Annotated in this window: 94 protein-coding genes (1 of these 94 running past the window's edge); 67 read left to right on the forward strand and 27 right to left on the reverse strand. The window is 33.1% G+C overall.

The window, feature by feature from the left end:
• Nucleotides 1-251 (forward strand): AraC family transcriptional regulator (locus GKZ86_RS20280; RefSeq protein ID WP_154784880.1); only part of this gene is annotated, 251 nt, incomplete at its 5' end.
• On the opposite strand, the gene GKZ86_RS25640 is transcribed toward GKZ86_RS20280, so the two are convergent.
• Nucleotides 248-2,590 (reverse strand): sigma 54-interacting transcriptional regulator, encoded by a 2,343-nt coding sequence (locus GKZ86_RS25640; RefSeq protein WP_317173647.1) that lies wholly within the window; start codon nucleotides 2,588-2,590, stop codon nucleotides 248-250. The genes GKZ86_RS20280 and GKZ86_RS25640 overlap by 4 nt on opposite strands.
• A 25-nt stretch (nucleotides 2,591-2,615) precedes the next feature.
• Here GKZ86_RS25640 and GKZ86_RS20290 point away from each other — a divergent pair, with 25 nt between their 5' ends.
• Together GKZ86_RS20290 and GKZ86_RS20295 are read left to right on the forward strand one after the other, a co-directional pair.
• Nucleotides 2,616-2,954, forward strand: coding sequence for a hypothetical protein (locus GKZ86_RS20290; protein ID WP_154784881.1), 339 nt, complete (start codon nucleotides 2,616-2,618; stop codon nucleotides 2,952-2,954).
• A gap of 48 nt (nucleotides 2,955-3,002) precedes the next feature.
• Nucleotides 3,003-4,364, forward strand: a complete 1,362-nt coding sequence (locus tag GKZ86_RS20295; protein WP_154784882.1) for a hypothetical protein — start codon at nucleotides 3,003-3,005, stop codon at nucleotides 4,362-4,364.
• Between the two features lie 1,047 nt (nucleotides 4,365-5,411).
• On the opposite strand, the gene GKZ86_RS20300 is transcribed toward GKZ86_RS20295, so the two are convergent.
• The 4 genes from GKZ86_RS20300 to GKZ86_RS20315 form a co-directional block, all read right to left on the reverse strand.
• Nucleotides 5,412-7,586: a peptidase domain-containing ABC transporter gene (locus GKZ86_RS20300; RefSeq protein ID WP_154784883.1), complete on the reverse strand. Its 2,175-nt coding sequence runs from the start codon at nucleotides 7,584-7,586 to the stop codon at nucleotides 5,412-5,414.
• A gap of 37 nt (nucleotides 7,587-7,623) precedes the next feature.
• Nucleotides 7,624-8,880 carry a radical SAM protein gene (locus GKZ86_RS20305; protein ID WP_194632618.1) on the reverse strand — a complete coding sequence of 419 codons (1,257 nt, stop codon included), beginning with the start codon at nucleotides 8,878-8,880 and terminating at the stop codon, nucleotides 7,624-7,626.
• Nucleotides 8,881-8,947: 67 nt separating this feature from the next.
• The gene (locus tag GKZ86_RS20310; protein WP_154784885.1) at nucleotides 8,948-9,124 is read right to left on the reverse strand and encodes a hypothetical protein; all 177 of its coding nucleotides are present in this window, start codon (nucleotides 9,122-9,124) and stop codon (nucleotides 8,948-8,950) included.
• A gap of 91 nt (nucleotides 9,125-9,215) precedes the next feature.
• Nucleotides 9,216-11,597 carry an outer membrane beta-barrel family protein gene (locus tag GKZ86_RS20315; RefSeq protein WP_154784886.1) on the reverse strand — a complete coding sequence of 794 codons (2,382 nt, stop codon included), beginning with the start codon at nucleotides 11,595-11,597 and terminating at the stop codon, nucleotides 9,216-9,218.
• Nucleotides 11,598-11,825: 228 nt separating this feature from the next.
• Here GKZ86_RS20315 and GKZ86_RS20320 point away from each other — a divergent pair, with 228 nt between their 5' ends.
• The 6 genes from GKZ86_RS20320 (at nucleotide 11,826) to GKZ86_RS20345 (ending at nucleotide 19,634) form a co-directional block, all read left to right on the forward strand.
• Entirely contained in the window at nucleotides 11,826-14,090 is a 2,265-nt protein-coding gene (locus GKZ86_RS20320; RefSeq protein WP_154784887.1) for a lantibiotic dehydratase family protein, read from the forward strand.
• Nucleotides 14,083-14,952 carry a thiopeptide-type bacteriocin biosynthesis protein gene (locus tag GKZ86_RS20325; RefSeq protein ID WP_154784888.1) on the forward strand — a complete coding sequence of 290 codons (870 nt, stop codon included), beginning with the start codon at nucleotides 14,083-14,085 and terminating at the stop codon, nucleotides 14,950-14,952. The genes GKZ86_RS20320 and GKZ86_RS20325 overlap by 8 nt, the downstream gene beginning before the upstream one ends.
• Entirely contained in the window at nucleotides 14,949-16,649 is a 1,701-nt protein-coding gene (locus GKZ86_RS20330; protein WP_154784889.1) for an AraC family transcriptional regulator, read from the forward strand. Before GKZ86_RS20325 ends, GKZ86_RS20330 begins: the two co-directional genes overlap by 4 nt.
• Before the next feature lie 126 nt (nucleotides 16,650-16,775).
• Nucleotides 16,776-16,922 (forward strand): hypothetical protein, encoded by a 147-nt coding sequence (locus GKZ86_RS20335; RefSeq protein ID WP_154784890.1) that lies wholly within the window; start codon nucleotides 16,776-16,778, stop codon nucleotides 16,920-16,922.
• A gap of 47 nt (nucleotides 16,923-16,969) precedes the next feature.
• The gene (locus tag GKZ86_RS20340; protein ID WP_154784891.1) at nucleotides 16,970-19,135 is read left to right on the forward strand and encodes a prolyl oligopeptidase family serine peptidase; all 2,166 of its coding nucleotides are present in this window, start codon (nucleotides 16,970-16,972) and stop codon (nucleotides 19,133-19,135) included.
• An 82-nt stretch (nucleotides 19,136-19,217) separates the two neighbouring features.
• Complete coding sequence (locus GKZ86_RS20345; protein WP_194632616.1) at nucleotides 19,218-19,634, forward strand: hypothetical protein; 417 nt, start codon at nucleotides 19,218-19,220, stop codon at nucleotides 19,632-19,634.
• Nucleotides 19,635-19,769: 135 nt separating this feature from the next.
• Here the strand turns inward: GKZ86_RS20345 and GKZ86_RS20350 are convergent, their stop codons facing one another.
• The 5 genes from GKZ86_RS20350 to dnaK all read right to left on the reverse strand — a co-directional run bounded on the left by GKZ86_RS20350 (nucleotide 19,770) and on the right by dnaK (nucleotide 24,864).
• Nucleotides 19,770-20,111, reverse strand: a complete 342-nt coding sequence (locus tag GKZ86_RS20350) for a helix-turn-helix domain-containing protein (RefSeq protein ID WP_154784893.1) — start codon at nucleotides 20,109-20,111, stop codon at nucleotides 19,770-19,772.
• 107 nt (nucleotides 20,112-20,218) lie between these two features.
• The gene (locus tag GKZ86_RS20355) at nucleotides 20,219-20,968 is read right to left on the reverse strand and encodes a hypothetical protein (RefSeq protein WP_154784894.1); all 750 of its coding nucleotides are present in this window, start codon (nucleotides 20,966-20,968) and stop codon (nucleotides 20,219-20,221) included.
• Nucleotides 20,968-22,224 (reverse strand): site-specific integrase, encoded by a 1,257-nt coding sequence (locus tag GKZ86_RS20360; protein WP_154784895.1) that lies wholly within the window; start codon nucleotides 22,222-22,224, stop codon nucleotides 20,968-20,970. Before GKZ86_RS20360 ends, GKZ86_RS20355 begins: the two co-directional genes overlap by 1 nt.
• On the reverse strand, nucleotides 22,221-22,775 hold the full coding sequence (locus GKZ86_RS20365; protein WP_154784896.1) for a helix-turn-helix domain-containing protein: 555 nt from the start codon (nucleotides 22,773-22,775) through the stop codon (nucleotides 22,221-22,223). Before GKZ86_RS20365 ends, GKZ86_RS20360 begins: the two co-directional genes overlap by 4 nt.
• A 205-nt stretch (nucleotides 22,776-22,980) precedes the next feature.
• Nucleotides 22,981-24,864, reverse strand: coding sequence for a molecular chaperone DnaK (dnaK, locus tag GKZ86_RS20370; RefSeq protein WP_154784897.1), 1,884 nt, complete (start codon nucleotides 24,862-24,864; stop codon nucleotides 22,981-22,983).
• 371 nt (nucleotides 24,865-25,235) lie between these two features.
• Here dnaK and GKZ86_RS20375 point away from each other — a divergent pair, with 371 nt between their 5' ends.
• From GKZ86_RS20375 to GKZ86_RS20395, 5 genes are all read left to right on the forward strand, one after another.
• Nucleotides 25,236-26,519 (forward strand): Na+/H+ antiporter, encoded by a 1,284-nt coding sequence (locus tag GKZ86_RS20375; protein ID WP_154784898.1) that lies wholly within the window; start codon nucleotides 25,236-25,238, stop codon nucleotides 26,517-26,519.
• 85 nt (nucleotides 26,520-26,604) lie between these two features.
• Nucleotides 26,605-27,312, forward strand: a complete 708-nt coding sequence (locus tag GKZ86_RS20380; protein WP_154784899.1) for an outer membrane beta-barrel protein — start codon at nucleotides 26,605-26,607, stop codon at nucleotides 27,310-27,312.
• Nucleotides 27,313-27,340: 28 nt separating this feature from the next.
• A complete protein-coding gene (locus GKZ86_RS20385) occupies nucleotides 27,341-27,808 on the forward strand; it encodes a hypothetical protein (protein ID WP_154784900.1) in 468 nt (155 codons plus the stop codon).
• 55 nt (nucleotides 27,809-27,863) lie between these two features.
• A complete protein-coding gene (locus GKZ86_RS20390) occupies nucleotides 27,864-28,886 on the forward strand; it encodes a trans-acting enoyl reductase family protein (protein WP_154784901.1) in 1,023 nt (340 codons plus the stop codon).
• An 84-nt stretch (nucleotides 28,887-28,970) separates the two neighbouring features.
• A complete protein-coding gene (locus tag GKZ86_RS20395; RefSeq protein WP_154784902.1) occupies nucleotides 28,971-29,408 on the forward strand; it encodes a thioesterase family protein in 438 nt (145 codons plus the stop codon).
• Nucleotides 29,409-29,483: 75 nt separating this feature from the next.
• On the opposite strand, the gene GKZ86_RS20400 is transcribed toward GKZ86_RS20395, so the two are convergent.
• Nucleotides 29,484-32,483: a LamG-like jellyroll fold domain-containing protein gene (locus GKZ86_RS20400; RefSeq protein WP_228526636.1), complete on the reverse strand. Its 3,000-nt coding sequence runs from the start codon at nucleotides 32,481-32,483 to the stop codon at nucleotides 29,484-29,486.
• A gap of 388 nt (nucleotides 32,484-32,871) precedes the next feature.
• On the opposite strand from GKZ86_RS20400, the gene GKZ86_RS20405 reads away from it, so the two are divergent.
• The 7 genes from GKZ86_RS20405 to GKZ86_RS20435 all read left to right on the forward strand — a co-directional run bounded on the left by GKZ86_RS20405 (nucleotide 32,872) and on the right by GKZ86_RS20435 (nucleotide 39,217).
• The gene (locus tag GKZ86_RS20405; protein WP_154784903.1) at nucleotides 32,872-33,735 is read left to right on the forward strand and encodes a mechanosensitive ion channel family protein; all 864 of its coding nucleotides are present in this window, start codon (nucleotides 32,872-32,874) and stop codon (nucleotides 33,733-33,735) included.
• Between the two features lie 3 nt (nucleotides 33,736-33,738).
• Nucleotides 33,739-34,581 (forward strand): maleylpyruvate isomerase N-terminal domain-containing protein, encoded by an 843-nt coding sequence (locus GKZ86_RS20410; RefSeq protein WP_154784904.1) that lies wholly within the window; start codon nucleotides 33,739-33,741, stop codon nucleotides 34,579-34,581.
• 91 nt (nucleotides 34,582-34,672) lie between these two features.
• Complete coding sequence (locus GKZ86_RS20415) at nucleotides 34,673-35,662, forward strand: alpha/beta fold hydrolase (RefSeq protein ID WP_154784905.1); 990 nt, start codon at nucleotides 34,673-34,675, stop codon at nucleotides 35,660-35,662.
• Between the two features lie 112 nt (nucleotides 35,663-35,774).
• The gene (locus GKZ86_RS20420) at nucleotides 35,775-36,164 is read left to right on the forward strand and encodes a DUF1398 domain-containing protein (protein WP_154784906.1); all 390 of its coding nucleotides are present in this window, start codon (nucleotides 35,775-35,777) and stop codon (nucleotides 36,162-36,164) included.
• A gap of 15 nt (nucleotides 36,165-36,179) precedes the next feature.
• Nucleotides 36,180-37,034: a ThuA domain-containing protein gene (locus GKZ86_RS20425; protein WP_154784907.1), complete on the forward strand. Its 855-nt coding sequence runs from the start codon at nucleotides 36,180-36,182 to the stop codon at nucleotides 37,032-37,034.
• A 13-nt stretch (nucleotides 37,035-37,047) separates the two neighbouring features.
• Nucleotides 37,048-37,908: a sulfurtransferase gene (locus GKZ86_RS20430; RefSeq protein WP_154784908.1), complete on the forward strand. Its 861-nt coding sequence runs from the start codon at nucleotides 37,048-37,050 to the stop codon at nucleotides 37,906-37,908.
• Nucleotides 37,909-37,975: 67 nt separating this feature from the next.
• A complete protein-coding gene (locus tag GKZ86_RS20435) occupies nucleotides 37,976-39,217 on the forward strand; it encodes an ATP-binding cassette domain-containing protein (RefSeq protein WP_154784909.1) in 1,242 nt (413 codons plus the stop codon).
• A 106-nt stretch (nucleotides 39,218-39,323) separates the two neighbouring features.
• On the opposite strand, the gene GKZ86_RS20440 is transcribed toward GKZ86_RS20435, so the two are convergent.
• Entirely contained in the window at nucleotides 39,324-40,364 is a 1,041-nt protein-coding gene (locus GKZ86_RS20440; RefSeq protein WP_154784910.1) for an RluA family pseudouridine synthase, read from the reverse strand.
• Nucleotides 40,354-40,977, reverse strand: a complete 624-nt coding sequence (locus tag GKZ86_RS20445; RefSeq protein WP_154784911.1) for a PASTA domain-containing protein — start codon at nucleotides 40,975-40,977, stop codon at nucleotides 40,354-40,356. Before GKZ86_RS20445 ends, GKZ86_RS20440 begins: the two co-directional genes overlap by 11 nt.
• A gap of 405 nt (nucleotides 40,978-41,382) precedes the next feature.
• Here GKZ86_RS20445 and GKZ86_RS20450 point away from each other — a divergent pair, with 405 nt between their 5' ends.
• From GKZ86_RS20450 to GKZ86_RS20470, 5 genes are all read left to right on the forward strand, one after another.
• Entirely contained in the window at nucleotides 41,383-42,354 is a 972-nt protein-coding gene (locus tag GKZ86_RS20450; protein ID WP_154784912.1) for a D-alanine--D-alanine ligase, read from the forward strand.
• A gap of 123 nt (nucleotides 42,355-42,477) precedes the next feature.
• Entirely contained in the window at nucleotides 42,478-43,170 is a 693-nt protein-coding gene (locus GKZ86_RS20455) for a DUF421 domain-containing protein (RefSeq protein WP_154784913.1), read from the forward strand.
• A 34-nt stretch (nucleotides 43,171-43,204) separates the two neighbouring features.
• Complete coding sequence (locus GKZ86_RS20460) at nucleotides 43,205-43,861, forward strand: zinc-ribbon domain-containing protein (RefSeq protein ID WP_154784914.1); 657 nt, start codon at nucleotides 43,205-43,207, stop codon at nucleotides 43,859-43,861.
• A gap of 48 nt (nucleotides 43,862-43,909) precedes the next feature.
• Nucleotides 43,910-44,371 (forward strand): pantetheine-phosphate adenylyltransferase, encoded by a 462-nt coding sequence (coaD, locus tag GKZ86_RS20465; protein ID WP_154784915.1) that lies wholly within the window; start codon nucleotides 43,910-43,912, stop codon nucleotides 44,369-44,371.
• A gap of 127 nt (nucleotides 44,372-44,498) precedes the next feature.
• A complete protein-coding gene (locus GKZ86_RS20470) occupies nucleotides 44,499-45,077 on the forward strand; it encodes an alkylphosphonate utilization protein (RefSeq protein ID WP_154784916.1) in 579 nt (192 codons plus the stop codon).
• A gap of 139 nt (nucleotides 45,078-45,216) precedes the next feature.
• Here the strand turns inward: GKZ86_RS20470 and GKZ86_RS20475 are convergent, their stop codons facing one another.
• Together GKZ86_RS20475 and GKZ86_RS20480 are read right to left on the reverse strand one after the other, a co-directional pair.
• Complete coding sequence (locus GKZ86_RS20475; RefSeq protein WP_154784917.1) at nucleotides 45,217-45,663, reverse strand: hypothetical protein; 447 nt, start codon at nucleotides 45,661-45,663, stop codon at nucleotides 45,217-45,219.
• A gap of 224 nt (nucleotides 45,664-45,887) precedes the next feature.
• Complete coding sequence (locus GKZ86_RS20480; protein ID WP_154784918.1) at nucleotides 45,888-47,237, reverse strand: DEAD/DEAH box helicase; 1,350 nt, start codon at nucleotides 47,235-47,237, stop codon at nucleotides 45,888-45,890.
• A 231-nt stretch (nucleotides 47,238-47,468) separates the two neighbouring features.
• Between GKZ86_RS20480 and GKZ86_RS20485 the strand changes: the two genes are divergently transcribed.
• The 6 genes from GKZ86_RS20485 to GKZ86_RS20510 all read left to right on the forward strand — a co-directional run bounded on the left by GKZ86_RS20485 (nucleotide 47,469) and on the right by GKZ86_RS20510 (nucleotide 53,855).
• Nucleotides 47,469-49,196 carry a M14 family metallopeptidase gene (locus GKZ86_RS20485; protein WP_154784919.1) on the forward strand — a complete coding sequence of 576 codons (1,728 nt, stop codon included), beginning with the start codon at nucleotides 47,469-47,471 and terminating at the stop codon, nucleotides 49,194-49,196.
• Nucleotides 49,197-49,330: 134 nt separating this feature from the next.
• Nucleotides 49,331-49,678 (forward strand): cyclic-phosphate processing receiver domain-containing protein, encoded by a 348-nt coding sequence (locus GKZ86_RS20490; RefSeq protein ID WP_154784920.1) that lies wholly within the window; start codon nucleotides 49,331-49,333, stop codon nucleotides 49,676-49,678.
• 502 nt (nucleotides 49,679-50,180) lie between these two features.
• The gene (locus tag GKZ86_RS20495) at nucleotides 50,181-50,729 is read left to right on the forward strand and encodes a DUF4738 domain-containing protein (protein WP_154784921.1); all 549 of its coding nucleotides are present in this window, start codon (nucleotides 50,181-50,183) and stop codon (nucleotides 50,727-50,729) included.
• Between the two features lie 275 nt (nucleotides 50,730-51,004).
• On the forward strand, nucleotides 51,005-51,430 hold the full coding sequence (locus GKZ86_RS20500; protein WP_154784922.1) for a hypothetical protein: 426 nt from the start codon (nucleotides 51,005-51,007) through the stop codon (nucleotides 51,428-51,430).
• The gene (locus GKZ86_RS20505; RefSeq protein ID WP_154784923.1) at nucleotides 51,418-52,710 is read left to right on the forward strand and encodes a hypothetical protein; all 1,293 of its coding nucleotides are present in this window, start codon (nucleotides 51,418-51,420) and stop codon (nucleotides 52,708-52,710) included. Before GKZ86_RS20500 ends, GKZ86_RS20505 begins: the two co-directional genes overlap by 13 nt.
• Before the next feature lie 11 nt (nucleotides 52,711-52,721).
• The gene (locus GKZ86_RS20510; protein ID WP_154784924.1) at nucleotides 52,722-53,855 is read left to right on the forward strand and encodes a hypothetical protein; all 1,134 of its coding nucleotides are present in this window, start codon (nucleotides 52,722-52,724) and stop codon (nucleotides 53,853-53,855) included.
• Nucleotides 53,856-53,952: 97 nt separating this feature from the next.
• Here the strand turns inward: GKZ86_RS20510 and GKZ86_RS20515 are convergent, their stop codons facing one another.
• Nucleotides 53,953-54,372: a helix-turn-helix domain-containing protein gene (locus tag GKZ86_RS20515; RefSeq protein WP_154784925.1), complete on the reverse strand. Its 420-nt coding sequence runs from the start codon at nucleotides 54,370-54,372 to the stop codon at nucleotides 53,953-53,955.
• A 333-nt stretch (nucleotides 54,373-54,705) separates the two neighbouring features.
• Nucleotides 54,706-55,308 carry an NUDIX hydrolase gene (locus GKZ86_RS20520; RefSeq protein WP_154784926.1) on the reverse strand — a complete coding sequence of 201 codons (603 nt, stop codon included), beginning with the start codon at nucleotides 55,306-55,308 and terminating at the stop codon, nucleotides 54,706-54,708.
• A 7-nt stretch (nucleotides 55,309-55,315) separates the two neighbouring features.
• Between GKZ86_RS20520 and pyrE the strand changes: the two genes are divergently transcribed.
• Both pyrE and GKZ86_RS20530 read left to right on the forward strand, forming a co-directional pair.
• Nucleotides 55,316-55,969: an orotate phosphoribosyltransferase gene (gene pyrE / locus GKZ86_RS20525; protein ID WP_154784927.1), complete on the forward strand. Its 654-nt coding sequence runs from the start codon at nucleotides 55,316-55,318 to the stop codon at nucleotides 55,967-55,969.
• A 159-nt stretch (nucleotides 55,970-56,128) separates the two neighbouring features.
• Nucleotides 56,129-56,521 carry an SRPBCC family protein gene (locus GKZ86_RS20530; protein ID WP_154784928.1) on the forward strand — a complete coding sequence of 131 codons (393 nt, stop codon included), beginning with the start codon at nucleotides 56,129-56,131 and terminating at the stop codon, nucleotides 56,519-56,521.
• A 179-nt stretch (nucleotides 56,522-56,700) separates the two neighbouring features.
• On the opposite strand, the gene GKZ86_RS20535 is transcribed toward GKZ86_RS20530, so the two are convergent.
• The gene (locus GKZ86_RS20535; RefSeq protein ID WP_154784929.1) at nucleotides 56,701-57,429 is read right to left on the reverse strand and encodes a biotin--[acetyl-CoA-carboxylase] ligase; all 729 of its coding nucleotides are present in this window, start codon (nucleotides 57,427-57,429) and stop codon (nucleotides 56,701-56,703) included.
• Nucleotides 57,430-57,522: 93 nt separating this feature from the next.
• Between GKZ86_RS20535 and rsfS the strand changes: the two genes are divergently transcribed.
• The 14 genes from rsfS (at nucleotide 57,523) to GKZ86_RS20605 (ending at nucleotide 78,444) form a co-directional block, all read left to right on the forward strand.
• Entirely contained in the window at nucleotides 57,523-57,894 is a 372-nt protein-coding gene (gene rsfS, locus GKZ86_RS20540; RefSeq protein WP_012024667.1) for a ribosome silencing factor, read from the forward strand.
• Nucleotides 57,895-57,909: 15 nt separating this feature from the next.
• Nucleotides 57,910-59,835 (forward strand): ATP-dependent zinc metalloprotease FtsH, encoded by a 1,926-nt coding sequence (ftsH, locus tag GKZ86_RS20545; RefSeq protein ID WP_154784930.1) that lies wholly within the window; start codon nucleotides 57,910-57,912, stop codon nucleotides 59,833-59,835.
• 116 nt (nucleotides 59,836-59,951) lie between these two features.
• Nucleotides 59,952-60,557, forward strand: coding sequence for a lactate utilization protein B/C (locus GKZ86_RS20550; RefSeq protein WP_154784931.1), 606 nt, complete (start codon nucleotides 59,952-59,954; stop codon nucleotides 60,555-60,557).
• A gap of 1 nt (nucleotide 60,558) precedes the next feature.
• Nucleotides 60,559-61,446 (forward strand): phosphatidate cytidylyltransferase, encoded by an 888-nt coding sequence (locus GKZ86_RS20555; RefSeq protein WP_154784932.1) that lies wholly within the window; start codon nucleotides 60,559-60,561, stop codon nucleotides 61,444-61,446.
• Nucleotides 61,436-62,089 (forward strand): phosphatidylserine decarboxylase family protein, encoded by a 654-nt coding sequence (locus GKZ86_RS20560; RefSeq protein WP_154784933.1) that lies wholly within the window; start codon nucleotides 61,436-61,438, stop codon nucleotides 62,087-62,089. Before GKZ86_RS20555 ends, GKZ86_RS20560 begins: the two co-directional genes overlap by 11 nt.
• Nucleotides 62,090-62,359 (forward strand): acyl-CoA-binding protein, encoded by a 270-nt coding sequence (locus GKZ86_RS20565; protein ID WP_154784934.1) that lies wholly within the window; start codon nucleotides 62,090-62,092, stop codon nucleotides 62,357-62,359. It begins immediately after the preceding gene.
• Nucleotides 62,360-62,367: 8 nt separating this feature from the next.
• A complete protein-coding gene (locus GKZ86_RS20570; protein WP_154784935.1) occupies nucleotides 62,368-63,153 on the forward strand; it encodes a superoxide dismutase in 786 nt (261 codons plus the stop codon).
• A gap of 296 nt (nucleotides 63,154-63,449) precedes the next feature.
• Nucleotides 63,450-67,631 carry a hybrid sensor histidine kinase/response regulator transcription factor gene (locus GKZ86_RS20575; RefSeq protein ID WP_230328253.1) on the forward strand — a complete coding sequence of 1,394 codons (4,182 nt, stop codon included), beginning with the start codon at nucleotides 63,450-63,452 and terminating at the stop codon, nucleotides 67,629-67,631.
• Between the two features lie 205 nt (nucleotides 67,632-67,836).
• Complete coding sequence (locus GKZ86_RS20580) at nucleotides 67,837-70,920, forward strand: TonB-dependent receptor (protein WP_154784937.1); 3,084 nt, start codon at nucleotides 67,837-67,839, stop codon at nucleotides 70,918-70,920.
• A gap of 10 nt (nucleotides 70,921-70,930) precedes the next feature.
• Nucleotides 70,931-72,481, forward strand: coding sequence for a RagB/SusD family nutrient uptake outer membrane protein (locus tag GKZ86_RS20585; RefSeq protein WP_228526635.1), 1,551 nt, complete (start codon nucleotides 70,931-70,933; stop codon nucleotides 72,479-72,481).
• Nucleotides 72,482-72,563: 82 nt separating this feature from the next.
• Nucleotides 72,564-73,622 (forward strand): glycoside hydrolase family 130 protein, encoded by a 1,059-nt coding sequence (locus tag GKZ86_RS20590; protein ID WP_154784938.1) that lies wholly within the window; start codon nucleotides 72,564-72,566, stop codon nucleotides 73,620-73,622.
• Entirely contained in the window at nucleotides 73,622-74,908 is a 1,287-nt protein-coding gene (locus GKZ86_RS20595) for an MFS transporter (RefSeq protein ID WP_154784939.1), read from the forward strand. The genes GKZ86_RS20590 and GKZ86_RS20595 overlap by 1 nt, the downstream gene beginning before the upstream one ends.
• Nucleotides 74,909-74,923: 15 nt before the next feature.
• A complete protein-coding gene (locus tag GKZ86_RS20600; protein WP_154784940.1) occupies nucleotides 74,924-76,645 on the forward strand; it encodes a hypothetical protein in 1,722 nt (573 codons plus the stop codon).
• Nucleotides 76,646-76,815: 170 nt separating this feature from the next.
• Entirely contained in the window at nucleotides 76,816-78,444 is a 1,629-nt protein-coding gene (locus GKZ86_RS20605; RefSeq protein WP_228526634.1) for an alpha-glucosidase, read from the forward strand.
• A 172-nt stretch (nucleotides 78,445-78,616) separates the two neighbouring features.
• Here GKZ86_RS20605 and GKZ86_RS20610 read toward each other — a convergent pair whose 3' ends face one another.
• Nucleotides 78,617-80,488: an alpha-amylase family glycosyl hydrolase gene (locus tag GKZ86_RS20610; protein WP_228526633.1), complete on the reverse strand. Its 1,872-nt coding sequence runs from the start codon at nucleotides 80,486-80,488 to the stop codon at nucleotides 78,617-78,619.
• A 346-nt stretch (nucleotides 80,489-80,834) separates the two neighbouring features.
• Here GKZ86_RS20610 and GKZ86_RS20615 point away from each other — a divergent pair, with 346 nt between their 5' ends.
• The 8 genes from GKZ86_RS20615 to GKZ86_RS20650 all read left to right on the forward strand — a co-directional run bounded on the left by GKZ86_RS20615 (nucleotide 80,835) and on the right by GKZ86_RS20650 (nucleotide 90,829).
• Nucleotides 80,835-82,502: an OstA-like protein gene (locus GKZ86_RS20615; protein ID WP_370456781.1), complete on the forward strand. Its 1,668-nt coding sequence runs from the start codon at nucleotides 80,835-80,837 to the stop codon at nucleotides 82,500-82,502.
• Nucleotides 82,503-82,600: 98 nt separating this feature from the next.
• On the forward strand, nucleotides 82,601-83,797 hold the full coding sequence (locus tag GKZ86_RS20620) for an aspartate aminotransferase family protein (protein WP_154784941.1): 1,197 nt from the start codon (nucleotides 82,601-82,603) through the stop codon (nucleotides 83,795-83,797).
• 164 nt (nucleotides 83,798-83,961) lie between these two features.
• Nucleotides 83,962-85,359 (forward strand): tetratricopeptide repeat protein, encoded by a 1,398-nt coding sequence (locus GKZ86_RS20625; RefSeq protein WP_154784942.1) that lies wholly within the window; start codon nucleotides 83,962-83,964, stop codon nucleotides 85,357-85,359.
• A complete protein-coding gene (locus GKZ86_RS20630) occupies nucleotides 85,359-86,108 on the forward strand; it encodes a shikimate dehydrogenase (RefSeq protein WP_154784943.1) in 750 nt (249 codons plus the stop codon). The genes GKZ86_RS20625 and GKZ86_RS20630 overlap by 1 nt, the downstream gene beginning before the upstream one ends.
• A 67-nt stretch (nucleotides 86,109-86,175) precedes the next feature.
• Nucleotides 86,176-86,925 carry a lipid A phosphoethanolamine transferase gene (locus GKZ86_RS20635; protein ID WP_154784944.1) on the forward strand — a complete coding sequence of 250 codons (750 nt, stop codon included), beginning with the start codon at nucleotides 86,176-86,178 and terminating at the stop codon, nucleotides 86,923-86,925.
• A gap of 123 nt (nucleotides 86,926-87,048) precedes the next feature.
• A complete protein-coding gene (locus GKZ86_RS20640) occupies nucleotides 87,049-87,792 on the forward strand; it encodes a lipid A phosphoethanolamine transferase (protein ID WP_154784945.1) in 744 nt (247 codons plus the stop codon).
• Nucleotides 87,793-88,063: 271 nt separating this feature from the next.
• Nucleotides 88,064-90,058 carry a DUF349 domain-containing protein gene (locus GKZ86_RS20645; protein ID WP_154784946.1) on the forward strand — a complete coding sequence of 665 codons (1,995 nt, stop codon included), beginning with the start codon at nucleotides 88,064-88,066 and terminating at the stop codon, nucleotides 90,056-90,058.
• Nucleotides 90,059-90,409: 351 nt separating this feature from the next.
• Entirely contained in the window at nucleotides 90,410-90,829 is a 420-nt protein-coding gene (locus GKZ86_RS20650) for an OsmC family protein (protein WP_154784947.1), read from the forward strand.
• Between the two features lie 71 nt (nucleotides 90,830-90,900).
• On the opposite strand, the gene GKZ86_RS20655 is transcribed toward GKZ86_RS20650, so the two are convergent.
• Nucleotides 90,901-92,172, reverse strand: coding sequence for a tetratricopeptide repeat protein (locus tag GKZ86_RS20655; RefSeq protein ID WP_154784948.1), 1,272 nt, complete (start codon nucleotides 92,170-92,172; stop codon nucleotides 90,901-90,903).
• A gap of 47 nt (nucleotides 92,173-92,219) precedes the next feature.
• Complete coding sequence (gene gyrA, locus GKZ86_RS20660) at nucleotides 92,220-94,856, reverse strand: DNA gyrase subunit A (protein WP_154784949.1); 2,637 nt, start codon at nucleotides 94,854-94,856, stop codon at nucleotides 92,220-92,222.
• Between the two features lie 258 nt (nucleotides 94,857-95,114).
• On the opposite strand from gyrA, the gene GKZ86_RS20665 reads away from it, so the two are divergent.
• The 3 genes from GKZ86_RS20665 to GKZ86_RS20675 all read left to right on the forward strand — a co-directional run bounded on the left by GKZ86_RS20665 (nucleotide 95,115) and on the right by GKZ86_RS20675 (nucleotide 99,790).
• A complete protein-coding gene (locus GKZ86_RS20665) occupies nucleotides 95,115-97,661 on the forward strand; it encodes an ATP-dependent Clp protease ATP-binding subunit (protein ID WP_154784950.1) in 2,547 nt (848 codons plus the stop codon).
• A 140-nt stretch (nucleotides 97,662-97,801) separates the two neighbouring features.
• Nucleotides 97,802-99,172 carry a 30S ribosomal protein S6--L-glutamate ligase gene (gene rimK, locus GKZ86_RS20670; RefSeq protein ID WP_154784951.1) on the forward strand — a complete coding sequence of 457 codons (1,371 nt, stop codon included), beginning with the start codon at nucleotides 97,802-97,804 and terminating at the stop codon, nucleotides 99,170-99,172.
• A 102-nt stretch (nucleotides 99,173-99,274) separates the two neighbouring features.
• Nucleotides 99,275-99,790 carry a DUF421 domain-containing protein gene (locus GKZ86_RS20675; protein ID WP_194632627.1) on the forward strand — a complete coding sequence of 172 codons (516 nt, stop codon included), beginning with the start codon at nucleotides 99,275-99,277 and terminating at the stop codon, nucleotides 99,788-99,790.
• Nucleotides 99,791-99,804: 14 nt separating this feature from the next.
• Here GKZ86_RS20675 and GKZ86_RS20680 read toward each other — a convergent pair whose 3' ends face one another.
• The 4 genes from GKZ86_RS20680 to hutH form a co-directional block, all read right to left on the reverse strand.
• The gene (locus GKZ86_RS20680) at nucleotides 99,805-100,308 is read right to left on the reverse strand and encodes a hypothetical protein (RefSeq protein WP_194632615.1); all 504 of its coding nucleotides are present in this window, start codon (nucleotides 100,306-100,308) and stop codon (nucleotides 99,805-99,807) included.
• 256 nt (nucleotides 100,309-100,564) lie between these two features.
• A complete protein-coding gene (locus GKZ86_RS20685; RefSeq protein ID WP_154784954.1) occupies nucleotides 100,565-101,908 on the reverse strand; it encodes an inorganic phosphate transporter in 1,344 nt (447 codons plus the stop codon).
• A 33-nt stretch (nucleotides 101,909-101,941) separates the two neighbouring features.
• Nucleotides 101,942-102,586: a DUF47 domain-containing protein gene (locus GKZ86_RS20690; protein ID WP_042564245.1), complete on the reverse strand. Its 645-nt coding sequence runs from the start codon at nucleotides 102,584-102,586 to the stop codon at nucleotides 101,942-101,944.
• A gap of 48 nt (nucleotides 102,587-102,634) precedes the next feature.
• Nucleotides 102,635-104,149 carry a histidine ammonia-lyase gene (hutH, locus tag GKZ86_RS20695; protein WP_154784955.1) on the reverse strand — a complete coding sequence of 505 codons (1,515 nt, stop codon included), beginning with the start codon at nucleotides 104,147-104,149 and terminating at the stop codon, nucleotides 102,635-102,637.
• A 690-nt stretch (nucleotides 104,150-104,839) separates the two neighbouring features.
• Here hutH and thrA point away from each other — a divergent pair.
• The 6 genes from thrA to GKZ86_RS20725 all read left to right on the forward strand — a co-directional run bounded on the left by thrA (nucleotide 104,840) and on the right by GKZ86_RS20725 (nucleotide 112,174).
• Nucleotides 104,840-107,287: a bifunctional aspartate kinase/homoserine dehydrogenase I gene (thrA, locus tag GKZ86_RS20700; protein WP_154784956.1), complete on the forward strand. Its 2,448-nt coding sequence runs from the start codon at nucleotides 104,840-104,842 to the stop codon at nucleotides 107,285-107,287.
• A 154-nt stretch (nucleotides 107,288-107,441) separates the two neighbouring features.
• On the forward strand, nucleotides 107,442-108,359 hold the full coding sequence (locus GKZ86_RS20705; protein WP_154784957.1) for a homoserine kinase: 918 nt from the start codon (nucleotides 107,442-107,444) through the stop codon (nucleotides 108,357-108,359).
• Between the two features lie 205 nt (nucleotides 108,360-108,564).
• Entirely contained in the window at nucleotides 108,565-109,854 is a 1,290-nt protein-coding gene (thrC, locus tag GKZ86_RS20710) for a threonine synthase (protein WP_154784958.1), read from the forward strand.
• 265 nt (nucleotides 109,855-110,119) lie between these two features.
• The gene (locus GKZ86_RS20715) at nucleotides 110,120-110,674 is read left to right on the forward strand and encodes a hypothetical protein (protein WP_154784959.1); all 555 of its coding nucleotides are present in this window, start codon (nucleotides 110,120-110,122) and stop codon (nucleotides 110,672-110,674) included.
• Nucleotides 110,671-110,997, forward strand: a complete 327-nt coding sequence (locus GKZ86_RS20720; protein WP_154784960.1) for a hypothetical protein — start codon at nucleotides 110,671-110,673, stop codon at nucleotides 110,995-110,997. The genes GKZ86_RS20715 and GKZ86_RS20720 overlap by 4 nt, the downstream gene beginning before the upstream one ends.
• A gap of 445 nt (nucleotides 110,998-111,442) precedes the next feature.
• Nucleotides 111,443-112,174 (forward strand): hypothetical protein, encoded by a 732-nt coding sequence (locus tag GKZ86_RS20725; RefSeq protein WP_154784961.1) that lies wholly within the window; start codon nucleotides 111,443-111,445, stop codon nucleotides 112,172-112,174.
• Between the two features lie 92 nt (nucleotides 112,175-112,266).
• On the opposite strand, the gene GKZ86_RS20730 is transcribed toward GKZ86_RS20725, so the two are convergent.
• Nucleotides 112,267-112,656 (reverse strand): helix-turn-helix domain-containing protein, encoded by a 390-nt coding sequence (locus GKZ86_RS20730; RefSeq protein ID WP_154784962.1) that lies wholly within the window; start codon nucleotides 112,654-112,656, stop codon nucleotides 112,267-112,269.
• Nucleotides 112,657-113,675: 1,019 nt separating this feature from the next.
• On the opposite strand from GKZ86_RS20730, the gene GKZ86_RS20735 reads away from it, so the two are divergent.
• Together GKZ86_RS20735 and GKZ86_RS20740 are read left to right on the forward strand one after the other, a co-directional pair.
• Nucleotides 113,676-114,182 (forward strand): GNAT family N-acetyltransferase, encoded by a 507-nt coding sequence (locus tag GKZ86_RS20735; RefSeq protein WP_154784963.1) that lies wholly within the window; start codon nucleotides 113,676-113,678, stop codon nucleotides 114,180-114,182.
• Between the two features lie 87 nt (nucleotides 114,183-114,269).
• The gene (locus tag GKZ86_RS20740) at nucleotides 114,270-114,818 is read left to right on the forward strand and encodes a HutD family protein (RefSeq protein WP_154784964.1); all 549 of its coding nucleotides are present in this window, start codon (nucleotides 114,270-114,272) and stop codon (nucleotides 114,816-114,818) included.
• A 283-nt stretch (nucleotides 114,819-115,101) separates the two neighbouring features.
• Here the strand turns inward: GKZ86_RS20740 and GKZ86_RS20745 are convergent, their stop codons facing one another.
• A protein-coding gene (locus GKZ86_RS20745) for a Crp/Fnr family transcriptional regulator (RefSeq protein WP_154784965.1) crosses the window boundary here: on the reverse strand, nucleotides 115,102-115,343 show its 3' portion. It continues 328 nt past the right edge of the window; only the last 242 of its 570 coding nucleotides appear in the window; its start codon lies off the right edge, out of view; the stop codon is at nucleotides 115,102-115,104.

The following is a 115,343-nucleotide window of genomic DNA, read 5'->3' on the forward strand; positions in this document are numbered from 1 at the left end:
TTAGGTGGTCAGTTTGCTCCGAATCTGATGGTCAATTTAGGCTGAAAAAGCGTGGTCAATTTGACCGTTTTTTCCAGATTAGATATAAACGGCTTGAAAAAGCAAAAGAACTTTTGCTTAGTACCAAAATGTCCATTACGGAAATTTGTTATAATTTGGGATTTGAAAATATAGCCCATTTTTCCAGGTTATTTAAGATACAATTCAGTCAGACCCCAACTGAGTACAGAATGAACAAAGTAGCCATTTAGCTTACATGTTCTTTCTTTATTCCTAATCGCTTCATCTTTGAAGTTAGTGTGCTTGGAGGGACTCCCAAAAGTTCTGCAGCTCCTCCAACCCCTGCAATTTTTCCATTGACATGTTTTATCACTTTTAAAATATATTCCCGTTCGTTTTCGTCGATTGTTTTTATTGAAAGTTCTTCAGTATCATTTATATTGGTTATGGTATTTTTTTGTGCGGGCAATAATATTTCTTTTATAGTGTCAGTATGTGAAAGCAAAACACTTCTTTCAATTAAATGTTCGAGTTCTCTTATATTTCCGGGCCAATTATATTGCAGTAACTGATTTAAAACGTTGTGACTTAATCCTGTTATTTGTTTTCGCATTTTTTTAGAAAATCTCTCGATAAAATGCATTGCCAAAGATGGAATATCCTCGCGACGATTGCGAAGCGGCGGAAGATTCATAGGGAAAATATTTAAACGATAATAGAGGTCGCTTCTGAACTTTCCCTCTTCCATCAGTTTTTCAAGATCACGATTAGTCGCTGCTATAATGCGGACATCTACAGTAATTGTGGCTTTACCGCCTATCCTTTCAATTTCTTTCTCCTGTAGCACCCTCAATAACTTAACTTGCAGCTCAAAAGGCATTTCACCAATTTCATCCAGAAATAACGTACCGTTGTTGGCAAGTTCGAATTTACCGATTCTTCGTTCTATAGCACCTGTAAAACTGCCTCTTTCATGTCCGAATAATTCACTTTCGATTAGGTTAGCGGGCAGGGTAGCACAATTGACTTTTACCATTAATTTACTGCTGCGTGGCGATGCATTGTGGATGGCCCTGGCAATTAATTCCTTACCTGTGCCCGTTTCTCCAAGCAATAAGACAGTGCTGTCCGAGGGAGCCACCTGCTCTACCAAACGGAATACTTTTTTCATTTCGCCACTCTCACCTATAATCTCACTTTTGCTAAAGCCACTATTGATTTCTTCCTGCAGGTATAAATTTTCCTTCTCAAGTTGATTTTTAAAATTTTTAATTTCTTTAACCTGATCTTCAATCTGCTCGTTAGCTTTTATATTGGCCAATGCAACTGATAATTGTGCCGCAATTGCTTTAATGAGATTTAATTGATTTTTTCCAACATGTGTTTTGACTTTTTTGGTTATTGCTAAATAACCAATTATATCTTCTCCATTTTTAAGTCTTGAAAAAATCATTTGGCGCATACCCACATCGTAAATCATTTTAAAATAATCAGGCACCTTACTGCTGGTTTTAATATAGGATTCCATATCATATACCAGTGGGTCTTCGGATGCCAGCACTTTATTAATTATGCCATCATTTACAGGATGCATCGCAGATGTTATATCGCCATATTCAGGGTGCTTGGTGCTTGGCGATTTAGGATCTAAAATAAATGAGCCGAATGTCTCACCATCAGGACTGATATAACAGAACGAAATGTTATTTACATCAAGAAGTGTTTTTAATTTTTCATCTGTGATTTTTCGCAACTCATTTTTATTTCTAACTTTTGCAATATCATTACAAAGAGCAAGTAACATTGCCTTTTCTGCTTCTCGTTGTGCGATTTCTTCATAAGCAATAATATTCGAAACTGCTATGGCCAGTTGTGAGCAGATACTTTTAAACAGAGGCTGCTGAATTGAAGACTCGGTGGTTTCATTGTATCGGAAATTTAAAAACGCAATGTTTTCGTGTCCCAATCGAATAGGCACACTGGTTATTTTTTTTATCCCCGTTTTTTTTATTGTGGCTGCATAATTAGGAGTATCGGTTAGGCTCAACAATTTTTCTGTACTTATTACTATAGCCTTTTCAGATTTGGACATTTGATAAAATAGGGTATCCTTTATGTCGTAACTTTTATTGAGGGATTCCTGAAAACTTTGATGTTTTACAAAATTTGCATTTGGGTCAAACAGAAAAGGGGAAAAAGTCTTTTTATCTTTACTCAATACATATATAATGTAGTCTTCAACGCCAAAAAAATCACTTAGATGGTCTTTTAAAATTTTGGCAATTACAATTTTATCACTTACCGAAGCCATTGCATTGCTAAAGGATAATAGTTTACATTTTTCTTCTTCCCGCCTTTGAATTTCCTCATTTGCTATAATATCGGAGATTCGCACAGCTATTTGGGAGCTTACTGCTTTGATAAGATTAGTAGAAATATCATTTTTATAAGCATTAGAGAGATGAAAAATCAGGCAACCTAATTTTTTTTGTCCAACCAGGAGCGGTATTCCCAGTACCCTGTGAATTCCAGATTCTTTCCAGGCAATAATATATTCGGGAGCTGCTGGCAATGCAGCTAGGTCATCCACAATAAAAATCGAGGGTTCGGCCGCAATGAATACAGGAGAAAAGATTATTGCTTTAGATTCTGGCCTTTTTCCTGATTTGAATAATGAAGATAAAAATAAATTAAAGGATGAACTCATTATCGTACAAAAACGTGAGAATGTTATATATACAGCCCAGGAATTTCTAAATAGTGCGTCTATTTCCCTGAAAATCGCAAGTGAATTAGGTTTAGGAAATTCTCCTTTAGCTCAAGATTTGTCAACTGCTATTAATTATGGTCAAGCAACATTCAGCGCAGTTACTTCTTTTATGAGTGGTGATTATATCCAAGCTATTTCATCTATTACTGGATTATTGGGTGGCGGAGGGCCAGATATTGCGTAACAAAGGCACGAACAAATTATGGAAAGATTTGATCGAATAGACAAAAATATGGAACAAATTAATGAAAAATTAGCAATTCTCATCGAAGGCCAGAAAACAATTATCGAAAATCAACAAAAAACATTTAATTTTTTAATTCAACTTGCTGATAGTATAAATGTTCAGCATAATGAAATAATGAATGAGTTTAAAACTGTAGAGAATGAAATATATGAAAATAGAGAATTAATAACTTCTAACTGGGAAAGCAAATGTCAATCTTGCTTAGAAATAATTAAAACGAGATTAAGAATGGACATTTATCAAGACATCTTACCTAAACACGATGCCTTGCTTCAAGAATATGCAAACATAGATGGTGAAGGTGCTGTATTATCACATTGCGCAGCTTATATTGCTAGTTACAGATTTGCATCTGACAAATCTAAAATAAATCCAAACTTTAGTGCTATTGCATCAAAAGATAGTTTTAAAAATGCTCACAATTTAGAGGAATTACAACTAATTACTGAGCAGTCGTTTAAACTATTTTTCCAAAGTAAAGAATTTAAGCAATCAAAAGAAAATAGAAATATTTTAATCACTGCTTTATTTTACCCATCACCAAATATAAATGAACTTAATAATAAATTCGCTAGCACTGAAGTAAGTACTGATGATAAGAATTACAAATCTGAATTTAAAAATGAATATTTTTTAAAATTACTTCTACCACAAGCTATTGAAAGACATGGATTTGTGATAAGAAATATGAACTACCTAACAAACATAAGCGATGGAAAAGGAAACCTAATAAACTTAAATAAGGTTGCAGACGAAAATTTCATTTTAAGAGACTTAAAATTAGAATTAAACGAAGCTATACAATTAAACAATATCGCTATTGCTCAACAAACAATGCTTTCGGGCGACATCCTATTACCCATCATATATGATATTTTAGAAATTGAAAAGAATGATACGCTACTTTCATCTAAATCAAAAGATCTTTTAAAAAGAAATGCCACACTAGCAACTAATTTTACAAACTATTATTTTTCGAAGAGGACAAACAGCTCCTCTCTAAATCTATTACAATATGCGTTTGCCTACACTTCTAAGGACAGCACATTATTTAAAATAATTGTTAATCCTTTGTTTCCAGTAGAATATATAAAGCCTACAGATTCTCGAATAAAAACATATAATATCAAAGAGGGATGGCACATGATAATATCTAACCTCCCCTACAGAATTCCTGAACCAACTCTCATAGATAATATTTCATTAGTTCAACTGGAATCTCTGCAAATCTTAATTGACAATAGGAATAAGTCGTACAAACAGTTGAAATCTTATAGTATATATGACGGGCTTTCTCCTGATCAAAAAACAGATTTGAATTATATAATTATGAAAACACAAAACTAATAATGAAAAAGATTGCTGGGTCAGACTCTGTAAATTTTAGAGGTTTAACACAAAGGATATCCTCTATATTCATACTTGGGTGGATTAGATATTTCGGATAATAATTAGAAAAAAATATTAGACTTTACTTTATTCGAATCAAAAAATGCAATCATTAAACACCAGCCGAAAATACTAAATATTTTTTTAACAAAAAAAACTCTTAAACCAATGGCTTTTTGGAGGTTGCTAAATTATTGTTGAACATAAGGGATTCGAACCACTTCCATAAAATTGAACCAATTAAAAATTACTACAACATTTTTTTATAACTTTGCTCTAACCACTGGGTTAATGTGTTCTTAGAATCTAATACTATAAATTAACAAAATTCATTCATTTGATTGAGAATTTTATAAAAGTTTGTTTGTTCTTATTTTGTTTTATTTTGTTCAGATCTGTACTTTTATTGTACCCCGATATCTGTTAACCCCAGCAAACACTGGACTGCTAATTTCTGTATTGAAAATTGACAAATGCAATCAACGATTCTTATAAAACTTCTCTCAAATTACCAAACACCATTTAAAACAATTAATATTTAATTCTATATTATTCTTTTTTTAAATTTGTATTTTTACAATTGAAACAATAAGAATTATACGTTTTATTTTAAACAAGTTAACAGCTTAAAAATGTTCAATTTGGGATTTGTGGCACATTCGTGGCGCAGCTGAAAAAAAATATTAGAAATGCAGTATATAAGCGGGATGTGACGGTTTTGTTCGAATCCCTCTTTGCCCTGTTTACTTTAAATCTAGTGCTTGATCTAGAACGACAACTTCCTATTGTCGCGAGAACTTATACTACCAAGTTATCTACTGATTAAGAATTTGGATTCTGGCCCAAGCTGTACAGTAACTATCACAGCCAACTTCAAGACTAATAAAAGAACAACAGCCTTACAGCAATATATATAGCCAAAACATTAAATAGTATAACAATTAATCCTATTATATTCAACTTTTTAGGAATTTCTCCAAATATTGTTTTTTTCATTTACTTCTATTAATTACCAAGCTCTAATTGATTTTTTACTAAATTAAAGTATTTCCCTTTTAAGTGTATTAATTCGGTGTGTGTACCTTTTTCTACTATCTTGGCTTTTTCTAGTACTATAATCTGATCGGCATTCATAACTGTGCTCAAACGATGTGCCACTATAACCATCGTTTTCCCTTTAAAATATTTTTCTAAATTATTTACTATTGCCTTCTCATTTTCAGAATCTAAAGAATTTGTAGCTTCATCAAAAAATAAATAATCGGGATCTTTATAAATTGCGCGGGCAATCAATATTCGTTGTCTCTGTCCCTGACTAATTCCTATGCCTTCCTGACCAATAATGGTTTCGTATTTCATTGGCAATTCTTCTATGAATGATTGTATGTTGGCATTTTTCACAGCAAGGATTAATTTGTTTTGATCATAATTCTCACTTAGACAAATATTAAAAGCAATAGAATTTGAAAAAATAAAGCTGTCTTGAAAAATAACTCCGCATCTACTGCGCCACGCTGCATCGTCTATGTGCTGTATGCTTATATTATCTAAATTAATTAATCCCTTATTGGGATTATAGAACTTTAAAAGTAATTTAATGAGTGTTGTTTTGCCACTTCCACTTAAACCCACAATTGCAGTTGTAGAACCTTTCTCTATTTTTAAGTTTATATTATCCAAAACATTTGTAATGCCATTATACGAGAACGAGACATCTATGATTTCCAAGTCACCATTATTAAAGACCTTACTTTTTGAGCAGCCAGCTGATTCCCCTGATAAATTATTAATCTCATCGACCCTAGTCAGGCTTACCATTAATAACTGAAAACTTAAAATACAATTCAAAATCTGTGAAATAGGTGCATTAACTGCACCTATAATAAAAACAATTGACATCATCGTTCCAATTGACAAAGTATTATTTATTACTGAAAGTGCGCAGGTAAAAGTTATTAAAAGCGAGGTAAGAAATGTAATAAAACGATAACTTTCATAACGCTGATTTAATTTTATATTTTTAGTATTCACATTAAAAAGCTCAAGTTGTATTTTTTCCCATTCTTTTCTCTTTAAATTTTCTAAATTATTCAGCTTAATTTCCTGCATTCCCGTTAGTAATTCAATATTCTTGCTATATTCTTTACCTGACAACTTAAATTTGATCTTATCAAGAGTTTTTATTCTATCCAAGAAAATAAAAATCCATGTTAATTGTAAAGTATTGCCAATAATAAAGATATAAAAAACCGGTGTACTGAAATAAAGAAGAATCAGGCCAAAAACAATTAAGCTAAACAATGCAAATATGCTTTTTAGTAAATCATCTGTCAAAAATTTTTCAATTCTTTTGTGGTCATCTATTCGTTCGAGCAGATCCCCAATGGTTTTCGAATAAAAAAAAATAACAGGCAGGTCCATCAGCTTCATCAAAAACCCGGAAACTAAATCCAAACTGAGTCTGGAACTTATATTTATAAACAGCCATGTCCTGTAAAATTCATTGGTCACCTTACTGATAAAAAGCACTATTTGCGCACTTAAAATCAAATACAAAAACGATACATTTTTAAACCTTACTCCCTTGTCAATAATCTTCTGCGTGAAAAATGGAAAAAAAAACTCAGTAAGAGATGATAATAAAAGAATTAAAACCAGAAGATAAACCTGCATTTTATAATCCCTCAAATTTTTCAATACTAAAAAGAGACTTTTTCGCCTTCTATTTTTTTCTGTTTTATGGTGAACAGCCAAATTTTTTGTAGGCTTCAATAAAAGAATTACTCCTTTTTTTCCATTCCCTTTCCAGCCTTCTAGAAATTGTTTTTTATTATAAATCAACCGGCCTACTGCCGGGTCACTCACATAAACTTTTTCTTTTTTTATTTTATATACAACAATAAAATGATTGTTATTCCAATAGAATATTGCCGGTAGAATAACATTGTCCTTAATTTGGTCGAAATCAAGTTCAACAAATAAATTTTCATATCCAATCCGGGATGATACTTTTTCTAATTCTGATAGTAATAAACCTTGACGTGTAAGATTGCTTTCTGAAAAAATCTTATTGTCAACATCAATGTTTACGCCATAATATTTACTAATTATCCTCAGGCAGGTTAGTCCGCAATCCGCTGCATCCAATTGCTGAACAAATGGAAATTTTTTTATTTTCATAAAGAGAGTCTATAACTAATTAAGGAGGTTGCAGTTACTAAAGAATATCTCTAAGTTCGTGTTCGCTGCTTTTTTTAAAAGACTCTAATTTTTCAATATAGTCCGGTTCGGGAATAGTTGGTAATTTTTCCGCAATGATTTCTAAGGCTTCTCCATATGTTAATTTTGATAGACCAGTTTGCAAAAGCAGTTCATTAGGCAAACTATCTATAACCGTATTTTGAATATGTGTTATTACCTGCAATAAATCATCGCAATATATAGTCGGATTATTGAAACCATTTTTCGAACTGTATCGGTGAGGTAGATATCCCCCGCCACAAATTTCCTGAACAGGGCAGGCAAGACATTTTTTTGGCAGGTATTTACCAGAATTGTAATAGACATCAATAAGGTCTGATTTACTGATTTCCTCAATTTCATGGGTATTAACGTTTATATCATTTTTAGTAAATGAATCACCGCATAATTTTAAAACGTCAACAGCTTCCAAACCTCCATTTGTTTCAAGAACCAAAACATTATTCTCACTAACCCCTAAGGAATCAATGCCGATTGTCTCGCCGATAATTTCTTTTATTATCATATCAAAAAAACGTATTCTGAATTTTTGCTCATCTTTATACCATGTGTCAAAAACTTTAATATACCATTGCGCCGGTGTTATTTTATCATTAAATATTGAGGTATGTGTATCATGATTTGCATCGAGTAATAAAACATCCACCGCTCTTAATTCCAAGTTTTTAAAATGCTTGTAATATACCTCTGGATCTATACTGAGATTCATAACCGATAAAACGCCAGTGGTAAAATTATTATTTTTTAAAGTAGTAAGCCCCTTAATAACATCATCATAAGTACCATTACCTTTCTTATCTATCCTGAACTTATCATTTTCCTGCTTTGGACCATCTAAACTAACACCAACGCTTACACCATATTCTTTAAATATAGTACACCATTCATCGTCTAAGAGTATTCCATTTGTTTGTAGAGCAAAACTAACCTGAATGTTATTCTCCTTTATTATGTCAAAATGCTTTATGAAATTTATAAAATCAGATTTTTTCATTAGAAGAGGCTCTCCTCCATGTATAATAATTCCAAGCGTACCTAATTGCGTTTTTTTCAAATGAGTCAGCATTTTTTTAGCAAAACTTTCAATTGTTTTTTCTTCAATAAATTTAGGTTGTGATTTATACGAAAGATCACCCAAATTATACATATAACAGTAAGAGCAATTTATATTGCATCTGCTGGCTACTTTAACAACAATTTTATTTATTCTCATTTTCGTTTTTTTTAAGTACATTTAAATAAAAGCAAACCGTCTATAAATTAGACGGTTCATTTGTTTATTAGCCTTGTGTCCAGATAATTTCAGCGAAATCAACTTTTGCCCAGGCTGGTGCGTTACCTCCCGAATGTTCGGCAGAAGTAACATCAAGTGCCGCTTTTTTTAATACCGGATTTTCAATAAGACTAATTGAATTCTCTAATGATTTAACATCATTTCTGTTTAATTTAAATTTCATAATATAATTTATTTAATGTTAGTGACTATCTTTTAGAGTCATAAAGTCAGATTTGGACTGGCTTGCAAGCTTTTTTTTAATAACGTATTTTCTATCTTGTTCTTTTCTCTTCTTCTTTGTTGCTAAATTCCCTTCTATCCTCCCTAATTGATTTACCAAATTTATAAACTGCTGAGAATCTTATTTTTTGAGTATCCTGATAATCAAATTTTCCCTGTTGAATATCATTTATATTGTTACTAAAAACAATTGCACTCGTTTTAAAAAGGTCAGTCACATTAATTGCCAATTGAAGTTTTTTATTTAAGAGTTCTTGTTTTATTGCTGCATCAAATTTATAGTAGGAAGTTGTTTTGTAACTATTTGAAACCGAAGCGGACTGATAGATGAAGTTTAGCTCAGCCTTAAATGTTTTTGAGGAGTTGAGCGTAAAATTATTGTAGCTTGATACATAAACGGACAGTCCTTTAATGACCGGAAAGGTCTGTTCCAAACTGGAATTGGTTTTTGTGTAAAACATATTAATTCCATTATTACTTTGCCAGCCTTTTATTTTTGAAAAAGAATAGTTCTCGGAAATACCAAATCTTTTATTGGTAAAAAAATTATAAGGAATAGTATATTGATATGTTTTTAAACTATCTGTAAAAGTAATTTGGTCAATGCCCTGATTTATATAATTAAAAAAAATTGAATGATAAAAATTACCTTTTATACAGGATAATTCGATATTGTTACTAAAATAAGGACTTAAATAGGGGTTTCCCTCTGTATAATTAGTTTCCGTTGAATAAATCCGGAAAGGGTTTAAGAGATTATAGGAAGGCCTTTCTATTCTTCTGTTGTAGGTTAAGGAAATTGTAGCCTCATTGTCTGTTGCATAAGTCAGATAGAATGAAGGAAACAATTCAGTATACGTATTTTTAAGATTACTTTTTATTTCAACTAACGAACTCCTGGTTCTAGTATTTTCTAATCTCAGTCCCAGTTGCACATTCCATTTTTTTGATAATTCCTTATTTAGTGAAGCATAAGCCGCCGTGTTGCTTTCTGTATAAGAAAATCGATTGCTTTTTTGCGGATTCAATACAAATTCATCTGAAGTAATATCATAGAATATTGTTTCATTATTATTATTAATAAAAGATAATTTCCCTCCAAAAGAAAAATTAATCCATCTCATAGGTAATGTTACATCAAATTTTGAAGAATAGATTTTTATATCCTGAGACCCATCGTTCACTGCAAAAAACAAACTATTCACTCTTGGAGTGTCATCTTCCAGAACAGTAACCGTACTGAAATTATTAGTTATAGAATTATTATACTGAAAATAGTCCAGATCAAATGATATTTTTTTGCCAATTGTATCAAGTTTAGTACTACCATGAAAGTTTAGTGAATTGGTCTTTCTATCGAGTTCTTTGATTGACGATGTAACAAGCGTTGAATCTAACTGTTCTGAAAATTTATTAAAAACCCTGGATTGGTTCTTAGATTTTATATCGCTTATATTTGCAACACTATTGTACTCTAAACCTACTGAAGTAGATGAAGTTAATTGATAGTCAAGAGCAATCCTTCCTGTATAGCTATCTCTTGAGTTTTTGACATTGTAATTTTCTTTCCATGTGTAATTTGGATAAAAAATATCATAACGCTGCAAAGGGGCTGTCCTTCCAGAACTGAAGTCAAAATTAGAGAGTACGGTCAGTTTATTTTTTTGATAATTTATTCCTCCCCCGATATTTCCTGTACCATACTTCGCCTGCGTGTATGCAGTTCTGATATTTCCGTTGAAAAAATTTTTCCTGGCCTTTTTAAGTACTATATTAACAAGTCCGCTATTGCCCTGAGCTTCATATTTCGCTGGCGGCATTGTAATCACTTCAATTTTCGCAATGTTTTCAGAAGGAATTGACCTGAGTAAATTAGACAAATCATCTCCCGAAAGCTGAATGATCCTCTCGTCAATCATTACAGATACTGATGACTTCCCCACAATCGAAATTGAGTTTTCCCCTACGATGAGCGTCGGGGTAGCCCGTACAACATCGAATGCATCCCCACCTGTACCCACAATGGAATTCTCCACGTTAAATACCAGCCTATCTATTTTTTTTTCCAGCAATTTTTTATTTTTGTTGATGACTACTTCCTTAAGTTGTTCTTTTCTGATCACCTTAATGGTTCCAAAATGGAAATTTTCTTCTAAACTGATCTTTTGGCTAAATAACAGCTGCCCCATATGCTTTACCTGAAACAAATAGCTGCCATGTTCCACTGCTATACTAAAATTACCATTGATATTAGTCAGCTCGCTTTTTATTGCAATTGAATCGTTGGTTAAAATTACGATCTCCGCAAATTGAACATTGCTGTAATTTTGGTCCCTGATTTTGCCGTCAACCAGCACCTGGGAAAATAGAGTCGGACTGTATAGAAGTAGTAAAGCGATTATTATTTTTTTCATTATCAATTTATTTAGTCACAATTGTACGGCACAAAAGTAGCCCAGTGCCTTTCATGCGGCAAACGATGATAGTCTAGATTTATAAAAACGAAGTCTGTTTTTATAAGTTTAGATTAAATCGTGCATGGTTTGAGTACTAAATATATTTTTCATCGTTAAGTAATAGTTATTGTCTTGTTTCTTATTTTTGAAAAAAATAGATCACAGAAATTTCTTAATTTTACTTCCATGCCAAAATCGGAAATAAACCTCAGTTTCTTCTCCTCATTTGCAGTCAGGACTCCTTGCCTATCAATGGGTTTCTATCTTAACCTGACAGTGGGACCGGAAATTCAGAGCGAACTTCTAAAGGAACTACTCAATGACCCTCATATCAGCGAATCCATATACCTGGCTTCGCCTGAATTTTTCAGTGAATTACAAAAATGGCTGTCCATCTCTGAATATCCAGCCGAAAAGGCCCGTAAGATCCAAATTTCGCTATTAAAATATTTAACCCGTATGTCGACCAGATGTACGCCATTTGGTCTTTTTTCAGCTTGCGGTACTGGCACATTTGGAAATACGACCAGTATCACCATAAATAAAAACTCTTTTTACCGCAAAACCCGGTTTGATATGGAGTTTATGGCCGGTTTGGGTACCGCAGTACAAAAAAAGGCACTTCCGGGAAATAAACTTCTTTTTTATCCCAATACAACATTATATAAGTTAGGTGATTTTTACCGATTTATAGGATACTCTATGGATTCAGGCAACCGGAAATATTCTCTAGAGGCCGTAAAACAAACTGAATATCTGGACCTCATACTGAAAATGTCGGTTTCCGGAATTTCAAAAATGAAACTGGCCAATTATTTATGCTCTGATGAGATAAATAAAACTGAAGCGCTTGAATTTATTGACGAAATAATTGAGAGCCAAATACTGGTTTCAGAAATGGAACTGACCCTTACAGGTGATGATTTTTTTTTCAAACCAGGTTTACAGGAAAGAATAAAAGGCAGCTCAGCAGATGCGGGTGTTTTTGACGCTGTAAAATTACTGAGACTCCAACTGCCCGAGATCGACAAGGCCGGAAACATACCGGTCTCCCGCTATCAGAATATCGCGAAGACCTTACGTGAAAAGCAGTTGCCCTTTACTGAAAAGTATTTATTTCAAACCGATTCATTTCTTAAATCTGACAACTTTCAATTAAATCAAAAGTACCCGGCAGAAATTGTACGAACCATTAAATTTCTAAATAAAATTTCTGCCATCAAAACCCCAACACCTCTGCAGAATTTTAAAAAGGCCTTTTTAAAACGTTATGAAGGACAGGAGGTAGCACTAACCAGAGTGCTGGATTTTGAGACCGGAATCGGTTACGGATCTCCTAATGAGAATTTTGATGTAACCCCCTTACTGGATAGTATTGGGCTAAAGAAAAAGTCAAATACAGGTCAGGTTACGGAATTAGATGAAGTGCAGAGGGTACTACATCATAAGATTAATAATGTCCTGTTAAACGATCAGCACAGTATCGAATTATGCGAGGGAGACTTCAACCACATTGATTTTACGCATGATAGCCCATCAGAAACCTTTTCATGCCTGTTCGAGATTGTGAAAGAAAAAGGAAAAGAATCTATAGTGATTCAGCATACAGGGGGATCAAGCGCAGCTAATTTACTGGCAAGGTTCTCCTATGGCCATTCCGGTATTGGTAATTTTACAAATGAAATTACAAAGTATGAATCGGATCATCTTGCTGATAAAATTGTGGCCGAAATTATTCACTTACCGGAATCAAGAACCGGAAATGTGCTTAAAAGACCCAACTTCAGACCTTACGAAATTCCGTACCTTGGGCAATCAGGTGTCGGACTTCATTATCAGATTACCATTGAAGACATTATCTTAAAAATGACAACCAGACGTTTATGTCTATGGAGCAAAAAACACAACAGGGAAATAATTCCCAGACTGACTAACGCGCATAATTTTTCCCATAATTCATTACCTGTTTACCAATTTCTGTGTGATATACAATTTGAAAACAGAAAGTCATCCATAGGCATCAATACTGCAAACATGGAAAAACTTTTTAGCTTTATTCCGCGGATTACCCTGGGAAATTGCATTGTTTCAAAAGCGAAATGGATCTACAGCTCCGAAAAAAATCCTGATTTTTTTAAGAATATGAGTAAGAACTTTAAGCTTTATGATCAAAATATCTCTAGTTTTGTTTCCGATTTGTCTTCGGCAGTAAAATTCAGGCCACTGCCCCAGTACGTGATGCTTCTTGATGCCGATAACACATTACTTGTGAATATGCAAAATGTAACTTGTGTTGAGATGCTACTGGCTTCGGTCAAAAACAGGAAAAATTTCATACTCGAAGAATTCTTATTTCCATCGGAAGAAATGGTAAACACAAAAGACGATTATTTTGCCAACCAATTTATAATGGCCATAAAATGGGATAAAGAAGAACAATGTGATGCATAATATAAAGAGGTTTTTTATTTTTGGTGAAGAATGGCTGTATTATAAAGTATATTGCGGTACGTATTCAGCAGACAGGGCACTAAGGGGTGAGATTAAAATACTTGTTGCAGAATTATTGGAACGAAAGCTTATTGACCACTGGTTCTTTATACGTTATAATGATCCGGATCCTCATTTGCGATTGCGTTTTCACTTAATTGATACAGCTGTTTTGCAAAAAGTGATACAAGCGATAAATTTCCATTTCAATACGTTATTGCTCAGTAACACTATTTACGAGGTATCGATCGCTGTTTATCATAGGGAGACAGAGCGGTACGGGGAAAACACCATTGCAGAAGCCGAACAGTTATTTTACCATAACAGCCAGAGAATACTGGATTTTATTTGTACTGTTTCTCTTGAACATGATGAAACAGCCCGCCTTTTTGCTTCCTTACATATGATTGCAGAAGTATTAAACCAGTTCGAGGTGCCACTGACATCTTCTCACGAATTTGTACAAAATATGTTTTTAGAACACAAATCGCAATATAATATAGAAAGGACACAAAAACGAAAAATGTCGGATATTTACCTTATGCATAAAAAGGATATCATACTATTACTTACTGAGGGAAAGGATCCAATATACCTGGCGGGCCTTCATGAACTTGTAAAGTGTAAGGCCGAGGAAATAAAAACCATTAAAATAATTCTGCAAAAACAGGAACAGGAGCAAAATGTTGCTATTTTGGAATTAATAGCTTCTTTTATTCATATGAATATTAACAGAATGTTCCGTACCAAACAGAGAGAATATGAATTTTTATGTTATGATATTATGAACCGATATTACCAACACGCCATCAATAAGAAATGAAAAAATATGCCTATATAGCCACACTGCTTTGCTGTGGAATACTTTTTGCCCAGCCAGACCAAGAAAGACAGCAGACTTTCTATAAATTAAATTTCGATCAGATCACAGAAAAGCTGGACAATCCCTCTACCTCGCCAAAAGATAAAACATTGCTGACCACTATTTATTACAACAAGGCAAGAAAACTTGGTAATATTTACACCCTTGCTGAGGCGATGTATCAGAAGGGCCTGCTTTATACTGGAAAACCGACCCAGCTAAAATATGCAGATTCCATCATTTCATTAACCAAAGTACATCCCGATTTTCGTTTTCCCGCAAGAGGTTACATGCTAAAAGCCAATTATTTTCAAATCAACCTGAATCTTACCCAAGCCTTAAAAAATGTATTGGCTGCTGAAAAATTCTCCAGAAGACAGGGAAACTTTGAGCAAAATTTACTCATCAAAAGGTATATAGGACTAATCAAGATTGAGTTAGGAAGAGCTGAAGAGGCACTCCCGTTATTTAAGGAAAATTTAAATTATTTTGATAAAAAACCCGGAAAAGCGCTGGACGTTATTTTTATCAAATGGGTACTTTCCGATATTTACATCCGCCTGAATAAGGTTGATACGGCATTGCTTTATTTGGATACAGAGCTGAAGACATTGAGCACGGTCAATCCGTATTATCCTTACTATATTATGTATAAAGGCATATGTCTGAATTTGAAGGGAGATCCTGACCAAAGTAAAAAGTACCTGGAAAAAGCCATACACATGATCAGGCTGACTGATGATTCTTTGAACCTGGCTGTATGTTACTATTATAAGGGCGAAAATATTTTCAGATATGAGAAAAATATGGATCAAGCCATGGTCAATTTCGAAAAAGTCGATTCCATATTAGTCAAAACAAAACAGTATTCCTGTGATATACGGGATAATTACATCCGTTTAATTGAAATTGCCAAAATAAAAAACAATGATAAAAAACAACTCTATTATTTAAACAGACTCATAGAGATCGATAATTATTTCAAGTCAAACAATATACTGCTGGCAAAAAATATTAATAAAAGCTACGATACCCCCAATTTGTTAATTGAAAAAGAACACTTAATAAAACAGATCAACAATGAAAAGTATTTTTACGGTATTTTCTCCTTTTTACTGTTGCTGGTATTAGGGTTTGCCCTGTTTTACTTACAGCGAATAAAAAAAAGAAACCGAATTTTTCAAAAGCGTTTCATTGAATTAATGCAGACTACTACTTTGGAAAATTTATCGGATGAAAGTCAAACTGCTGAAATTAAAGAAGAGAATTATGAAAAAGAAAAGGTAATTGATCTGCCTGCTGAGATTATACAGCAAGTACTATCAAGGCTATCCGAGTTCGAGAACGATAAGGGCTACCTGGCTGCCAATTTAAAACAAACCGACCTCGCCCGCCAATTCTCCACCAACAGCAGTTACCTATCCAAAATCATTAACTTTTACAAAGGAAAAAATTTCAATCAGTACATTAATGATATGCGTATAAATTACGCCATATATTTATTGAAGAACGACAAAAAATTCAGGCGATATACGATAAAAGCGATCTCTGAAGAAGTCGGATTCAGCAATCCCGAATCTTTTGCCAAGGCATTTCATAATATCGCAGGTCTTCAGCCATCGTATTTTATAAAAAAAATAGAAGAGAATGAAAAGTAGCTTTTTTTCATTAAGAACAATTATAAGAATAAACTTGTCTATATTTATAAATCTAGAGCGTTAACAATGCTTTAGATTATTAGCGATCCTATACATTTGCAACTGTTAATTATAAAATCAGAAAAAATGAAAAAGAAACCAAAAAGTGAAGTAAAAAAGCTTTCTTTAGAAAAGTTCAGGGTTGCCGAAATCAAAAACATGAAAATTATTAAGGCAGGGGATTATCCAGAGGAAGGAGACCCGCCGGTCACCTCCCCAACTGTCAGGGGTTAATACCTTATTGACGTTATTATCAATTCCATTAAAAAATGTTACATTAAATGAAAAAGAAATTTTTAATCAAACTCCTCTTTCTGTTTAGTTTTGTCCTTTCTGGAACAGCACAGGAATTAATGACTAATCCAAAAACTAATAACACAGCTAATCTTTCCGTTATGGATGATTTTCAATATTTAGAAAATTTGCAGAATGATTCCGTTCAAAAATGGTTCAGAGAGCATAATGACCGTGCCAGACTTGTACTGAATAATATTTCAGGAAGAAATGAATTGGTTGCACAGTTCATTGAGTTTGAGAAAAGAAAATCATTTAATGTAGCATTATTGACCGTCACCGAGAATAACACTTTTTATTACTTAAAAAAATCTGTAACAGATAAATCTGATAAATTATACTGCAAAAAACAGGGTAAGGAAGAAATTTTACTTTTTGACTCTTCCAGTTATAAACCAGCAGCAGGTCAGACCTATGTTATCTCATACCTAAAACCATCCTGGGATGAAAATAAAATTGCAATTAGTTTGACCAAAAATGGCGAAGAAATTGCGGAAATAGTTTTCCTGGATCTGGAAAGCAGGACATTATTGCCAACCGTTATCAGTAATTGCTGGCCCTCAGAACTTGGTGGGATTAACTGGCTTCCTGACAGCAGCGGTATTATTTATGTCCACATTCCAATCACAGATACTAAGAGCGCTGATTATCTTCTGGATACTGAGTCGGTTATTTACAGGATCGGTGACCATCCATCAAAGCATATTGTTATTTTCTCGAAAAAAAATAATCCTGAGATGAAGATTGCACGGGCGGATTTTCCTTTCATCAAAAAAATAAATTTAAAAGATAAATATATCCTCGCCTCCTTGAGTGGTGCGGCTATATATTTAGACTATTACTATACGCCATTTTCAAATTTATTAAACGAAAAAATAAACTGGAAACCACTTTACAAAAAAAGCGACGGGTTATTGGATCCTATAGTGGTCAATGACGATCTGTATTGCATTTCCTCACATAATGCTTCCAATTATAAAATTATCAGAACCAAAATTTCAGCTCCTGACCTTAAAAACCCCGAGATCATTGTTCAGGAAGATCCAAAAGAAACAATTGACGAATTTGTAGTTAATACTGATGGAGTCTACTACACGACCAAAAAAAATGGTGTAGAGGCCAATTTATACTTAAAAAGAAATAATAAGATAAAAAAATTGGAGTTACCGGTACAGGCCGGAAATATAATCCTTTCTTCCAATAATAAATATGGTAATGATTTACTAATCACAACAAGTGGATGGCTGGATCCTAACAGAAGATTTAGCTATAACGCCGACAACAATCAGTTCATCGAGGATACCACAAGTCCTGTTGCTACATATCCTGAATTTAAGGATTTCATCGTGAAGGAAATAGAGATTTCCTCACACGATGGTGTACTAGTACCTGTTAGTTTAATATTCAGCAAGAACATAAAACGGGATAGAAAAAACTACATTATGATGGACGGCTATGGGTCGTATGGCATCTCAAAAAACCCCCGTTTTCAGCCTATAATATTAAGCTGGGTGATGAATGGGGGTATATATGTGATACCTCATGTCAGAGGCGGAGGTGAAAAAGGGGACGGATGGCATGAAAGCGGGTTTAAAAAAAATAAGCCAAACACGTGGAAAGACCTTATTGCTACGGCTGAGTATTTGATCAGGGATAATATCACAACCAGCGACAGAATAGGTATCTTGAGCGGAAGTGCCGGGGGGATTTTAGTGGGCAGGGCTATGACGGCGCGCCCTGATTTATTCAAAGTCATGGTTTGTTATGATGGATATCTCAACCCACTACGAATCGATAAAGCCCCAAACGGACCTAACAATATGAAAGAATTAGGGGATCCTGGCAATAAAGAGGAGCTTGCCATGCTTGCCGAGATTGATTCCTTTCAACATTTACAAAAGGGTATACACTACCCTGCCTGTCTTATCTCTGTAGGTATGAATGATGCAAGGGTGGCTCCTTGGATGTCCGCTAAATTTGTAGCTAAACTGGAAACATTCACTGCCTCCAAAAATGAAACTCTTTTTGCTGTAAGCTATGATACGGGACACGGGATAAAAAATTCCAACTTACAGCTTTATAATGATTATGCGGATGAATTTGCTTTTGCTTTTTGGCAAATGGGGCATCCAAAATTCAAATTAAATAAATAGCTATAGTCCATAAATTTGCCATACTACATCCTTGTAACTGTAAATGCCCAATCCCCTTGTGGCCTATAAATTACTTAAAACTATGATCCGATTGATCAGTAAAACAATTCTTTTTCTTCTTGTGTTCGGACTTTTCGGATGCAGAACCCCTATAAACAGAGTTATAAACGATAAACGAGAAGGCTATTGGATGACTGTTGATACTTTAGATCATATATACGTCACTCAGGGTAGGTATCAAAATGATTTTGAAAAAGGGACCTGGAAACATTTTTATAACGGAAAACTAGTTCGCAAAGAAAGGTATAAAAACAATATCTGTAAAACAAAATACTATTATCCAAACGGAAACTTGATGAAAAAAGGCAGTACAAAACTTGAAATCAACAACAGTGAAATGCATTGGTTTTATTTTGGGGAATGGCGGTATTACAAGGAAAACGGAAAACTGGACAGCATAAAAAACTATCAATTTAACATTAAACCGTATAATTTATAACCAGAAGAGTAAGACTTTTTAGAAGAATAATAATGAAATAAAATCTTTATTTTAAGGATAACATATCGCTTTGTATTAAATGCTTTTTGATGACCTACTAGAGTGATATAAGTATTCCTGCTGGCTGTTATCCCTCTATTTTTTTCGATTTTGATTATAATTCAATACGTCTGATTCGATTTCCTGTATTGTTTTCTTTTTCCCTTTAGAGATCCATTCTAAAAGTTCTTCTTCAAAAAAGTACAGCTTTTTACCATATTTATAGCACGGAATTTTTCGTTGCCTTACAAGAGCGTAAATTGTAGGCTTTGCTTTTCCTATCAGCCGGCTTGCTTCTTCAATACCAATAGGAATACTTTTTTCTTTAGATTCATATACCTGTACATTCTGAATCATAAGTTTAATCTCGGCAATTTCTTTCACTAAGTGTGCTACTGCTTTAGGCAGGTTCTCAAAAGAGATTTCGTTTATGTCCATTTCTATCGTTTTTAATAGTTATGGTACAAATGAAAAAAGTGTTTCTGCTGTGTCCTTCTTCACAGCAAAAACACTTGACAAACACAGTGCTTTATAACTTTGGGTATTTACAAATCTGTAAAATCTTCTATTATCTTTATAAGCCCTTTCTGTTCATCATCTTTCAGATGCGTTTTAATACTCTTCACTTCAACATCTTTTAAAGCGTCAGCAAAAGTCAGTTTTAAAAATTGTGCGGCTCTGTCCTGTCTGCTGACTTTAAAACAATTCCAGATATTCCAGCCGAAATGATACAGATCGAGATTGGACAGATCCTTTACTTTTACCGGTTTAATTTTTTCGAAATTTATGTCTTCGGCATATATTATTAAATTCTTACTCAATTGTTTCAGATCATCATCCGAAGCATAAAGCGCGAACTCCTGCTGTGCATAACGGATGGCAGCATCAATCCTGGCCTGTTTTTGATTTTTGACTGCATTTTGCCGCTCCTCCCTTATCTGTTCAATATCTCTGGCTAAATTTTTATTCTCAAGCAACTCGGGTTTAATTAAAACATCCTGCCGCTCCTCTTCTATTTTTTCAAGGTCTTCATTTGGAATCCGGCTTTCAGCCGATTCATTTTTTTTTGCCTTCAAAAAACGATTCAGCAATCTCTCAGTCAGATCGTTAAGAAATAAACTTAGAATTGCAAACGTTAAAATTCCAAATCCAGTGCTGATCCAGAAAAATATGCCGGCCGTATAAGCATCAGCACCCATTTCTAGCAGTACAAATCTTGCGATTGCGCCTATAAAAATGCAGACCAAAAAAACAGACAGGTAAACTGCAATATATTCAAAGTATTTTGTTTTCATTATGGCCTGTTTTTTAAAGATTCCAATTGTATTGCTTGCGAAGCTCTGTTTTTCTTCTCATCTATTACTTTGGCGTAGATTTCAGTAGTTTTTACATTGGTATGCCCCAGCATTTTGCTGACCGTATAGATGTCTGTCCCGCTCGACAGCTGCAGTGTTGCAAATGTATGGCGGAAGCAGTGGAAGGTAATATTTTTTTTAATGCCAGCAGATTCAACCCATTTTTTCAGAGGGCGTGAAATCCACGACGGATCCGGCAGATCCTCAAAAACAAGCTGTCCGGGAAGCCTCGGTTCTCCGCAGAGCTGTAAAGCCTGCTTGGAAATAGGCATATATTCGACACCCTTTGTCTTTTTCTGCGTGAAATGCAGCTTAGCCCTGCCGCCTTCCATACTTATCTCTTTCCAGCGGAGCTTCTGAATGTCGGAATGCCTCAGACCTGTAAGCGCCGAGAAAAGCGCCGCTCTTTTAAGGATGTCTTTTTCGCAGGGCGTTTCGGCCAATGCATTCAATTCTTTAATGGTCAGATATTCACGTCTTGACTCCTGATCCGGAATGCCTCTTATTTTTGAAGATAAATCAACTGTTAGATATCCGTCGATAAAGGCCTGTTTTAAAGCCGCTTTAAAAATGGAGAAATACCTTGCCGCAGTGTTGCGGGAAAGTATTCCTTTTTTGCCTCCTCCGAGCGGGGCACCCAGCAGAAACAGTTTAAAATCTTCCGCCATTCTGCTGTCAACCTCGGAAAACATCAGGCTGCCTTTGGAATAGCTTTTTAAAAATTCTTTGGTCCGCTCCCAATTGATCTGAATGGATTTTGAACCTCGGGCGTGTCTTTTAGCAGCCACAGCAGCTAGATATTTAATAAAATCCTCTTTTCCTTTCTCTTTCTGTTCAGCCAATAGGTTATCAGCATCACTGTACAGATCTATATTATCGTATTCTTTCTGCCGGATTTTGCGTACTCCGTCAGCATACAGCATTGTTTCTCGGTCACTTTCGCTTCCGCACATTATAATTCCATTATCGCTGCGTCTGGGTTTGTAGGATTTAGTTCCCTCTGCATCTGTGCGGGAAACTCTTTTCTTGTCCCATTCTACAGTTGTTACGGACCTGTTTAAATATTCACGGATTCTCTGGGGAGTTTTCTTTCCAGAAACCTCAACAGGATAGCTTTCTATGTAAACATACCATTCTTTTCGGTCTTCTGCTTTTCGAAGACGCACAGTCACCTTGGTTTTTGCTAATTGTTTCATATAAAATCATTTCCGTTATACAAATTATCAATTTCCATTTTGGGGGCATATACATGCTTTCCGATCTGTCTGGTCGGGATTGAATATTTCCTGATATGGCTGTAGACAGAACCTTCAGATATTTGAAATCTCTGAGCTATTTCACCGATGGAATAGCAGTCTTCTTTTTCAAGGCTGTATAATTTTTTCTTCGGTGCGCTTTCAGCCTGAGACACGCTGCGCGCAGGGCCGAACATCTCTTCCATGACTCTGCGGTCTATCCTTACAAGGCGGGTTCCTAAATTAACTGAAGGAATTTTTCCCTCGCTCACAAGCCGGTAAAGGGTCCTTTTAGCAACACCAAAAAGAATGCCAGCTTCGGCAACAGAAATAAAGACCCTGTCCTTGGGTATTTTATCTGCCAGCGCTTTGAGCTCCGCTTCCTTTTTAAGCTGCAGCATCTTCTGTTTGTATGCCTTTTTACTGCATTTAGCTGAGCAGTAGACAGAAGTCACGCTTTTGGGCAGAAATCCGTCTCCGCAGATAAGACATTGTTTATCTAATCTCTTCATTTCCCTTATCTCCTGATTAAGTTACCATTAGCAAAAATAAGTGCCACTTTATCGCCTTTTAAGTGCCGGTACAAATGTGGTACAAATATATGATAAAAAACGATTAAAAAATACCAGAAACAAAAAAGTACTAAAAAGAAAAAGCGCTGTAAACATAATGTTTACAGCGCTTTATCACTTATTATTAACTGATGTTAATCAGTACTTATTTGACTTCTTCGAATTCAACGTCTTCAACATTGTCACCTTGCGATTGCTCTTGTTGTGGAGCTGCTTGTTGACCTTCACCACCTTGAGCGTACATTGCTTCTGTAGCTACTTTCCAAGCTGCATTTACATTGTCTAATCCTTTTTGGATTGCTTCAAGATCTTGAGATTGGTGAGCAAATCTTAATTCAGTTAAAGCAAATTCGATAGCTGTTTTTTGATCGTCTGTTAATTTACTTCCCAATTCTTTCAATTGACTTTCAGTTTGGAAAATAGTACTATCAGCTTCGTTTAATTTCTCAGCTCTTTCTTTAGCTATTTTGTCAGCGTCTGCGTTAGCTTCAGCATCTTGTTTCATTTTTTCGATTTCTTCAGAAGTTAATCCAGAAGAAGCTTCGATACGGATATCGTGAGATTTTCCAGTTCCTTTATCAGTTGCAGTTACTTTGATGATACCATTTGCATCAATATCAAAAGTAACCTCAATTTGAGGAACTCCTCTTGGTGCTGGTGGAATACCATCTAAGTGGAAACGACCGATAGTTTTGTTATCAACAGCCATTGCTCTAGCTCCTTGTAATACGTGAAGCTCAACAGATGGTTGAGAATCAGAAGCAGTAGAGAATACTTGTGATTTTTTTGTTGGAATAGTTGTATTAGACTCAATTAATGTAGTCATAACACCACCCATAGTTTCGATACCTAAAGAAAGAGGTGTTACGTCAAGTAACAATACATCTTTTACATCTCCAGATAAAACTCCACCTTGAATAGCAGCTCCAATAGCAACAACCTCATCAGGATTAACTCCTTTAGATGCTTTTTTACCAAAGAATTTTTCAACTTCGTCAGCGATTCTTGGCATACGAGTAGAACCTCCAACAAGGATTACTTCGTCGATATCAGATGTAGTTAAACCTGCATCTTTTAATGCTTTAGCAACTGGCTCCATAGAACGTTTAACTAATGAATCAGTTAATTGCTCAAATTTAGCTCTTGATAATTTTTTTACTAAGTGTTTTGGTCCTGAAGCAGTAGCTGTTACGTATGGCAAGTTGATTTCAGTTTCTGAAGAAGAAGACAATTCAATTTTTGCTTTCTCTGCAGCTTCTTTCAAACGTTGCAATGACATTGGGTCAAGACGTAAATCAATACCTTCTTCAGCTAAGAATTCATTTGCTAACCAGTCAATAATTTCGTGGTCAAAATCATCTCCACCTAAGTGAGTATCACCATTTGTAGACAATACTTCAAAAACTCCGTCTCCTAATTCAAGAACAGAGATATCAAAAGTACCTCCACCTAAATCGTAAACAGCAATTTTTTGATCAGTTCCTTTTTTATCTAATCCGTAAGCAAGTGCCGCAGCAGTTGGCTCATTGATGATACGCATAACTTTAAGACCAGCAATTTCTCCAGCTTCTTTAGTAGCCTGACGTTGTGCATCGTTAAAGTAAGCAGGAACAGTAATAACCGCTTCAGTTACAGTTTGACCTAAATAGTCTTCAGCAGTTTTTTTCATTTTTTGAAGAGTCATTGCTGACAATTCCTGAGCAGTGTATAAACGACCGTCAATATCCACACGTGGTGTATTGTTGTCACCTTTTACAACTGAATAAGAAACTCTTTTTGCTTCGCTTGTAGTCTCAGCAAAAGTGTGTCCCATAAAACGTTTAATAGAAGCAATCGTTTTTGTAGGATTCGTTACCGCTTGTCTTTTTGCAGGATCACCTACTTTAATTTCTCCACCTTCAACAAAAGCGATGATAGATGGCGTTGTTCTTTTTCCTTCTGCGTTAGGAATAACAACTGCTTCGTTACCTTCCATTACAGAAACACAAGAGTTCGTCGTACCTAAGTCAATTCCGATTATTTTACCCATTTTTTATATATTTAATTTTGATATACATTTTATAACTCAGGTGGCATAAGTCAATCTTTGTGCCAAGATAAAAAACCAAAGTAAATTGTCAGTTTTGTTATTGGCATGCTAATAATCATCTGACAACATGACATTTTCTAAACCTGACAACTATGGCATATCAGCACTTTACGTGTCATTATCAGGAGCTGTTTCCTGCTGTCCTTCCAGATCTTTTGTACCGAACGCCGGTACAAAAGGATCTTCCCTCCCATCAGGGCTAGGATAATTGGTTTCATTAGAAAATTATCTTAATCTACAATTTTAATATCTTTCATTATTTTCAATTAATGCCTGAAATTTTTACATTAGCATTTCTCTAAATTCTAATAATGGAAAACTACAGTATCATTATATTTATTCTCGCCATCGTCATAGGGCTATCTGCTTTTGCTGACAAAGCAAAACTTCCTTACCCTATTCTTCTTGTAATTGTTGGAATCGCAATTGGATTTATTCCAACAATGAAAGAAATTGAAATTAATCCCGAAATTATATTTCTGATCTTTCTTCCTCCGTTATTATACGATGCTTCGTTTAATATTTCTCCTAAAGATTTCAAAACCAATATTAATACCATCAGTACGCTGGCAATAACACTGGTTTTCCTGACTACTTTTTGGATTGCTGTAGTGGCGCATTACATGATTCCGAACATTACCTGGCCTTTGGCCTTTGTTCTTGGAGCAATTCTTTCTGCGACTGATGCCGTTGCAGCCGTAAGCATAACCAAAGGATTGGGAATATCGCATAAAACGATTACTATTCTTGAAGGTGAAAGTCTTATAAATGATGCTTCTGCACTTGTCGCCTATCGTTTTGCCGTAGCTGCTGTAATGGGTTCTGCTTTTGTAATATGGAAAGCAACACTACAATTTGTTATTTTATTAGGCGGCGGTTTTCTGGTAGGTTTTATAATATCAAAAATCCTGGCCTTTATATTAAGCAAAGTGCATAAAAATGTAAACGTTACTATTAGTTTCATGCTATTAATGCCTTTTATAGCATATTTAGTTGCAGAACAACTTCATGTTTCGGGAGTAATTGCAGTTGTTATTTCAGGATTGGCAATTGCCCGTTTCAGTAAAAAAATATTCCCCGAAAGTTTAAAAAACAGTTCTCGAAGCCTTTGGGACATTATCATCTTTTTATTAAATGGATTAATCTTTATTCTAATTGGACTTAATTTCAGATACTTATTAAAAGACATAGATAACGATATGATTCTGCCTTATATCGGCTATGCTTTTATCATTACAATTGTGGCTTTATTAATTCGAATGGTTAGGGTATTTCTTCAAAAAATTAACCTTCAAAAGGCTTTTCAAAAAAATGATACCGGAAAAAGAAAAAGGAAAATCAGCGAAGATGCACTTCTTGACTTTAACAACAGTATTATTTTAGGTTGGTCAGGCATGCGTGGTATTGTTTCTCTCGCTATTGCTATTGGACTTCCAAAATTTCTTGAAGACGGAACTCCGTTTCCGGAAAGAAATACGATCATTTTTATTTCTGTTGCTGTTGTGCTTTTTACGCTTATCGGACAAGGTCTTACACTTCCGTGGATTGTAAAAAAATTAAATAGTAAAAAGGAAAAAGAACACAAATTAGATTAAAATTTAAAATAAAAATAAAATAGCAATTAAAATATACGATACTATTTTACCTACATTAGCCTCATTAACTTTAACCAAAATTTTAATGAAAAAGATAGTATTATTTACTACGGTCGCCTTTATTTTCTTTTCAAGTTCTTACGCTCAAAAAACAGAGTTGCGAGTATCTTTAGATTCCGGACTTTCCTCTTTTAGTGGAAAAAGCGCAGAACCATCTTCATTTATCCTCCTTTCTGAAACCGTAGGCTATGGATACACTAATAATCCTTATGGATCAAAAAATGCATTATCATACGGAGTTTCGCTAAATCTAAAAAGAATAACCAAAGTAAATTTTATATATGGCGTAGGAGTCGGTTACGAAGATCTGCGAAGTAAAATTTCGTTAACAGATGTATTTAAATATGAGGAAGATGTTATTGTGCCTGTTTCTGGCGAAACTTTTATGGATATCAAATCAATAAATATAAATCCATTTGCAGGATATCGTTTTAATGCAGACAAACTTCCAATTGACTTAGTGGCCGGTTTTGATTTTGCAAATATTCTAAATGCCAAAGAAAAGGGAGACGCAACTGACACGAATGGTAATAAATATACTATTTCCAGAGATAGAAAAACAATAAATACAGACTTTCGTCCAAGAATTCAAATCTCAACAGATTATAAAAAATTTGGAGTTTATTTAGGCTATTCTTTCGGATTAAAAAATTACAAAGAAGGATATGTTGGCGGAACAAACGAAGTGTATTCAAAAATTTTAAGATTTGGAATTACTTATCAAGTATTATAAAAATAATTTTAAAAACTAAATTTATAGGATGGAACAAGAATTAGAAAATCGCTTTGATGAATTTGAAAAACCAACAATTATCAGAAGAAAACTTTTGCCATGGTGGATCAAAATTTTTTGTTGGATTTTTATGTTAATGGGAGCTTGTTCTGTAGGTGCATTAATTTTTAATCTTTTTACACCAAGTATTCGTTTATCAATTTATGGATTTACAACTTATAATGCTTTTTCAGGAATTGGAATGTTTATCATTGCTATTATTATATTCAAAGGATATACTGCCTATACGCTGTGGTTCGAAAAACAAAATGCTATTTTAATTGCAAAGGTTGATGCTATTGCCGGAATTGCAATTTGTTTATTTTCTATGATTATACTTCCTTTTATTTTTAGAAGTATTCGTTTTGAATTTAGATTTGAACTCCTGCTTCTTATTATTTTTTATATAAGATTAAACAAAATAGAATATGAATGGAATAACTTAAAAACCATTTAAATTTTGTGGTTAAAATAACTGCTTTTTTTAAAACAATAATCTAATCCTTTCTACTATGAAAAACAGCATTGCAATATACGGCGCTTATGGTCACACAGGGAAATTCATTGTTGCCGAACTTTCCAGACAAGGATATGATTTGATTCTTTCCGGAAGAGACGAACAAAAGCTACAGCTTTTAAAACAGCAATATCCAGATTCAGCTGTAAAAGCGGCAGATATTAGCGATGCTAAAACGTTAGATAATGCATTTTCAGGAACTTCTATTATTATAAATTGTGCCGGTCCTTTTTTAGATACGGCAGAACCCATTATTCAATCAGCTTTGCGATTGGGAATTCATTATATTGATTTAAGCGCTGAACAAAAAGCGGTTTTAGATGTATTTGAACAATTTACGGAACAAGCAAAAGATAAAATTTTAATAATTCCCGCTGCTGCATTTTACGGCGGATTAGGTGATTTATTAAGCACTTCACTGACTCAGGATTGGAAAGAAACCGAAGAAATAAATATTTACATCGGTCTCGATTCCTGGCATCCTACAAAAGGAACCAGATTAACAGGAGATCGAAATCATTATAAAAGATTAACCTTTAAAGACAAACGTTTACAAGAACTGGAGTCAAATCCTCCTGTAAAATGGGATTTTAAAAATCCTATCGGAATTAAGGAAGTGGTAACTTTGCCGCTTTCAGAAATTATTACTATTTCTCGTCATTTAAATGTAAATAACATTAATACTTACTTGAGCCAAAACTCTTTAGACGATTTAAGAAATGCAGATACGCCCGAGCCTTTACCAACGGACGAAAAAAACAGATCCTCTCAGCATTTTTGTGTAGAAGTCGTTGCGAAAAAAGATAAAACACAAAGATCAATTACTGCTTTTGGTCAGGATATTTATGCTGTTACGGCGCCTTTAGTGGTAGAAACCATAAATCGAATAGTATCAGGCAAAATAAAAAAGACAGGCGTAACAACAATTGGAGAAGTATTTGACGCAACTGATTTTTTACAATCATTAGATGAAGATGATATTGTAATATCTGCCATAACCGAAACCGAATTGAATTAAGATTTTCTTTAATAACAATTTTCTAATACCTCGTTTGGGTTTTTATTTGTAATTTCGATTTTTCATTAAAATTACAAATACAAAATGGCTTCATTTATTAAAGAAATATCTTTTCGCTGGTCAGATCTTGACCCTAATTTTCACGTTCGACATAGTGCTTATTACGATTTTGGTGCACAACATCGTATCGAAATTCTTGAAGAACTGGGCTTAACTTTAAGAGTGATGCAAACACAGGGTTTTGGACCGGTTTTATTTAGGGAAGAATGTGTTTTCAGAAAAGAATTAAAACTTTCAGATAAAATATTTATTCATACTAAAACATCAAAAATGAAAGCCGATGCTTCGCGTTGGTCAATCATTCACGAATTTAAAAGAGAAGATGACACGCTTTGTGCCGTAATTACTGTTGATGGCGCATGGATGGATACTAAACTTAGAAAACTAGCTTCTCCAACCCCGGAAATCGCTATTCAGGCATTAAGTATTTTCCCGAAAACAGATGATTTTGTTGGACTTTAAAAACTAAAAACCATCAAAAAATATAAAATCCAAAAACATAATTTATCATTATGTTTTTGGATTTTTTATAGCCGTTTATTCTGCCACAACTTTAAAATTACCATTGAAGTTTTCTCCCGAAACATTCAGAATATAAAGTCCGGTAATTTTTTTATTTGCAATATTTAAAGCAAAAGTTCCATTTCCGTCAGAAATAATTTTTTCTTTGAGAATAGTTCTTCCCGAAATATCAATTAAAGAAGCTGTTGCAGAAACAAGCGTTTGATTTGGGATATTGATGAAAATTTTATCCTTCACCGGATTAGGATACACAATAATATTATTTTTGTTTTGACTGAATTTATCAGTGCTCAAAAATTCCTGTGTAAACAAGCCCAGAACTTCAGTTGCATTCAAAGGATAATTAAATATCTGAAGTTCATCAAACTGACCTTTGTATGGCGCTGGCGCAGTTCCTGAAGCTAATTCGATCTCGCCAATATTTCCAATTATTAAATCTGTTTCTTCAGAGATTCCTGTTACAGCAGTTTCGTCTAACTCTGCCGAAAAAACTCCATCCGTATAAATTCTCATTTTATGAGCCTGAATATCTCTCATAATAACCACATTAACCCAATTGTCTGTAAAATATTTGGCTGCGGCTGTAGTAACTTCTTTTTTGGTTTTATCGTCATCAATGGCAAAACGCAAAAGTCCGCCTTTAATTTCTATATTATACCTTCTGCCTGTAGCTCCCGTTGTCGTGTTTTTTATAAATGAACCTTTGCACAAAACATAAATACTCGTCGCCGAAGAAGTTGGCAATAAAGCCGGAGCAGCCTTCATCCAAAATGAAACCGTAAACGAATTTTTATCAAACAATAAATGATCCTGATTGGGAATATTAACCATCGCTTTATTATTGGGAGAAGTTGAAAAATCTATGGCATTATTGGCTTTTCCAGGCACTCTTACATTGGCATTATCATAAGTTATATCCAAAACACCATTATTAGCATAATTCGTAATATCAGCAATTTCTTCTCCCTGCGAAGCAGCTTCTTTAAAAGGCCAATGACCAACAATACCTGGCGTTAGTGCGCTGAAACTCCAAACATCGCCCGTTGCAGTTCCTTTTGCATTTACAGCATCAATTCTCCAATAATAATTAGTATCCGAATTTAATCCAGTAACTTGATATGAAGGGCTTGCAACATATGCCAAATCCGTCAATTTTGTTAAGTTTGAAGCACTAGTACCAAAATAAACAGAATATGTTACTGTATTCGAACTTCCACTCCATTTTAAAATCAGATTTTCATTTGTCAATTCTACATTATTTGAAGCCGTAACAGGAGTTGGATTTGTTACTTTCGCTGGTGCTGAAGGAATTGGCGGTGTCGTTATTGAAGCAATTTCGCTGTAAGCCGATGATTCTGTTAAATTTGTCGCTTTAATTCTGTAGTAATATTGCGTATTTGGCGTTAAACCAGTTTCATTATAACTCGAAATATTTGATGCTAAAGTACTCAAAATCGTAAAATCAGTTCCATTTGTAGAACGTTCCAGAACATAACTATCCTCGTTGGCCGCATTATCGCTCCAATTAATGGTGAAAGAACTTGTCGCTGGAATTTCAGTAGAAATCACATTCGTAAAATTTAAATTCGATGGCGGAATAATAAAATCCGGTGGCGTTACATTCGTTAATCCGTTAATATAAACCTCAATATTCAGATAAGGCGAATGTGAAGTATTTACTGTCAATGCATCAACATTGCTGTTTTTATTTAACCCATTCGCATCTTCCCACGCATCCGGCATTCCATCATTATCAGTATCCAAAGGAGCCGGCGCGCCATACACATGTCCTGCACCTCCGTTTGTAAAACCAAATTGTGTGATTAAATCCGTTTGAAGATACACGTAAGTGGCAGTTTTACCTTTAGACATTAAATCAGAAATCATTAAATTATCAACCTGATCACGTCTTGGGTAAGAAGCTCCAACATTTAAAATAATCTTGTTGTAAGCATCCTGAGCCGTGAGCGTTGTATTTTTCATCGGATAATCATAAGGAGTAGACAAAATAGTAGCAGCGTCTCCCGTAGGATATCCCGTTAAATCTGCAGGAACCAAAGCGCCATTTAAAACTCCGTCTTTATTATTATCAAAATAATTGCCGGAACCGTACAACAGAAAATTATCGTTTCCTCTGTTAAAAGGCGTTGTAATCGTCGTACTGGTATTTGGACCTCCAATAAAATAATTATTTATAATATTGACATCAGAACTTCCGGCCGAATCTCCGCCCATAATATAAGCGTCGCCAGATTCTGTATGTCCGTAAGTATTTCCATAATTTCCCCAATTGTAAACAACGTTATTTACAAACTCATTAATTCCTTTTATTTTATTGTTACGGGTTTTGTTGCAGATATATAAATTCCCAATCAAACTTATTTTTCCTCCGGAAGGCTGAATCAAACCTCCGGCAGAATGATTATGACGATGCAATCCCTGACCAATAATCGAATTTTGAATCGTGATATTATCCGGGCTTACACCTTTATTATCCCAATTGATAGAAAATACTTCATCAGTTCCCCAGGTAAAAGTCATGTGGTCAAAAATCATATTTGCCCCATTTGCCAATCCGGATGCATCCTGATTTTGAGCGGTTCCTCCGTAACGAATTCGAAGATATCTCGCTATCGTATTACTTGCTCCGGTAAAAGTTACTCTTGGTCCTAAAAATACAATTCCTTCGCCTGTTGCCGTTTGTCCTGCAATAGTCGTATTAGTTGCTACAACAACTTGCGTTTGCAAATTAACAATACCTCCTACCCTAAAAATGACAAATCGGCCTTCCTGGCTTACGGCGTCCCGAAAGGAGCCCGGACCGCTGTCGTTTAAATTGGTGACCAAATAAATTTGAGGATTTGCTGACCCGCGTGCACCGGTAGTAAATCTGCCAAAACCTGTAGCTTCCGGGAATGCCAATGTTTGCGCATTTAAAGTTCCGAACATCGAAATAAATCCAAAAATCATACAGGATTTGAGTACATAATTAAATGTAAAAGTGTGTTTTTTCATAGTGATTTGGTTATAATCAGTTAAATAGTTATAACCAATTTAGCCATAAGCCAAAAAGCGACCATCCTGTCCAATCCTGTTTTACAATACTAATTATCAGTATTTTATATTTTTAGAAGCGAAACCGAAACTTTAGTTTAATTCGAATAATCAAATACGTAAAAGCAATCATTTCTTTGCATTTGTCTTATTTTTTTAACACTATAAAGACTATAATTAAAAAAAGATCAATAATTTTAATTACGTCATTTTAAACAAACCATCTCATTAGAAATTTTATCTAAAATAAAACTTCGTAAATTAGCTTTTCCCTCTTTTTAAATTTCATGCAATCATTGAGAATTATCTTTAATAACAATAACTTTGTTAGACTTAAAAACTAAAACGTATGTTCGACTTTGTAAAAGACTTCAGAATTGGAATTATTATCGCCATAATTGGAATCACAACAATTATTCTGGGAGCAATTACAGATAAAGTATTACGCTATTTTTTGTACCGAAAACTAAGCCATAAAGAATATGACGTAACTGGGTTTAAGTTTTTAAAACATTTAATAATTACTGTAATTTATATTTTAGGATTTGCTTTTGCTTTAATTCAAATTCCTGAATTCAAGATTATCGGACATTCATTTTTGGCAGGTGCCGGAGTTATTTCTTTAGTCGCCGGTTTAGCTTCTCAACAAGCTTTGAGTAATATTGTGAGCGGCATATTTCTTGTCATTTTTAAACCGTTCAGAATCAACGATAAAATCACCATAAACAATTTTGTTGGCACTGTAGAAGATATCAATTTAAGGCAAGTTGTTCTAAAAGATGCTGAAAACAACCGAATCATTATTCCGAATTCTGTTATCAGCAATCAAATTATTGTCAATACCAATATGCACGATACCAAATGCTGCAAGATTATCGAGATTGGTATTGGTTATGAATCGAATATCGAAAACGCGTTAGAGATCATGAAAGACGAAATTGCTAAACATCCTCTTTTTATTGACACACGAACTGCTGAAAATAAAAAACAAAAAATGCCTTTGGTTATAGCGCGCGTTGTTGCACTTGCAGATTCTAGCGTAACATTGAAAGCCTGGGCGTGGGCAAAAAATTCTACAGATGGTTTTGTAATGTATTGTGATTTACTGCAAAGCATTAAAAAACGTTTTGATGAAGCTCAAATTGATATTCCGTATCCACAGCGGGTTGTCACTTTTAAAAATAGCGAAACAAATACTTCAAAAGACAAATAGTTTATGAAATCTTCACAAATTATCCCCATAGAAACGCTGCATTTATTTCCTGTTCTGGATGATTTATTAATTGAACTTTTAAAATCATTAACTGAGGAAGAATGGAACGCCCAAACGGTTGCTAAAAAGTGGAAAGTAAAAGATATTGCTTCTCATTTATTAGATGGAAATTTGAGAGGTTTATCCATTTCCAGAGATCATTTCTTTGGAGAAAAACCAGAAAATATTAATTCTTATGAAGATCTGGTTGGTTTTCTTAATCAGCTCAATATGAGTTGGACAAATGCTACAAAACGAGTAAGTCCGGCAGTAATAACGAATTTATTAGAAATTACCGGAAAACAATATTCCGAACATTTAAAGAGTTTAAATCCTTATGACGAAGCTATTTTTTCTGTCGCCTGGGCAGGAGAAGAAACTTCATTAAACTGGTTTCATATTGCGCGTGAATACACCGAAAAATTCCTTCATCAGCAACAAATTAGAAATGCTGTTGGCAAACAAGCCCTGTTTACCAAAACTTTATTTTATCCGTTCATTCATACTTTTATGCAGGCTTTGCCACACGCTTATAAAAATGCCTCAGCCAAAGAAGGTACCATTATTACACTCATCGTAAATACTGAAATTGGCGGAAAATGGAATATTATTAAAGAAAAAGACAACTGGAAATTTATTGAATCTTTTGATACAGAACCAACCGCAATTGTAAAAATAAATCCTGATGATGCGTGGTTGTTGTTTTCGAAAGGAATAACTCCAAATGAAGCTAAAGAAAAAGTAAAAATTATTGGTGATCAAAAACTGGCAGAAATCGCTTTAAGCATTGTTGCAGTAATGGCTTAATTTTAATAACAGATATTTTCTGATAATTTTAAGACTTTAATTTTTGCTTTTAAAATGGTTAGTTTTAATTTTAAGAAAATATTATTCAACAATGAAAAACATACAATTTATTCTACTTATACTTCCCTTTCTTTGCTTTTCGCAGCAGGAAAATATAAAAGCGCTTGACATTAATTTAAGTAATTACGAATATCCGTTTCCTGTTCATTTTTTAGAATTGAACAATCAGCGTCAGGCTTTAAAAATGGCTTATATGGATATTAAACCCGACAATTACAACAATAAAAACATCGTTTTACTTCACGGAAAAAATTTTAATGGTGCATATTGGGAAACTACAATTAAAGCGCTGACAAAAGAAGGTTTCAGAGTTATTGTTCCTGACCAGATAGGTTTTGGAAAATCGTCAAAACCGGATAATTTTCAATATACTTTTCAGAAACTGGCAGAGAATACTAAAAAATTACTGGATCATTTAGGAATTCAAAAAACAACTATTTTAGGACATTCTATGGGCGGAATGTTGGCGACAAGATTTACGTTAATGTATCCGGAAACGGCCGAAAAATTAGTTTTAGAGAATCCAATTGGTTTAGAAGACTGGAAATTGGTTGTTCCGTACAAAACCGTTGATTGGTGGTATGAAGGTGAATTAAAACAAAACTACGAAGCCATAAAAAAATACCAAATGGCGAATTATTATGACGGAAAATGGAATGCTGATTTCCAAAAATGGGCTGAGCTAAGCGCCGGCTGGACAACGGCTCCCAATTATAATATCGTCGCGTGGAATTCAGCATTGATGTACGATATGATTTTTACACAACCAGTTGTGTATGAATTTAAGAACATAAAAAGTCCAACGCTTTTAATCATCGGAACAAGAGATAAAACAGCAATTGGAAAACAATGGGCATCAGAAGAAGTTAAAAAAACATTGGGAAATTATGCAGAATTGGGCAAGAAAACTCAAAAAGCAATTCCGAATTCTAAATTAGTCGAAGTACCAAATACGGGACATTTACCGCATATTGAATCTTTTGATCAATTTATAAAACCATTAATCGTATTTTTGAAATAAATAATAATTTTTCCGCCACGAATTCACGAATTATTTTTAATTAATTCATAAATAAAAATTCGTGAATTCGTGGCGGAAACTTTTACAATAAATAATCTAATAACTAAATAATATGTTTACAATCGATCAAATAAAAGACGCACATTCTAAAGTAAAAAGCGGTGCTGATTTTCCAAATTATATTCAGGACTTAATTATTTTGGGCGTAAAAGGCTATGACACTTTTGTAAATGACGGACATGTTGAATATTACGGTGTCAATAATTATAATGTTACTGCTGACGAAAAATATGCTGAAATTAAAGTGGCGGATACTGCTAATAAAGAGCGTTTTATTGAATTTCTTGTAATGCATCAGGACGGACAAACGGATTATTTAACTTTTTGTAATCATGCCGCACAATGTGGTATAGCAAAATGGAGAGTTGATATTATAGAAATGACCTGTACTTATTTTGATAAAGCAGAAAATGAAATACTGATCGAGAAAATTCCTGACTAATCAACAATAAATTCAATGTCAATTTTAGATACAAAAAGTGATTCTATAATTAAAAAAAGTATTTTACTGCTACTTTTTCTAGTTTGTTTTTCTGGATATTCTCAGCATCAAAAAGGCAAAACTAAGTTTAAAGTGATTGCTTTTTATACGGCAAAAAACGATCAGGCGCATATTAGTTTTGTACACGAAGCCAATAAGTGGTTTCCGAAAACAGCAAAAGAAAATCATTTCGAATATGATTCTACAAGCAATTGGGATAATCTAAACGCCAAGTTTCTGGCCAAATATCAGGTAGTTTTATTTTTAGACACACGACCGGAATCACCAAGTCAGCGCGAAGCTTTTCAAAAATACATGGAAAACGGAGGCGGTTTCATCGGATTCCATTTTTCGGCTTTTGCTTTAAATGATTCTGATTATCCGCAAAATTGGGATTGGTATCATAACACGTTCTTAGGTTCGGGCGAATATTCGAGTAATACATGGCGGCCAACATCGGCAGTTTTACGTGTTGAAAACCAACATCCGATAACTAAAAATCTGCCAAAAACATTTACTTCTGCACCAAACGAATGGTATAAATGGAATAATGATTTGAGGAAAAACCCGGACATAAAAATACTTTTAGCTATTGATGAAACCAGTTTTCCTTTAGGAACCGGACCAAAACAGCACGAAATCTGGCATGAAGGTTATTATCCTGTTGTTTGGACAAATAAAAACTACAAAATGCTTTATGTAAATATGGGGCATAATGATATCGATTATGAAAAAGGAACGAATAAAACTCTTTCATATACTTTTGAAAATAAAACTGAAAGCAAATTGATTCTTAATGCGTTGCTTTGGTTAGGAAATTCTAAAAAATAAAATGAGCAAAGACATGTCAAATAAACTTTCACCCATTATAAATCCTGAAGAATTATTAAAACTACAGGATTCATCTGAAATTATTTTAATTGATGCCAGAGCCGGAGTTAATGCCGAAGAAAATTACAAAAACGAACATCTGAAAGGTGCGCGTTATGTCGATTTAAACCGGGATTTAGCAACTGTTGAAACTGATCCCGCAAATGGAGGAAGACATCCGTTGCCTTCTTTTGAAAAATTCTCAGAAGTACTTTCTAAAGTTGGAATTTTACCTAAAAGTCATGTCATTATTTATGATGATAAAAACGGATCAAATGCTGCAGCGCGGTTTTGGTGGATGTTGAAAGCTGCTGGACATGAAAAAGTTCAGGTTTTAAACGGAGGTTTACAAGAAGTTATTAAAATTGGTTTTCCTGTAAGCTCTGAAGTTGAAAAATTTGATGTTGTAGAAAAATATCCAATTTCAGGATGGAAATTAGCCACAGCAAATATTGACGAAGTAGAAAACGCCAGAAATAGCAATCAAAATATTGTTATTGATGTACGCGATAAAAACCGCTTTGATGGTTTAACAGAACCTCTGGATTTAATTGCAGGGCACATTCCCGGAGCAATAAATGTTCCTTTTAGTGAAAACTTAAATGAAGATGGATTTTATAAATCTGCTGAAGCATTAAAAGAAAAATACACAGCCATTTTAGGCAATAAAAATGCCGAAGATATAATTGTACATTGCGGTTCAGGAGTTACGGCTTGTCATACTTTATTAGCGATGGATTATGCCGGAATAGAAATTCCTAAACTTTATGTAGGTTCCTGGAGCGAATGGTCAAGAAACGATCGTGAAATGGCAACAAAAAAACAAAATGATTAAAAAAACATAATTATTAATCTATGTTCTTATTATATTATAATACAGTCAACATAAATAAAAATACAAAATGCAGCATTGGGATATACTTTTATCAAATCAGGTAAATAAAAAAGCGTTCATTGAAAGTTTGCTTTCCGGAGAAGCAAAAGGAGAATTAGACATTTTTAATAATCAAAAAGGAATTCTGTTTTCTGATATTGCGATCGAAAAATTCATCGAAAGAGAATATCAATATGACATTGTTGAAGCTTCACCTGAATCGCACCGACAATTACGCACTTTTTCATCCGGAGAACGGAAAAAAGAATTTTTAAAATACTGCATCAACCAAAAACCGGATTTCATCATTTTCGATAATCCATTTGATCATTTAGATCAGGCTTCGAGAGTAATTTTAGCCGAATCCTTAAAAGATTTAATCGAAGTAACTGCTATTATTCAAATTGTAAACCGCGTTACAGATGTGCTTCATTTTGTTCCGAATAAAGCACAAATTAAAGATAATACATTTGAATTACATCCGATTTCACAAACCGAAAGTCATTTTAAAACCTTAAATACAGCGGCAATTCCAAAAGCAATTGAGCCACATTCCTTCCACGACAGTGTACTAATTAAAATGGAAAATATTTCTGTTAGTTACGATGACCGAAAAATTGTCGACAACATTTCATGGACAATTAAACAAGGTGAATTCTGGCAATTAATTGGTCCCAACGGTTCCGGAAAAAGCACTATTTTATCTTTAATCACCGGCGATAATCCAAAAGGTTTTGGTCAGGATTTATTTTTGTTCGGAAGAAAAAAAGGAAGCGGCGAAAGCGTTTGGGATATCAAAAAACAAATCGGAATTTTCACGACTTCGATGACCGATTTATTTCAAAAAAGCCACACTTTAGAAGAAATGATTCTTTCCGGATTTTTCGATTCCATCGGACTTTATATTGAGCCAACTACGCATCAAAAACAAATTGTTTCGCAATGGCTTGAAGTAATCGAAATGACACATTTAAGAAAAAAACGTTTTATAGATCTTTCTATCGGGCAGCAAAGAGTTGCCTTAATTGTTCGTGCTGTTTTAAAACATCCGCCATTATTAATTCTTGACGAACCCGTAGAAGGTTTAGACGACGAAAATGTCGATTTGGTAATTCAGCTAATCAATACCATAAAACAAGAAACGAACGTAACTATCCTATATGTTTCACACCGAATAGAACAAGGCCTCGCTCCTACTTCTGTTTTTGAACTTTTACCAACCGAAACAGGATCAATCGGTAAAATAAAATACCATTCAGAATTAAATTAAAACACGAATTTTCACGAATTTGAAAAACAAAAAAGCTCCAATATGGAGCTTTTTTATATATCACAGTAAATCTATTCTCTTTATTCTATTCTCTTGCTTCTAAAATCTATTCTTCCTCTTCCAGTGTATGCGTTTTTCCGTAATTACGCCATTTCTCGATGCAATCCTGAAAATCCTGCGGTAATTCGGTATCAAAACGCATCATTTCTCCAGTTGTTGGATGTACAAAACCAAGTGTTTTAGCATGTAAAGCCTGACGTGGCAATGCTTTAAAACAATTTTCGATAAACTGTTTGTATTTTGTAAACGTAGTTCCTTTCAAAATCAAATGTCCACCATAACGTTCGTCATTAAACAACGGATGCCCGATGTGTTTCATGTGCGCACGAATCTGGTGCGTTCTTCCTGTTTCTAATTTACAGGAAATCAATGTTACATAACCAAAACGCTCCAAAACCTTATAATGTGTAATCGCAGGTTTTCCTATTTCAGGATCTGCAAAAACAGCCATTTGCATGCGGTCTTTTAGATGTCTGGCAAGGTTTCCTTCAATCGTTCCGGCTTCTTCGGCAACATTTCCCCAAACAAGGGCAATATATTCACGTTCAGAAGTTTTGGCTTCAAATTGTTTTGCCAAATGCGTCATTGCCGCTTCGGTTTTGGCAACAACCAAAAGTCCGGAAGTATCTTTATCAATTCTGTGAACCAAACCTGGGCGTTCGCTGCTGTTCATTGGCAAATTATCAAAATGATGCGCCAATGCATTTACCAAAGTTCCGGTATAGTTTCCGTGACCAGGATGTACAACCATTCCCGGCTCTTTATTGATAAGCAACAAAGCATCATCTTCATAAACAATATTCAACGGAATATCTTCCGGAAGAATATGGTTTTCAAACGGCGGATGCGTTAACATAACCGTCACGACATCAAACGGTTTTACTTTATAATTTGATTTTACCGGAATATCATTTACAAAAATGTTTCCTTCAGTAGCTGCGTTCTGAATTTTATTTCGGGTCGCATTCTGAATCAAATTCATTAAATATTTGTCAATACGCAACAGCGCCTGACCTTTAGGGACTTCAAATCTGAAATGTTCGAATAATTCGTCTTCCAGATCTAAATTTTCAATATTATTGTTCATCTTTTGGGGTTTCAGTAGCTGGCGCAGCTAAACTGTCATTTGCTTGACTTTCATCTACATAAGTTGCTTTTCCGTCTCCTAAAACCAAATCAATTTTAGAAGCTTTAAGCACGCGGTCACCTACTTTTAAGTTTCTGCCTTTATAACGCATTTCAAGTACCATATCTTTTCCTAAATTCGGGATATACGTAATTGTTCCTTCTTCAAGCCCTAAAGCTTTTAATGTAGGAACTGCTTCGCGATATGTTTTTTCAATTAAATCAGGAATTTTAACCGATGAAAATCCTGATGCGTTAATTTTAATATATATTTTTCTTCCTTCTTTTACTTTTGTTCCCGGCAACGGATCTTGCTCAACAACACTATATTTAGGAAATCCACTTCGGTAATCAACACTATCCAAAAGCACATAATCCAAGTCTAATTCGTCTAGTTTAGACTCAACTTGCTCCTCTGTTAATTTAGACAAATTCGGAACCGTAATTTCATGTCCGTGATCAGTTGTAAAAGTCAACCAATGCATAAATAAATACACTAAAACGACAACAATTCCAATGGCAATTAATATTTGTATAAAAAATACTCGGCTTGTTAAATACTTACGTAAACTCATAAATTTATTTTTAGTTGAGGCAAAGATAAAGCTATTTCGTTTCAAAAAAAATGATAATTTTGTTTAAAACAAGAAAGCTTTTAATACACGTTATTACAAGGAGCTATTTCCTGCTGTACACTGTATCTTTTATGGCAAAACCCGCCACAAAAGGATGCCGTTTCCATCAGGGCTAGGACTTTAGGTTTCATAGCAACATTTTTTTTTTTTATACTTAGCGGATTATGTACGTAATCTTGTCAGGCTGAGCGAAGTCGAAGCCCAGCAAAGTGATTCAACATGCGGGACTTCGACTTCGCTCAGTCTGACAAAAAGAAGAATAAATCAGTTGTAAGACTTGAAACAAAGAAAACCTGAAACCTGAAACAAATTAAATAAACGATTAAACAAATAAACATCAAATCAATGAAAAACATAGCCATTATCATGGGCGGATATTCAAGCGAATATAAAATCTCACTCATCTCAGGAAACGTTGTGCACCAATATTTAGATAAAACAAAATACAACGGATTTCGTATTCATATTTTTAAAGAAAAATGGGTTTATGTAGATGCCAATGATGCTGAATTTCCAATTGATAGAAATGATTTCTCAGTTACTGTAAACGGAGAAAAAATCAAATTTGACTGTGTTTTCAATGCCATTCACGGAACTCCGGGCGAAGACGGATTAATGCAGGCTTATTTTGAGTTATTAGGAATTCCGCAATCATCTTGCGATTATTACCAATCAGCATTAACTTTCAACAAACGTGATTTATTATCGGTTTTAAAACCATACGGAATCAAAACTGCTATTTCTTATTACCTAAACAAAGGTGATGCAATCAATACAGATGAAATCGTAAAAAAAGTAGGTTTGCCATGTTTCGTAAAACCAAATAAAGCCGGTTCTAGTTTCGGAATTTCAAAAGTAAAAACTGCTGCAGAATTGCCAATTGCTATTGAAGTAGCATACAAAGAAGACAACGAAATTATCATCGAAAGTTTCCTTGACGGAACTGAGGTTTCTGTTGGAGTTATCAATTATAAAGGAGAAATTAAAGTTTTACCAATTACAGAAATTGTTTCTGATAATGATTTCTTCGATTACGAAGCGAAATACGAAGGAAAATCACAAGAAATAACACCTGCAAGAATCTCAGATGAGTTAACACAAAAAGTAGGAGAAACAGCAAAACGTGCCTACGAAGTTTTAAAAATGAAAGGTTTCTCAAGAAGCGAATTCATCATCGTAGACAACGAACCATATATGCTTGAAATGAACACAATTCCGGGTTTAACAACCGAAAGTTTGATTCCGCAACAAGCCAAAGCAGCCGGAATTTCTCTGGAAGATTTGTTCACCAATGCGATTGAGTTAGCGCTTCTTTAAGATGCTAAGATACTAAGGTGCTAAGGTTCTAAGATCTTAGCACCTTTTGTTTTTTTTTAAACTTTGCTTTCTATACACAAATCTTAGTACCTTAGAATCTAAGAACCTTAGCAACTCAAAAAAATGAAAGAAATCTTTGAATGGAATAGAATATTTTACAACGACCTTCCGGCAAATTTTGCTTTGGAAGTTATATTTCGTTCAACTGTTATGTTCACTATTTTATTGTTGACATTAAAATTAGCGGGAAAACGAGGCGTAAAACAATTATCAATTTTCGAAACCGTAATTATAATTGCGTTAGGTTCTGCGGCCGGAGATCCAATGTTTTATGAAGATGTTGGAATTGTTCCTGCAGCAATAGTTTTTACAGTAATTATTATCTTATATCGTTCTGTAACCTGGCTTACAGGGAAGAGTAAAAAGTTCGAAGAATTTATCGAAGGTAAAACCGAATGTTTGATCAATGACGGTAAATTTTCTGTAGAAAGCTTTAAAAAAGAAAGTTTGGCGCAAGATGAATTTTTTACTGAATTGCGTATAAAATCAATTGAACATTTGGGTCAGGTCAAAAATGCTTTTATAGAAACAACGGGAGAAGTTAGTATCTTTTACTATGAAGATAAAGATGTAAAATACGGATTACCAATTTTGCCCGCTGCATTCAATAAAAAAAGTAAAATAATTTCAGCCGATGGAATTTACGCCTGCACATTTTGCGGACATATTGAAGAGCAAAAAACAGGAACAGCAAAATGCGATGTGTGTAAAAAAGAAGAATGGGTTCCTGCCATTAAAACACTCAGAATTACATAAATTTAGTAAATCCAAATATTAAACAGAAGAATTTATGCTATTTCTAGTTGGAACTCGAGATTCAAATGTAAAAAATGGAACTCTTTTAAATGAAAAATGCCCAAAATGTAATACAGAAAATGAATTGTATTTTAGCATTTATAAAAAATATACTCATATCACTTTAATACCATTATTTCCAGTTGGAAAATCAGTATTTATTAAATGCTATAATTGTGAGGAAAATTTTGACTATGAAGATCTTTCTGAAAGTTCCCAGCAAAAACTCAGAAATGAAAAATTAGATAGCTCAATTTGGATGTTTTCGGGTTCTGCTATTTTAGCTTTATTCCTTATTTTTACAATCAATAATTATTTTGATACAAAAAACGAAACCAGTCTTTTGGTAAAAAATCCAGTTAGAGGAGATGTTTATAATTTAAAACTATCAAACGGCTATTATTCAAACATGAGAATTGACAAAGTAACTAAAGACAGTATTTATACAACTCATAATGATTTCGATGCTTATATGCCTTATGAAACTGATGATTTGGATAAACCTGAAAATTATTCTAATCGAAAAGTCTCTTATTCTAAAACAGCGCTGATACAACTTTATGAAGACGATGAAATTACAAAAATAAGACGAAGCAAATATCTCACAGAATCACAAGAATTAGATTATTATCAAATTCCATTATCAAAATAAAAGCCTTTGCTCCCGAAGCTTCGGGATTGAACCATAAAAAGAAAAAAAATGCGAAAAGCCATATTTCCTGGATCGTTTGATCCTATTACGTTAGGTCACGAAGATATTATCAAAAGAGGAATTTCTCTTTTTGATGAAATTGTAATTGCTATTGGTGTCAATGCCGAAAAAAAAAATATGTTTTCACTCGAAGAAAGAAAACGTTTTATTGAGGAAACCTTCAAAGACGAACCAAAAATTTCGGTTATTACTTATGAAGGATTGACAATCGATTTGGCAAAAAACTTAAAAGCGAATTTCATTTTAAGAGGTTTGCGAAACCCTGCCGATTTCGAATTCGAAAAAGCTATTGCGCACACAAATCGTCGCCTTTCTAAAATCGAAACGGTATTTTTATTAACTGCTGCAAAAACTTCTTATATCAGTTCTAGTATCGTTCGTGATGTATTACGAAATGGCGGTGAATATGAAATGTTGGTGCCGGATGCGGTTAGGGCAGAGAAAAAATAAAACACGCTGTTTGTTGCTGGAATTTTGCAAGTGAGATTGCCTTATTCCTCGCAAAGACAAACTCAATCATAAACTTGCAAGCGAAGGCAATTATAAGTAATTTCGCATTTTTAAATAAACAATCATAATGAGCATCGAAAGAGAATTAAACAAACGCAGCGGATCTAAATGTGAACTTTGTGGCGCTGAAGAAAACCTAAAAGTATATCAGGTATTACCAACTCAAAAAGGCGGACTTGATGAAAGCATTCTGGCGTGTAGTACATGTATTGACCAAATTGAAAACCCTGATAATCTAGATTTAAATCACTGGAGATGTTTAAATGACAGCATGTGGAATGAAAATGTTGCGGTACAAGTTGTAGCCTGGAGAATGTTGAGCCGTTTGCGTGCCGCAGGATGGCCACAGGAATTGCTTGACATGCTGTATTTAGACGAAGATACTTTGGCTTGGGCTCAGGCAACAGGAGAAGGTGAAGATGACGAAAACAAAATTATTCACCGTGATAGCAACGGCGTAATTTTAGAACACGGAGATTCTGTAGTTTTAATTAAAGATTTAAAAGTAAAAGGATCTAGTATGGTTGCCAAACAAGGAACTGCCGTGCGCAACATTCGTTTAGACCACGAAAATGCTGAATATATTGAAGGAAAAGTTGATGGTCAGCAAATTGTGATTATTACGCAATATGTGAAGAAGATTTAAAGATACTGAGGTTCTAAGTTGCTATCCCGAGGCTTCGGGACTAAGTCTTTTTTTTAAACTCATAACTTATAACTCATAACTTTTAAACATAAAAAAAAGCTGTTCAACCGAACAGCTTTTTTTTTATGTTTAAGTTAAATTATTTTTGGAATAATTTATTGATCTGATCTTTTACGAATGGCTCAGAAACGCTGCTTGTAGCAGAAGTAGTTTCTTTGCTTGAAACCATAAACTGAACTGTAGCTTTTTCAGGAAGAACACTTCCTGTGTAATGCAACCAGATATAGTTATTAGGTAATTCTAATTTAATATCATACAATGGGCTTGCAGTAAAACCTCCCATAATAATACTATAAAGGCTATTATAATCGTTGTTTACATTTTTGAATGAAAATTTTCTTAAAGCAGAAGAATCATCATCGTTTTGAATACTAGTATAATAAACAGTATATTCATCTCCAATTTTTTGAATATAGTTGTTATTTACTTTTCCTAATTTTTCAACTGGTACAGTTTCAAGAACTTTAATTTGTGCAAACGACACAAAACTAAAGAATAACGCGGCAAGGGTAATAATCTTTTTCATAGAGGATTTGGGGTTAATTTTTTTACTAATATATAAACGCCGAAATTAGGAAAAATTACTTCTAAAATTGCTCTTTTATTAACATTAAATTGTGATTTTTGTTTAAAATTATTTCAATCTCAAACAAAAAGATTGCAACTTTTTAATAATCAATAAATTAAACATAAAATTTCGCTTATTAAGGTCTTTATTTTTTTATTTAAAATTGTTAAAAAACTACAAAACTATCGCTCTTCTTCCTTCTTTACAACCTTGCGGGCGACTTCGATTTTGAATTTTTTGCCCTTCATTTTCTCATCTTTTACATTCTTAAGCAAGTCTTTTACTTTGTTGTATTTTACGGCTGCAAACGAAATGAAATCTTTTACTTCGATTAAACCTAGATCGCCTTTTTCTAATTTTCCTTTTTGAGAAAAGAAACCCACAATATCAATTTTATTCAGTTTTGTTTTCTTTCCACCACTAATATAAATCGTTTGATATTCTGGTGGTTTTGGCAAAGTAGTCGTATTTTCTACATTCAAAACATCCATTCCGTAATCGATATAATCCAATTGTTTTTCACTTTCGTGAATAATGATATAAGCCGTTCCGGAAGCTTGCATACGAGCTGTACGACCGTTACGATGCGTAAATTCGTCTTCTTTTAAAGGTAAATGATAATGAATTACGTGTTTCATTTCAGGAATATCCAGTCCACGCGCGGCTAAATCGGTAGTAATCAAATAACTCATACTTCCGTTTCTAAACTGAATCAAAGCGCGTTCGCGTTCTTCCTGATCCATTCCGCCATGATAATAGGTAGAATAGATTCCTTTTTCGTTTAAAGTGTCGCTGATACGTTCTGCAGCATCTCGATGATTACAAAATATAATAGCAGATTGCGATTTCAACGAACAAATCAAATTGAACAAACTTCCTAATTTGTCTTTAGCCGGCGAAACCACCATTTTCATCGAAAGATTCGCTTTTTCTTCTTCCTCCAGAATAAAATCTAAAACCGTTGGGTTTATAACTCTGGTATATCTCGGAATCTCAATATCTGAAGTTGCCGAAACCAAAACGCGTTTGTTCAGTTTTGTTAATTTTCCAATGATATAAGACATTTGCTCATGAAAACCCAATTGCAACGATTTGTCGAATTCATCCAGAATCAGCGTCTGAATTTTATCTGTTCTAAAAGTATCTCTGTCGATATGATCTGCAATTCTTCCAGGAGTTCCAATTAAAACTGCCGGCGGATTGCTTAAATTTTTAATCTCTGTATCAATTGAATGTCCTCCGTAGCAAATATTTACTTTGTACTGCGTTCCCATTTTTTTCCAAACCTGCTCAATTTGCAAACCTAATTCGCGCGAAGGCACTAAAATTAAACATTGAACCGAAAGTATTTCTGGTTGTAATAATTCTAAAACCGGTAACAAAAAAGCCAATGTTTTTCCTGATCCTGTAGGCGAAAGCAGCAAAACATTGTTATCATTTAAAATTGCGTCCTGAGCAACTTCTTGCATTTCGTTTAGGCTTTCAATTCCTAAATTCGAAAGTATGTTGTTGGAATGGTGATTTTTATTCATTTTGCAAAAGTAGTTAAAAAAAGTTGTTTCAGGTTTTCCTTGTTTCAAGTTTCAGTTTTATATATAAATTGTACAGAATGTTTCCCGCAGATTTTGCAGATCTGGCAGATTATTTTTAACAAATAAAAAATCCGCTCAATCTGCAAAATCTGCGAGAGAAAAAACACAAAGTATTTCAACTTAAAAACTGAAGCAAAAACTTTATATTTGATTCGCAATAAAACCGAAACCATGAAATTTTTCACATTACCTATTTTACTATTCACAATCTCAATTTTCGCTCAAAACAATAAAAAATACGATACTTTTTTTGAGAAAGGAAACGGAAATCAATCCGCATCTTATCAGGAAACTATTGCTTATTATAAACTTTTGGCAAATGATTTTCCGACGATTCAGATTAAAGAAATGGGTTTGACAGATTCAGGAGAGCCTTTGCACATCGTAGTTTATAATTCTGAAAAGGAATTTGATTTTGAAAAAATCCAGAAAAACAAAGCGGTTCTTTTTATCAATAACGGCATTCACGCCGGCGAACCTGACGGAATCGACGCCACAATGCAATTCTATAGAGATTTAGCGATTGGAAAACTGAAAGCGCCAAAAAATACCGTTTTGGTTACTATTCCGGTTTATAATATTGGCGGTGCTTTAAATAGAAATTCTACAACGCGCGCGAATCAGGACGGACCTGAAATTTATGGTTTTAGGGGAAATGCCAGAAACTACGATTTGAATCGCGATTTGATGAAATCTGACACTCGAAATACCAAAAGTTTCGTAGAGATTTTCCAAAAGATAAATGCCGATGTTTTTATAGATAATCATGTTAGTAACGGATCTGATTATCAATATAAACTAACTTATATTATGACTCAGCATAACAAATTAGGAACAGTTTTGGGCGATTTTTTAAATACCGAAATGATGCCGGCTTTGGTAAAAGATTTACAGCAAAAGAAAATCGAAACTACGCCTTATGTTGATTCTTTTAAAGATACGCCGGACAAAGGTTTTGGGCAGTTTGTTGATAGTCCGCGATATACAACGGGTTACACTTCCCTATTTAATACGATTGGTTTTGTGGTCGAAACGCACATGCTGAAAAAATATGCCGAACGCGTAAAAATGACGTACGAATACACAAAATCGACTTTGGATTTTACGGATGCGAATTATCAAAAGATAAAAAATTTAAGAGTAAAGAATTTAGAGCAATATCAGCCTAAAAAATCATACACTTTAAAATGGGAATTGGACAGCACAAAAGCAACCACTTTTTCATTTTTAGGATATGAAGCCGGTTATAAAAAAAGCGAAGCCACAACCGGAAATCGTTTGTATTATGACCGAACAAAACCGTATAAAAAAGACGTTCCGTATATTAAAGAATTTAAATCTGTGAAAGAAGTTGTGATTCCAACGGCTTATATTATTCCGCGTGGTTATTGGAATATTATTGAACTTTTGAAAAACAATAACATCGCTTATTCTCAGCTTAAAAACGACACGATTATAGAAGTTGAAAGTTATAAAATTGCGGGTTTTAAAACGGTTCCAAATGCTTATGAAGGTCATTATTTACACTATAATACAAGTATAAATGCTAAAACGGTAAAATTGGCTTTTGCCAAAGGTGATTATGTAGTGGCGACAAACCAAAAAGGCGTAAAATATTTGGTTGAAGCTTTTGAACCTGAAGGCGTTGATTCATTCTTTAACTGGAATTTCTTCGACCCTATTCTACAACAAAAAGAACATTATTCTGAATATATTTTTGAAGATACCGCGGCGAAACTTTTAAAAGAAAATCCTGCTCTTAAAGCTGAATTAGAATCTAAAAAACAAACTGATGCTGAATTTGCTAAAAATCCTGACGCGCAGTTAGATTGGATTTACAAGCATTCTGTTTATTATGAAAAGGCGCATTTGCAATATCCTGTTTATCGAATACTTTAGTTTTTAACCGCAGCATTTTTTAACCGCAAAGTTCGCTAAGGTTTTTTGATTTTTATTGAGTTGAAAAACGCTGAGATCGCAAAGCTTTACGCGTAAAACTTTGTCAAAGTTGAACTAAAAACAATTTTCATATTATGTCATACAAACTCTTTCTGGACGATATTAGAGATGTAAATATGGTTTACAAAAAACTAACTAATGATGATTTCGTTGTAGTTAGAAATTTTAATGATTTTAAAAAAGTAATACTCGAAAACGGACTTCCCGAATTAATTAGTTTTGATAATGATTTAGGACTTGATGAAAATGATATTATTGCCGAAGATGGTTATGCTGCAGCAAAATGGTTAGTATATGAATCTGGACTTGATTTAATAGATCTAAAATTTAATGTTCATTCTGCAAATCCGGTTGCAGCTCAACAAATTCAGAGTTTATTGGATAATTATATCAAGCATTTGAAAAGAGAAAATAACAACTGATGACTATGACTTTTAAAAATAATTAATTAAAAAATGATTAGAAAGATTTTAAGACCAATATTAATTTCAATAATTCAAATTTTGGGATTAGCAATTATTCATGATTGTTTGAATCATTTTTACCCGATACAACATAAATCAGTTGGATTTGCAATAACTACTTTTTACACAGCTCTTATTTTTATTCTATCAATTCTCATATTTAATTTTTACCTGGAATTCTTTAAGAAGAATATTTTTTTAATTGCTTTTTCTCTTTTTATCCTTGTTAGTATTTTTCCGTTAGAAGCAATTCAAGAAACACCTTTGAGAAGTTTGTTTCTCATTACACTTGCTATATTTGGATTTCTATCTTCGCTAATCTTGAACAAGTTGAAAACTAAAAATCAACTTAAGCCTTGAATTTCAAGCTAGCGAGGCGATTTGAATAAATTATAATAGAAATCAAACCGAAACCTAAATCTGTCTCACAAATAATATTGATAATTTTAAACCGAACTTAATGAAACAACTTCTAGTCATTGTAATTGTATTGCTTTTTATTGCATGTAATTCAAAAAGCAACAAGGAATCTGAAACATTGAAATCTCAGAAATCACCTCAAACAGTTACACAAACTGATACTTCAAAAATTTATCCGACGGAAAAAGCAACGGAAAAATTTGACACATTGATTACCAACAAAAACATTAAAATTTCTATTGTTCGCAGAGATTTGGACAGTTATGTTTTGCACGATTCCTGGGATTCTGAAAAAAAATATACCGACAAATACAGAAATGCAGAAATTGCGCTGACAATAACCCAAAATGAACAGATTGTATTAGATACAATCTTTAAAAAAGAACAATTTGCCAAATCTCTTGGAAACGATTTTTTAAAAATAGCAATTTTTCATAATTATTGGTTTAAAAACATCGATGAAAAAGGAATTGAATTCTTTGGAGTTATTACAGAACCTGAAACTGACAATACTTTAGATTTTAATCACTTTTATAATTTTAAAACTAAAAAATTAGAATTCGCTATCGCTAAAGAAGAGGAAGAATAAGTTGGTATCAGCCTCCGCTTTTAAAAATGCCCCCTGCTAGCGCGAGCGTCCCGCTTGTGACTATTTAAAATTAGTTATCTTGAAATTATTTTGATTGCGGTCACGAGCGGGACGCTCGCGCTAGCGGGGCATTTGCAGTATCCTGTTTATCGTATTTTTTTTTAGATTTTTCTTACTGCTTTATGGTTTTCCGTAATGTTTCTCAATTCTAAGGTTTTATATTTGGAAAGTTAACGTAATATCCTAGAATTGATTATTAATTTTAAAAGACAATTATGCCATATCAAGCAGACATAGAAATAGACCTATCTGAACATATTGATAGTAATTATATTATTTCCTCTCAACATAGAAGAACTGGTAATCCCAATAAAAGCCAATGGATAATAGATTTTGAAGACGAAATTCAATGTTTTATTAATACTATAAATAACAATTGGAAGGATGGATTTGAAGCATGGGGATTAAAAATTGAAAATGCTAGTTTACAAGTTGTAGGAGTAAATAATAACGGACAATTAAAATTAGCTAAATTCGTAGACGGAACAAACACAAATGTATGGCATGGTTATCCTGCAGATCATATGACAAAAGCGCAAGATAGACCAACTACTTCAATTCTAAAAGACTGGGTTGATCAAGGATTTATATCAAAAGCAAAAATGAATAAAATTAGACAAGGACAATTATGCTACCTGTAAAGATTACAATAAAAGGAGATTATTATGACTGCCAAATTTATCGTGGTAGATTGTATTTATGGACTTTCGATGGTGATTTGAAAGTGTATAATTGGAATGAACTTGTTCAATCTTTTATTAAAAAAGATACTGACAAAATTGCCATGACATTTTGTTTTTTAGATGGTAACTATTTATATAAATCTTCTTTGATTGAATTATTTAAAGATACAGATTTTAAAAATCTTCTCTTAAATAAATTTACTGCAATAGAAAAACCTATTTTTGAATTAAGCGAAAAAGATCTTCAAAAATATTTATTTGGTGAACAAGAAACACCAACGGGTATTTTACCAACAGATACGGAAATATATAGCAATAAACTTTATCTAATTCATGAAAAAGGTCTCTTTTCGGGTTCTGCGCATAGAAAAAAATCAGATAAATTTCCAGTTAGTTCAAAACCTTTAAAACTTTGGGATTGCAACCTCCTATCTATTAAGGCTAATAAATATCCACAATTAGCATTATCTGGTGGAGATGAGGGGCTTTTTGAACTAAACATGGCTACTAGTGTGGCTAGTAATTTAAAAAGAGTAGAGAGTAAAAGCCCTATTTTTCAAATTAGTAAAAATCATTCTTCCTTTTCAAACTATTCTTATTTAAATATATATAATACTTCTTTGGTAGATAATTCATTTTTAGCAACGTTTAAATGGAATTTGACAAAAGACAAAGGAAATAGAGATTTACCTTTACGGGATTTTGATACAAACATTACTGATCATAAAATTTTCAACGTAAGAAATAAAGATCATTTTATAAGTTGGGGCATAGAAGATAAACTTTACAAAGCAACCGAAGGAGGGTTTGAAATAATAAAATACAATAATTATGCGAATGAAGAAAAAGGTGAAGAAAAATTCAATCGATTAAAAACAGTAAATTTTAATGCATGGAAAGGAAAGGTAGTTAATGGAGGAACAGCCTATTTTGGAAATATTGTTGAATGTGAAAATGCTTTAATAATAATTCAAAGTGACGGTAAAACATTCACTATACCTGGACCAATAACTAAATGGAGAATTTATCCTAGATCAATGAACTACGAAAATCATTTACATGTCATACTCGATGATAGAATTGAAATTTATTCATTCAATCATGACTATTTTTTAAATCAAGAAAATAAAGAAATTGGTATTGAATTTAAAGCAGAAAAACATAGAAGATCACAGCGTATAAGTTATTTTGACGATACTGATGAAAGCATGTTTGATAAAACAGATTTACCATTTTAAAATATAACCCAATGAGCATGACATTCGCAGATTTGATAAAAAGTACACTTGATTCGTCAAAAGAACGTCTAAAGAATCCTATTGTTGGATCTTATATTTGTGCATTTGTTATTTTTAATTGGAGACCAATACTATTATTAGCTTTTTCGGATGAAAAAATTGAAAATAGAATCAAAGCGGTTGATTTGTATTATAGCCCATGGTATTGGATAATAATATCCATAATAACTCCAATTGCAATCTCTCTAGTTTATACTTTTTTAATACCAATTTCAATGGTTTGGATTGATCAAAAACTTGAGCCTACAAAAGAGAAAAGAATAAAACGAATTTATAAATCAAAGCAATTTGTTACAACTGAAAAAATTATCCTTGCCGCAAAAGAGCTTGATTTAAAAAATGCCGAATCTGGTAATAAACAAAAACAAGACTTCTTAAATGAAATTGAATCACTAAAAGAAACTATTACACAAAGAGATGAAACTCTTAACCAAGTATCATTAGCAAATAATAATACAACTGATCAATTAAATAAAAATCTAAATGCGACAAACACTCTTCTAGCAGATATGAAAAGAAGAGAAGAAGAAAGTATATTAGTAATAGAGGGACTTGAGAATGCATTGACCGAATCTAGAAGTAATACTTATTTTGCAAAAGAAATATCAAATACTCTTGCGAAATTAGATGCTTTTTTTGCTAAAAAATTTATAGACTTAAAAGAAGAGAAAGGTGGGCGATTACTTTTTGGTACAACTGCCAATAGAAAAGATTCATTTCACAAATTTCAGGATTTGATGCTAGTTGAAAGAATAGGTGTCGATGATTATAAATTCACTGATTTGGGCAGTACAGTATATAACATATTACGTTTACATAATGCACTAACAAAATCATCCGAACTTAACAGTGATTTATTGGGCAAGCATATACGAGAAGCATTTAAAAATTTATCCACAGATCAAAGATCAAAATTTAAACGGATGGTATCTAGTAATGAAGAAGTTGATCCATCAAAAGTAACCGTTAATGATGTTAATGAGTTTATTGATTTAAAATTAATTACTGGTTCGCATGATACTCGAAATTACATCCTTACTGAATTAGGAAGGTCAGTGCTTCAATTCATTAATTTTAACATCTAATTTAGTGAAGCAAAATTGATTATCATAAATTTAAAAATAATTCTATTTACAAATTCTCTCACTAACGCAAGCGTCAATAGTTAGTATCATAAAAGAATTATTTATCCTTCAATATTTTTTCTAAAAACTCAACTTTGTCTTTTTCTGCCTGAACTAAACGTTCGTACAGTTTTTTATTTTCTTCATAAGCATTAACTAACTTATCAAGTGGATTAAAATTACAAGTATTGTTGGTTCCGAAATTAGTGCCATGACTTCCACTATTATCATAGAAATTATTAAAAAAATTAATTGCGGCTTCTTCTGAAAAATTTTTAAGCGCTTCTACATTTACTCCCAAAGCTTTAGCGACAGCATTAAGCTTTTCATCATCTATCGTCTCGCTGTTTTCAAGAGCAGAAATAGCTTGTTGGTTCGTTCCTAAGGCTTGTGCCAAAGCTTCTTGCTTCATGTCACGAAGTTCACGAATTCGGCTAATTTTGCGTCCTATATGGTTTGGTTTTGTTGATATGCTCATAATTCAAAGATATTGCTTATTAAACAAAAGTACGATTTTTGAGACATGAAATAGTTAAAATAAAAAATATATTAATCCTGAAAATCTACAAAGTGCAGCTCTGCGTGAGGGATAGAGCTAAGCTACCGAAGTAGCAGCGAAAGCCCGACAGCATTTAAGAAAAGGCCTAATGAACGCAAAGTTGATTAGGCCTTTTCTTAAATGGTGGCACGCCCAAATTAAGTTTATAAGTGATTGTTTAAAAACCTAATTCACTCTTTCCTCTATACTCTTTCCTAAATAAAAATCTTGATTCTTGCTTCTTGTTTCTTCTAAAATTGATTCTAACTTCTTCTAAGAAACCGTATTCTCTTCTTCAAACAACAATTTAATGTTTTCGTAAGAGTTTTTCAAAGCTTCTTTGATTTGCTCGGGATTTAGCCAGGCTACTTTTTCGATGCCTTCTTCGATTTGGCCTTGTGGAGTTCCTTCAAAATCTGATTGCATTTCGAACCAATGCGTGATTTTGAGTTTGTATTTTCCGTTGCGTTTAAAAACGTGATAGGTTTTTTCGAGTTTATTGGTGATTCTGAGTTTGCTTACGCCGGTTTCTTCTTCGACTTCGCGCATGGCAGTGTCTTCAATTTCTTCACCTTTTTCGATTCCTCCTTTTGGTAAGTCCCATTTTCCGTTTCTGAAAATAAATAAAACTTCGCCATTTTTATTATACACAAGCCCTCCTCCTGCTTTATTTACAGGAATTTTGGCTTTTAACGTCTTCATAATTTCCTTTTCGTCAGGATGATACAAATAAGCCTTTTGAATTTTATTTTGAAAAATTTTCACGATAAGATGCTCGATATCAATGCTCTCTAACAAGAACAATTGAAAATCTGTCTCTTTCGAGATTTCATTTGTCAAAAAAAGTGGTTTGTCGTTCACAAAAACTTTATACATTTGTACTATGATTTTTAATAAAGATACTGCCGAAAAAACAGCCGAATTGCTTTTGCAAATAAATGCAATTAAATTGAATCCCGAAAATCCTTTTACATGGGCTTCTGGATGGAAATCTCCTATTTATTGTGATAATAGGTTAATTCTTTCATTTCCGGTCATCCGAAATTATGTTCGTGATGAATTTGCGAAAAATATTGAAAAACAATTTGGGAAACCAGATGTAATTGCCGGAGTTGCCACCGGAGCCATTGGAATTGGAATTCTTGTTGCCGAAAGCCTTGGATTACCATTTGTATATGTGCGCCCGGAAGCGAAAAAACACGGAAGACAAAATCAGGTTGAAGGATTTTTGCAAAAAGGTCAGAACGTGGTTGTCGTAGAAGACTTAATTAGTACCGGAAACAGCAGTTTGATGGCTGTAGAGGCTTTACGCAACGAAGGTGCTAATATAAAAGGTATGGCTGCGATTTTTACCTACGGTTTTAATGTTGCCGAAGAGAACTTTAAAAATGCGAATATCGATTTGTTTACGTTAAGTAATTACGAAAATTTACTTAATCTTGCGGTGGAAAAACAATATATTACCGAAGAACAACAATCGACTTTGCAGGAATGGAGCGAAAGTCCGTCGACTTGGCTGCAGGAAGAAGAATCTTAGATTTTAGATGCAAGATTTTAGATTTTCTAAAAAATCGCTTTGCTCTTTTTTGGGAATTTATTTAAAGTTTCAGTTTTGCGAACTTTGAGCAATCTATAGACAATACTTAGAAAAAACCTTTCGCCCTTTGCGGTTAAATAAAAATAAAAAAAATAATATATGAACTTAGAAAGTCCAAAAGTTACTGTTCAGAAATCAGCTCAAGATTTATTTGATTTATTGAGTGATGTAAAGAATTTTGAAAAATTAATGCCGGATAATATCGCTAAATTTGAAGTAATTGGCGAAGATGCTTTTATTTTTGGATTGAAAGGTATGCCGGAAATCAAACTTAAAATGAAAGAAAAAGTAGCGCCAAGCAAAATCGTTTTGGGAGCTGCAAGCGACAAACTTCCGTTTACGTTGGTTTCTAACATCGATAGTGTTTCTGATGCATCTAGTGATGTTCAGTTATTTTTTGAAGGAGAATTCAATGCAATGATGGCTATGATGATCAAAGGGCCAATTAGCAAATTCATTGAAACTTTGGCAAACAATATGACCAAGCTTTAATTAATAATGGTGAATTATTAATTGTAAATTATAAATTAGAAGTCCGATTTTATCGGGCTTTTTTTTGTCTTGCCGTGAAGACACAAAGACACGAAGATTTTTAAGTTAGGATTATAAAAACTTTGTGTCTTTGCGCTTTAGAACCTTAGCAACTCAGTACCTCAGAACCTCAGTACCTCCTAATAAAGCATCTGAACTTCCTTAATATCGAATTCTGAAACTGAATCATCTTCTAGTAAAATTTGTATTTTTCCGGTTGGTGAAACGCCTTGAATAATTCCCATAAAATTTTGTCCGGCAACATTTTTAAACGGCATCGGAACTCCTTTTCTGAATAAAGTATTGAAATATTGTTTCCAAAAATCTACTGAATTGGTTTCCCATAATTCGATTTTCTGTTTGATTTTATCGACGATTAATGCAGGTAAAATATCCTTATCAAAAATCTTGTTTGCAATTACTGACAACGACGAAGCATTTGGTAAATGCTCGAAATTAGTTTGATTGACATTTAAGCCAATTCCAACAACTGACACAATCCTGCCATCACTTTTTAGGGTATTTTCGATAAGTATGCCACCAATTTTTTTATTGTATGACATAATGTCGTTAGGCCATTTTATACATAAATCAGGAATATCTAATGCTTTTAATGTTTCGATTACGGCTAAAGAAGTTATTATACTTAAATTAAAAACATCTTCATTATTGTATAGAAAATCCTTTACCAAGGCACTCATAATTAAGTTTTTACCTGATTCAGACTCCCATTTAGACCCCATTTGTCCTTTGCCTTTTGTCTGATTTTCAGCTGTTACCACAGTAAAATTATCAAGCTCGTCTTTACTCGCTAAAGCCTTGAGAAAGTCGTTTGTAGAATCTATGGCATCGAGTTTGATTAGTTTCATTCAAATAATTTATTATACTTAATTTAATATTTTGTTAAGGTTCAAAATTAATCACAAAAATTGGTAACTTTACAAAATCATATAAAATAATTCATGGCGAAAAAGACTATTAATAATGATGTTCTACTGGCGAACATAATAAAAGGAATTGAAGAAGTAAAAGGAAATGATATCGATATTCTTGATTTAAGAGATATAGACACGGCTGTTTGTGACTATTTCGTAATTTGCAACGGAAGTTCTAATACTCAGGTTAACGCCATTGTAAACTCAATTCAAAAAACAGTATCCAAAGACTTAAAAGATAAACCGTGGCACGTAGAAGGAACCGATAACGCGGAATGGGTTCTTATGGATTATGTGCACATTGTTGTACACGTTTTCCAGAAACATATTCGCGAATATTATAATATCGAAAGCCTTTGGGGTGACGCCAAAATAACTACAATCGAAAACAAATACTAAAGAAAATTTTTTCTAATGGCTAAAGATAATAATCCAAATCCGAGTAAATTTAAAATAAGTCCTTGGTTAATATACACCGCAATACTTCTAGTTTTTTTATTTATAAGTTTTGCAACCGGAGGATCTAACATAAGCGAACCTGCTCAATTAACTTCTTCTAAATTCAATGTTTTATTAGAAAAAGGACAAATTGAAAAAGTTATCGTTTACAATAAAGCTGAAGCTGAAGTTTATTTAAATGAAGCAGCTCTTAAAGATGCTGCCAATAAAAAAGTAGCGAAAGATATTTTTGACAGGCCAAATAAAGGTCCGCACTATACTTTAGAAATTGGTAACGATCAGATTTTTCAAACCAAACTTGAAAAAGCAGTTGGTGAAGGAAAATTGAAAGATTTTAACTTTCTTCAAAAAAATAACTGGAGCGATATTTTAATCAGTCTGCTTCCAATTATCATCATTATTGGTGTTTGGATTTTCATTATGCGTAAAATGTCAGGTGGCGCTGGTGGCGGTGGCGGACAAATTTTCAATATTGGAAAATCAAAAGCTAAATTGTTTGATGAAAAAACAGATATCAAAACTACATTTAAAGATGTTGCAGGTTTAGAAGGTGCAAAAGAAGAAATACAAGAAATTGTAGAGTTCTTGAAAAACCCTGAAAAATACACCAACTTAGGAGGTAAAATTCCTAAAGGAGCACTTCTTGTAGGACCTCCGGGAACTGGTAAAACATTGCTTGCAAAAGCTGTTGCCGGAGAAGCTCAGGTTCCTTTCTTCTCATTATCAGGTTCTGATTTTGTTGAGATGTTTGTAGGTGTTGGTGCTTCACGTGTTCGTGATTTGTTTAAACAAGCTAAAGAAAAATCTCCTGCTATTATCTTCATCGATGAAATTGATGCTGTTGGTAGAGCTAGAGGAAAAAGTAATATGTCTGGCGGAAACGACGAGAGAGAAAATACTTTGAACCAATTATTGACAGAAATGGATGGTTTTGGTACAAACTCAAACGTAATTGTTTTAGCTGCGACAAACAGAGCTGATGTTCTTGATAAAGCTTTAATGCGTGCAGGTCGTTTTGACAGACAAATTTTTGTTGACTTACCAGACATTCGCGAAAGAGCTGAAATCTTTAAAGTACACTTAGCTCCTATTAAAAAAGTTGAAGGTCTTGATTTAGATTTCTTAGCAAAACAAACTCCAGGTTTCTCTGGTGCTGACATTGCCAATGTTTGTAACGAAGCGGCGCTAATTGCTGCCCGTAACAACAAAACTGCTGTTGACAGACAAGATTTCCTTGACGCCGTTGACAGAATTATTGGTGGTCTTGAGAAGAAAAATAAAATTATTACTCCGGAAGAGAAAAGAGCAATCGCGATTCACGAAGCCGGACACGCAACTGTAAGCTGGATGTTAGAGCATGCTGCGCCACTTATTAAGGTAACTATTGTACCTCGTGGACAAAGTTTAGGAGCTGCATGGTATTTACCGGAAGAAAGACAAATCGTAAGAACAGATCAAATGTTAGACGAAATGTGTGCTACTATGGGCGGAAGAGCTGCTGAAAAGGTAACTTTTGACAGAATTTCTACAGGAGCATTAAGCGATTTAGAAAAAGTAACACGTCAGGCTCGTGCTATGGTAACGATTTATGGTTTGAATGATAAAATCGGAAATGTTACTTATTACGATTCAAGCGGACAAAGTGAATACAACTTCTCTAAACCATATTCTGACGAGACTGCAAAAATTATTGATAAAGAAATTTCAGAATTAATTGAAGGCCAATACCAAAGAGCCATTCAAATTTTAGAAGAAAATAAAGATAAGCTTGATCAGCTTGCTAATATCTTAATTGAAAAAGAAGTTATTTTTAAAGATGACTTAGAAGCGATTTTCGGAAAACGTACTTTTGACAAAAATTTGGAAGAAGTGGTTTCGTAAATTATTCGATAAATATGTAATATTTTTTAAAATCTTAATTCAAAACAGGCTTTTGAATTAAGATTTTTTTATCTTTGAACGTTTTCAATTAACATGTAAAGCATTTCATATAAAAAATGAATTTTTTCAAAAAAATATTTGGTTCCAGCGATGACGCTTCTGATGAAGAAAACGAAAGTGTATATGCAGGTACCCCAACCACAGACAGTCATTTATCCATAGATGAACGGTTCATTTTTAATTTTAAGAAAAATGGCGGTAAGTTTTTGTATTGTGAAAACAAACAAGAGGTTGCTGAACAGTTTGAAAATATTTTAGAAGAAAACGATTGGTTCGAAAATGAAGTTTTATGTTATGAACCAGGACTTTTTCATTTATTAGAAGAAAACAAATTACTTTATATTTCACCTAGAAACCCTAAATTTTTATTGGCTACTTGCGAAAATCTTATTGCTGATGAAGGATCTATTTTATTTTCATCAAAACAGATTAGACAAGATAAACCAAATGAGTTGCCTGCAAATATTGTTATAATTGCTACAACAAGCCAAATGCAGCCCATGAAAAGCGATGGCTTAAGTGCTATTAAACGCAAATATGAAAGAGATATTCCTTCTAATATTACTACAATAAAATATTTCGAAAAAGCAAAAGAAGAAGATTTTACACAATACGGAAGTGTTGCTAAAAACTTATATTTGTTGCTTTTAGAGGATCTTTAAGATGAACGAAACACTCAAGAGAACCATTTCTGGTGCTGTTTATATCGCTTTACTATTAACTTCGATTTTGTTTTCTACAGAAAGCTTTATTATTCTTTTTGGTATTTTTCTCATTATAGCTACTTATGAATTCTGCAACTTAGTTTCTATCAACAAAGTTTTTGCAATTCTTTTTGTATCTCTTTTTTATACAACAGTTTCTCTGATTAGTTTTTATCGAAATGAGACGCAAAACTATATTAGCAAACTTTTAAAGGAAAAAACGTTGATTACAGTTGATACGGATACTTTATTTTCTGTATTGCTAATCATTACATTACTTGTTTCTATAAAATGTATTGTCTTTTTATTTGATGATACCCAAATTATAAGCAAAATATCCAAATACATATATCTTATTGGATATGTAATGTTGCCTTTTTTGTTTATCACTAAAATTTCTTTTGGAATCAAAGATTACAATCCAAAAATTATCATTGGATTATTTATTCTTATCTGGACCAACGATACTTTTGCGTATCTGGTTGGAAAATCTATTGGAAAACATAAATTATTCGAACGCATTTCACCGAAAAAAACCATTGAAGGTTTTCTTGGCGGAGTTGTTTTTGCTGCTCTTGCAGGATTTTTAATTTCTAAATTTTATATTCGTCCAAATTCTGAGTTTAGTCAAAAATCTGTTTTAATCTGGATGATAATCGCACTGATTGTTAGTATATTTGGAACGATTGGAGACTTGATTGAATCTAAATTTAAAAGAGTTGCCGGAGTAAAAGACAGCGGCTCGATAATGCCCGGACACGGAGGTGTTCTAGATCGGTTAGATAGTGTTATATTTGTAGCACCAGTTATATATTTATTTTATCAAATTTTATATTATGTTTCATAAAGAGGGAGGCCCATCCATTTTATTAGGTACTGTTTTTGCAGTTGCTGTACTTTTAATTGCTGACAAATTCATTGATATCACCTGGCTAAGAATGCTTGTGCAAATTGCCGGTTTAGTGGTATTGATTATTATTTTGCAATTTTTCAGAAATCCAAAAAGAATCGCAATTAGAAACAGTGATCACATTCTTGCTCCTGTAGACGGAAAAGTTGTGGTTATTGAAGAAGTATATGAAGGTGAATTTTTTAAAGATAAACGTTTACAGGTTTCTATCTTTATGTCACCAATAAACGTTCACGTAACTCGTTACGCTATGGACGGTATTATAAAATTCAGTAAATACCATCCGGGAAAATTTTTAGTTGCTTGGCATCCAAAAGCAAGTGAAGAAAATGAAAGAACTACGGTTGTTATTGAAAATGAAACTTTTGGTCAAATATTGTACAGACAAATTGCCGGAGCTTTAGCACGAAGAATTGTAAATTACGCTCAGGAAGGAATGCAGGTTGTTCAGGGAACTGACGCCGGTTTTATAAAATTTGGTTCAAGAGTAGATTTATTTTTACCTTTAGGTACTCCAATTAATGTAGAATTAAACCAAAAAGCAATTGGAGGTAAAACTATTATCGCTACAAAAGCATAAATGACTGTAAAAGATTTAGATACTCGCTTTTTAGAGGCTGTTGAAACTGCTTTAAAAATGACTCAGGCTTCGCTGCCACAGGATGTGCAGTTAAGACTTTATGCGAATTACAAACAGGCAACTTTTGGAACCGCAGTATACAATCAATCTGAAAATTTTGATTTGCGCGATGCTTTTAAAACAAATGCATGGATGCAGATTAGTCATATTTCGATTGATGAAGCAAAAGAAAATTACATTGCTATAATTAATTCTTTAACATCAAAATAATTAATATTATGAAGAAAAAGATCTTTAGATTGACAATTTTGGCTTCATTTTTAGTTTTGTTTTCTTGTAATGATAGTAATAAGCTAACTGAAGTTGTCGAGGTTCCTTTACCAACAAAAGAAGAAAAAATAACGATTGGTTCGCCTGAAGATGTAAAAATTGAACCTGGTTCATTTGGCATTACAAAATTGCCTTTTGCTTATGATGGGCTGGCTCCTGAAATTCGTTCGCTTACCTTAGAAACACATTATTCTAAACATTATGTATCGTATACTAATAACCTGAATAAAGAAATTGTATCTACAGAGTATGAAAATATGTCTATTGAAGATATCCTGAAAAAACTGGATCTCAACAATGCCAAGCTTCGTCAAAATGCAGGCGGATACTACAATCATACATTATATTTTAATATTTTAACGCCAAAAAAAGAGCAAACTCCTAAAGATACTTTAGCAGGTTCTATTAATAAGGAATTTGGTTCTTTTAGTAATCTTACCAATCAGTTTAAAGGTCAGGCTACAAAACAATTCGGTTCCGGATGGGTTTGGCTTGTCGTTGATAAACTTGGAAAACTACAAGTTACTACAACAGAAAATCAAGATAATCCTTTAATGAAAAATGCTTTGATTCCCGGAACTCCTATTTTAGGAATTGATTTATGGGAACACGCTTATTACCTTGATTATCAAAACAGAAAAGGAAGTTATATTGATGCTTTTTATCAACATATTAATTGGGATAAAGTAAACGAAAATTACAAAGAGGCATTAAAAAAAGTTAAAAAAATATAAAACAAAAAGCTGATACAAATTAAAGTATCAGCTTTTTTTCTTTAGAGACAAAAATCAATTATACTATTTGGCGTATTTATCTGATAATTCATCTACAAAATAGCTTCATTTTTCTCTAAACCACTCGCTCCCATTTCATTTTTTTCCGTATATAAATATAAAATCAATTCATTTAGGATATTTTGTAATAACTTACATTACAATCATCTTGATGTCTTAATAAATGAAACAAAATGTTCTTTTGAAAAATAGTAAAGTAAGTTATTTTGAAAATTAAATTGATCCTTATTTCGTGTATGTCTTTGGTATTCTTTGCTTGTGATGGCGGAGATAAACCAGTTTCTATTAATAATACTACAGAAATAATAAGTGAACCTGCTCAAAAGGTCATTCAAAATGAAAATTTTCAGTCTTTTTTAGATTCATCCCAAACATCAGATATTAAATATTCATCTGAACAATTAGACAATACGGAAGGTCTTTCTAATAGTTCTATAAATGCTATTTTTCAGGATTCTGAAAATCTACTTTGGATTGGCACATGGGATGGTTTAAATCGATATGACGGAAGTAGTTTCAATATCTTCAGACCTGAACTAGGGAATAAAAATAGCTTAACCAATCAGGTCATTCTTAAAATTGATGAAGATGATAAAGGCAAAATCTGGATTTTAACCATTCACGGAATAAATCAGTATGATAAGAAAACAGGTCATTTTCAGCATTATTTTTTTTCAAGAAAAAATATTCCGCCATTATCCGAATCTGAATTTAATCTGGCGCTTGATTCTTCTAAAAAAGTGTTTTGTGCAGCAAAAGATTGGGGAATTGGTTATTTTGACGGAACTGATTTTCAATTACTAAAATCAAAAAACATCCCAAACAAAGCAGTAAAAAAAATGGAATTCACTAAAACCGGTGAATTCCTGGTTTTATTTGAAAATAATGAACTTTACAGTTTATTGCTAAAAACTTTAAAAGACGGAAAAAAAACTGTTTCAAAAGTAAAATTGATTTCCAACAATATAAGATCGTTTGAAGAAATTTCGAAAGCAAAAATTTTTACAATATCGCTCAACGGAAATAGCAACTTCTATTCTTTACTAAATAATGAAGTTACATCATTTTCTAAAAAAAATATTGAAAAAATTATTGGTACTACTTCTGCAGGGCTTATTGTTTCAGATAAATCAGGGTATTTTATTATTGATCACCTTGGCACTATTAAAAATTATGATTGGTTAAAACATTTAGATAATCATAAAGTAACAACTCTAATTAGAGGAAATGAAAATATTTTGTGGGCAGGAACGGATGGTGATGGAATTTTTAAAATAAGTCCTTTTAAAAATCCATTTAATCTCATTTCTAAATTTCAGGTTCCGGAATTAGATGGTGCAATTGTGAGAACATTTTTGAATGTTGAAAATAATTCTTTTTGGATTGGCACAAAAGGAAAAGGACTATTTAGGTTTTCTTCTAATTTTGATGATAACGCTAAAAAGTCATTAGCTTATAAAATTTTTAATGAAAGTAACAGTGTAATTAATAATGCTGTTTTTTCTTTATGCAAAGCAAAAAATGATTTAATTTTTATTGGTACTGACGGAAATGGTATTGCCGTTTTTGACTTAAAAAAATCTAAGTTAATTAGCTGGGAAGAAATTAAAGGAAATGAAAATTGCGAGTATTTTAAATCCGTTTATTCTATTTATCAGGATAAAGATGGCTTTGTTTGGCTTGGAACTAATGGCGATGGAATGATTCGTTGCAAAATTATACGATCCGGAGAAAAATTATTGGTTACTGATTTTAAAAAATTTATTGCTTACAGCAACACAAAAAATGCTTTGAGCAGCAATATTATTTTTTCTATAATTCCAAAAAATGACAATGAACTTTGGATTGGAACGCGATTGGGCGGACTAAACTTATTTAATAAAAAAACACAGCAGTTTACTATTTATAAAAATGTGCTGAATGATCCAAAAAGCCTTTCAAATAATGACATACTTTGTCTGGCAAATGATAATAAAAACAGACTTTGGATAGGCACAAGTTTTGGTTTGAATTTGTTAGAAAATATAAAAAGTAATGGTAAAGCTATTTTCAGAAATTTTACAGTAAAAGATGGCTTGCCTAATAACACGATTCACGGAATTGTTTCTGATAAAAAAAATAAGTTGTGGTTGAGTACCAATTTTGGCTTGTCTAATTTTAATCCCAATAATTTAAGGTTTACTAATTATACCAAAAATGACGGTCTTCAAAACAATGAATTTGCTGATGGAGCATTTTACAAAGACTTAAAATCTGAATTTATTTTTATGGGAGGCATAAAAGGATTTAATTATTTTTTACCTCAAAAAATAAAAGAATCTGCCGTAATTCCAGATGTTTTTATTGATAAAATCAGCGGACAAAATCAATCTATTCCTTATTATCAGAGTTTGGTAATTGCGCCAAATTCGGTTAGTTATCCTTCGATTGTTTTAAATCATAATCAAAACTTTTTTGATATTGAATTAACGGCGTTGACGTATATAAATACCGAAAAATGTCAATATGCCTATCAATTGATGAATTTTGATAAAGGCTGGAATACGATTAATAACCGTCGAATTATTTCGTTTACGAATGTTCCTAAAGGAAATTATTCTTTATGGATAAAATGGTCGAATAGTGACGGCGTTTGGAGTAAACCGGTTCATGCTATTGATATTTGCATCAAACCTGTGTTCTGGCAGTCAAATCTTGCTTTTATAATCTATACTTTACTGTTTTTGGCTTTTGTGCTGTTTGTTCATAGTTACTATAAAAAACGCCAGTCATTGAATCAAAATATTCTTTTTAGAAAAAGAGAACAAGAACTTCATGAAAACAAGCTTACTTTTTTTACAGATATTGCCCATGAATTTCAAACTCCGCTAACGCTAATTGTAGGTCCAATTCAAAAACTTTCTGAAACAGCAAACCTCAACGAAAGAAATCAGAAATTCATACAAATGATTCAACGAAATTCTTCTCGTTTATTATTTTTGACTCAGCAGCTTCTTGAATTTAGAAAAGCCGAATACGATTATCTGGAAGTTACCGTGAAAAAATTTGATTTGGTGAATTTGGTTGAACAAATTGCCGAATTGTTTGACGAATGGGCATTAGATAAAAATATAGAATATAAACTCGACATACCTCCTGCCCTTCCCGGTTGGTTCGATAAAGATAAGATTGAAAAAATAGTTTTTAATCTGATGTCAAATGCCTTTAAATATACTCCGGTAAATGGAAAAATAGATCTTAAATTTAGTATTCAGGATGAGGATTCCCAAAAATTAAATATTACGATCACAAATACAGGAAAAGGAATTCCAAAGGAAGAATTAGATTCTTTGTTTAATCAATTTTTCCTGGCAGATTCCAGTAAGGAAACAGATAATAATATGTTTAGAACCGGAATTGGTTTGGCCTATGTAAAAAAATTAGTTGGTGTATTAAAAGGTGAAATTCAGGTTTCAAGCACTTTAAATAAAACAACAACTTTTACAATATTACTGCCTTGTAACAAAGAGGCTTTTACTGAAAAGGAATTGGATACAGCAGTAAGTCCTATTTTAATTTCGCATCACTTAAAAAATATTCTCGAAGAAAATCCGGTTAAATCTGAAGAAACACCAGATAAAATCTTATCGTTAGAAGATGTTGCAGACAATCGAAAAGTAATATTAATCGCTGAAGACGAAAAAGATATTCATAGACTTCTTGACGAATTGTTAAGCGAGAAATACAAACTTATTAAAGTTTATAATGGTTTAGAAGCCATAGAAATACTTGAAGATACGTTGCCTGATATCATTATAAGCGATGTAATGATGCCTTTTATGGATGGTGTTGAACTTTGCAAAAAAATTAAAACTAACCTTAAAACCTGCCATATTCCTTTTATAATGCTTACCGCAAAAGATTCGGTTGTGCACAGAATCGAAGGAATCGAAAGTGGCGCAAACTCTTATATACCAAAGCCATTTTATCCGGATCATTTACTCATAAGAATACAAAAACTGCTGGAAGAAAAAGAATTGATTTCAAGACATTTTCAACAAGATACACTTGTAGAAAACCTATCGGATCTTGATATAAATGGCGAAGAAAAAGATTTTATAAAAAAAGTAATTGAACTGATTCGTAACAATATCGATAATGAAAATCTACAGAGTTTATATATCGAAAAAGAATTAGGCATCAGCAACTCACAATTATATCGAAAAACAAAACAGCTTTTTGGCCTTTCGCCGGGTGATTTAATTCGTACCATTCGATTGAAATATGCTGCAGAATTGTTACGAAAAAACAAGTTAACCGTTTCTGAAGTATGCTATCAGTCAGGCTTTAATAATCGCTCTTATTTTTACCGTGAGTTTAAAAAACTATACGACCTGACTCCCAAAAATTATCAGCTTAAATACAAAGCAAAGGTCTAAAAAAACCACAACTAATTGATTTACAATAAATAAAATCTAGTGTACACTTTTGAAGAAATAGTGTACACGATTTTTTATATACCCAAACTAATTTTATAAACGATAATTAATTCAAACGTTATCGTAAAATGATTACACATATCTAACTTTCAAAAACCATGAAAAAAAACAATCAATTCAGTAATTCAATTAATACTTCCGTATCATGATAACAAAACATATTTGCAAGTTGTTTCTGTTTGGAACAATTATGTTTGGAAGTATTATACATGCCCAAACCGTTAAAGGTGTAGTTTCAGATGCTGATGGTCCAATGCCACAAGCAAACGTCAATGTAAAAGGAACTTCTAACTATGCCACGACCGATCTTGATGGTAATTATATCATTACAAATGTAGATCCTAATGCTATATTGATTTTTAGTTATATAGGATATCAATCTCAGGAAATAGCTGTTGGAGGTAAAACAAATTTGAATGTAATACTGACAGCAGATTTAAACACTTTAAATGAAGTTGTTATTGTAGGATATACCAGTGAAAAGAAATCTGCCATAACAGGTGCAGTAGTTACTGTAGATATGTCTGAGTTATCTAAAACAAAAGTATCCGACGTTGGTCAGGCGCTGCAAGGTCAAGTTGCCGGTGTTTCGGTTTCTGCCAATACAGGTGCTCCGGGAGACGGACTTAAAATACGTATTAGAGGGGAAGGAACACTTGGAAACAACGAAGTACTTTACGTTGTAGATGGTGTTGCAACACGCGATATTTCTTTCCTGAATATGTCTGATGTAAAATCGATGACCGTATTAAAAGATGCTGCCGCAACTGCCATTTACGGATCGAGATCTTCCGGTGGTGTTGTTATACTTACGACCAAAAGCGGTGCAAAAGGAAAATCGAATATTGATGTCGAATACTATTCGGGAACCAGTTATGCTACAAACCTGCCTAAAATGCTGAATGCAGACCAATATCTAACGATAATGGATCAGGCCTGGCACAACTCTAACAATAATCCTGCTAATGCAATAAGCCCTTACAGTGCAGATATAACGAGCGGAAAAGTAAACGGAATAGCATTATCTGATACAAATTGGTTAAAAGAATTATTTGCTTCAGGCAAAACAGATAATTTACAACTTTCGTTTAGTGGAGGTTCTGAGAAAACACAATACTTAATATCCGGTGGCTATTTTGGTCAAAATGGTATTGTCGTTGGCGACAAGGATACTTATAAACGTATTAATTTCAGAGCCAATATTAATACTGAAGTTACAGATCGTTTTAAAGTTGGAACAAACTTTCAGATTACAAGTACCAAACAAGATAAAATGTCTTCTAGCGGAGATGCTCCGGGAGTAATCAGACACGCATTATTACGCCCTTCTGTTTTAGGAATTTATAAAGATGTTAATGATCCTACTTATAAAGAAAATGATCCTTATACTGACCTTCCATTCTATTTAAACAACAATCCAAATGGTGGATGGAGCCGAAATTATGAACTAACCTCTAACCCTCTTGCTATAGTTCATTTTACAGATGATGTGCGATCAGCATTTAAAACTTTTGGGAATGTTTATGGAGAATATGCTTTCCTTGCTGATAAATCATTGAAATTCAGAAGTAATTTTGGAGCAGAAATCATTTTTGATCATAACAAAGCTTTCGGAGAAAATTATGGAGATGATAATGACAATGATCCAAATGAATTATATCCCGGTCAAGGCAGACAAAACAGGCCTTCGAGCTTAAACGAAAACAGAGGACAAGCAACGACTTTTACTTTTACAAATACTTTAAACTATACTAAAACTCTTGCCGAAAAACACAGCATCAATGCATTATTAGGTGAAGAAACAGTTAGTTACGACCAATCTGCTGTAGGCGGAAGCAGAATTAATTATAATAATACAACTGATCCTTTTCGTTATCTTGATTACGGAAGCGACACCAGTAAAAACAGTTCAGGATCTGCGCAAAGCTGGAATCTTATTTCCTTTTTTGCTTCTGCTAATTATGGATATGACAGTAAATATTTTGCCTCAGGTACTATAAGAGCCGACGGATCTTCTCGTTTTGGACCAAATAATAAATGGGGTTATTTTCCTTCAGTTTCCGGAGGTTGGGTAATGTCTAAAGAAAAATTCATGGAAAATGCAAAATGGATTTCTAATTTGAAATGGAGAGCCAGTTGGGGACAATCAGGAAATCAGGAAATCCCTAATAATGCCTATGAAACTCTTGTTACAGAAACGGGCGGAATCATAAGCGTGGTTCGTTACGGAAATCCGGATCTAAAATGGGAAACTACTACACAAACCAACTTTGGTCTTGATTTAAGTATTTTAAACAATAAACTGACTTTCTCTGTTGATTATTTTGATAAAACAACCAATGATATTTTATTGGCTGTTGGCTTACCGTCAGCAACCGTTGGTCAAATCAACAAAACGTATGTTAATGCCGGTGTTGTAACTAATAAAGGATTTGAGTTTGGAGCTAATTTTCAAAACAATGATCATGAATTTAAATACGGAATCAACGGAAACATTGCCACTTTAAAAAATAATGTTGAACAGCTTCAGCAATATGTTTCAGAGATTAATGATGACAAAACGCATACAAAAACAGTAGTTGGACAACCAATAAGTTCATATTACGGACTAAAGTTTGATGGTATTTATCAAAATCAGGCTGAAATAAATTCAACGCTATATTCAAATTCAAACGGTGCAAAACCGGGTGACATTAAGTTTAAAGACTTAAATGGAGATGGACAAATTAACGCTGATGACAGAACATTCATCGGAAGTTCAATTCCAAAAATAACTTACGGTTTCTCATTTAATGCTGAATATAAAAGATTTGATATGTCATTTCTTTTCCAGGGAGTTTCGGGCGTAGATCGTTATAATGACCTCAAACAAATTCTAGATTATGATAGCCGTCCTTTCAATTCAACGACTGCGGTATTAGGCGCATGGAATGGTGAAGGAACAAGCAACACAACTCCTCGAAATACCATGAATGATAACGGAGGAAGTCAGGTTTCAAGTGTTTTTGTTGAAGATGCCTCGTATTTACGATTAAAAAATCTTGAAATTGGATACACGTTTGATCCTAAAATAATTGGAGATACGTATTTAAGAATGTATATATCTGGGCAAAACCTATTGACTTTTACGAAATATACTGGTTTAGATCCTGAATCAACTTCTTTCATAGATCAGGGAACTTACCCGCAATCTAGTTCAATACTAATAGGTTTAAAATTCAAAATTTAATAAACGAACCATGAAATATACATATATAACAGCGATCATGATTTCGCTATTAGCATTAACAAGCTGTCAGGATGAACTTACCACAGATCCCATCGGATCGCAAACTCTGGAACAGGCAAATTCTAAACCAACATTAACATCAGTAGAAAGTTCTGTAACTTCATCTTACGATATGTTATCGAATAAATTGAATCAGTTGGCAGAATGGGATTGGAATGCCGGTTTGGTATTTCAAAATGATATTATAATAGATGATGTAGCATCTGATGATATGGAAAAAAAATGGTCTCCCGACGGAGATCAGCCTTGGATGGATGAAATTAATAATTTTACTTTTACATCTACCAATGGAGGTCCTAACGGATTGTGGAAATATGATTATGAAGGCATAAAAAGAACCAATATTGCCCTGAATTTTCTATTAAATCCGGATATTGAATCTCTTACCGGAATTAGTACCGAAAGAAAAAATCAGTTAACAGGTGAAGCTTATTTTTTACGTTCGTATTATTACTTCTCACTAGTAACTAATTTTGGTGATGTGCCTTTAATTCTTGCTCCAATAAAAACATATCAGGAAGCTTTTGATAAAGCCGTGAGAGCTCCAAAAGAAGCAGTATGGAGCCAAATTAAAACTGATTTAGAAAAAGCAAAAACACTTTTACCTAATTCAAAATATTCATCAGCTACAGATAAATGGAGAGTTTCTAAAGGAGCAGTTATTGCATTACTGGCCAAAACGGCACTATATAATAAAGATTGGACAAGCGTAATAACCTTAGTATCAGAATTGGAAACAACTGGTTTTTATAGTTTAGATGCCAATTATTTTGATAACTTTAATATGAATACTGAATATGCAGATAATGAAGTTATTTTTTCTTATAATCATATTAAGCAAGCTGATCCAAGAAAAGGAAATGGAATCTGCGCTCCTCTTAGCTGGGGATTTTTTGCACCAAGCGCTGACTTTTTAGCGTCATTTGAACCTAATGACCCTAGAAAATTATATACGGTAAATGCTCCAGAACAATGGGTTAATAAACTTTTAGGAACTACAAATGGCGGTAATAAAGGCGATGATGATGCTCCAAACAATAAAGTATTTATTCGTTATGCTGATGTTTTACTTTGGAAAGCAGAAGCTCTTAATGAAACTGGCAATTATTCAGGTGCTATTGATATCATAAATCAAATTAGAGCGAGAGCCAGAAATACAGTTACTACCGTTACGGTTAGAGTTATAGATCCTAATTCTATTACTAACCCACCCGAAACGATGACGGTTACTTCAGTTGGTCCTCCTCCACCTGCAGGAACATTATTAGACAGACCAAATTCCGGCGACAAAGCTGTTGTAAAAGGCTGGCTGATTTCTGAAAGAAGAGCAGAACTTGGTTTTGAAAATCAAAGAATGCCCGATTTAAAAAGATGGGGAATTGCAAAAGAAGTAATGGCTGCACACGGAAAAAATTTCTTAGACAAACACATGCTTTATCCAATTCCGCAATCAGAAGTAGATGCTTCAGCGGGACTTTTAACACAAAATCCAGGATATTAATATTTAAAAAATTAGACCTAACAGATTTTATCCCCATCAGAACTGTTAGGTCTAAATTTACAATAACATAGAACTAAACAACATGAAAGACATAGCTAAACGTTTTGCAGATAACCCATTATTATCACCTTCAGATATTCCTGCAAGCAGAGAAGGATTAGAAATTACTTGCTTACTGAATCCGGGAGTATTTCAATTTCAGGATAAAACATGGCTTGCCGTGAGAGTTGCAGAAAGACCAAAACAAAAAGAAAACATTATTTCTTTCCCAATATTAACAGAAACAGGCGGAATTCAAATCATCGAAATCGCAAAAGATGATCCCGAATTAATTGCAGACGATGCCCGTGTTATCAATTATAAAGGAACAGATTATTTAACGACATTATCACATCTGAGATTATTATGCAGTGATGATGGACATCAGTTTTATGAGCCGGAAAATTATCCGTCTTTAGTTGGCGAAGGTATTCTGGAAACATTTGGTATTGAAGATTGTCGTGTTGCTTTGATCGAAGGAACTTATTATCTAACCTTTACTTCAGTATCTGATAATGGTGTTGGAGTTGGTTTACGAACTACTACAGATTGGAAAAACTTCAAAAAACACGGTATGATATTACCGGCACACAATAAGGATTGTGCCATTTTTGAAGAAAAAATAAACGGGTTATTTTATGCCTTACACCGCCCAAGCAGTGTAGATATTGGAGGGAATTACATCTGGATTGCCTCATCTCCTGATGGAATTCACTGGGGAAATCACCATTGTATCATTAGAACCAGAAAAAATCATTGGGATAGCAAAAGAGTTGGCGCCGGTGCTGCCCCTATAAAAACAGATCAGGGATGGTTGGAAATTTATCATGGAGCCAATGAAAATCACCAGTATTGTTTAGGTGCTTTTTTAATGGATTTAAATGATCCTTCCAAAGTTATTGCAAGAACGGAAGAGCCAATAATGGTTCCTACAACAGAATACGAATTAAGCGGATTTTTTGGAAACGTAGTATTTACAAACGGTCACATTGTAGAACCAGATGGAGATACACTGACTATTTATTACGGAGCTTCAGATGAATTTGTATGCGGTGCTCAATTTTCGATTAAGGAAATCCTTTTACTTTTAAAAAATAACTAATGTTTAAAAAACTTATATCAGAAATTGATCATTTTAAAAGTCAAACCCATAATTTTCGAATACTAATTTTTACCAACTTGGTTTATGCATTGGTATTACCTGTAATTGATATTTTTGTTGCGGCGTATATTATGCGAAATTCAAATGACACTTCTAAAGTTGTCATTTATCAATTGGCTATTTATACCGGAATTCCGCTTACTTTTTTATTAAATGGTTTCTTGTTGAAGTACTTCAATATCCGAAAACTATATTCAATCGGAATGATGCTTAGCGGTGTTTCAATGATTATCATGATGTCATTAAGAACATTAGACTTAACCGGAATTGGTATTGCTGGTATCACAATGGGGCTTTCATTTGGTTTATATTGGTCTAATAGAGATTATCTGGCCTTGTCAATCACAAATGATAATAATCGAAATTATTATTATGGTTTAGAGACTTTTATATATACTATAATAGCCATTGCAATTCCTGCAACAATTGGCTGGTTTATACAATCTAAAACAGGCGAAGACCAAAAACATCAAGCTTACGTAATCATTACTGCAGTTGTTTTTTTGATTACCATTATCGCTTCAATAGTTTGTTACAGAGGTAAATTCGAAAATCCCGTTCAAAAACAATATATATTTTTCAAATTTCATCCTTTATGGTATAAACTATTATCTCTGGCAACTTTTAAAGGTTTGGCACAAGGATTTTTGGTTACCGCTCCTGCAATGTTGATTTTTAAAATATTAGGTGAAGAAGGTGCATTAGGACAAGCTCAATCTATTGGTGCAATTTTAGCTGCCATTATCATTTATTTCATTGGCCGATTTTCAAAACCTTCTGACAGAATCAAAACTTTTTCTGTTGGGTTAATTTTATTTGCTTTGGGAGCTTGTTTAAACGGAATTTTATTCGATAAAACCGGAGTAATCATCTTTTTATTATTGTTACTTATTGCAAAACCTTTAATGGATTTAGCTTACTTCCCTATTCAGTTAAAAGTAATTGATATAGTATCTAAAATAGAAAAAAGAGGCGAGTTTACCTATATCTTAAATCATGAAGCCGGTTTGTATATTGGAAGGCTTTTTGGTGCCGGAACTTTCCTGACTTTATATTATGCAGTTTCTGAAGATTTTGCTTTAAGATATGCCATTGGTATTATTGCTTTATTGCAATTATGTTCAATTTATATCAGCAAAAAAATCATCAAACGAGGTCTGGAACTTTCTCCTGAGCCGGAAACTGATACTAAAGTATTAGAAGAAGTAGCTGCAAAACTACTTTAAATAAAAAATAAAGAAATGAATACATTTATAAAAGTTACAACTTCGTGCCTGTTTCTGTTAAGTTTAGCAGCATCTGCACAAATAAAACAACAAAAAATACCTCGTGTAGATCAAATGCCTAATCTACCACAGCCATTAAAAATTATTGATTATAAAAAACTGGCTTTAGATTTTGATAAAACAGTTTATGATTTTAATGCCAAAGGCAAATTTTGGCCAATGGTTTGGATGGATGAAACCCAAAAGAATTTTCCTCAAAAAGTCGTTGGTTTATATACTGCTGTGGCTGATGTACGACAAGGTCCGGATCATAACAAAGGAATGTTTCATGAAGCTTTGGCTACAATGGGTGCTACATTAGGAGCAACTTTAGTAGGTGTAGACAAAAACAATCAGCAAAACCTGAACTATGTTGCCATGTTGAAAAACTATTTCAACAAAGAAACCAACTGGAATATTATGATGAATAATACGTGTCCGGAAGTTGCTTTATTGGGCGGTGGTTACGGTCGTGATTGGTGGTATGATGTATATCCTAATCTTTTATTCTTTGCCGTTTATGACAAATATCCTAATGAACCCGGATTCGAAGAAATAGCCAGAAGCATTGCGGATAAATTTTATGAAGCTGATGTAATTTTAAATGGAAATTATAATTATTCCTATTTTGATTATAATAAAATGACTCCAATGACAAACCATATCTGCACACAGCCTGATGCCGCTGCGGGTCACGCATGGGTATTGTATATGGCTTATAAAAAGTTTGGAGACGCTAAGTACTTAAAAGGAGCTAGAAGCGCATTAGCTGCATTAGAATCACAATCAAAAAATCCAACTTATGAAGTTTTAATGCCTTTTGGAGCTTATTTGGCGGCAAGAATAAATGCAGAAGAAAGCACAAAATACGATACTAACAAAATGCTGGACTGGACATTTGACGGAACTCCTATTTGTCGTGAAGGATGGGGTTCATTGGTGGGTAATTGGAATGGCATTGATATTTCCGGCATTTTTGGCAGTACTGTAGATCATGGCGGTTATGGCTTTTTAATGAATACTTATGATGCAGCATGGCCATTAGTGCCAATGGTAAGATACGATCAATCGTATGCAACTGCAATAGGAAAATGGATGTTGAACGCAGCCAATGCTTCACGTTTTTTCTACCCGCAATATATGCCAGACGACCATGAAACGATTCCGGAACTTGCTGAAGTGACAAAAGGAGTAATTGGTTACGAAGGTATGATTCGTCAATCGAGTTATAAAGAATATGAAAACCTAAAAGGTCCTGTAGCGCAAGGCGACGGTCCACTTTGGGTACTTGGAGAAAATCCTAAAGAATCTCAATTTAGTGTTTACGGAAGCGGTCACGTAGGTATCTTCGGAAGTATTATTCGTGAAACCAATATTACAGGAATATTACAGTTAAACTTATTAGCGACAGATTTTTTTAGTGATAAAGCGTATCCATCATATCTGTATTATAATCCATTTTCTACAAGTAAAACGGTTACAATAAAAACGGAAAAAGGCAAAAAAGTAGATTTATACAATACGGTTTCAGGAACTTTTATTGCCAGAAATGTTACTTCATCTTCTAAAATAAAAATTGATGCGTTAAGTTCTGCTGTAATTGTGTATGTTCCTGCAAATGGGAAAGTTACTTATGAAGGAGAAAAAATGCTTGTTGATGGTGTTGTTGTAGATTATAAATCGCAAAATAAAAAATAAAAAAGCGACAATCTTGTCATCCCGAGGAACGAGGGATTACACTCGTAATTCGAAAGATTGGCGATTTTCTTTGCGTCCCGAAGCTTCGGGATAGTGCGATCCCTCGTCCCTCGGAATGACAGAAAATGAGCCTAAGCAACAATAAATTAAAAAGATAATAAGCATGCATTATGAAATCTAATACATTCAAGTATATTTTCTTTTTTCTGCTAATGATAAACATAAAACCTGCTATTGCCCAAAAAGCAAACGCTGACAAAAAATGGTGGAAAGAATCTGTATTCTACCAAATTTACATGCCGAGTTATGCAGACAGCAACGGAGACGGATATGGCGATTTTAAAGGAATGACCCAAAAATTAGATTATCTAAAAGGATTAGGTATAAAAGGCATTTGGTTAACGCCTTTTCTAACTTCTCCTAAAGTAGATAATGGTTATGATGTTGCCAACTATTATGAAGTAGATCCAACGTATGGTAATAAAGCAGATTTTGATGTTTTTTTAAATGAAGCTCATAAAAGAGGAATTAAAGTTATTATAGATATGGTTTTTAACCATACTTCTACAGATTCTAAATGGTTTCAGGAATCCAGAAAGTCAAAAGACAATCCGTATCGTGATTATTATATCTGGAAAGATGAACCGAATAATTGGGAATCTTTTTTTGGAGGAACTGCCTGGGAAAAAGACACTTTAACCAATCAATATTATTATCATAAGTTTGATAAAAGAATGGCCGATCTTAACTGGTCAAACCCGAAAGTAGTCACTGAGATTCAAAATGTATTGCGTTTTTGGCTTGATGCCGGTGTAGACGGTTTTAGATTAGATGTAATCAATTTCCTGACTACTGACGGCATTACAAAAGATAATCCGATAAAAGACGGAAAACAAGATCACATAAATGACATTGATCAGGGAGGTGTAAAAAATGCTATGCAAATTATAAAATCTACCGTAAGCGAATATGACAACCGTTTTATTGTGGGAGAAATAGGAAGTGACAAAATAGAAGTTTTAAAACAATATCAATCGCAGGATTTATTAGATGTTGTTTTTAATTTCAACTTTGGAAGCATCAAATCATTTTCGACCCAACGTATTTTTGATGAGCTGCAAAGCATGGAAAAAAACATGAGTAATTATCCAACTCTATTTTTTGGCAGCCACGATATGCCCAGAATGATCGACAGGCTGGCAGACGGTAATCCCGACAGAGCCACAGCACTTGCAGCTTTGATCCTTACAGCAAAAGGAGTTCCGTTTATTTATTATGGTGAAGAAATGGGGATGCATAATATTATTGCTAAAAATAGTAGCGAAATGGTCGATATTCAAGGAAGAACGCATTATAAATTAGCGCTTGAAAAAGGCAAAAATGAAAACGAAGCACTTCTTGAAGGAAACGAACACAATCGCGACAAATCACGAAGCCCAATGCAATGGAATGCTGATTCATTTGCAGGATTTTCTAAAGAGAAAACATGGATTAAAATCAATCCTGATTATAAAAAAACGAATGTTGCTGTTTTAGAAAATCAAAAAAAATCTATTCTAAACAGCTATAAAAAAATGATCGCTTTAAGAAATAATGAAAAAGTTTTGCAATATGGAATTTATGATAATCTTGAACTTCATGGAGATCAAATTTCTTTTACAAGATCTTTTGAGGGCGAAAAAATCACTGTTATAATCAACTTTGGTATAAAAAAAGAAATAACACTGCCTGCGAATGCCAAAGTATTAATGGGGAATAAAATTCTAAAACGGAATAATTTTATGGTATATAAACATTAATTTTTGTTTATCCATAAATTTGATCTTTGTATCCTGCAAGGTTTTTTTTTAACCTTGTAGGTATGCTAATTAGTATGTAAATACCTAACAGGTTTTAAAAACCTGTTAGGATAATAAACGAATCTTGTTATATTTAAAATCTACAACATTAAAAAAACCTTGCAGGAAGAAATTATTTTACTTCAAAAATAAAAGATTCCGAAGGCAAAATTTTAACTCTTGTCACTCCTTCTCCATTCTTAACAATTAACTCCACCGTATTCTTTTGGTACAATTGATCTTTTAGTTGATATTCTCCATCTTTCAAATTCCATTTTGAAATAATATCAGAAGGAATTTTCAAATCAAATTCACTTGTTTTTTCAGAAGAAAAATTCGTAACAATTATCAATTTTTGATTTTCTGACCAACGCACATAGGAATAAATGGATTCGTCATAGCCAGCATTATTTTGGCGATTTACAGATTGAATTTCCTGAAAACTTCCCATTAAGGCAGAACTGTTAATCGAAAAATTCAATAATCGTTTGTAAAAATCACGTAAACTTTTCTCTGATTCCGAAAGCTGACCTCCATCAAATTTTCCATCGTTCATCCATTTTTGATGATTTGGAACTCCAATGTAATCAAAAATAGAAGTTCTGGATCGGGTTCCAAAACCTGCATTTTCATTTCCGGCCTCACCTACTTCCTGTCCAAAATAAACCATTGTTGGCGAGGTGCTAATTGTTGTCGAAACTACCATTAAAGGTTTTCCTCTTTCCGGAGTTCCTGCAAATTCAGCACTTGCTAAACGTTGTTCATCATGATTATCTAAAAAATGAAGCATGTGATGTTCGATATCCGACATTCCATTTTGAATATTAGATAACCCATCTGGAGAAGATTTTCCGCGAATTACATCTTTCAGTTTATCATAGGTTTCAACTTTATCATACAAATAGTCCATTTTTCCCAAACGAATATAATTTCGATATTCATTCGGATTATAAACTTCGGCCAATAAAAAAGCATTCGGATTTTTCATTTTAATAGCAGAATTCATGTAACTCCAAAATTCGTACGGAACCATTTCTGCCATATCATAGCGAAAACCATCAACACCTTTTGCTGTCCAGTATAAAGCAATCGATTTAAATTTTTTCCAGGAATCAGGAACGTCTTTATCCTTCCAAAAAGCAAAATGTTTCTGATATGATTTTTGATCAAAACCAGTCGGAAGTTCAGGAAAATCCTTAGAACCATCAGGACGAATTCCGTAATTAACTTTCACCGTTTCATACCAGTCATTTTGGTCCGGTTTAATTTTACGGGAACCATTTCCTGTCCATTTTGCTGGGCTTTCATCAAAGAAACCATCAACAAGAGGATTTTTTTCTCCGTTTAACGGATGATCTCCATCGGGAATTTGAAAATGTTCATTTGGAATATAATAGAAATTATTATTTCGGCTGTATTCTACATTTACGTTATCATCTGCACCAAAATCCCTAACGCCTTCCGGATTATTCTTTCCTTCGTATTTACGTGCGATATGATTAGGCACAATATCTATAATTACTTTTAATCCTGCTTTGTGTGTACGGGCAATCAAAGCTTCAAATTCCTGCAATCGATTTGCAGGATTTACAGCTAAATCAGGATTTACATTATAATAATCCTTTACGGCATAAGGTGATCCTGCACGGCCTTTTACTACTTCAGGATCATCATTAGAAATTCCGTATGATGTATAATCGCGAACTAAAGCATGATGCGGAACTCCTGTATACCAAATATACGTAACCCCTAAATCTTTAATTTCGCGAAGTGCTGTATCTGTAAAATCATTAAACTTCCCTACTCCATTTTCTTCAATCGTTCCCCAAGGTTTGTTGGTTGTATTTTTATTTCCAAATAAACGTGTAAAAACCTGATAAACTACAATTTTCTTATCAGTTGTAATCTCTTCTTTTGTTGTATTCATTTTTAAATCTTTGGTTTTACATGCCGAAAATAGCATGGTTGCAGCCAATCCTGTAACAAAAAATATTTTATTCTTCATAATTCATTTTATAAGCTGATTCTTTTTTTGACTTAAAAACTGAATCAAAAAATCAGGAACCATTTTTTAAATTTAAGCTAATTTTTAAAACTCAAAAGAAACTTACTTTGATTTAGCTCCAAAAAGCAAAACTATAACGAGATAGTTCCGGGTTTTGTTGGTAACTTTGGGGAAGGGCTCAAAGTTGCAAAGTCTCAAAGATGTAAAGGTTTTAAAAGGACTTAAAAAAAGCCTTTGTTCCTTTACAACTCTGAACCTTTGTCCCTAAAAATAAACAATTATAAATTAATCCTAATATCCTTAAAGGTTCTATCCTTTTTCATAAATTTGACAAAAATTTAATCAATTGAAGAAATCACTCTTTTTCATATCTTATTGTTTGCTTCTGTTAAGTGTTCAAAGCATTTTTGCACAAGCTCCAAAAAAAATCATTGTAGAAAATGCTGATTATTCTGATGTCAATCAGGAATTAATGCCAGATGCCCTTTTACTGACAGGAAACGTAAAAGTAAATCACGATGGCGTTGTACTAACTTGCAATAAAGCTTATTTTTTTCAAAAGGAAAATTATCTAAAAGCCTTTGGTAATGTACAATTGGTTCAGGGAGATACTTTATATTTGAATAGTAAATACGCTGAATATAACGGAAATTTGAAAAAAGCATTTGCAACCGGAGATGCCGTAATGACTTCGCCAGATGCAACTTTACAAACAGATACGATTAATTTTGACAGAAATGTTCAACAGGTTTTTTATAACTCAAAAGGAACAATTATTAATAAAGATAATACGCTTGTAAGTAAATCAGGAAGATATTATGTTACTGAAAAAAAGTTTCAGTTTTTGACAGAAGTAACATTAACAAATCCTAAATACGTCGTTAAATCAAATCATTTGGATTATTACAGTAATTCCGGACATACTTATCTATTTGGACCTTCGACAATTACCAGTAAAGCTAATTATATTTATACTGAAAAAGGATTTTATGACACCAAGAAAAACCTCGCACATTTTTTAAGGAGATCTTATATCAAATATGACGATCGACTCATAGAGGGCGATAGTTTATATTACAATCGAAATACTGAATTTGCCTCGGCAACCCGAAATGTAAAAATTACGGATTCGATTAATCGTGGAGTTGTAAAAGGTCACTATGCCGAAGTTTATAAATTAAAAGATTCGATGTTTGTAACCAAAAGAGCAGTTGCGATTAATTTTGTAGAAAATGATTCAGTTTATATTCACGGAAAAAAATTAATGGTTACCGGAAAAGAAGGTGAACGCATTTTAAGAGCTTATAATAATGTTCGCTTTTTTAAAGTTGACATGAGCGGAAAATGTGATTCGATTCATTCTAATTCTAAAACCGCTTTGACAAAATTAATTGGAAATCCAATTCTTTGGAATGGCGAAAGTCAAATTACAGGAGACGTTATGCACTTAATTGGTGATAATAACACCAAAAAAATAGATTCGCTAAAAGTTCTCAATAATACATTTATGGTCTCGCGGGACACACTCGGAACGGGATTTAATCAGGTAAAAGGCCTCAATTTATTTGGAAAATTTAAAGATGGCAAATTGCACGATGTAGATGTCATCAAAAATACAGAAGTCCTATATTACATGAGGAATGATGCCCAGGAACTCATCGGAATTAATAAAAATGTAAGCAGTAAAATCAATCTTATTTTAGAAAATAATGCGGTTGAAACCATTTCTTTTTTCAATAAAGTAGATGGCGATATTTATCCCGAAGCTGACTTACCCGAAAATGCACGTAAATTGAGAGGTTTAGTCTGGCGTGGCGATGAACGAATAAGGTCTAAAGATGATATTTTTACTGCTGAAGAAAATGAGATGAATGATAAATTAATCAAGGAAGGAAAAGACGAACAAGCAAAAGAAAACGTTCCAATGAAAGTGAGGAAAGAAACCCTTGATTACGACAAAAAGAAACCAGCAACAAAAGCAAGTACAAAAACTAATACGAAGGCTAAGAAATAGTTTTCAGTTTACACACTAAGACTGTAAACTGTAAACTGAGACTAACCCATAACCTTAGTCCCTTTGCAACTTTGCTCCTTTGAAGCTTAGAAAAAAAAATGAATTCAGATTTTATAAAATATCAAGCACAAACATCTCCATATCCTTTAGGAATGGAAGTTTCGCACGCTATTGGCTCTTATATTTACGACACTAACGATAAAAAATATTTAGATTTTGTTGCCGGAGTTTCGGCTTGTACGCTCGGTCATCAACATCCTAGAGTTAATCAGGCTATTAAAGATCAGTTAGATAAATATTCGCACGTAATGGTTTATGGTGAATATTCGCAAAGCCCGGCTGTTCAATACTGCAAATTACTGGCTTCACTTTTACCGGAATCTTTAAATAAAACCTATTTAGTAAATTCAGGTACAGAAGCTATAGAAGGCGCATTAAAATTAGCAAAAAGAACAACAGGCCGCAGTCAGCTAATTTCTTGTCATAATGCCTATCATGGTAACACAATGGGTTCTATGAGTGTTATGGGATTTGAAGAACGCAAACAAGCCTTTCGTCCTTTATTGCCGGATGTTGATTTTATTACATTCAATAACGAAGAAGATTTACAAAAAATAACAAAGAGAACGGCGGCAATTTTATTAGAAACTATTCAGGGAGGTGCAGGATTTATTCAGCCGCAGGATAACTTTTTACAAAAAGTACGTCAGCGTTGTGATGAAGTTGGTGCGTTGATGATTGTAGATGAAATTCAGCCAGGTTTTGGCAGAACCGGAAAACTTTTTGGTTTTCAAAATTATGATGTAGTTCCGGATATTGTGGTGATGGGAAAAGGTATGGGTGGCGGAATGCCGGTTGGTGCTTTTACGGCTTCGGCAGAAAAAATGGACCTTTTAACCGAAAACCCTAAATTAGGACATATAACCACTTTTGGAGGTCATCCTGTCATTGCGTCAGCTTGTTTAGCTACTTTGCAGGAATTAACTGAGACAAATTTAATGCAAGAAGCTTTAGAAAAGGAAAAACTCTTCAGATCGCTTTTGGTACACCCTTTGATAAAGGAAGTTAGAGGAAAAGGATTAATGCTTGCTGCCATGACAGAAAGTGCCGAAATAACGAATGAAGTTATTTTGAATTGTCAGGATAAAGGATTGATTTTGTTTTGGTTACTCTTTGAAGGATGTGCCATAAGAATTACACCGCCATTAACAATTTCTGAAGAAGAAATTAAAGAAGGTTGTGCTGTAATTTTAAACGTTATGGATGAAATTCTGAAAAAAGAAAAAAAAGTTTAAAATAATCAAATTAATCTTTTATATTTCAAGAGATTATAGAGTAAAACAGAATAAAAATTCTGTCCATATTGTTAATTAAATTGTTAAAAACAATTAATTTCCTTTCCGCTCATAAGAATATGGTTGCCTAAATTTATAACAGGCTAATTTCAAATATAGAAAGTATGCAATTAAGCAACGAAGAAGAAGATTATAACCTATCCCTATCCAAATTTGAGTCGATGTTAAAAACTAACAAAGTACTCTTTTTTGATTCTGAAGAATTTGAAGAAATTATTCTTCATTATTTAGATATAGGCAAGGCTAATTTAGCAAAAAAGGCCTTAAAACTTGCATTAGACCAACATCCAAAATCTACAGGCTTAAAATTAGTACAAGTAGAAATGTTGGTTTATGATGACAAACTCGAAATCGCTGAGAAGCTTTTGAATGAGTTATATGCAATTGAACCTAACAATGAGGAAATTTACATCCAGAAAGCTAATATTTGTTCTAAAAGAGATCAACACGAAAAAGCGGTAGAATTGCTTAAAATTGCCTTGCAATATACTGACGATTACGCTGATGTGTATAACTTGATTGGAATGGAGTATCTTTTTATGGATAACCTTGAGATGGCAAAAGACAGTTTTATCAAATGTCTTGAAGAGGATTTAGAAGATCAGTCTGCACTTTATAATGTCGTTTATTGTTTTGAATTTTTAGATCAAAATCAGGAAGCGATTTCATATCTTAACGATTACATCAATAAAAACCCATATAGTGAAATTGCATGGCACCAGCTTGGGCGCTTGCATTATGGCGTAAAAGAATATGAAAATGCTATTCGTGCTTTTGACTATGCAACCCTAATTGACGATGAGTTTTTAGGTGCATTTATGGAAAAAGCAAAAGCTTATGAACGTCTAAAAAAATACAGCGAAGCTATTGAAAGCTACAACCGTACGATTGAGTTGGACGATGCAACTTCTTACGCGTTATTGCGTATTGGAAAATGCTACGAAAAACTTGGAAATTCTGTAAAAGCTTTACAATACTACAATCAAACCGTTCATGAAGATCCGCTTTTAGATAAAGGATGGATTGCCATTACGGATTTTCATGTTCGTCAAAAAAACTTTCAAAAAGCATTATTTTTTGTCAATAAAGCTTTAGCAATCGACAATCAAAATCGTTTGTACTGGAAACGTTATGCAACGATAAATAAACAAATGAACTTTTTTGAAGAAGCTGAATTCGGTTACAGAAAAGCTGTAGAATTTGGTGATTATCAATTAGACACATGGTTATTTTGGGTTGACATTCTTCAGTTTTTAGGAGAATTTGAAAGCGCAATTCAGACTTTATTACAAGCATCAGAATATTTCCCTGAAGAAAATGAAATCGAATATCGTTTAGCCGGATTATATTTTATGATTCAGGACAATACAAAAGCAAAATTTCATTTAAGCAACGGATTACGTTTAAATTTTGAAAATTATATCTTAATTGAAGATTTATTCCCGGTTGTCTGGTCTAAAAAAACAGTTAGAAATTATATTGAAAAACATAGAAAAGAATAATGGTTGATGTTTTAAGAAGGCGTTTTGGTTTATTAGGCCGTAATATTAGTTATTCTTTTTCGAAAGGATATTTTACTGAAAAATTCAATAATGAAGTTTTTATAGGTAATACCTATGAAAATTTTGATATTGCTGAAATCAATCATTTTACGGGATTACTAAAAAACAATCCGGATTTGACGGGCTTAAATGTAACGATTCCTTACAAAGAGCAAGTTATTCCTTTCTTAGATAAACTTTCAAAAAAAGCAGCTTTAATTGGAGCGGTGAACACGATTAAATTTACCAAAAAAGGAAAACTAAAAGGCTACAATACTGATTATTATGGTTTTAAGAAATCCTTAAAACCTCTATTAGAACCACATCATAAAAAAGCCCTGATTTTAGGTACAGGCGGCGCATCAAAAGGTGTTGCTTTTGCTCTTGATGAACTTGGTATTTTATACACTTTTGTATCAAGAGAAGCGAAAGAAAACATCATAGATTATGATTTGATAAATGCTACAACATTTGATAATTTTCAAATTATAATCAATTGTACGCCAGTAGGTACAAGTCCGAATATAGAAGCTTGCCCTGATCTTCCGTATGAATTTTTTACAGATAAACACATTGCTTACGACTTGATTTATAATCCCGAAGAAACGCAATTTCTTAAGAATGCTAAGACAAAAGGGGCAACAATTAAAAACGGCTACGACATGCTTATTTTTCAAGCTGAAAAAGCATGGAAGATTTGGAATAAGTAAAAAACAACTTCAAAAATAAGACTTAAAAGTAAATTTTGTAATTTAGACTACTCATTAATAAGTAGTTATGAAAAAATTACAGCGATTTTATTTAGTATATTTTCTGTCCATATTTTCAATAAATGCTCAAGACAGTATCTCAAAGGCGAAAAATCCTTATACTGAAGCGCGTTATCATTATTATTTAAAAACGATTTTACTTTTTAATGAGTACTTAGATACTGATTCCGGATCGTTTAATACCACTCAGCTTCGTTTTCTACATCCTATCGCTAACAAAGCCTGGAACTTAAGGGTCGATCTTCCTTTAGTATCGACCAACACTTCATCAATAAATAAAACAGGAATTGGAGATATTGGTGCAGGTATTAGTTATATTCCTTATTTAGAACATAGTAAAGGAATTGCTTTTAGGGTTAAAATTGTCTCAAATTCAGCAGTAGATCCTGCTTTAGGAACAGGAAAATGGGTCGTTGCTCCCGCAATATTTTATGGAAGTTACTTTTACAAGAAAAAAATGCTTTGGATTGCATCTTTAGAAAATCAACTTAGTTTTGCAGGATCAGATAACCGAAGCGATGTTAATACGACTGCGTTGGAAAATTATTTAATGTTCATTTTGGGAAAAAACTGGTTTGCTGCGGATGTCGCTTTTAGATATAATGCTACAAACAAAGGTTATCCTAATAATGCTTTTATAGAATTTGGACGAAAAATAACCCAAAATGATATGGCTTACATTCATCCAAGTATTGGTTTTGGAAATCACAAATCGTATAATTATGGCATCGAAGTTGGAATGCTAATTTTGTTTTAATTTAGAATATTTTCTAAAAAACATCAGCAAAATGATTGTCTTAAATACAAATTATAATCTTTTTCTTATAAATATTAAATTGTAAGTTTTTATTTACTTAATTTTGGATTTAAATCCAGAATTATGAAAATTATTATAACTTTTACTTTGCTTATTTTTTCTCTCTTTATTCATGCTCAAATTATAGATGAAGTACAAGAAAATCCATTTAATAACGGCCGAATTAACTATTTTAAAAAAACGATTGTAGTTATTAATGAATATCTGGACACACAGGCAGGTTTTTGTAATACAACGGATGTGAGGTTTATACTTCCTATTGGAAAATCCTGGAATTTTCGCGCAGATATGCCTTTAATTTCTAAAAAATCAAACGATATTAATACAACCGGCTTTGGTGATTTTTCTTTTGGCGTTGCAAATATCCCTTATATAGATGAAAAAAAGGCATTTGCTCTCAGAGTCCGCGTTATAACAGACTCTTCGAATGATCCTAATTTGGGATCTGGAAAATGGATTGCTGCTCCATCATTATTTTACGGACAATATCTGGGAGCAGAAAAACATTATTTATGGATTTCTTCGGTTGAAAATTTTTCGAGTTTTGCAGGTTCCGGCAATCGAAAAACAATTCAGGTAACATCTTACGAAAATCTTTTACTTCACTATTTTGGGAAGAACTGGATTGGCACAGATGTTACTTTTAGGTATAATTGTACAGCGAAGGGTTTTCAAAATAATGCTTTCATTGAATATGGCAGAAAAATAACGCCTACTAATTTGGCTTACATACATCCAAGTATTGCATTTGGAGATCAAAAATCATATAATTATGGTTTAGAGGCAGGAGTTTTGATATTATTTTAATTATAAAACGGTTTCCTAAAAAGAGTAAAATAAATTTACTTTTTGTGGACAGGATTCTTGATTTATTTCCTTTTTTCTAAAAAATCAATTATCGTGAAATTTAAATTAACTTCAAAAAAAACAGTAAAAAAATCAATATCATATTTGTAAAATACTATAATAAATAAGAATTTAATCGTAAATAGTGTATAAACAAACAATTTATTTTGTATTTAGAAACACCTTTACTATCTTTCGCAATGTTTAAAATAAAAATCCTTATACATTTAAAATGTTAGAAGAAAAGAATGACAACCTGCAAGATGCAGACGGAAAATCAGAAATCGAAATCAGCGATTCTACACCAAATGATGCAATTAAAACATCAGACTCTGAACCAACGCAAGAAAATGAAATTTTGCCTGCAGAAAGCGAAGTAGAAAGTTCTGAAGAAGTTGCAGAAGCAAATCATCAAACAGCATTAGATGCTATCACAAATTCGAATGCTGAAGAAAGTGAAGATGAGACGTTAAAAGACCGTCATGATATTCCTATGCAGGATTATGATACTTTTTCATTAGATGCTCTTGTTGATGAATTGAAAAAGCTTGTAAATACAGATAAAACAATGTCTGTAAAGGATCATATTGAAGAAATTAAAAAGTCGTTTTTATTACAATACAATCACCTTATAGAGGAGAAAAAAGAAGAATTTAATGCTTCAAAACAAGATCCAAATGAGGAATTTGAATATCATTCTCCGTTAAAATCGAAGTTTGATGAATACTATAATGTTTTTAGAGAAAAAAGAAATGCTCATTTTAAACATTTACAAACCAACTTAAAATCAAATTTAGAGAATCGACTTGCTATCGTTGAGGAACTAAAAGAGCTTATAAATCCGCAGGAAAACATCAAGGATACACTTAAACATTTTAATGATTTAAGAGAAAGATGGAAAAATGCAGGAGCAATTCCAAAAGACAAATACAATCATGTTTGGAACAATTACCACTTTCATGTAGAAAATTTCTATGATTATCTGCATTTAGATCGTGAAGCAAGAGATTTGGATTTTAAATACAATTTAGATCAAAAACAAAAAATAGTTGCGCGCGTTGAGGAATTAGTAAATGAAACTGATGTAAGCAAAGCATTCCGTGAGCTACAGGATTTACACAGAATCTGGAAAGAAGATATTGGACCTGTTTCTAAAGAACATCGTGATACGATCTGGAATAGATTTAGTGAATTGACTAAAAAAATTCATGATAAAAGAGAGCTTTTATTTGAAGGACAAAGAGCTAACGAGCAACAAAACCTTGAAGTTAAAAAAGAAATCATTGCTAAAATTGAAGTTTTAGGCACTGAGAAAGTAAATTCTCATTCACAATGGTTAGTTCAAATACAAAAGGTAGAAGCGCTTAGAAATGAGTTTTTTGCTGCCGGAAAAGTTCCATCTGAAGTAAACGAAGAAACTTGGGCTGCGTTTAAAACTGCCGTGAGAAACTTTAATTCTTTTAAAAATTCATTTTATAAAGACATTAAAAAAGATCAGAACGACAATTTAAATAAAAAAATGGCTTTGGTTGCTAAAGCCAAAGAATTACAGGAAAGTACAGATTTTGGAACAACTACTCCGATAATGAAACAAATTCAGGAAGAGTGGAAACAAATTGGCCATGTTCCTAAAAAATATTCAGATAAAATCTGGAAAGAATTTAAAGATGCCTGTAACCATTATTTTGACAAGCTAAAAGAACATAAATCTGAAGAAAACGGAGATGAAGTTGCTGCTTTTGATAACAAGAAAGCTTACTTGGATATTTTAAGAGCATACCAATTAACCGGAGATCATAAAACAGATTTAGATGCGATAAAACTTCATATTGAAACCTGGAAAGGTTATGGAAAAGTACCTTTTTCAAGACGTCACATCGAAGGGAAATTCAATAAAATTCTGGATGCACTTTTTGAAAAATTAAGTTTGAGTAAAAAAGAAACTGAAATGATGCGTTTTTCTAATAGAATCGATTCTTTATCAGAGAGCAATGATACCAGAAAACTTGATAACGAAAAGATCTTCTTAATGCGTAAAATTGAAGAAGTACAAAACGAAATTTTTCAGTTAGAAAATAACATTCAGTTTTTTACAAATACTAAAAACGCGAAAAAAGAAAATTCAATTGTAGTTGAAGTTCGCAAAAACATCGCTATCCACAAAGAAAGCCTTGAAGTTTGGAAAGATAAACTGAAACAATTAAGAAACCTGAATCAACCAGAGTAATTTAATTCGTAAAATGTCAGGTTGAGCGAAGTCGAAACCTATTTAAATATAAAGCTGCATGAAGATATTCATTGCAGCTTTTTTTTGGACTAAATTTTTATAGCAAAGCACACTAAGTTTTTTTATATGTAAGGCTTTTATAAAAACGCAAAGTTTACAAAGCTTTGTGTTCTTTGCGGTAAAATTTACTTAACCTAAATCTCATCTCAAACTTGAAACCTGAAACATTAAACTTAACATTCTAATCAAACTTCATAAAACAATTCTGTAAAATATTGATTATATTTGATAGTCACATTATCTATTGACGGCTTACTAAATACTATTCAATTAATCCTAATAACGACAAAAATGAAATTTACAAGAAAAGCAAATGCGAACTGGCAAGGAACCGGTATGGAAGGAAAAGGAACTATTAGTACACAAAGTACAACCTTGGATAAAGCACAATTATCTTTTAAAACAAGATTTGCAGACGGAGTTGGAACAAATCCGGAAGAACTTGTTGCAGCAGCACATTCAGGCTGTTTTACGATGCAATTGAGTTTTTTATTGAATGAAGGAGGTTTTACTGCAGATGATCTATCTACAGAGGCTACTGTAACTTTTGAGGACGGAACAATAACTTTAATTCATTTAGATTTAAAAGGAAAAGTACCTTCTATTTCAGCAGAAGAATTTGAAAAAACAGCAGCAAAAGCAAAAGAAATCTGTCCGATATCTAAACTTTTAAATACTACTATTACTTTATCTGCTACTCTGGTTAGCTAATGAAATAATTTTAAAGCATAAAAAAACCATTCACCGCGGTGAATGGTTTTTTTATAGAAAATAATGAATGATTAGTTCATTGTTGCTTTTAATGCTTTTGCTTCTGCAGTCATTTCTAATGCTTTGTAAACCCCTAGTAATGTTTTTGAAACATCTTCATTTTTAGGATCTAATTCATGTGCTTTTTTAAGATAAGGAATAACTCCTTTAAAAACACCTTCTCTTTGTGCTTTAAGCACATCGTAGCGTTTCATATCTTTTGCAGATGTACCCAATTTATTCATTTCATCAATAATTGGTTTTTCAGCTTCTAATTTTAACGCTGCAAGGTTAAGATATGCATTTGTATAATTTGGATCAATTTCAATTGCCTTATTATAGTATTTTTCAGCATCTTCAGGGTTTTTAGCATTAGCGCTAATTACACCTAAATTAAAAATCAAGTCAGCATTTTTAGGATCTTTTTGCAAAGCTTCACCAACTAGTTTTTTATACGTATCAAAATCTTTAGTTTCAAGATATAAATTAGCTTGAGTAAGAATTAAAGATGAATCATCAGGATTTGTTGTTCTTGCATCAGCAATCGCTTTTTTCGCATCTTCGATACGTCCTTTTTGAACTAAAATTAAAGCTAAGTTTTTGTAGATCTCACCTCTTTTAGAAGGAATAGCTTCAGTTTTTGGTTTTTCGTGAGTTCCTAATTTTACAGCTAAATCTCTTTCGCTTGCTGTATTGAAACCATCTTCGCTACCTGAAGCTTTGTTTACTGCTGTATAACTTGTTCCTTTACCAGAATAATTTAGTTTTTTCAACTCTTCATACATTGGCAAAGCAGTATCAAAATCCTGAGCATTTACAGCTGTAGAAGCAGCGTAGTATAAATTGATAGTATCTTTTTTATCTAATAAATAAGCATCGTACAATTTTTTTGCACCGTCACTATGTTTGTTAGCTTGTGTGTCTGCAATAGCTGCATTAATTAATTTACCTTTAATTTCTGCGATAGATGCAGCAGCCTGAGTTGAATATTTTTGTTTTCCAGACTCTTTTTCAATGTCAATTAATTTTTTATAGCTTTCAGCAGCAAGAGATAAGTTTGTACCTGTATCTACACTTTTGTTTGCTAAATCTAATAATGCATTACCTTTTACAAAGTAATATTGTGCTTGTTCAACATCCTTGGCATTTACAACCAGGTTTTCAGCATCTTTTAATATGGTTATTGCTCCTTGAGCATCTCCGCCTTTTAATGCTTTCTCTGCACTTTTGATTTGATCTTTTTGAGCAAAAGTAGCTACTGAAATCAATAATGCTGATGCAAGTATTACATATTTACTTTTCATAGTATTCTAATTTGTATTTAATTTTAATTTTTGTGGTTTTATATTTTCTATTCTTCAGATTCTTCCTCTGAATCGTCTTCGTCTTCTACTTCTTCGTCAGAATCATCGTCGTCATCTTCAACAGTACCGTCATCCTCAAGAACTTCTAAATCTGGTTTAACCCTTTCAATAGCAGATTCAATAACATTACCATCTTCATCAACAATAACTTCAGCAACATCGTCTTTCATAACTTTTGTTACAGCAGCAATAGAATCTTTACCTTTTAAGTTAATCAATCGAACACCTTGTGTTGCACGACCCATTACACGTAAATCTTCAATCGCCATTCTGATTGTTAATCCTGATTTATTGATAATCATTAAATCATCAGCATCTGTTACGGCATTAATCGAAATTAATTTTCCTGTTTTCTCTGTGATGTTAAGTGTTTTTACACCTTTTCCACCACGATTCGTGATTCTGTAAACATCTTCTCCATCGTCGTCAACTAATTTAGTACGTTTACCGTATCCATTTTCAGTTACAACTAAAATTTGCGAATCGTTAACATTATCTTTATCGACAGTAACCATACCAATTACTTCATCAGTATCGTCTTTTAACGTAATTCCACGAACTCCGGAAGCCGTTCTTCCCATCGGACGTGTTTTTGTTTCTTCAAAACGAACTAATTTACCGGACTTAACAGCTAAAATAATTTGGCTTTCTCCGTTAGTTAATTTTGCTTCAAGTAATTCATCACCTTCTTTAATTGTAATAGCAGCAACACCATTTACTCTTGGTTTAGAATATTTCTCTAAAGAAGTTTTCTTAACCTGACCTTTTTTGGTAACCATTACAAGATTATGACTATTGATATAATCTTTATCTTTTAAATCCTGAGTGCAAATAAAAGCTTTTACTTTATCATCGCTTTCAATATTTACAAGATTCTGAATTGCTCTACCTTTTGCAGTTTTACTTCCTTCAGGAATTTCATAAACACGCATCCAGAAACATTTTCCTTTTTGCGTAAAGAACATCATATATTGGTGGTTGGTTGCAACGAACATGTGTTCAAGGAAATCCTGATCTCTTGTTCCTGCGCTTTTTTGTCCAACTCCTCCTCTATTTTGAGTTTTGTACTCTGTTAAGTTTGTACGTTTGATATAACCAGCGTGAGAAATTGTAATTACCACATTTTCATCTGCAATTAAATCTTCGATACTTACATCTCCACCAGAATATTCAATTTGAGAACGACGGGCATCTCCGTATTTCTCACGTATTTCTTCAAGTTCTTCTTTAATTAATGCCGTTCTTAAATTAACATCTGCCAATAAAGCTTTTAAGTGCTCGATTAACTTCATCAATTCTTCAAACTCAGCTCTTAATTTATCTTGTTCCAGACCTGTTAACTGACGTAAACGCATCTCAACAATGGCACGAGCCTGAATATCTGATAATTTAAATCTTTCGATTAATTTCTCACGTGCTTCTTCTGTATTTTTAGAACCTCTAATAATAGCAATTACTTCGTCGATATTATCAGACGCAATAATTAAACCTTCTAAGATATGTGCTCTTTCTTCTGCTTTACGCAATTCAAATTGCGTTCTGCGAACTACAACATCATGACGGTGCTCAATAAAATAGTGAATCATATCTTTTAGATTCAACATTTGTGGGCGACCTTTTACCAGTGCAATATTATTTACACTAAAAGATGATTGTAATGATGTGAACTTATATAAGGTATTCAAAACTACGTTTGGCGTAGCGTCACGTTTCAGGATATAAACGATACGCATACCGTTTCTATCAGATTCGTCACGAATATTCGCAATACCGTCAATTTTTTTATCGTTTACCAAATCAGCCGTACGTTTGATCATTTCGGCTTTGTTAACCTGATATGGAATCTCGGTAACAATGATACATTCTCTTCCGTCAACTTCTTCAAAACCAACTTTCGCACGCATAACAATACGTCCTCTTCCAGTTTTAAAAGCTTCACGAACACCTTCATAACCATATATTACACCACCGGTTGGAAAATCCGGCGCTTTAATATGTGTAATTAATTCGTCTATTTCAATATCGTTATTATCAAGGTACGCCAAAGTACCATTAATAACCTCTGTTAAATTGTGTGGAGGCATATTTGTTGCCATACCAACCGCAATACCAGTTGCTCCATTTACCAATAAAGTAGGAACTCTTGTAGGCATTACTTTTGGCTCATATAAAGTATCGTCAAAGTTCAATTGAAAATCAACTGTTTCTTTTTCGATATCTGCCATAATATCTTCTGAAATTTTGCGCATTCTGGCCTCCGTATAACGCATTGCTGCCGGACTATCACCATCAACAGAACCAAAGTTACCTTGCCCGTCTACTAATAAATAACGCATACTCCATTCTTGAGCCATACGTACCATTGCATCATAAACCGAAGTATCTCCGTGTGGGTGATACTTACCCAGAACCTCTCCTACGATTCTTGCAGATTTTTTGTGGGCAGATCTTGAAGTTACACCTAAATCATACATTCCGTAAAGAACTCTTCGATGCACTGGTTTCAAGCCATCTCTAACATCAGGAAGCGCTCTCGATACAATTACTGACATCGAATAATCGATGTAAGCTGATTTCATTTCATCTTCAATGTTAATAGGAATTAACTTTTCTCCTTCAGACATAAGTTGTTATGTTTTAATAATTACATTAGTTTCAAAGCGTGCCAAGATACGGTTTTTTGAAATTTTTTCAGCTATTTACTTACACTTATTTCAATGATTTATTAACAACTTTATTTCTGCTTTTAGTTAATAAATTAAGCGTTTTTTAACGCTTTTATTGTTATTTTTTTTGTCAATTAGCTGACAGGACATTTGGAAGGGTACGGTTTTTGTTTTTCAAACAGTAATTCATTAAATTTACAATACCAATTATATATTATGGATGATAATTTTTCACCAAGAGTAAAAGATGTTATTACATACAGTAAGGAAGAAGCCCTACGTTTAGGACACGACTTTATTGGTACTGAACATCTAATGCTAGGCATTTTAAGAGATGGTAACGGAAAAGCTATTCATATACTTAATAACCTAGCGGTCGATTTAGATCATTTACGCAGGAAGGTAGAAATACTGAGTCCAGCCAACCAGAGCGTTGAAGTAAATGCAGAAAAGAAAAACCTTCATCTTACCCGACAGGCCGAAAGGGCACTGAAGACCACTTTTCTTGAAGCTAAAGTATTTCAAAGCTCATCGATTAGCACAGCTCACCTGCTTCTATGTATCTTACGAAACGAAAACGATCCAACAACCAAGCTATTGAATAAGCTAAAAATAGATTATGACATAGCTAAAGAACAATATTTAAACATGACGCCAAACGAAGAAGAATTCTTAGAAAACTTGCCAAGAAACGAATCGTATAATGACGATTCAGGACAAGATGACAGTCTTAAAGAAAGCAGTTTTAATAATCCAGCCAATAAGTCAAACAAAAAATCTAAAACTCCGGTGTTAGATAATTTTGGGAGAGATTTAACAGAAATGGCAGAAGAAGGAAAACTAGATCCTGTTGTAGGACGCGAGAAAGAAATTGAACGTGTTTCTCAAATTTTAAGCCGTAGAAAAAAGAACAACCCGCTACTTATTGGAGAGCCTGGAGTTGGTAAATCTGCTATTGCAGAAGGACTTGCATTACGTATCATTCAGAAAAAAGTATCTCGTATCCTTTTCAACAAACGTGTGGTAACACTTGATTTGGCAAGTTTAGTTGCCGGAACAAAATACCGAGGCCAGTTTGAAGAAAGAATGAAAGCCGTAATGAACGAACTTGAAAAAAATGATGATATTATTCTTTTCATTGATGAAATTCATACTATTGTAGGTGCTGGTGGAGCAACAGGTTCTCTTGATGCTTCAAACATGTTTAAACCTGCTTTAGCAAGAGGCGAAATTCAATGTATTGGTGCTACAACTCTTGATGAGTACAGACAATATATTGAGAAAGATGGAGCTTTAGAAAGACGTTTTCAAAAAGTAATTGTTGAACCAACTTCTGTTGAAGAAACGATTGCTATTTTGAACAACATTAAAGATAAATACGAAGATCACCACAATGTGACTTATACCCAGGAGGCAATTGAAGCTTGTGTTAAACTAACAAACAGATATATGTCTGAGCGTTTTTTACCGGACAAAGCTATTGATGCCCTTGACGAAGCTGGTTCCCGCGTACACATTACTAACATTGATGTTCCTAAACAAATTCTTGATTTAGAACGTCAGTTAGAAGAAGTGCGTGAAAACAAAAATATGGTTGTTAAAAAACAAAAATATGAAGAAGCAGCCAAACTTCGTGATGATGAAAAACGCATTGAAAAAGATTTAGCTGTTGCGCAGGAACAATGGGAAGAAGATTCTAAAAACAACCGTATTGAAGTTACAGAAGATAATGTAGCCGATGTTGTTTCGATGATGACTGGAATTCCTGTTAACAGAATTGCACAAACAGAAAGTAATAAACTGGCTAAATTACCTGAATTAATTCAGAATAAAGTAATTGGTCAAAACGAAGCAGTTTTAAAAATTGCCCGTTCTATTCAGCGTAACAGAGCCGGACTTAAAGATCCTAACAAACCAATTGGTTCATTCATTTTCTTAGGTCAGACTGGAGTTGGTAAAACTCAATTAGCGAAAGTTTTAGCAAAAGAATTATTCGATTCTGAAGATGCATTAGTTCGTATCGACATGAGCGAATACATGGAAAAATTTGCAATTTCTCGTTTAGTTGGAGCGCCTCCGGGATACGTAGGTTACGAAGAAGGTGGTCAATTGACTGAAAAAGTTCGTAGAAAACCATATTGTGTTGTACTTTTAGATGAAATCGAAAAAGCGCATCCGGATGTGTTTAATATGATGTTACAAGTTCTTGATGATGGATATTTGACTGATAGCTTAGGTCGCAAAATCGACTTTAAAAATACTATTATTATCATGACTTCTAATGTTGGAGCACGTCAATTAAAAGATTTTGGACAAGGTGTTGGATTTGGAACTGCTGCAAAAGTGGCTCAAGCCGATGAAAACTCAAAAAGCATTATCGAAAATGCATTGAAAAAAACTTTTGCTCCTGAATTCTTAAACAGAATTGATGATGTAATTGTATTTAACGCATTAGAAAAAGGTGACATCGATTTGATTATCGATATCGAACTTGCGAAACTATATTCTCGTATTGCTGAGTTAGGTTATAAATTAAACCTTACTGACAAAGCAAAAGCATTTATTGCCGAGAAAGGTTTTGACAGACAATTTGGAGCAAGACCTCTAAAAAGAGCGATCCAGAAATATGTTGAAGATTTGTTAGCAGAAGAAATCATTACTTCAAAAATTCATTCAGGTGATGAAATTTTAATGGATTTAAAAGATGATTCTCAAGAACTTTCAGTAGAAATACATAAAGCAGAAGAGCCTACAAATCTATAAAATAGTTAAATTTTATAACAAGAATAACAAACCCGTTACGTTTTTATAACATAACGGGTTTATTCTTTAGGTAAAATGCTTAATTTTTAAAAAGGAAATGGTTACATTTGATATTAAAATTTTATAATTAAATACTACGTATGCTTCAAAACAAAGTCATTTTAGGTAGCGAAGAATGGTGCTCATTTCCTGAACTCGGAATTCCTACAATCAAGGCTCGTGTCGATTCTGGCGCAAAAACTTCAGCAATGCACGCTATAAACATAGCTCCTTTTATAAAAAATGACGCCAATTGGGTGAAATTTGATATTAATCCAATTCAGAATAATACCAAAACCATTATTCATTGTGAAGCTCCGTTGGTAGATAAAAGAATTGTAAAAAGTTCAAGCGGTTTTAGAGAACATCGTTATGTTATTCAAACCAATTTAAAAATTGGCGATACAAAATGGCCAATCGAAATGACGTTGACTAATCGTGACTCAATGGGTTTTCGTATGCTTTTAGGCCGCGAAGCTATGAGCGGTCGTGTATTGGTTGATCCCGAAGAAAAATATTTACTTGGTCAACCATCGACAGAAGCATTAAAAGAATTATATCAAAACTCTGAAAAAGCAACTTCTGGTTTACGAATTGGTCTTTTGGCCAGTAATCCTGAATTATATAGTAACAAAAGAATCATGGAAGCGGGTGAAATGCGCGGTCATGAAATGCATTTTTTGAATATCAAAGAATGTTATATGAAACTGGATGCCAAAACACCTGAAATTCATTATCGTGGTGGAAAAATATTAAATCAGTTTGATGCTATTATTCCGAGAATTCGACCAAGTATCACTTTTTATGGTTGCGCTTTAACGCGTCAGTTTGAAGCTTTAAAAGTTTACTGCTTAAATTCGGCCACAGCCATAACACAATCAAGAGATAAATTATATTCGCTACAATTGCTTTTAAATAGCGGAATTGACATTCCAACAACCGGTTTTGCCAATTCTCCTTTAGACACCGACAATTTAATTAAAATGGTTGGAGGTTCTCCTTTAATTGTAAAATTATTAGAAGGAACACAAGGAAAAGGTGTTGTTTTAGCCGAAACCAAAAAAGCAGCAGAAAGCGTTATTAATGCTTTTAAAAGTTTGAATGCCAATATTTTAGTTCAGGAATTTATTAAAGAAGCCAACGGAAAAGATATTCGTTGTTTCGTAATCGACGGAAAAGTTGTTGCTGCAATTCAGCGTGAAGCAATGCCTGGCGAATTTAGAGCTAACATTCATCTTGGAGGAACGGCTTCTGTAATCAAAGTTACACCTGAAGAAAAAAAGATCGCCATAAAAGCTGCAAAAGCAATGGATTTAAAAGTAGCCGGAGTTGATATTATTCGTTCTTCAAAAGGACCATTATTGTTAGAAGTAAATTCTTCTCCAGGTCTTGAAGGAATTGAAGGTGCAACCAATAAAGATATTGCGGGAGAAATGATCAGAGCAATTGAAAAGAATTTCAAGCTTATATAAACTAGTTCATTTAAACTTAATACCGAATAATTAATTTAGCAGCTTTGTCAAAGTTTAAAACTTTGACAAAGCTTTTTTTAAATTCAAAATAAATACAAAATGATGCTACTTCCCTATTTAGATATTATTGCCCGAAGTCTTGCAGTCTATTTTTTTATGACAATTGCTTTGAGAGTTTTTGGTAAAAAAGAACTTTCTCAGCTCAATACTGCTGATATTATCCTGATTTTACTAATCAGTAATTCGGTTCAAAATGCCATGGTTGGCCCTGACACCAGTCTTTGGGGAGGTTTGGTTGCAGCTTTAGCTTTATTTATAATCAACTTTGTGATCAAAAAACTAACTCATAAATACAAAGCTCTAAATGATTTATTGTTAGACAAACCGGAGATTTTAATTCACGATGGAAAATTAGATTTTAAGGCTTTGAGCAAATTAGACATTTCCCACGATGAATTGAGAGAAGCAATGCGTGAACATGGTTTAGAACATTTTACAGATGTAAAGCTTTGTATGCTAGAAATAGACGGTACTATTAGTGTTATTTCAGAGGATAAAAAGGCTCTTAAACAAACACATTACAAACGAAAACACAACCATAAGAATTTTAGAAAATAAATTTAAAAAATAATTTATTTTTCATTTACAGGAATTATAGATTTTCCATAGAAAGATAAAATTAATTCTTCATTAGCAAACCTGCCATCTAAATCAATTTTTAGAGGCGTTCTTACCAAAAGTGTACTGAAGTTTCCTTCTACATCAATGTAGATTTTTTTCTTACAATAATATTCAGAAGAATTTAAGTAATCCTGAATTGCATACAGCAGTTTTTTTCTTGAAGATCTTTCAATTCCCAACATATCGCCTACCTTAACAATTACTAATAAAGTATCATTTCTTTCTATCGAATAGTACTTTAATTTATCTGTATCAATACCGTTTATTGACCTACTAACAGATCCTTTTACCAAATAGGAAATTATATCAAATTCTTCGTTTGGATTGTTGGTAACCTTTTTTTGATCTGCTCTTAAATAAACTTTTCTCAAATCGTCTTCTTTACAAGAAAATAGCGAGAAAATAACAACTAATAAATATAGTTTGGAAATTATATTATTTTTGAATTTAAACATTCCTTTCAAGATTAACCACTTTTCAAAAATCACTTTCATCGGTTATAATTGTTACTATAAATACATTGAATAATTCCCGCAAAGGTCTTCTTATACAATAATAATAACAGCCCGTAAAAGATTAATAAATCCTATTTAAAGACATTTATATCTCTGGATTTAACAATAAAAAAAGGCCGATTTCAAATTGAAATCGGCCTTTTTTTATAGATTTTAAAATGTGAATTAATCCTCACATTTCATAAATATCATCTTATTATGAAATAAATACGCTTAGAATAAAATAAACCAAACCTGCTAATATAGCTGAAATCGGAATGGTTAAAATCCAAGCCCAAATTAAACTTACAGTAACACCCCAACGAACAGCAGATACACGTTTTGTTAATCCAACCCCGATGATAGAACCTGTAATAGTATGTGTTGTACTTACCGGAATTTTTAAGTGTTCTGTAAAATATAATGTCAAAGCTCCTGCAGTTTCAGCCGCAACTCCTTCAAAAGAAGTTACTTTTGTAATTTTAGAACCCATTGTTTTTACAATTTTCCATCCACCACTTAAAGTTCCTGCAGCAATAGCAGAATAACACGCTAATGGAATCCATCCCGGCATCACTCCTTTTATCCCCATGTCATCATTTGGCAAAACAACATCTAGCCATGAATCCATGTGAACTCCAGGATTTGTATTGATATAAACTGCAACAGCTGCAGCAATAATACCCATTACTTTTTGAGAATCATTTCCTCCATGACCTAAACTAAAAGCAGCAGAAGATAATAATTGCATTTTTTTCAAAGCAGCATCAGCCTGATGAAGATTTAGACTGCTAAATATCAAACAAAAAGCACTTACAGTTAAGATGATAAAAGCAACAAGAAACCATTTTATATTATGCGGATCGAAGGCTACACTCCAAAAATGCGAATCAAATCGAGGTTTTCCATGCTCAACAATCTCTTCATAAGGAACCATCAAACGGCTAACAACCCATACAGTAACAATCATTAAAACAACTGTAAATATTTTAGGACCAATAACTTTACGAGAAGCATTTAGCAACCAGATCGAAATTAAATAAGAGGCAAATGCTCCCAATAATGGCGCTAAAACAATAAAAGCAATAATGATAATAACTCCTGAAGGCATTCCGCCATCTTTTCCAGCCTTATACCAGCTTACGATTTCATACCAATAATGCGTAACTCCATCTTCGCCAACATAACCAGAAAAACCATGTACAGCAATAGCGTGAGCAACTGCAGCTCCGGCAAAACCACCGATTAAAGTATGAGAAGAACTTGAAGGTATTCCTAACCACCAAGTCAATAAATTCCAACAAATAGCTGCAATAACTCCGGCAAGAATAACAACAAGGTTAATCTCCATAGTGTGCGCTGTTTTTGCAACAGTATCTGCAACACCAAATCCGAAAACCCAATATGCCAGAAAGTTAAAAAATGCTGCCCAAAGAACGGCCTGAAAAGGCGTTAAAACCTTTGTAGCAACAACGGTAGCTATAGCATTTGCCGCATCATGAAAACCATTGATGTAATCAAAAATTAAAGCTAATACTATAATAATTATAAGTAGCGTCATAAAAATATAACTTCAGAATTGAAATAAATTGAATTAAGAATGTTTTACAGAAATAGATTCCAGTATGTTCGCAACACTCTTACATTTGTCTGTTGCTGATTCTAAAACAGATAAAACTTCTTTATATTTAATGATGTTTTTAGCGTCTGTTTCGTTTTCAAAAATTTCAAAAACTGCTTTATTATATACATTATCAGACTTGTTTTCTAGTTTATTAATTCTAGCACAAGCTTCTTTAATAATGTTCATATTTTTTAAGTTGCTCAATTCTTTTACTGCACTATCAATGTTTTGACAAGCTTCAAGATTGATTTCTGTCATTTTTCTGATAGATTTTGTAATCTTATCAACTTGATATAATCTCATTCTACTTGCAGCACCGTGCAAATAATCTGCTACGTTATCAATAGAAGTAATAAGCGTGTGAATATCCTCTCTATCAAATGGAGTAATAAAGTTTCTGCTCAATTCAAGATTGGTCTGACGTGTAATATCCTCTCCTCTTTGCTCTAACTCATCAATTTTCTGAAAAAGAACTTCTCTTTCTTTCAATGGAAGGTTTACAGCTTCGTGTAAATTAGACGCTAATTCAATTAAATTGCTTGAAGCCTCTTCAAAAAGTGGAAAGAATTTCTTGTCTTTCGGCACTAAAAATTGGAAAATACTGTTTATTGACATTTTTATATTTTTGATAGTGCAAAATTACTTCATTAATATTTTACAATGTTAAGCCATTGTTAACAAATCGTTTTCTATTTGGAAACTATCCAGGAATGAAACGGTCTTTTCAATGTCATAATGTAAGATTCTGTCTTCTTTTACCAATGGTACAACTTCTCTGTAACTGCTCAAAAACATTTCGATGAAATCGCTTGATTTTAAAGGCTCTCTGTAAGCAATTGCCTGAGATGCATTCATTAATTCAATAGCCAGTATACGCTCTAAATTATCCATAACACGAAGCGCTTTTGTAGCTCCGTTTGCTCCCATACTTACATGATCTTCCTGTCCGTTGCTTGAAACAATACTATCGACACTAGCCGGAGTTGCCAATTGCTTGTTTTGACTCGCAATACTTGCCGCAGTATACTGTGGAATCATAAATCCTGAATTCAATCCCGGATTATCAACTAAAAATGCCGGAAGATTACGCAATCCGGAAATCAATTGATACGTTCTTCTTTCAGAAATACTTCCTAATTCTGCCAAAGCAATTGCCATAAAATCTAAAGCCAAAGCCAAAGGTTGTCCGTGGAAATTTCCACCAGAAATAATTTGATCGCTTTCTATAAATATATTTGGATTATCTGTAACCGAATTAATCTCTGTTTTAAAAACTTTACGAACATAATCGATTGCATCTTTTGAAGCACCATGAACTTGTGGCATACAACGGAAAGAATACGGATCCTGAACGTGTTTTTTCTCCTGCTCAATAATTTCACTTCCTTCTAAAAACTCATTAATACGTTGAGCCGTAATAATTTGTCCTTTGTGAGGTCGTATAAAATGAATCAATTCGTTAAAAGGCTCAATTCTTCCATCAAAACCTTCTAAAGAAATTGTTCCGATTAAATCTGCCAAATAGGAATACTTATATGCTTTCAATAAAATATGAGCTCCGTAAGCACTCATAAATTGAGTTCCGTTTAATAAAGCTAAACCTTCTTTAGATTGTAAAACGATTGGTTCCCAATTAAAGTGTTTTAAAACTTCGGCAGAAGCCACTTTTTTACCTTCAAAATAAACCTCGCCTTCTCCTAATAAAGGTAAAGATAAATGAGCAAGCGGCGCTAAATCTCCAGAAGCACCAAGTGAACCTTGTGTATAAATTACAGGCAGAATGTCATTATTATAAAAATCGACAAGACGATTTACAGTTTGCAGCTGAATTCCTGAATGTCCGTAGCTTAATGATTGAATTTTAAGAAACAGCATCAATTTTACAATTTCTACAGGAACCTCTTCTCCAGTTCCGCAAGCATGCGACTTTACAAGATTTTCCTGAAGTTTAGATAAATTTTCATTAGAGATTTTTACGCTATAAAGTGATCCAAAACCAGTATTGATACCGTAAATTGGTTCAGAGTGTGTGGCCATTTTTTTGTCTAAATAATCACGGCATTTCTGAACATTAACCTTCGCTTCTTCTGATAATTCAAGTGTTTTTTGATTCACAATTATTTCTTGTAAAGCTTCTAAACTTAAGGTTTCAGTACTTATATAATGGACTTCTCTCATGTTGTTTGTAATTTAAGGCGTCAAAATTCAGCAAATCAATATTAAAAAGCAACAATTATTCATAATAATTAAAATTTAAGCAAAACCATTCTCCTCTTTTAATTATTCTATAATATAGAATTAAGCAGAAAACCTCTAAGCAGAATGAAATTTACATCATAAAGTTGATTTAGTTTTTAAGTTAAATATTTCAATAAAGTAGTAGATCTAATCTATAGAATAAGTAAAATCTATTTGTTTAATGCAGATTTTACAGATTTAAGCAGATTTTCAAATCATTTTAATCCTTTAATCTGTGGCTTTAAATAAAATAAATACAAAAAAAAACAAACTCAAATATACGAATCCGTCAACTTTAGACTTTTAATTCTGGTAAATACTCAATATTAAATTTTATCTTTTTGAATTATTAAAATATTCGTAAAAAGGCAATTATGATTTTTTAACTTTTATAAAAATCTGTACTTTTGAAAAATCAAAAATGAAAAGTAACAGCGCAAAATATCAATCTACAATGACAACTCAAACAAGAGTTGCAATTGCTGCTACAACAATTTCTACTACAACAACTACTACCCCTTAGGGGTATACATTTTTACATATAATCCTGGTTATCTATACTTTTTTCTAAAAAGAAGAAAGGTATTGGATACATAAAAATATTTGCATAAAAAGAAAAAAAACATCAAAATGAAAGTATTAAAATTTGGCGGAACTTCGGTTGCCAATGCTCAAAATATAAAACTCGTTCTCGAAATTATTAAACAAAATTCTAAACAAGATAAATTAGTTGTTGTCGTTTCTGCCTTAAGCAAAGTGACTGATTTATTGCAGTTAGCAGCAGCAAAAGCAGCCGAAAATGACGAAAGTTTCAGGGATATTGTTGCTGAAATCGAGAAAAAACACCTTGACACTTTAAAAGAACTTATTCCGGTAAGCGAACAAAGCAGCTTATTAAGCCACGTAAAAAGAATCATCAATCATCTTGAAACTTTATTAGACGGTTGCTTTTTATTAGGTGAATTATCTCCAAGAACTGCTGACACTATTTTAAGTTTTGGCGAATTGCTTTCATCGTATATTATTGCACAAGCATATCAGCAAATTGATAAAGACGTTGTTTATAAAGACAGTCGTGAAATTATTAAAACAAGTGCTGATTTTGGAAAAGCTGTTGTAAACTTCGAAATTTCGAACAAACTGATTCAGGAGTATTTTGCTCAAAATGAATCAAAAATTAATATTTTACCCGGTTTTATTGCTTTAACTCTTGACGGAATTACAACTACTTTAGGCCGTGGCGGTTCTGATTATACTGCCGCAATAATTGCCGGCGCACTTGATGCATCGCAATTAGAAATCTGGACGGATGTAAACGGAATGTTTACTGCAAACCCAAAAATTGTAAAACAAGCACAGCCAATTGCCAATATTTCGTATCAGGAAGCAATGGAATTATCGCATTTTGGAGCCAAAGTTTTGTATCCGCCAACAATTCAGCCTGTTTTAAGAAAAAATATTCCAATTTTAATTAAAAACACTTTTGAACCGGAAGCCGAAGGAACTTTGATCACAGATCAGGTTTCATCAAAAGACACCGTTGTAAAAGGAATTAGTCATATCGATAATATTTCGCTTGTAACTCTTGAAGGTCCCGGAATGATTGGAGTTGCAGGTTCTTCAAGACGTTTATTCGAAGTATTGTCTCAGGAAAAAATCAATGTAATTTTTATTACTCAGGCTTCTTCTGAACATTCGATTTGTATCGGAATTTTAAATTCGGATGCTGAGAATGCCGAAGCTGCAATTAACAGAGCTTTTGAAGTAGAGATTTTACAAAACAAAATTGATCCTTGTATTGTAGAAAAAGACCTTTGTATTATTGCTTTGGTTGGTGAAAACATGAAAAATCACCAGGGTTTAAGCGGAAGAATGTTTAGTACTTTAGGAAAAAACAACGTAAACATTCGCGCGATTGCGCAAGGTGCTTCTGAAAGAAATATTTCGACTGTAATTAACGAAAGAGACGTTAAAAAAGCGTTGAATACTCTGCACGAAAACTTCTTTGAAGAAAACACCAAACAGTTGAATCTATTTGTAATGGGCGTTGGAAATGTTGGTGAAAAATTCATCGAACAAATTCACAATCAGAAGAAATTTTTAAAAGAAAACTTAAAGATAAATGTTCGCGTAATTGCATTGTCAAACTCAAGAAAAATGCTTTTTGATGAAGACGGAATTTCTTTAAAAGAATGGCAGGCTGATTTAGATAAAGGTGAACCTGCAAATGCAGCAGCTTTTATCGAACGTGCTAAAGAACTGAATTTACGTAACAGTATTTTTGTTGACATCACTGCAAATGCAAGCGTTTCTGAAACGTATGAAAACTTCCTGAAACAAAGTATTGCCGTTGTAACTTGCAACAAAATTGCCTGTTCATCTGCGTATGACAATTACAAAAAATTAAAAAACTTATCACGCCAATATAACGCTCCATTTTTGTTTGAAACAAATGTTGGTGCGGGATTACCAATTATTGATACCGTAAAAAACTTAATTGCTTCTGGCGATAAAGTGCATAAAATTCAGGCCGTTTTATCCGGAAGTTTAAACTTCATTTTCAATAATTTCGATAAAAACAATTCTTTCCACGATGTGGTTAAAGAAGCCGGAGTTCAGGGATTTACAGAACCAGACCCAAAAATTGACTTAAGCGGAATCGACGTTGCACGTAAAATCCTGATTTTAATTCGCGAAAGCGGTTACGAAATGGATATTGAGGCCATTGCAAACGAATCATTCCTTCCGGCAGAATGTTTAGCGACAACTAATAATGATGACTTTTTTGCATCGTTAACAAAACACGCTGCTCATTTTGAAGGTATTTATGAAGAAGCATTAGCGAAAGATTCAAGATTAAAATATGTAGCACAATTCGAAAACGGAAAAGCCAGCGTTGGTCTGCAATTCATTCCAAAAGATCATCCTTTCTATAATTTAGAAGGAAAAGATAATATCGTACTTTTTTACACAGATCGTTACGTAGATCAGCCTTTATTGATAAAAGGAGCCGGAGCCGGTGCAGCCGTTACCGCTTCAGGAATTTTTGCGGATGTAATTCGAATAGGTAATATATAAAGGTGCTAAGGTTCTAAGATGCTAAGGTACTGAGTTTTTTTTAAACTAATCTTAGCCTCTTAGAATCTCAGAACCTTAAAAACTAAAAAATAAACAGTTGCAAAGAAAAACTTAGAACCTTAGCATCTTAGCAACTCAGAACCTTTAAAAAGAAATGGAAATAAAACTATTTTGCCCGGCAACTATTGCGAATCTTTCGTGCGGATTTGACGTACTTGGACTTTGCTTAGACAATGCAGGCGATGAAATGATTGTTCGAAAAGTCGATCAAAAAGGAGTTCGAATCACTAAAATTGTGGGTGCCGATTTACCTTTAGAAACAGAGAAAAACGTTTCTGGAGTTGCCGCTCTTGCAATGTTAGAAACCCTTGATGTCGATTTTGGATTTGAAATCGAAATTTATAAAAACATAAAAGCGGGAAGCGGAATTGGAAGCAGCGCTGCAAGTTCTGCCGGAGCAGTTTTCGGAATTAATGAATTATTGGGAAGACCTTATTCTCGTAAAGATTTGGTGCAATTTGCTATGCAGGGCGAAAAATTAGCGAGCGGAAACGCACATGCAGACAACGTTGCTCCTGCCCTTTTAGGCGGATTTACTTTGGTAAGAAGTTATGCGCCGCTGGATATTATCAGAATTGATAGTCCTGAAGAATTATTCGCAACGGTGGTTCATCCTCAAATTGAATTGAAAACTTCTGATGCACGTTCGGTTTTAAAACAAACCGTTTCCCTAAAAAGCGCCATTATGCAATGGGGAAATGTGGGCGGATTAATTGCAGGTTTATATACTAAAGATTATGATTTGATTGGAAGATCACTTCACGACGAAATCGTTGAACCTTTACGAAGCGTTTTGATTCCGGGTTTTGATTTAATCAAACAAACAGCTCTTGAAAACGGTGCTTTAGGTTCCGGAATTTCAGGTTCAGGTCCGTCGATTTTTGCTTTAAGCAGAGGAAAAGAAACCGCCGATAAAATTGCCAAAGCCATGAGCGAAGTTTACGAAAAAATGAATTTACCGTATGAAATTCACGTTTCGAAAATTAATCCGGATGGAGTTAGGATTCTTTAGGATGGAACGCTGTAAGCAATAGGCTTTAGGCAATAAGCTTAAAACCTTTGCGAAAAATATAAAACCAAGAAAAAATAAAAGCTGTAAGCAAGCACTAGGAAAAAGCCTAATACCTAAAGCTTAAAGCCATAAAAAAGCAAGAAGCTATACGCAACATTAGGAAAAAGCCTAAAGCCTAAAGCTTACTGCCTAAAGCAAAAAAACAATGAAATACTACAGTTTAAACCATAATGCCCCAAAAGTTTCTTTTCAGGAAGCTGTAATACAAGGATTAGCAAGCGATAAAGGATTATATTTCCCAGAGAATATCACGGCTTTAGATCCTTCTTTTTTTGATAAAATTGAAAGTTTAAGCCATGAAGAAATTGCTTTTGAAGCGATCAAACAATTTGTTGGCGATGAAATTCCTGCTTCGACATTAAAAGAAATTATTGCCGAAACTTTATGTTTTGATTTTCCGGTGGTGAAAGTCGAAAACGGCATTTATTCGTTAGAATTATTTCACGGACCTACAATGGCTTTTAAAGATGTTGGAGCACGTTTTATGTCGCGTTGTCTGGCATATTTTAACAAAGACAAAAAAGACAGTAAAAATACCGTTTTAGTAGCTACTTCGGGAGATACAGGCGGAGCCGTTGCAAGCGGATTTTTAGGCGTTGACGGTGTTGATGTTGTCATTTTATATCCGTCAGGAAAAGTGAGCGACATTCAGGAAAAACAATTAACAACTTTAGGTCAAAATATTAAAGCCCTTGAAGTTGACGGTGTTTTTGATGATTGCCAGGATATGGTAAAAAAAGCGTTTTTAGATGAAACTCTGGCACATAAAAACCTGACTTCTGCAAATTCTATAAATATTGCGCGCTGGTTGCCACAAATGTTCTATTTTTTCTTTGCCTACAAAGCGTTGAAAAGCCAAAACAAACCATTGGTTTTTTCTTGCCCAAGTGGAAACTTCGGAAATATCTGCGCCGGGATTATGGCAAAGAAATTAGGTTTGCCAATTGAACATTTTGTAGCGTCTACAAACGTAAACGACACGGTACCACGATTCTTAGAAAACGGAAAATACGACCCGAAACCTTCTAAAGCGACAATTTCTAACGCAATGGACGTTGGAAACCCAAGTAACTTTATTAGAATTCAGGAATTGTATAATAATGATTTAAAAGCTTTTGAAAAAGACTTTTCTTCTTATAGCTATACTGACGAACAAACACTTGAAGCTCTAAAGAAAATTTATAACACTAATGGTTATATCGCAGAACCGCACGGCGCTGTTGGTTATTTAGGTTTGAAAAAAGAATTACAAAAACACGAGAATGCAATTGGTATTTTCTTAGAAACAGCTCATCCTATTAAATTTTTAGATGTTGTTGAACCTGTTTTGGGAATTACACTTCCTATTCCTGCTCAAATTGAGAGTGTTATTAATGAGGAGAAAGTGAGTGTAAAGATTAAGAGTTATGAGGAATTGAAAGCTTTCTTGGGGTAAAAACATATGCATATATGATTAAAAGCGAGTAAAAAAATACTCGCTTTTTTATTGCATTACCATTAATTATTTTGAATTAATATATAAAAATTATCAAGTACGGATTTCCGTAAAAATTGGCAACAAAAAAAACATATATTTGAAAAACAAGAAAACGAAATAAAGTTTCACTTATCTACCCGTATAAACGAAAGTTTTTTTCGATTATAAATAAGTTGTGCGGGCATGCTTGAACAAACCGCTTAAGACAAACAGTAATTGAATTATGACAAAACCAGACTATAGATATATTTATATTGTTTATGCTATCATTGCGGTCTTGACTGCATTGTGGCTAAACAGTAAATATAATTTATCAGACAATAATCAAAACACAGCATCCTTAATAGCTAATACATCAGAATTATTAGGACTTGCAATTGCATTGACAGAAATTTTTGTGCTTACCAGAGTAACTGACCGAATTAGAAAAAGTATTGAAAACTTACAGTCTTATTCAGATATTTCTAGTGTTTCAATTTTTCTTTCACAGACAAAAGATGATTTAATCGGTAAGAAATATGGAAAAGCTATTTTACGATTAGAAAAAGTTCGAGATGTTTATCAAGAAAATTTGCCGACAAATGAACTAGCAAATACATCTTCGATTCATAGAATAAACTATGACAGATTAAATTCTATGATTTCAACACTCACGATGCTTGAGAATAGCTTTTCAACAATCCCAAATAACGACTTAAATGATTTTGTTAGTTTCTTGACTTCTTTCAATGAAACAATAATATCACTAAAATTAACTTTCAAAAGCTCAATAATATGATACCTGACGTTTATAAAACATTTATTCAAGCGATAATTCAAAAAACCAATGATGATGAGGCCAAGTGGGAAACTACTAGAGATGAAGCCTATGTACTACGAACAAGTTCAGCCACAGTTGAAGTTGGTCATTATATAGACCAAGATGCAGAAGTTGGATATTACTATTTCAAATATTATAATATCAAAAAAAAGACAGACGCAGGATTTCGTGTAAATAATCTAGAAGATGATTATCCAACAATGGAAAGGTTATTTGCAATTGCAGCGGCTTCTGCAGCTAACATAAAAGACGAATTATCATCATTTCTTGGTGACTTATAGCACTACCGCACAACATACGCTACAAGTAAGCTGGTTGTTTGGCTTAATTTGAAGATGGTTTTGTATTTGAAAAAATAGTTCTTAATCGAAGGATTACGCATTTTTAATCCCAGCCTGCATGTAGCGCGGGGACGTTGGCATACATACTTATACCAAAATTGCACAAATTATGAATATCGATAAAATTAAATTTTCCAAATTTTTTCACGAATCTAAAAAAAATGCAATTAAAAGAATTGTAAAATGTTATCATCCAGATTGTAATGAAAAATCTATAAATTCTCATATTCTTCAAAAAAATGGAATTCTTTCTTCAATTTCAAAAGACAGTCATTTATGGGAACACGTTTTAAATCAATTTAAAGAACCGCATTTTCAATTTAAAAGAACCGGAATAAATGAAATTTTTTCTTTCAATTGCTTTTGTCAAAAACACGATAGTGAATTGTTTAAAATTATTGAAACAGAAAGTATAAATTTTAATGATTACAAATCTTGCCTATTATTTACTTTACGCACAATTTATAATGAAAAATTCAAAAAAGAAGTTAATATTGATATTTATCAAACTATATTGAAATCTGAATTTTCATCAAACATAAATAAAGAGTTTTTAGAATTGACACTTGAGCAAGAAAAACTTGGTTTGGCAGATTTAGCAGTAAACGAGAATGACATATGGAAAGACTTAAATGAAAACACACAATCATTTATTTTTGAACATAGAGAAATTACGCAAATCGAACTCTGTCTTTCAGCATTTTACAATTACGAAACAACTCTAGAAATGAATCTTTATAGATTAAAATATGGAAAAGATATGGAAAGAATTTCTGAAGTTTTCATCAATCTATTTCCATATAAAAATAAATCAATCCTATTGATGGCTTATAACAAAAAAGATGAAACTGCAGTTAAGGGAGATTTTTATATTTTTTTTAAAGAATCTGAAAAAAGAGTTCAAAGAAAATTAACTAATTTATTTTTATTTGCTTGTGAAACATGGGTTATTTCAGAAAAGTTATATAGTGAAAAATTCAAAGGCATAGAAAATATAATAGCTTATGCCTCAAAATATTCATCTGAAAATTATAACGAGAGACAGAATTTTGCTTTAAATATGTTTACAGAAAATTTCAAAACTGAAATTCAAAAATGGTATTCAAAATATAAATAAAAATACGCTCGCGCTAGCAATCGAATTAGATAAGAATAAGAAAGAGACCTTTAATAAGGTCTCTTTCTAAAATTAAATATATCTTCAAAACACTATTTCCCATTCAATAACTTCTCCAAATACTCAACTTTATCTTTTTCAGCTTGCACCAAACGTTCGTAAAGTTCAACAACTTTATCTAAAGGATTAAAATTGCAATTGTAATTACCTGTCGTAATACTTCCGTGATCTTGAAAAGTATTTCCAATAATATTAAAAACCGCTTCTTCTGAAAAGTTTTTAATTGCTTCAACAGAAACTCCAAGAGCTTTTGCAATCTCAATTAGTTTTTGTTCGTCTACAGTTTCGCTGTTTTCAATAGCCGAAATTGCCTGCTGATTTGTTCCCAAAGCTTGTGCCAGTGCTTCCTGTTTCATATCTTTAAGCTCTCTGATACGGCTTATATTTCTGCCGATATGTTTTGGTTTTATTGCTGTACTCATAATTCAAAGATATTTAAAATTCTTAAACGAAAATAAATTTCGGTAAAAAACAAACTAGTTTTTGTAAGATACGCTTTTCAATAATTTATATATCTTTAAAAACTAAAAAACAATATTAAAAACATGAGTAAAATATACAATTTTGAGAAATTTGAAGTCATTAAAAGTCTAATAAGAATCTCATCTTGGTTTTTAATTTTAATATTGTTGTTTGCCATAATTTTTACTTTACTTTCTACTGGATTTGAAAGTTATTTCATTAATTATTGTATTATCTTTCTATCTATTTTCACATTGTTTTTCAATGTTATAACCTTATTTGTAATTTCTATTTTGTATAAATTAAAGAAAGAAAAAATATTTTACAACATTAAAAAAGAGTCAATCTTATTTCTGGCTTCTTTAGCTAGCCTGATGTTTTTAAGTTGTATAATACATTTAAAATATTAGAATAAGAATAATTATTCTCCTGCTCGTGTCCCCAAAGAATAGCTAACTCAGATTGAAATAAAAATTTTTATTAAGTTCTAAAATTATGGAGAATTTTTTCATAGCAATATTAATCAGCCAAATGCTATCTTACGGAATAATAGATCATTTTAAAATCAAATATGGCCGTCTCATCATTCTGTCAATCTTTCTTTCTCTATTTTTAATAGTTTTTCCAATTTATTATCAAGTGAATGAAAACAAAGATTCTGTTTTGTGCTTATATAATGCATTTGATTATTTTGAGGTTTATTGGAATATTGGTATTGGACTCGTTTTATCAACCCACTTCATTTATTGTTATCTGATTAATAAAAAATCTAAAACTGTACAATAAATTATTTAAGCTAAACTAAAGACAGCATATGTAAAAATTTCAATTGCCTCCAGCTTTAGCTGGAGGTTTTGATTTTGCAGACTAAATTCGGCTTTAGCCAAAAAACTTAAAAGATTAGGCTAAAGCCATTTTCTAATATAACTTTGCCCTACAGCTAAAGCTGTAGGCAATTTATTTTTTTTTACTAAATAACATGATCACAAAAGTAACATTACAAGACATTCCGGCATTAACAACCTTAATAAACTCAGCTTACAGAGGCGAAACTTCTAAAAAAGGCTGGACAACCGAGGCTCATTTATTAGAAGGAAAAAGAACAACCGAAGAAGAGTTAACAGAAATCATTTTAAATCCTAAAAATACATTCCTGAAATTTACAGAGAATGACAAAATTATTGGTTCAGTTTTATTGGTCGAAAAAGAACATCAATTATACGTTGGAATGCTAACTGTTTCACCTGAATTACAAAATGCCGGAATCGGGAAAAAGATGTTAGCAGAAGCTGAAAGTCATGCCAAAACTTTAGGAATATCTACTCTTAGCATGACGGTTGTTTCAGTTCGTTCAGAACTTATTGCCTGGTACAAACGTCATGGTTATGTCGAAACCGGCGAAAGAGAACCTTTTCCTTCAAGCGATATTCATATTAATATTTCAGATAAACCTTTGGAGTTTATATTTTTAGAGAAAAAGATTTAAGTATGTTTTACCATATAAGTGATATAAGTTCATTTAAAAGAAGGATTATATATCTAGAAATTTTAAGTCACATTAAATATTCAATAAATGAACATACGTCTTTTCTCTAAAAAAAATACTACAGCCTCTATTTGGAGCGGCGGATTGACATATGAATATATGATATATCCGAAAACCGCAAGCTATATCGATAGAGATTTTGCATTCAGAATTAGCAGTGCTACAATAGAGGAAACGCCTTCAGAATTTACAAAATTTAAAGGTTATTTCCGATACTTGGTTATGCTTGATAACTCCTTGCATATTGATATAAACAAAGAGAAAAAAGTATATGAGAAATATGAAATCATGGAATTTAATTCGGATGATGAAGTGACTTCTTATACAAAAGGTATTGATTTTAATTGGATGGTTTCTGAAAAAATAAGCCATCACAAACTGAAAATAACGAATAGTAATCAGAATTATAATGCTGAAATAATAATTTTATTTTCTTTAGACAGAACAGCTATTAAAATTAATGAGAAGCCGTACGATCTAGAACCTCATGATTTATTGGTCATCGAAAATCCAGAAAAGGAAAATATAATGCTTCATTTTTCTAATGAATGTCTCACCGGAATATTGGATTTTTAATCTCGAAAAGTCGCAGAAACACTAAGTTTTTTTGAATCTCGCAAAGTCACAGAGCCGCAAAGATTTTTCACGCAGATTTAAAATGATTTAAGCAGATTTAAAATAGATCTTTTATTAAATTAAATCTGCCGGAATCTGCAAAATCTGCGTGAAACAAAAATCATTTTAATCCATTTATCGCGATAGCTATCGGGAGTGGTTAATAATCTTATGTTAGACGCACCGCAGTGCGCCTCTACAGAAAACCTTTGTCGCTTTGAACCTCTGAGTCTCTGAAACTCAATTAAACCATTCTCTTAATTTTTGACAAGAATTCGTGCGAAACGCCCAAATACGATGATAAATTCTTGTTGTTAATGGTTTGCATTTTCTCCGGATAACGCTCTCTAAAATCGAGATAACGTTCCTTAGAAGTTTTATTTAAAACATCTAAAAGTCTTTGTTGTATGGCAATATTAGCGCGCTCAATCATGATGACGTGAAACTGAATAAGCTTTGGAACTTCAACAAACAACTTCGCTTTAT

The organism is Flavobacterium sp. LC2016-13 (assembly GCF_009707955.1).
In the GTDB taxonomy this organism is placed as follows: Bacteria; Bacteroidota; Bacteroidia; order Flavobacteriales; family Flavobacteriaceae; genus Flavobacterium.

Coding starts and splice junctions, on each gene's coding strand:
- gyrA (WP_154784949.1), bottom strand. CDS start 94,856: ATGTCTGAAGGAGAAAAGTTAATTCCTATTAACATTGAAGATGAAATG.
- GKZ86_RS20520 (WP_154784926.1), bottom strand. CDS start 55,308: ATGTATAAAGTTTTTGTGAACGACAAACCACTTTTTTTGACAAATGAA.
- GKZ86_RS20630 (WP_154784943.1), top strand. CDS start 85,359: ATGGTTGATGTTTTAAGAAGGCGTTTTGGTTTATTAGGCCGTAATATT.
- GKZ86_RS20570 (WP_154784935.1), top strand. CDS start 62,368: ATGAAGAAAAAGATCTTTAGATTGACAATTTTGGCTTCATTTTTAGTT.
- GKZ86_RS20470 (WP_154784916.1), top strand. CDS start 44,499: ATGAGCATCGAAAGAGAATTAAACAAACGCAGCGGATCTAAATGTGAA.
- GKZ86_RS20530 (WP_154784928.1), top strand. CDS start 56,129: ATGAACTTAGAAAGTCCAAAAGTTACTGTTCAGAAATCAGCTCAAGAT.
- GKZ86_RS20595 (WP_154784939.1), top strand. CDS start 73,622: ATGTTTAAAAAACTTATATCAGAAATTGATCATTTTAAAAGTCAAACC.
- GKZ86_RS20585 (WP_228526635.1), top strand. CDS start 70,931: ATGAAATATACATATATAACAGCGATCATGATTTCGCTATTAGCATTA.
- GKZ86_RS20290 (WP_154784881.1), top strand. CDS start 2,616: ATGAATACAGGAGAAAAGATTATTGCTTTAGATTCTGGCCTTTTTCCT.
- rimK (WP_154784951.1), top strand. CDS start 97,802: ATGCTTCAAAACAAAGTCATTTTAGGTAGCGAAGAATGGTGCTCATTT.
- GKZ86_RS20395 (WP_154784902.1), top strand. CDS start 28,971: ATGGCTTCATTTATTAAAGAAATATCTTTTCGCTGGTCAGATCTTGAC.
- GKZ86_RS20305 (WP_194632618.1), bottom strand. CDS start 8,880: ATGAGAATAAATAAAATTGTTGTTAAAGTAGCCAGCAGATGCAATATA.
- pyrE (WP_154784927.1), top strand. CDS start 55,316: ATGATTTTTAATAAAGATACTGCCGAAAAAACAGCCGAATTGCTTTTG.
- GKZ86_RS20650 (WP_154784947.1), top strand. CDS start 90,410: ATGAAATTTACAAGAAAAGCAAATGCGAACTGGCAAGGAACCGGTATG.
- GKZ86_RS20450 (WP_154784912.1), top strand. CDS start 41,383: ATGAAAAACATAGCCATTATCATGGGCGGATATTCAAGCGAATATAAA.
- GKZ86_RS20455 (WP_154784913.1), top strand. CDS start 42,478: ATGAAAGAAATCTTTGAATGGAATAGAATATTTTACAACGACCTTCCG.
- GKZ86_RS20740 (WP_154784964.1), top strand. CDS start 114,270: ATGAACATACGTCTTTTCTCTAAAAAAAATACTACAGCCTCTATTTGG.
- GKZ86_RS20435 (WP_154784909.1), top strand. CDS start 37,976: ATGCAGCATTGGGATATACTTTTATCAAATCAGGTAAATAAAAAAGCG.
- GKZ86_RS20590 (WP_154784938.1), top strand. CDS start 72,564: ATGAAAGACATAGCTAAACGTTTTGCAGATAACCCATTATTATCACCT.
- GKZ86_RS20315 (WP_154784886.1), bottom strand. CDS start 11,597: ATGAAAAAAATAATAATCGCTTTACTACTTCTATACAGTCCGACTCTA.
- GKZ86_RS20625 (WP_154784942.1), top strand. CDS start 83,962: ATGCAATTAAGCAACGAAGAAGAAGATTATAACCTATCCCTATCCAAA.
- coaD (WP_154784915.1), top strand. CDS start 43,910: ATGCGAAAAGCCATATTTCCTGGATCGTTTGATCCTATTACGTTAGGT.
- GKZ86_RS20535 (WP_154784929.1), bottom strand. CDS start 57,429: ATGAAACTAATCAAACTCGATGCCATAGATTCTACAAACGACTTTCTC.
- GKZ86_RS20720 (WP_154784960.1), top strand. CDS start 110,671: ATGATACCTGACGTTTATAAAACATTTATTCAAGCGATAATTCAAAAA.
- GKZ86_RS20715 (WP_154784959.1), top strand. CDS start 110,120: ATGACAAAACCAGACTATAGATATATTTATATTGTTTATGCTATCATT.
- GKZ86_RS20495 (WP_154784921.1), top strand. CDS start 50,181: ATGAAACAACTTCTAGTCATTGTAATTGTATTGCTTTTTATTGCATGT.
- GKZ86_RS20730 (WP_154784962.1), bottom strand. CDS start 112,656: ATGAGTACAGCAATAAAACCAAAACATATCGGCAGAAATATAAGCCGT.
- GKZ86_RS20620 (WP_154784941.1), top strand. CDS start 82,601: ATGAATTCAGATTTTATAAAATATCAAGCACAAACATCTCCATATCCT.
- GKZ86_RS20320 (WP_154784887.1), top strand. CDS start 11,826: ATGCCAAAATCGGAAATAAACCTCAGTTTCTTCTCCTCATTTGCAGTC.
- GKZ86_RS20380 (WP_154784899.1), top strand. CDS start 26,605: ATGAAAAAGATAGTATTATTTACTACGGTCGCCTTTATTTTCTTTTCA.
- GKZ86_RS20365 (WP_154784896.1), bottom strand. CDS start 22,775: ATGAAGAGATTAGATAAACAATGTCTTATCTGCGGAGACGGATTTCTG.
- GKZ86_RS20355 (WP_154784894.1), bottom strand. CDS start 20,968: ATGAAAACAAAATACTTTGAATATATTGCAGTTTACCTGTCTGTTTTT.
- GKZ86_RS20575 (WP_230328253.1), top strand. CDS start 63,450: ATGTCTTTGGTATTCTTTGCTTGTGATGGCGGAGATAAACCAGTTTCT.
- ftsH (WP_154784930.1), top strand. CDS start 57,910: ATGGCTAAAGATAATAATCCAAATCCGAGTAAATTTAAAATAAGTCCT.
- GKZ86_RS20475 (WP_154784917.1), bottom strand. CDS start 45,663: ATGAAAAAGATTATTACCCTTGCCGCGTTATTCTTTAGTTTTGTGTCG.
- rsfS (WP_012024667.1), top strand. CDS start 57,523: ATGGCGAAAAAGACTATTAATAATGATGTTCTACTGGCGAACATAATA.
- GKZ86_RS20655 (WP_154784948.1), bottom strand. CDS start 92,172: ATGAAAAGTAAATATGTAATACTTGCATCAGCATTATTGATTTCAGTA.
- GKZ86_RS20515 (WP_154784925.1), bottom strand. CDS start 54,372: ATGAGCATATCAACAAAACCAAACCATATAGGACGCAAAATTAGCCGA.
- GKZ86_RS20400 (WP_228526636.1), bottom strand. CDS start 32,483: ATGAAAAAACACACTTTTACATTTAATTATGTACTCAAATCCTGTATG.
- GKZ86_RS20505 (WP_154784923.1), top strand. CDS start 51,418: ATGCTACCTGTAAAGATTACAATAAAAGGAGATTATTATGACTGCCAA.
- GKZ86_RS20685 (WP_154784954.1), bottom strand. CDS start 101,908: ATGACGCTACTTATAATTATTATAGTATTAGCTTTAATTTTTGATTAC.
- GKZ86_RS20640 (WP_154784945.1), top strand. CDS start 87,049: ATGAAAATTATTATAACTTTTACTTTGCTTATTTTTTCTCTCTTTATT.
- GKZ86_RS20425 (WP_154784907.1), top strand. CDS start 36,180: ATGTCAATTTTAGATACAAAAAGTGATTCTATAATTAAAAAAAGTATT.
- GKZ86_RS20680 (WP_194632615.1), bottom strand. CDS start 100,308: ATGTTTAAATTCAAAAATAATATAATTTCCAAACTATATTTATTAGTT.
- GKZ86_RS20635 (WP_154784944.1), top strand. CDS start 86,176: ATGAAAAAATTACAGCGATTTTATTTAGTATATTTTCTGTCCATATTT.
- GKZ86_RS20490 (WP_154784920.1), top strand. CDS start 49,331: ATGTCATACAAACTCTTTCTGGACGATATTAGAGATGTAAATATGGTT.
- GKZ86_RS20325 (WP_154784888.1), top strand. CDS start 14,083: ATGCATAATATAAAGAGGTTTTTTATTTTTGGTGAAGAATGGCTGTAT.
- GKZ86_RS20440 (WP_154784910.1), bottom strand. CDS start 40,364: ATGAACAATAATATTGAAAATTTAGATCTGGAAGACGAATTATTCGAA.
- GKZ86_RS20390 (WP_154784901.1), top strand. CDS start 27,864: ATGAAAAACAGCATTGCAATATACGGCGCTTATGGTCACACAGGGAAA.
- GKZ86_RS20295 (WP_154784882.1), top strand. CDS start 3,003: ATGGAACAAATTAATGAAAAATTAGCAATTCTCATCGAAGGCCAGAAA.
- thrC (WP_154784958.1), top strand. CDS start 108,565: ATGAAATACTACAGTTTAAACCATAATGCCCCAAAAGTTTCTTTTCAG.
- GKZ86_RS20610 (WP_228526633.1), bottom strand. CDS start 80,488: ATGAAGAATAAAATATTTTTTGTTACAGGATTGGCTGCAACCATGCTA.
- GKZ86_RS20405 (WP_154784903.1), top strand. CDS start 32,872: ATGTTCGACTTTGTAAAAGACTTCAGAATTGGAATTATTATCGCCATA.
- GKZ86_RS20645 (WP_154784946.1), top strand. CDS start 88,064: ATGTTAGAAGAAAAGAATGACAACCTGCAAGATGCAGACGGAAAATCA.
- GKZ86_RS20665 (WP_154784950.1), top strand. CDS start 95,115: ATGGATGATAATTTTTCACCAAGAGTAAAAGATGTTATTACATACAGT.
- GKZ86_RS20330 (WP_154784889.1), top strand. CDS start 14,949: ATGAAAAAATATGCCTATATAGCCACACTGCTTTGCTGTGGAATACTT.
- GKZ86_RS20310 (WP_154784885.1), bottom strand. CDS start 9,124: ATGAAATTTAAATTAAACAGAAATGATGTTAAATCATTAGAGAATTCA.
- dnaK (WP_154784897.1), bottom strand. CDS start 24,864: ATGGGTAAAATAATCGGAATTGACTTAGGTACGACGAACTCTTGTGTT.
- GKZ86_RS20360 (WP_154784895.1), bottom strand. CDS start 22,224: ATGAAACAATTAGCAAAAACCAAGGTGACTGTGCGTCTTCGAAAAGCA.
- hutH (WP_154784955.1), bottom strand. CDS start 104,149: ATGAGAGAAGTCCATTATATAAGTACTGAAACCTTAAGTTTAGAAGCT.
- GKZ86_RS20560 (WP_154784933.1), top strand. CDS start 61,436: ATGTTTCATAAAGAGGGAGGCCCATCCATTTTATTAGGTACTGTTTTT.
- GKZ86_RS20550 (WP_154784931.1), top strand. CDS start 59,952: ATGAATTTTTTCAAAAAAATATTTGGTTCCAGCGATGACGCTTCTGAT.
- GKZ86_RS20565 (WP_154784934.1), top strand. CDS start 62,090: ATGACTGTAAAAGATTTAGATACTCGCTTTTTAGAGGCTGTTGAAACT.
- GKZ86_RS20430 (WP_154784908.1), top strand. CDS start 37,048: ATGTCAAATAAACTTTCACCCATTATAAATCCTGAAGAATTATTAAAA.
- GKZ86_RS20580 (WP_154784937.1), top strand. CDS start 67,837: ATGATAACAAAACATATTTGCAAGTTGTTTCTGTTTGGAACAATTATG.
- GKZ86_RS20510 (WP_154784924.1), top strand. CDS start 52,722: ATGAGCATGACATTCGCAGATTTGATAAAAAGTACACTTGATTCGTCA.
- GKZ86_RS20500 (WP_154784922.1), top strand. CDS start 51,005: ATGCCATATCAAGCAGACATAGAAATAGACCTATCTGAACATATTGAT.
- GKZ86_RS20385 (WP_154784900.1), top strand. CDS start 27,341: ATGGAACAAGAATTAGAAAATCGCTTTGATGAATTTGAAAAACCAACA.
- GKZ86_RS20340 (WP_154784891.1), top strand. CDS start 16,970: ATGAAAAAGAAATTTTTAATCAAACTCCTCTTTCTGTTTAGTTTTGTC.
- GKZ86_RS20735 (WP_154784963.1), top strand. CDS start 113,676: ATGATCACAAAAGTAACATTACAAGACATTCCGGCATTAACAACCTTA.
- GKZ86_RS20335 (WP_154784890.1), top strand. CDS start 16,776: ATGAAAAAGAAACCAAAAAGTGAAGTAAAAAAGCTTTCTTTAGAAAAG.
- GKZ86_RS20350 (WP_154784893.1), bottom strand. CDS start 20,111: ATGGACATAAACGAAATCTCTTTTGAGAACCTGCCTAAAGCAGTAGCA.
- GKZ86_RS20705 (WP_154784957.1), top strand. CDS start 107,442: ATGGAAATAAAACTATTTTGCCCGGCAACTATTGCGAATCTTTCGTGC.
- GKZ86_RS20415 (WP_154784905.1), top strand. CDS start 34,673: ATGAAAAACATACAATTTATTCTACTTATACTTCCCTTTCTTTGCTTT.
- GKZ86_RS20345 (WP_194632616.1), top strand. CDS start 19,218: ATGATCCGATTGATCAGTAAAACAATTCTTTTTCTTCTTGTGTTCGGA.
- GKZ86_RS20485 (WP_154784919.1), top strand. CDS start 47,469: ATGAAATTTTTCACATTACCTATTTTACTATTCACAATCTCAATTTTC.
- thrA (WP_154784956.1), top strand. CDS start 104,840: ATGAAAGTATTAAAATTTGGCGGAACTTCGGTTGCCAATGCTCAAAAT.
- GKZ86_RS20300 (WP_154784883.1), bottom strand. CDS start 7,586: ATGAAAATAAAAAAATTTCCATTTGTTCAGCAATTGGATGCAGCGGAT.
- GKZ86_RS20375 (WP_154784898.1), top strand. CDS start 25,236: ATGGAAAACTACAGTATCATTATATTTATTCTCGCCATCGTCATAGGG.
- GKZ86_RS20445 (WP_154784911.1), bottom strand. CDS start 40,977: ATGAGTTTACGTAAGTATTTAACAAGCCGAGTATTTTTTATACAAATA.
- GKZ86_RS20460 (WP_154784914.1), top strand. CDS start 43,205: ATGCTATTTCTAGTTGGAACTCGAGATTCAAATGTAAAAAATGGAACT.
- GKZ86_RS20600 (WP_154784940.1), top strand. CDS start 74,924: ATGAATACATTTATAAAAGTTACAACTTCGTGCCTGTTTCTGTTAAGT.
- GKZ86_RS20555 (WP_154784932.1), top strand. CDS start 60,559: ATGAACGAAACACTCAAGAGAACCATTTCTGGTGCTGTTTATATCGCT.
- GKZ86_RS20605 (WP_228526634.1), top strand. CDS start 76,816: ATGAAATCTAATACATTCAAGTATATTTTCTTTTTTCTGCTAATGATA.
- GKZ86_RS20420 (WP_154784906.1), top strand. CDS start 35,775: ATGTTTACAATCGATCAAATAAAAGACGCACATTCTAAAGTAAAAAGC.
- GKZ86_RS20410 (WP_154784904.1), top strand. CDS start 33,739: ATGAAATCTTCACAAATTATCCCCATAGAAACGCTGCATTTATTTCCT.
- GKZ86_RS20675 (WP_194632627.1), top strand. CDS start 99,275: ATGCTACTTCCCTATTTAGATATTATTGCCCGAAGTCTTGCAGTCTAT.
- GKZ86_RS20480 (WP_154784918.1), bottom strand. CDS start 47,237: ATGAATAAAAATCACCATTCCAACAACATACTTTCGAATTTAGGAATT.
- GKZ86_RS20690 (WP_042564245.1), bottom strand. CDS start 102,586: ATGTCAATAAACAGTATTTTCCAATTTTTAGTGCCGAAAGACAAGAAA.